The 115,343-nt window shown below is 39.4% G+C and carries 101 protein-coding genes, 2 pseudogenes and 2 riboswitches (2 of these 105 running past the window's edge); of the genes and pseudogenes, 20 read left to right on the top strand and 83 right to left on the bottom strand.

Features of this window, described 5'->3' with window-relative positions; translation table 11 throughout:
* From ACYQ2D_RS13690 to ACYQ2D_RS13665, 6 genes are all read right to left on the bottom strand, one after another.
* Positions 1 to 120: the 5' portion of an SDR family oxidoreductase gene (locus tag ACYQ2D_RS13690; protein ID WP_022303244.1), read on the bottom strand. Its footprint begins 648 nt before the window's first position; 120 of the gene's 768 nt are visible here — the first part of the coding sequence; the start codon lies at positions 118 to 120; its stop codon lies off the left edge, out of view.
* Positions 121 to 326: 206 nt separating this feature from the next.
* Positions 327 to 1,052, bottom strand: coding sequence for a FadR/GntR family transcriptional regulator (locus tag ACYQ2D_RS13685; RefSeq protein ID WP_117456791.1), 726 nt, complete (start codon positions 1,050 to 1,052; stop codon positions 327 to 329).
* 115 nt (positions 1,053 to 1,167) lie between these two features.
* Positions 1,168 to 2,070: a dihydrodipicolinate synthase family protein gene (locus tag ACYQ2D_RS13680; protein ID WP_459785827.1), complete on the bottom strand. Its 903-nt coding sequence runs from the start codon at positions 2,068 to 2,070 to the stop codon at positions 1,168 to 1,170.
* Between the two features lie 18 nt (positions 2,071 to 2,088).
* Entirely contained in the window at positions 2,089 to 3,804 is a 1,716-nt protein-coding gene (gene ilvD / locus ACYQ2D_RS13675; RefSeq protein WP_459785825.1) for a dihydroxy-acid dehydratase, read from the bottom strand.
* Positions 3,805 to 4,046: 242 nt separating this feature from the next.
* A complete protein-coding gene (locus tag ACYQ2D_RS13670; RefSeq protein ID WP_459785823.1) occupies positions 4,047 to 5,423 on the bottom strand; it encodes a GntP family permease in 1,377 nt (458 codons plus the stop codon).
* Positions 5,424 to 5,666: 243 nt separating this feature from the next.
* Positions 5,667 to 6,371, bottom strand: coding sequence for a GntR family transcriptional regulator (locus ACYQ2D_RS13665; RefSeq protein ID WP_459785822.1), 705 nt, complete (start codon positions 6,369 to 6,371; stop codon positions 5,667 to 5,669).
* A gap of 369 nt (positions 6,372 to 6,740) precedes the next feature.
* Between ACYQ2D_RS13665 and ACYQ2D_RS13660 the strand changes: the two genes are divergently transcribed.
* Positions 6,741 to 7,763: a zinc-binding alcohol dehydrogenase family protein gene (locus ACYQ2D_RS13660; RefSeq protein ID WP_022303239.1), complete on the top strand. Its 1,023-nt coding sequence runs from the start codon at positions 6,741 to 6,743 to the stop codon at positions 7,761 to 7,763.
* Between the two features lie 192 nt (positions 7,764 to 7,955).
* Entirely contained in the window at positions 7,956 to 9,224 is a 1,269-nt protein-coding gene (locus tag ACYQ2D_RS13655) for a nickel-dependent putative hexonate epimerase (protein WP_459785821.1), read from the top strand.
* Between the two features lie 90 nt (positions 9,225 to 9,314).
* Here the strand turns inward: ACYQ2D_RS13655 and pckA are convergent, their stop codons facing one another.
* A complete protein-coding gene (gene pckA, locus ACYQ2D_RS13650; RefSeq protein ID WP_117456797.1) occupies positions 9,315 to 10,919 on the bottom strand; it encodes a phosphoenolpyruvate carboxykinase (ATP) in 1,605 nt (534 codons plus the stop codon).
* A gap of 345 nt (positions 10,920 to 11,264) precedes the next feature.
* Positions 11,265 to 13,715: a LuxR C-terminal-related transcriptional regulator gene (locus ACYQ2D_RS13645; RefSeq protein WP_459785819.1), complete on the bottom strand. Its 2,451-nt coding sequence runs from the start codon at positions 13,713 to 13,715 to the stop codon at positions 11,265 to 11,267.
* Between the two features lie 367 nt (positions 13,716 to 14,082).
* On the opposite strand from ACYQ2D_RS13645, the gene ACYQ2D_RS13640 reads away from it, so the two are divergent.
* Positions 14,083 to 14,388, top strand: a complete 306-nt coding sequence (locus ACYQ2D_RS13640) for a hypothetical protein (RefSeq protein ID WP_459785818.1) — start codon at positions 14,083 to 14,085, stop codon at positions 14,386 to 14,388.
* Between the two features lie 184 nt (positions 14,389 to 14,572).
* On the opposite strand, the gene ACYQ2D_RS13635 is transcribed toward ACYQ2D_RS13640, so the two are convergent.
* The 6 genes from ACYQ2D_RS13635 to gnpA all read right to left on the bottom strand — a co-directional run bounded on the left by ACYQ2D_RS13635 (position 14,573) and on the right by gnpA (position 21,558).
* The gene (locus ACYQ2D_RS13635) at positions 14,573 to 15,865 is read right to left on the bottom strand and encodes a right-handed parallel beta-helix repeat-containing protein (RefSeq protein WP_459785817.1); all 1,293 of its coding nucleotides are present in this window, start codon (positions 15,863 to 15,865) and stop codon (positions 14,573 to 14,575) included.
* Complete coding sequence (locus ACYQ2D_RS13630) at positions 15,816 to 16,277, bottom strand: hypothetical protein (protein ID WP_459785816.1); 462 nt, start codon at positions 16,275 to 16,277, stop codon at positions 15,816 to 15,818. The genes ACYQ2D_RS13635 and ACYQ2D_RS13630 overlap by 50 nt, the downstream gene beginning before the upstream one ends.
* Positions 16,277 to 17,083 (bottom strand): carbohydrate ABC transporter permease, encoded by an 807-nt coding sequence (locus tag ACYQ2D_RS13625; RefSeq protein ID WP_330600344.1) that lies wholly within the window; start codon positions 17,081 to 17,083, stop codon positions 16,277 to 16,279. The genes ACYQ2D_RS13630 and ACYQ2D_RS13625 overlap by 1 nt, the downstream gene beginning before the upstream one ends.
* Complete coding sequence (locus tag ACYQ2D_RS13620; protein ID WP_117456801.1) at positions 17,076 to 17,942, bottom strand: carbohydrate ABC transporter permease; 867 nt, start codon at positions 17,940 to 17,942, stop codon at positions 17,076 to 17,078. The genes ACYQ2D_RS13625 and ACYQ2D_RS13620 overlap by 8 nt, the downstream gene beginning before the upstream one ends.
* 70 nt (positions 17,943 to 18,012) lie before the next feature.
* Positions 18,013 to 19,329, bottom strand: coding sequence for an ABC transporter substrate-binding protein (locus ACYQ2D_RS13615; protein ID WP_459785814.1), 1,317 nt, complete (start codon positions 19,327 to 19,329; stop codon positions 18,013 to 18,015).
* A 75-nt stretch (positions 19,330 to 19,404) separates the two neighbouring features.
* Positions 19,405 to 21,558 (bottom strand): 1,3-beta-galactosyl-N-acetylhexosamine phosphorylase, encoded by a 2,154-nt coding sequence (gnpA, locus tag ACYQ2D_RS13610; protein ID WP_459785812.1) that lies wholly within the window; start codon positions 21,556 to 21,558, stop codon positions 19,405 to 19,407.
* Between the two features lie 275 nt (positions 21,559 to 21,833).
* Between gnpA and ACYQ2D_RS13605 the strand changes: the two genes are divergently transcribed.
* A complete protein-coding gene (locus ACYQ2D_RS13605) occupies positions 21,834 to 22,673 on the top strand; it encodes an AraC family transcriptional regulator (protein WP_117456803.1) in 840 nt (279 codons plus the stop codon).
* A 166-nt stretch (positions 22,674 to 22,839) separates the two neighbouring features.
* Positions 22,840 to 23,769 carry a helix-turn-helix transcriptional regulator gene (locus ACYQ2D_RS13600; protein WP_117456804.1) on the top strand — a complete coding sequence of 310 codons (930 nt, stop codon included), beginning with the start codon at positions 22,840 to 22,842 and terminating at the stop codon, positions 23,767 to 23,769.
* 233 nt (positions 23,770 to 24,002) lie between these two features.
* On the opposite strand, the gene ACYQ2D_RS13595 is transcribed toward ACYQ2D_RS13600, so the two are convergent.
* The 10 genes from ACYQ2D_RS13595 to ACYQ2D_RS13550 form a co-directional block, all read right to left on the bottom strand.
* Positions 24,003 to 28,844, bottom strand: coding sequence for a fibronectin type III domain-containing protein (locus ACYQ2D_RS13595; RefSeq protein WP_459785810.1), 4,842 nt, complete (start codon positions 28,842 to 28,844; stop codon positions 24,003 to 24,005).
* A gap of 18 nt (positions 28,845 to 28,862) precedes the next feature.
* Complete coding sequence (locus ACYQ2D_RS13590) at positions 28,863 to 29,609, bottom strand: hypothetical protein (RefSeq protein ID WP_459785809.1); 747 nt, start codon at positions 29,607 to 29,609, stop codon at positions 28,863 to 28,865.
* Positions 29,610 to 29,840: 231 nt separating this feature from the next.
* Positions 29,841 to 30,095 carry a helix-turn-helix domain-containing protein gene (locus ACYQ2D_RS13585; RefSeq protein WP_022304076.1) on the bottom strand — a complete coding sequence of 85 codons (255 nt, stop codon included), beginning with the start codon at positions 30,093 to 30,095 and terminating at the stop codon, positions 29,841 to 29,843.
* 118 nt (positions 30,096 to 30,213) lie between these two features.
* On the bottom strand, positions 30,214 to 30,909 hold the full coding sequence (locus ACYQ2D_RS13580; protein ID WP_459785808.1) for a metallophosphoesterase family protein: 696 nt from the start codon (positions 30,907 to 30,909) through the stop codon (positions 30,214 to 30,216).
* Positions 30,910 to 30,959: 50 nt separating this feature from the next.
* A complete protein-coding gene (locus tag ACYQ2D_RS13575; RefSeq protein WP_117456808.1) occupies positions 30,960 to 33,125 on the bottom strand; it encodes an ATP-binding protein in 2,166 nt (721 codons plus the stop codon).
* Complete coding sequence (locus ACYQ2D_RS13570; protein ID WP_459785806.1) at positions 33,109 to 33,924, bottom strand: substrate-binding periplasmic protein; 816 nt, start codon at positions 33,922 to 33,924, stop codon at positions 33,109 to 33,111. Before ACYQ2D_RS13570 ends, ACYQ2D_RS13575 begins: the two co-directional genes overlap by 17 nt.
* Positions 33,925 to 34,137: 213 nt before the next feature.
* The gene (locus ACYQ2D_RS13565; protein ID WP_459785805.1) at positions 34,138 to 34,440 is read right to left on the bottom strand and encodes a response regulator; all 303 of its coding nucleotides are present in this window, start codon (positions 34,438 to 34,440) and stop codon (positions 34,138 to 34,140) included.
* A gap of 114 nt (positions 34,441 to 34,554) precedes the next feature.
* Positions 34,555 to 35,916, bottom strand: coding sequence for a 23S rRNA (uracil(1939)-C(5))-methyltransferase RlmD (rlmD, locus tag ACYQ2D_RS13560; protein WP_117456810.1), 1,362 nt, complete (start codon positions 35,914 to 35,916; stop codon positions 34,555 to 34,557).
* 5 nt (positions 35,917 to 35,921) lie between these two features.
* A complete protein-coding gene (locus ACYQ2D_RS13555) occupies positions 35,922 to 36,875 on the bottom strand; it encodes a 3'-5' exoribonuclease YhaM family protein (protein WP_022303864.1) in 954 nt (317 codons plus the stop codon).
* 49 nt (positions 36,876 to 36,924) lie between these two features.
* Positions 36,925 to 38,211, bottom strand: coding sequence for a S1C family serine protease (locus tag ACYQ2D_RS13550; protein ID WP_117456811.1), 1,287 nt, complete (start codon positions 38,209 to 38,211; stop codon positions 36,925 to 36,927).
* 205 nt (positions 38,212 to 38,416) lie between these two features.
* Between ACYQ2D_RS13550 and ACYQ2D_RS13545 the strand changes: the two genes are divergently transcribed.
* The 3 genes from ACYQ2D_RS13545 to ACYQ2D_RS13535 are packed head-to-tail and all read left to right on the top strand — an operon-like array spanning position 38,417 to position 42,935.
* The gene (locus ACYQ2D_RS13545; protein WP_459785804.1) at positions 38,417 to 40,795 is read left to right on the top strand and encodes an endonuclease MutS2; all 2,379 of its coding nucleotides are present in this window, start codon (positions 38,417 to 38,419) and stop codon (positions 40,793 to 40,795) included.
* 11 nt (positions 40,796 to 40,806) lie between these two features.
* Complete coding sequence (locus ACYQ2D_RS13540) at positions 40,807 to 41,511, top strand: response regulator (RefSeq protein ID WP_459785803.1); 705 nt, start codon at positions 40,807 to 40,809, stop codon at positions 41,509 to 41,511.
* Positions 41,508 to 42,935 carry a sensor histidine kinase gene (locus ACYQ2D_RS13535; protein WP_459785801.1) on the top strand — a complete coding sequence of 476 codons (1,428 nt, stop codon included), beginning with the start codon at positions 41,508 to 41,510 and terminating at the stop codon, positions 42,933 to 42,935. Before ACYQ2D_RS13540 ends, ACYQ2D_RS13535 begins: the two co-directional genes overlap by 4 nt.
* Before the next feature lie 25 nt (positions 42,936 to 42,960).
* On the opposite strand, the gene ACYQ2D_RS13530 is transcribed toward ACYQ2D_RS13535, so the two are convergent.
* From ACYQ2D_RS13530 to ACYQ2D_RS13485, 10 genes are all read right to left on the bottom strand, one after another.
* Complete coding sequence (locus ACYQ2D_RS13530; RefSeq protein ID WP_022303859.1) at positions 42,961 to 43,461, bottom strand: tRNA (cytidine(34)-2'-O)-methyltransferase; 501 nt, start codon at positions 43,459 to 43,461, stop codon at positions 42,961 to 42,963.
* Positions 43,462 to 43,505: 44 nt separating this feature from the next.
* Complete coding sequence (locus ACYQ2D_RS13525) at positions 43,506 to 44,492, bottom strand: AIR synthase family protein (protein ID WP_459785799.1); 987 nt, start codon at positions 44,490 to 44,492, stop codon at positions 43,506 to 43,508.
* Between the two features lie 149 nt (positions 44,493 to 44,641).
* A complete protein-coding gene (locus ACYQ2D_RS13520; RefSeq protein WP_022303856.1) occupies positions 44,642 to 45,352 on the bottom strand; it encodes a 3'-5' exonuclease in 711 nt (236 codons plus the stop codon).
* Positions 45,353 to 45,436: 84 nt separating this feature from the next.
* Positions 45,437 to 47,167, bottom strand: coding sequence for a B12-binding domain-containing radical SAM protein (locus tag ACYQ2D_RS13515; RefSeq protein WP_459785798.1), 1,731 nt, complete (start codon positions 47,165 to 47,167; stop codon positions 45,437 to 45,439).
* A gap of 129 nt (positions 47,168 to 47,296) precedes the next feature.
* A complete protein-coding gene (locus ACYQ2D_RS13510) occupies positions 47,297 to 48,580 on the bottom strand; it encodes a cation:proton antiporter (protein ID WP_022303854.1) in 1,284 nt (427 codons plus the stop codon).
* A gap of 149 nt (positions 48,581 to 48,729) precedes the next feature.
* The gene (gene nrdD, locus ACYQ2D_RS13505; RefSeq protein WP_022303853.1) at positions 48,730 to 50,865 is read right to left on the bottom strand and encodes an anaerobic ribonucleoside-triphosphate reductase; all 2,136 of its coding nucleotides are present in this window, start codon (positions 50,863 to 50,865) and stop codon (positions 48,730 to 48,732) included.
* A gap of 231 nt (positions 50,866 to 51,096) precedes the next feature.
* Positions 51,097 to 51,930, bottom strand: coding sequence for a diaminopimelate epimerase (gene dapF / locus ACYQ2D_RS13500; protein ID WP_117456816.1), 834 nt, complete (start codon positions 51,928 to 51,930; stop codon positions 51,097 to 51,099).
* A gap of 214 nt (positions 51,931 to 52,144) precedes the next feature.
* Positions 52,145 to 53,470, bottom strand: a complete 1,326-nt coding sequence (locus ACYQ2D_RS13495; protein ID WP_117456817.1) for a Na+/H+ antiporter family protein — start codon at positions 53,468 to 53,470, stop codon at positions 52,145 to 52,147.
* A 36-nt stretch (positions 53,471 to 53,506) separates the two neighbouring features.
* Positions 53,507 to 55,042 (bottom strand): histidine ammonia-lyase, encoded by a 1,536-nt coding sequence (gene hutH / locus ACYQ2D_RS13490; protein WP_117456818.1) that lies wholly within the window; start codon positions 55,040 to 55,042, stop codon positions 53,507 to 53,509.
* 351 nt (positions 55,043 to 55,393) lie between these two features.
* Positions 55,394 to 58,258 carry an AAA family ATPase gene (locus ACYQ2D_RS13485; protein ID WP_459785796.1) on the bottom strand — a complete coding sequence of 955 codons (2,865 nt, stop codon included), beginning with the start codon at positions 58,256 to 58,258 and terminating at the stop codon, positions 55,394 to 55,396.
* 232 nt (positions 58,259 to 58,490) lie between these two features.
* On the opposite strand from ACYQ2D_RS13485, the gene ACYQ2D_RS13480 reads away from it, so the two are divergent.
* Positions 58,491 to 58,886, top strand: coding sequence for a DUF3783 domain-containing protein (locus ACYQ2D_RS13480; RefSeq protein WP_022303848.1), 396 nt, complete (start codon positions 58,491 to 58,493; stop codon positions 58,884 to 58,886).
* Positions 58,887 to 59,017: 131 nt separating this feature from the next.
* Here the strand turns inward: ACYQ2D_RS13480 and ACYQ2D_RS13475 are convergent, their stop codons facing one another.
* Both ACYQ2D_RS13475 and ACYQ2D_RS13470 read right to left on the bottom strand, forming a co-directional pair.
* Complete coding sequence (locus ACYQ2D_RS13475; RefSeq protein WP_459785794.1) at positions 59,018 to 59,866, bottom strand: class II fructose-bisphosphate aldolase; 849 nt, start codon at positions 59,864 to 59,866, stop codon at positions 59,018 to 59,020.
* A 2-nt stretch (positions 59,867 to 59,868) separates the two neighbouring features.
* On the bottom strand, positions 59,869 to 61,128 hold the full coding sequence (locus ACYQ2D_RS13470) for an MFS transporter (protein ID WP_459785792.1): 1,260 nt from the start codon (positions 61,126 to 61,128) through the stop codon (positions 59,869 to 59,871).
* A 181-nt stretch (positions 61,129 to 61,309) separates the two neighbouring features.
* Between ACYQ2D_RS13470 and ACYQ2D_RS13465 the strand changes: the two genes are divergently transcribed.
* Positions 61,310 to 62,074: a DeoR/GlpR family DNA-binding transcription regulator gene (locus ACYQ2D_RS13465; protein ID WP_459785790.1), complete on the top strand. Its 765-nt coding sequence runs from the start codon at positions 61,310 to 61,312 to the stop codon at positions 62,072 to 62,074.
* 158 nt (positions 62,075 to 62,232) lie between these two features.
* Here the strand turns inward: ACYQ2D_RS13465 and ACYQ2D_RS13460 are convergent, their stop codons facing one another.
* The 5 genes from ACYQ2D_RS13460 to ACYQ2D_RS13440 form a co-directional block, all read right to left on the bottom strand.
* Complete coding sequence (locus tag ACYQ2D_RS13460; RefSeq protein ID WP_022303844.1) at positions 62,233 to 62,406, bottom strand: DUF4250 domain-containing protein; 174 nt, start codon at positions 62,404 to 62,406, stop codon at positions 62,233 to 62,235.
* Position 62,407: 1 nt separating this feature from the next.
* Complete coding sequence (clpB, locus tag ACYQ2D_RS13455) at positions 62,408 to 65,002, bottom strand: ATP-dependent chaperone ClpB (RefSeq protein WP_187558594.1); 2,595 nt, start codon at positions 65,000 to 65,002, stop codon at positions 62,408 to 62,410.
* A 487-nt stretch (positions 65,003 to 65,489) separates the two neighbouring features.
* Positions 65,490 to 66,341, bottom strand: coding sequence for an SIR2 family NAD-dependent protein deacylase (locus ACYQ2D_RS13450; protein ID WP_459785789.1), 852 nt, complete (start codon positions 66,339 to 66,341; stop codon positions 65,490 to 65,492).
* 197 nt (positions 66,342 to 66,538) lie between these two features.
* Entirely contained in the window at positions 66,539 to 66,859 is a 321-nt protein-coding gene (locus ACYQ2D_RS13445) for a hypothetical protein (RefSeq protein ID WP_459785788.1), read from the bottom strand.
* On the bottom strand, positions 66,846 to 67,754 hold the full coding sequence (locus ACYQ2D_RS13440; protein ID WP_459785786.1) for an SIR2 family NAD-dependent protein deacylase: 909 nt from the start codon (positions 67,752 to 67,754) through the stop codon (positions 66,846 to 66,848). Before ACYQ2D_RS13440 ends, ACYQ2D_RS13445 begins: the two co-directional genes overlap by 14 nt.
* 54 nt (positions 67,755 to 67,808) lie before the next feature.
* Here ACYQ2D_RS13440 and ACYQ2D_RS13435 point away from each other — a divergent pair.
* Positions 67,809 to 68,072: pseudogene (locus ACYQ2D_RS13435) on the top strand (Rrf2 family transcriptional regulator); the annotation flags it as partial.
* A gap of 85 nt (positions 68,073 to 68,157) precedes the next feature.
* Here the strand turns inward: ACYQ2D_RS13435 and ACYQ2D_RS13430 are convergent.
* The 7 genes from ACYQ2D_RS13430 to ACYQ2D_RS13400 all read right to left on the bottom strand — a co-directional run bounded on the left by ACYQ2D_RS13430 (position 68,158) and on the right by ACYQ2D_RS13400 (position 74,144).
* Positions 68,158 to 69,078, bottom strand: a complete 921-nt coding sequence (locus ACYQ2D_RS13430; protein WP_459785783.1) for a radical SAM mobile pair protein B — start codon at positions 69,076 to 69,078, stop codon at positions 68,158 to 68,160.
* Entirely contained in the window at positions 69,066 to 69,221 is a 156-nt protein-coding gene (locus tag ACYQ2D_RS13425) for a hypothetical protein (protein ID WP_242986793.1), read from the bottom strand. Before ACYQ2D_RS13425 ends, ACYQ2D_RS13430 begins: the two co-directional genes overlap by 13 nt.
* A 190-nt stretch (positions 69,222 to 69,411) precedes the next feature.
* Positions 69,412 to 70,182: an ATP-binding protein gene (locus tag ACYQ2D_RS13420; RefSeq protein ID WP_459785781.1), complete on the bottom strand. Its 771-nt coding sequence runs from the start codon at positions 70,180 to 70,182 to the stop codon at positions 69,412 to 69,414.
* Between the two features lie 72 nt (positions 70,183 to 70,254).
* Positions 70,255 to 70,449, bottom strand: a complete 195-nt coding sequence (locus tag ACYQ2D_RS13415; protein WP_459785779.1) for a hypothetical protein — start codon at positions 70,447 to 70,449, stop codon at positions 70,255 to 70,257.
* 16 nt (positions 70,450 to 70,465) lie between these two features.
* On the bottom strand, positions 70,466 to 72,283 hold the full coding sequence (locus ACYQ2D_RS13410; protein ID WP_459785778.1) for a cobaltochelatase CobT-related protein: 1,818 nt from the start codon (positions 72,281 to 72,283) through the stop codon (positions 70,466 to 70,468).
* Between the two features lie 6 nt (positions 72,284 to 72,289).
* Positions 72,290 to 73,222, bottom strand: coding sequence for an AAA family ATPase (locus ACYQ2D_RS13405; RefSeq protein WP_459785777.1), 933 nt, complete (start codon positions 73,220 to 73,222; stop codon positions 72,290 to 72,292).
* 151 nt (positions 73,223 to 73,373) lie between these two features.
* Positions 73,374 to 74,144, bottom strand: a complete 771-nt coding sequence (locus ACYQ2D_RS13400; protein ID WP_117455971.1) for an ATP-binding protein — start codon at positions 74,142 to 74,144, stop codon at positions 73,374 to 73,376.
* Positions 74,145 to 74,312: 168 nt separating this feature from the next.
* On the opposite strand from ACYQ2D_RS13400, the gene ACYQ2D_RS13395 reads away from it, so the two are divergent.
* Positions 74,313 to 74,960, top strand: a complete 648-nt coding sequence (locus ACYQ2D_RS13395; RefSeq protein ID WP_459785775.1) for a TetR/AcrR family transcriptional regulator — start codon at positions 74,313 to 74,315, stop codon at positions 74,958 to 74,960.
* Here ACYQ2D_RS13395 and ACYQ2D_RS13390 read toward each other — a convergent pair.
* Together ACYQ2D_RS13390 and ACYQ2D_RS13385 are read right to left on the bottom strand one after the other, a co-directional pair.
* The gene (locus ACYQ2D_RS13390; protein ID WP_459785774.1) at positions 74,882 to 75,508 is read right to left on the bottom strand and encodes a DUF3786 domain-containing protein; all 627 of its coding nucleotides are present in this window, start codon (positions 75,506 to 75,508) and stop codon (positions 74,882 to 74,884) included. The two genes, ACYQ2D_RS13395 and ACYQ2D_RS13390, sit on opposite strands and share 79 nt — an antisense overlap.
* A gap of 40 nt (positions 75,509 to 75,548) precedes the next feature.
* A complete protein-coding gene (locus tag ACYQ2D_RS13385; protein ID WP_015542172.1) occupies positions 75,549 to 75,881 on the bottom strand; it encodes a nitrous oxide-stimulated promoter family protein in 333 nt (110 codons plus the stop codon).
* A 228-nt stretch (positions 75,882 to 76,109) separates the two neighbouring features.
* On the opposite strand from ACYQ2D_RS13385, the gene ACYQ2D_RS13380 reads away from it, so the two are divergent.
* Positions 76,110 to 76,559, top strand: a complete 450-nt coding sequence (locus tag ACYQ2D_RS13380) for an Rrf2 family transcriptional regulator (RefSeq protein WP_117991465.1) — start codon at positions 76,110 to 76,112, stop codon at positions 76,557 to 76,559.
* Between the two features lie 15 nt (positions 76,560 to 76,574).
* A complete protein-coding gene (locus ACYQ2D_RS13375) occupies positions 76,575 to 76,703 on the top strand; it encodes a hypothetical protein (RefSeq protein WP_270424826.1) in 129 nt (42 codons plus the stop codon).
* A gap of 201 nt (positions 76,704 to 76,904) precedes the next feature.
* Here the strand turns inward: ACYQ2D_RS13375 and ACYQ2D_RS13370 are convergent.
* From ACYQ2D_RS13370 to ACYQ2D_RS13320, 11 genes and pseudogenes are all read right to left on the bottom strand, one after another.
* Positions 76,905 to 77,274 (bottom strand): annotated as a pseudogene (locus ACYQ2D_RS13370) (hypothetical protein).
* A 91-nt stretch (positions 77,275 to 77,365) separates the two neighbouring features.
* Positions 77,366 to 77,620: a hypothetical protein gene (locus ACYQ2D_RS13365; protein WP_118572820.1), complete on the bottom strand. Its 255-nt coding sequence runs from the start codon at positions 77,618 to 77,620 to the stop codon at positions 77,366 to 77,368.
* Between the two features lie 167 nt (positions 77,621 to 77,787).
* Positions 77,788 to 78,324: a hypothetical protein gene (locus ACYQ2D_RS13360; RefSeq protein WP_459785773.1), complete on the bottom strand. Its 537-nt coding sequence runs from the start codon at positions 78,322 to 78,324 to the stop codon at positions 77,788 to 77,790.
* A complete protein-coding gene (locus ACYQ2D_RS13355) occupies positions 78,314 to 79,402 on the bottom strand; it encodes a HAMP domain-containing sensor histidine kinase (protein ID WP_459785772.1) in 1,089 nt (362 codons plus the stop codon). The genes ACYQ2D_RS13360 and ACYQ2D_RS13355 overlap by 11 nt, the downstream gene beginning before the upstream one ends.
* On the bottom strand, positions 79,402 to 80,073 hold the full coding sequence (locus ACYQ2D_RS13350; RefSeq protein WP_459785770.1) for a response regulator transcription factor: 672 nt from the start codon (positions 80,071 to 80,073) through the stop codon (positions 79,402 to 79,404). The genes ACYQ2D_RS13355 and ACYQ2D_RS13350 overlap by 1 nt, the downstream gene beginning before the upstream one ends.
* Positions 80,070 to 80,240, bottom strand: coding sequence for a hypothetical protein (locus ACYQ2D_RS13345; RefSeq protein WP_459785769.1), 171 nt, complete (start codon positions 80,238 to 80,240; stop codon positions 80,070 to 80,072). The genes ACYQ2D_RS13350 and ACYQ2D_RS13345 overlap by 4 nt, the downstream gene beginning before the upstream one ends.
* A gap of 128 nt (positions 80,241 to 80,368) precedes the next feature.
* Positions 80,369 to 80,674: a hypothetical protein gene (locus tag ACYQ2D_RS13340; RefSeq protein WP_459785768.1), complete on the bottom strand. Its 306-nt coding sequence runs from the start codon at positions 80,672 to 80,674 to the stop codon at positions 80,369 to 80,371.
* A gap of 47 nt (positions 80,675 to 80,721) precedes the next feature.
* Positions 80,722 to 81,732 carry a zinc-dependent alcohol dehydrogenase gene (locus tag ACYQ2D_RS13335; protein ID WP_459785767.1) on the bottom strand — a complete coding sequence of 337 codons (1,011 nt, stop codon included), beginning with the start codon at positions 81,730 to 81,732 and terminating at the stop codon, positions 80,722 to 80,724.
* A gap of 390 nt (positions 81,733 to 82,122) precedes the next feature.
* Positions 82,123 to 82,305, bottom strand: a complete 183-nt coding sequence (locus ACYQ2D_RS13330; protein ID WP_459785766.1) for a hypothetical protein — start codon at positions 82,303 to 82,305, stop codon at positions 82,123 to 82,125.
* Positions 82,280 to 83,626 carry an MATE family efflux transporter gene (locus tag ACYQ2D_RS13325; RefSeq protein ID WP_459785765.1) on the bottom strand — a complete coding sequence of 449 codons (1,347 nt, stop codon included), beginning with the start codon at positions 83,624 to 83,626 and terminating at the stop codon, positions 82,280 to 82,282. Before ACYQ2D_RS13325 ends, ACYQ2D_RS13330 begins: the two co-directional genes overlap by 26 nt.
* The gene (locus ACYQ2D_RS13320) at positions 83,623 to 84,069 is read right to left on the bottom strand and encodes a MarR family winged helix-turn-helix transcriptional regulator (protein ID WP_459785764.1); all 447 of its coding nucleotides are present in this window, start codon (positions 84,067 to 84,069) and stop codon (positions 83,623 to 83,625) included. The genes ACYQ2D_RS13325 and ACYQ2D_RS13320 overlap by 4 nt, the downstream gene beginning before the upstream one ends.
* A 154-nt stretch (positions 84,070 to 84,223) precedes the next feature.
* On the opposite strand from ACYQ2D_RS13320, the gene ACYQ2D_RS13315 reads away from it, so the two are divergent.
* Positions 84,224 to 84,751: a nitroreductase gene (locus tag ACYQ2D_RS13315; protein ID WP_117456848.1), complete on the top strand. Its 528-nt coding sequence runs from the start codon at positions 84,224 to 84,226 to the stop codon at positions 84,749 to 84,751.
* Between the two features lie 50 nt (positions 84,752 to 84,801).
* Here the strand turns inward: ACYQ2D_RS13315 and ACYQ2D_RS13310 are convergent, their stop codons facing one another.
* Positions 84,802 to 85,731 (bottom strand): AEC family transporter, encoded by a 930-nt coding sequence (locus ACYQ2D_RS13310; RefSeq protein ID WP_459785762.1) that lies wholly within the window; start codon positions 85,729 to 85,731, stop codon positions 84,802 to 84,804.
* A 144-nt stretch (positions 85,732 to 85,875) separates the two neighbouring features.
* Between ACYQ2D_RS13310 and ACYQ2D_RS13305 the strand changes: the two genes are divergently transcribed.
* A complete protein-coding gene (locus tag ACYQ2D_RS13305; protein WP_117456849.1) occupies positions 85,876 to 86,097 on the top strand; it encodes a hypothetical protein in 222 nt (73 codons plus the stop codon).
* Positions 86,098 to 86,144: 47 nt separating this feature from the next.
* Here the strand turns inward: ACYQ2D_RS13305 and ACYQ2D_RS13300 are convergent, their stop codons facing one another.
* On the bottom strand, positions 86,145 to 86,396 hold the full coding sequence (locus tag ACYQ2D_RS13300; RefSeq protein ID WP_459785761.1) for a hypothetical protein: 252 nt from the start codon (positions 86,394 to 86,396) through the stop codon (positions 86,145 to 86,147).
* Positions 86,397 to 86,557: 161 nt separating this feature from the next.
* Between ACYQ2D_RS13300 and ACYQ2D_RS13295 the strand changes: the two genes are divergently transcribed.
* Positions 86,558 to 87,103 carry a DUF3877 family protein gene (locus ACYQ2D_RS13295; RefSeq protein ID WP_459785759.1) on the top strand — a complete coding sequence of 182 codons (546 nt, stop codon included), beginning with the start codon at positions 86,558 to 86,560 and terminating at the stop codon, positions 87,101 to 87,103.
* 62 nt (positions 87,104 to 87,165) lie between these two features.
* Here ACYQ2D_RS13295 and ribH read toward each other — a convergent pair whose 3' ends face one another.
* The 8 genes from ribH to ACYQ2D_RS13255 form a co-directional block, all read right to left on the bottom strand.
* Complete coding sequence (gene ribH, locus ACYQ2D_RS13290; RefSeq protein ID WP_459785758.1) at positions 87,166 to 87,645, bottom strand: 6,7-dimethyl-8-ribityllumazine synthase; 480 nt, start codon at positions 87,643 to 87,645, stop codon at positions 87,166 to 87,168.
* A gap of 50 nt (positions 87,646 to 87,695) precedes the next feature.
* Positions 87,696 to 88,907, bottom strand: coding sequence for a bifunctional 3,4-dihydroxy-2-butanone-4-phosphate synthase/GTP cyclohydrolase II (locus ACYQ2D_RS13285; protein ID WP_459785756.1), 1,212 nt, complete (start codon positions 88,905 to 88,907; stop codon positions 87,696 to 87,698).
* 17 nt (positions 88,908 to 88,924) lie between these two features.
* Positions 88,925 to 89,584, bottom strand: a complete 660-nt coding sequence (locus tag ACYQ2D_RS13280; protein WP_187558590.1) for a riboflavin synthase — start codon at positions 89,582 to 89,584, stop codon at positions 88,925 to 88,927.
* The gene (ribD, locus tag ACYQ2D_RS13275; RefSeq protein ID WP_459785755.1) at positions 89,566 to 90,672 is read right to left on the bottom strand and encodes a bifunctional diaminohydroxyphosphoribosylaminopyrimidine deaminase/5-amino-6-(5-phosphoribosylamino)uracil reductase RibD; all 1,107 of its coding nucleotides are present in this window, start codon (positions 90,670 to 90,672) and stop codon (positions 89,566 to 89,568) included. Before ribD ends, ACYQ2D_RS13280 begins: the two co-directional genes overlap by 19 nt.
* A gap of 155 nt (positions 90,673 to 90,827) precedes the next feature.
* A riboswitch (FMN riboswitch) is annotated at positions 90,828 to 90,957 on the bottom strand.
* A gap of 56 nt (positions 90,958 to 91,013) precedes the next feature.
* Positions 91,014 to 93,194: an alpha-galactosidase gene (locus ACYQ2D_RS13270; RefSeq protein ID WP_187558588.1), complete on the bottom strand. Its 2,181-nt coding sequence runs from the start codon at positions 93,192 to 93,194 to the stop codon at positions 91,014 to 91,016.
* 62 nt (positions 93,195 to 93,256) lie between these two features.
* On the bottom strand, positions 93,257 to 94,096 hold the full coding sequence (locus tag ACYQ2D_RS13265; RefSeq protein ID WP_117456856.1) for a carbohydrate ABC transporter permease: 840 nt from the start codon (positions 94,094 to 94,096) through the stop codon (positions 93,257 to 93,259).
* Entirely contained in the window at positions 94,096 to 94,971 is an 876-nt protein-coding gene (locus tag ACYQ2D_RS13260; RefSeq protein ID WP_459785753.1) for a carbohydrate ABC transporter permease, read from the bottom strand. Before ACYQ2D_RS13260 ends, ACYQ2D_RS13265 begins: the two co-directional genes overlap by 1 nt.
* Before the next feature lie 22 nt (positions 94,972 to 94,993).
* Entirely contained in the window at positions 94,994 to 96,283 is a 1,290-nt protein-coding gene (locus ACYQ2D_RS13255) for an ABC transporter substrate-binding protein (protein ID WP_117456858.1), read from the bottom strand.
* Between the two features lie 171 nt (positions 96,284 to 96,454).
* Between ACYQ2D_RS13255 and ACYQ2D_RS13250 the strand changes: the two genes are divergently transcribed.
* Positions 96,455 to 97,297, top strand: coding sequence for an AraC family transcriptional regulator (locus ACYQ2D_RS13250; protein ID WP_459785751.1), 843 nt, complete (start codon positions 96,455 to 96,457; stop codon positions 97,295 to 97,297).
* A gap of 45 nt (positions 97,298 to 97,342) precedes the next feature.
* Here ACYQ2D_RS13250 and aguB read toward each other — a convergent pair whose 3' ends face one another.
* From aguB to ACYQ2D_RS13205, 9 genes are all read right to left on the bottom strand, one after another.
* Positions 97,343 to 98,230, bottom strand: a complete 888-nt coding sequence (gene aguB / locus ACYQ2D_RS13245; RefSeq protein WP_459785750.1) for an N-carbamoylputrescine amidase — start codon at positions 98,228 to 98,230, stop codon at positions 97,343 to 97,345.
* The gene (aguA, locus tag ACYQ2D_RS13240; RefSeq protein ID WP_459785748.1) at positions 98,227 to 99,372 is read right to left on the bottom strand and encodes an agmatine deiminase; all 1,146 of its coding nucleotides are present in this window, start codon (positions 99,370 to 99,372) and stop codon (positions 98,227 to 98,229) included. The genes aguB and aguA overlap by 4 nt, the downstream gene beginning before the upstream one ends.
* A gap of 202 nt (positions 99,373 to 99,574) precedes the next feature.
* The gene (gene nspC, locus ACYQ2D_RS13235) at positions 99,575 to 100,702 is read right to left on the bottom strand and encodes a carboxynorspermidine decarboxylase (RefSeq protein WP_459785746.1); all 1,128 of its coding nucleotides are present in this window, start codon (positions 100,700 to 100,702) and stop codon (positions 99,575 to 99,577) included.
* Positions 100,699 to 101,958: a saccharopine dehydrogenase family protein gene (locus tag ACYQ2D_RS13230; protein ID WP_022304258.1), complete on the bottom strand. Its 1,260-nt coding sequence runs from the start codon at positions 101,956 to 101,958 to the stop codon at positions 100,699 to 100,701. Before ACYQ2D_RS13230 ends, nspC begins: the two co-directional genes overlap by 4 nt.
* Before the next feature lie 27 nt (positions 101,959 to 101,985).
* Entirely contained in the window at positions 101,986 to 102,843 is an 858-nt protein-coding gene (gene speE / locus ACYQ2D_RS13225; protein WP_022304259.1) for a polyamine aminopropyltransferase, read from the bottom strand.
* Positions 102,844 to 102,869: 26 nt separating this feature from the next.
* On the bottom strand, positions 102,870 to 104,342 hold the full coding sequence (locus ACYQ2D_RS13220) for an aminotransferase class I/II-fold pyridoxal phosphate-dependent enzyme (RefSeq protein WP_022304260.1): 1,473 nt from the start codon (positions 104,340 to 104,342) through the stop codon (positions 102,870 to 102,872).
* A 469-nt stretch (positions 104,343 to 104,811) separates the two neighbouring features.
* Complete coding sequence (locus ACYQ2D_RS13215; protein WP_459785744.1) at positions 104,812 to 106,155, bottom strand: MATE family efflux transporter; 1,344 nt, start codon at positions 106,153 to 106,155, stop codon at positions 104,812 to 104,814.
* Positions 106,152 to 108,308 (bottom strand): SulP family inorganic anion transporter, encoded by a 2,157-nt coding sequence (locus tag ACYQ2D_RS13210; protein WP_459785743.1) that lies wholly within the window; start codon positions 108,306 to 108,308, stop codon positions 106,152 to 106,154. Before ACYQ2D_RS13210 ends, ACYQ2D_RS13215 begins: the two co-directional genes overlap by 4 nt.
* Before the next feature lie 15 nt (positions 108,309 to 108,323).
* Positions 108,324 to 109,502 (bottom strand): iron-containing alcohol dehydrogenase, encoded by a 1,179-nt coding sequence (locus ACYQ2D_RS13205; RefSeq protein ID WP_459785741.1) that lies wholly within the window; start codon positions 109,500 to 109,502, stop codon positions 108,324 to 108,326.
* A 116-nt stretch (positions 109,503 to 109,618) separates the two neighbouring features.
* Positions 109,619 to 109,722: riboswitch (TPP riboswitch) on the top strand.
* Positions 109,723 to 109,810: 88 nt separating this feature from the next.
* Here ACYQ2D_RS13205 and thiW point away from each other — a divergent pair.
* Complete coding sequence (thiW, locus tag ACYQ2D_RS13200; RefSeq protein ID WP_022304264.1) at positions 109,811 to 110,374, top strand: energy coupling factor transporter S component ThiW; 564 nt, start codon at positions 109,811 to 109,813, stop codon at positions 110,372 to 110,374.
* The gene (thiM, locus tag ACYQ2D_RS13195; RefSeq protein WP_459785740.1) at positions 110,328 to 111,146 is read left to right on the top strand and encodes a hydroxyethylthiazole kinase; all 819 of its coding nucleotides are present in this window, start codon (positions 110,328 to 110,330) and stop codon (positions 111,144 to 111,146) included. The genes thiW and thiM overlap by 47 nt, the downstream gene beginning before the upstream one ends.
* 37 nt (positions 111,147 to 111,183) lie before the next feature.
* Here thiM and ACYQ2D_RS13190 read toward each other — a convergent pair whose 3' ends face one another.
* From ACYQ2D_RS13190 to ACYQ2D_RS13180, 3 genes are all read right to left on the bottom strand, one after another.
* Positions 111,184 to 111,786 carry a sugar O-acetyltransferase gene (locus ACYQ2D_RS13190; RefSeq protein WP_459785739.1) on the bottom strand — a complete coding sequence of 201 codons (603 nt, stop codon included), beginning with the start codon at positions 111,784 to 111,786 and terminating at the stop codon, positions 111,184 to 111,186.
* Between the two features lie 72 nt (positions 111,787 to 111,858).
* The gene (locus ACYQ2D_RS13185) at positions 111,859 to 114,234 is read right to left on the bottom strand and encodes a glycoside hydrolase family 31 protein (RefSeq protein ID WP_459785737.1); all 2,376 of its coding nucleotides are present in this window, start codon (positions 114,232 to 114,234) and stop codon (positions 111,859 to 111,861) included.
* Between the two features lie 268 nt (positions 114,235 to 114,502).
* Positions 114,503 to 115,343 carry the 3' portion of a C40 family peptidase gene (locus ACYQ2D_RS13180; protein ID WP_022304267.1) on the bottom strand. Its footprint extends 539 nt past the window's final position, so only the last 841 of its 1,380 coding nucleotides appear in the window; its start codon lies off the right edge, out of view; its stop codon occupies positions 114,503 to 114,505.

Here is a 115,343-nt window from a genome sequence, read left to right as displayed (position 1 = left end):
AACAATTGCCACTTTGCATCCGGCTTGCAAAAAGCCCTCTGCCATTCCAAGACCCAGTCCTCTTGTTCCACCTGTTACAATAACTTTCTTTCCGGAAACATCAAATAAATTCTGTCCCATTGGTTTTTTCCACCTTTCTCCTGGTTTTTAAGTCGTCATACGTCGTATCTGTTTTTATGGTATCACACTCCAATTTCACGGTCAAGTTCTTCTTTTGATTTCGTTTTATTTCAGCAGATTTTATAAAAAGGCAGAAGGAAATTTGTAAGTATTTCCTCCTGCCTTTTTTATATCTTCTTAGAATTTATGTCTTCTCAGAATCTTTCTTATTCCATCTTTTTCATTAATAATTTAATTTGAATCCTGTTATTTTCCAAATGACGCTTCATTGCTTCACTTGCTCCCTCTGGGTCATGCCTTTTAATTGCTTCCAGCACTTCACGGTGAGTCACAATTGTTTTATTTGCAATCGAATAATCTGTCACATCAATAAACAGAGAAATTCCACTTTGGATTACAGGCATTAGATTGGTTGTCACCTGATTTCCGGTCGCCCTTGCAATCTCCGCATGAAATAAGATATCTTTTTCCAGATAAGGTTTTCCCTGATTGAAAAGTTCCTCTACTTCTTTTGCATACTCTTCAATCTTCTCTACCTGTTCTCTTGTTGCACGCAGTGCTGCCAGAGCCGCAATCTCCGGTTCAATCATCATACGCACTTCACAAATATCCAGGGCAAGACTCTTCTTGTCCTCCATAAATGCAAATCCAAGAGGGTCATCCATCAGCCCCGGTGTCTCACTTACGAAGGTTCCACGACCTCTTTTTATTTCCACAACATTTCTTGATACCAGTATTTTTACTGCCTCACGAATAGTTCCACGTCCGACATTCAACTGCTCTGCCATTTCAAATTCATTTGGAAGTTTTTCTCCGGCTTTTAATTTCCGGTCTGAAATCAGTTGGACAATCTGTTCTGAAACTTTTTCCGGCAGAAGTTTATTGTTTGAATCGATTGATTTCAGCTTTCTGCCCTCAGCTTTTTTTCCCATACTCTACCTCAATCTTTCCTTTTTCTTATTTTTCGGATGTTCCTGATGCAGAGCCGCTCATTGATGTTTGATTTTCTTCTGCTTTCTAAATAATATCCGAACTTCTTTTCAGATATTATAGTATACCAGTAATTTCCTGTAATTTCAATAAATTTGCAATTTTCGCTTTCTGTTCTTCTGTTGCACAAAGCAGAGGCTGGGCGCAGACCGGATTAAACTCTACTCCGGTCTGTACCATTGCTTCTTTGATAATCGGAATAAACTGTTCTCCGATTGAATAAATTTCCATCAAAGAATCAATCTTCTGCTGACACTCTGCCATCTTTACAAGATTATCTTCTCTTGCTGCATTTGCAAATGCGGAAGCAATCTGCGGTACAAAATTTGAAATTCCGGCTACACAGCCATTTCCGCCACTTAATACATTATGTGCGAAAAATTCATCAAATCCAGAATATACCTGGAAATCCGGGAATTCTTTTTTCACAACCTGAATAATCTCTCTTGTGTGACCCATTGTTCCAACAGTATCTTTGATTCCCACGATATTTTTATGTTTTCTTACTAATTCAAGAATTAACTGCGGACTTAAATCATAACCGGTACGGTCCGGGAAGTTGTATAATAAGACCGGACCATTTACATTATCTGCCACCTGGTCATAAAAGTTAATAACAGAATCATGTGGAAGATTAAAGTAATATGGTGAAATTACCATAACTGCATCTGCACCTTTTTCGATTGCATAGTTTGACAATTCAATACAATCCTTTAGAATCATGCAGTTTGTTCCCACATATAAAGTCACACGTTTGTCGATGTAAGAAACTGCGGCATCAATCAGTTTTTTCTTTTCTTCCATAGAAATGGCAAAGAACTCACCGATACTTCCAAGGATGAGGATTCCATCCATTCCACCCTGAATTAAATGTTCACAAATTCTCTTGTTTGCTTCTAAATCTACATGTCCCTCAGCGTCAAAAGCTGTTACAACAGGGGTAATCCATTTTGCGTTCATATCTCTTCTCCTTTAATTCTAGTATCCTGCACCTTCCATTGCAGAACGGGCTGATTCTGTATATCTCTTAAATAAACCTTTTCTTGGCGGTCTTGGAACGATTCCATTTTTACTGCGCTCTTTTAAGACAGCATCTACTTCTTCTTTGGAAAGTTCTTTTCCATTAATTCCAACCACATCCAAAGTACGTTCCGGAATATTATAAGAAATAATATCTCCGGTTTCAATAAATGCCAACGGTCCGCCACTTGCAGCTTCCGGTGATACATGTCCGATTGCCGCACCTCTTGTTGCACCGGAAAATCTTCCATCTGTTACAAGAGAAACTTTTCCATTTAATTTGGTATCGCACACAATTGCCTCTGTAGTCATCAGCATTTCCGGCATACCACTCCCTCTTGGTCCTTCATAACGGACAACAATTACATCTCCCGGTTCAATTTTTCCATCAACAACTGCCTGATAAGCATCTTCTTCACGATTATACACTTTTGCGGTTCCTTTGTGAATCCGCATATCTTTTTCACAGGCAGAGTATTTTACAACGGAACCTTCCGGGGCTAAATTTCCACGCAGGATTGCAATCGAACCTTTTTCTGTTGCCTTTTCGACCGAGAAAATGACTTCATCTCTGGTTAATCCATAGTTGCTTAAATAACCAAGATTTCTCTCAAAGAAATTATCTTTTTCTAAATCTTCGAGATTTTCACCCAGTGTTTTTCCGGTTACGGTCATTGCATCCAGATGTAACATGTCTTTTAAGTATTTCTGTACCATCGGGATTCCACCTGCAAACCAGAAAGATTCCGTCATCTGAGTTCCGCTTGGGAAGATATTTCCGATATGCGGCACTTTATGATTGATTTCATCAAAGAGCTCTGGTGTCAGTTCAATTCCAAGTTCTCTTGCGATTGCCGGCAGATGTAAAGTTGCATTGGTAGAACCACCGATTGCACTATGTACAATGATTGCATTTTCAAATGCTTCTTTGGTTAAAATCTTAGACGGTGTAATTCCTTTTTCTACCAGTTCCATAATTTTACGTCCTGCCAGACGGGCATAAGAAAGAATGTCTCGCATGGTAGCCGGAATGACTGCGGTTCCCGGAAGCGCCATTCCAAGTGCCTCTGCCACACATTGCATGGTGCTTGCTGTTCCAAGAAAAGCACAGGCTCCGCAGGATGGACATCCTGTCATTTTATAATCACGGACTTCCTGCTCTGTGATTGCCTCTTTTCGTTTCTGACGAAGAGAAATATCACCCGCAACAAGAGATGTTGTCATATTTGGTCCTGGACGCATACTTCCTCCCGGGATAAAAATAGTCGGAACGTCCAGACGGGCAGCCGCTTTTAAATGTGCCGGTATGGATTTATCACAGGAAGAAGATAAAATCATTCCATCCCATGGATACACGCTTCCGTGTACCTCTACCATGTCACAGATTGCCTCTCTGGATGCCAGAATATAGTTCATGCCATCATGTCCCTGTGCACATCCATCACAGATATCTGTTGTATGATACTGTGCCGGATATCCACCTTTTTCAAATACGCCATACTTCGCCTGTTCCATAAGACTCGCCAGATGAGTACTGCCTGGATGACTGTCTCCAAATACATCTTCAAGCATAATCTGTGGTTTCTTAATGTCTTCTTCATCCCAGCCTGAGCCCATCTGCAAGGCATCAAACTGTGCCCATAACAGACGCTGTGGTTCACTTTTTTGCTGCATTTTTTTATCCTCCTGAATTTTTTTCTTTTTATCTTATCCTACAAAATTTTAAAGTTGAAATCTACTTTAATTGAAACCAATTTTCCGCAATATATGAACGGTTAAGTTTTTTATTTCTTATGGCTTTCTTATAACAAAATTCATACAAAATGTAAACTGAAACAAAAAGGGCAAAGAATCCTTTTCGATTCTTTGCCCAGTTTCATATCTCACTTTAGTTCGATTTGAATTTTTGATTTAACTTACATCAATCCTGGTAAGAATCCCTGGAAGAGAGAAAGGATTGATACAAAAATCAGAATTGCAACACCGGCTACAAAACCACCGATACTCCATCCTCTGATTGTATCCGGTACGGAGATTCCGAAGAAACGGCTGATTGCCCAGAATCCGGAGTCGTTTGGCATGGAAAGACCAATACCACCGGCACAGATAGCAATCGCACACAGAATCGGAGATACTCCGGATGTAGCAATTGTACCAGCCATAATAGCTGCTGTTGTTGTAAGGGCTACAGTTGTAGAACCCTGTGCACAACGAATAATCTGACAGATTACGAAGCACAGTACCAGAATCGGAATACTGAATCCGGAAAGTGTTCCTGCGATATAATCTGCAATACCTGTTGCCTGAAGGATTTTACCAAAAGCACCGCCGGCACCTGTGATAAGAAGAATCAGACCAACCTGGTCAGCACCTTCTGACATAATTGTTGTAATAGATTTTGTCAGATATTTTCTGGAAACTAATGCAGCGTATAAAACACCGACCAACATAGCAAAGTTTTTGTTACCAAGGAAGGAAACAATCGGTACTTCTTTTCCTGCTGCTAACGGAACAAAACTTCCAAGCAGAATCAGGATAATCGGTACTAACAGAATAGACAGGGCTTTTAACGCTCCCATTCTTTCTTTTCCTGTTGTATCTCCCATAGATGCAGCTTCTTCATCTAAATCATCAAATGTATAAAAATGATTGTTTTTCTGGTCCTGTTTATTGATAAATCCACCATAAACAATACCACCTACAATCATACCTACAAATGCAGATACTAATGCGTAGAAGAAGAAAATACCAATTTCAATTCCAAGTTCTTCAGCAACTGCAAGTGGTGGTGCGGTTGGCAGAACCAGTGCGAATGTACATGTTGTAGCTACTGAAATTGCACATGCGAAAGTAACCATGGAAATTTTTGTTTTCTTGCATAATACTTTCAGCATCGGAGCAAACATGATATAAACTACATCTCCGAATACCGGAATACCTGTGATAAATCCTGAAATAGCAACTGCGATTGGAGATTTTTTATCACCAAATGCTTTTAAGACTTTATTTGCGATAGACTCAATACCGCCAGCCTCATACATGAATTTACCTAACATAACACCAAGACCGGTAACCATACCGATTCCACCAAGTGTACCTCCAAATCCGTCTGTAACGGTCTGGGCAATCTCACCAAGTGGCATGTTCGCAACCACACCTGTAATGTAGCCAGTGAGCAGTAATGCTACGAAAGCGTTTACCTGAAATTTGATAATGAGTAACAACAGAACTGCAATTGCAAGGATAAAGATTGCAACCAATGCCGGACCTGTTACGATTCCTCCTGAAAACATACCGTTTTCCTCCCTTTTTCTTTTTTCAATGTACCCTCAGAGCACATCTTATTTGGTTTTCGTGTGACGTGTGACGTCGTATCCATTCCATGAGTAGACTGTACCAGATTTAATACAAATAGTCAATAGGGTATTGTATATTCTGTGAGTTTTAGATAATTTTTAGATTTAATTTTTGGTATATTTTCACATAATATTTTTGTATATTTTTTGTTCGTTTTTGTTTATCTCATTTCTTTCCAATCAGATGCCGAAATACTCCGGATAGTGTTCCAGAATATTCTGGAAATTTTTTCTATAAATTCCAAGATGTCTGTCATAGAATTTTTTCAGGTCAAAATCCTCTGTGTAGCCGATTAACAGCTGATGAAAAATTTTTTCATGTTCTTTCTGAATTGCTTCCAAATCCGTTTTACTCATAATTGCATCGAGATAACGAACACGGTCATAATGGGAACTAACTCTTCTGACTGCTCTCCAGACATTACTTTTATTTCCTACCTGATAAATTAACTGATGAAATTTATTGTCTAATTTAAAAAACGCATCAATACTGTCTTCATTTTTTTCTTCCAGTACTTTTTTCTGCAAATCCAGATTTTCTTTTATTTTTTCCACATAATCCTGACTTAACGAACCTGCAAGCGTTGCAAGAATTTCCGGTTCTAAGACCGAACGCATAAAATAGCCTTCTTTTAAGGTATTAATGTTGATATAAGAAACCTTAGACCCGCTCTGCGGATACACTTCTACTAACATCTCTTCTTTTAACATAATGACTGCTTCATGTACCGGCGTCCGGCTTACATGAAAAATTTCTGCAAGTTCTGCCTCATTTAACGTTTCTCCCGGAAGCAACTGCATGGTCATAATATTATCCCGAAGCACCCGATAGGCATACTCCCTGTTATTTTCTTTTTTTCTTCGTTCACTTATCTTTAATTTCATATTTTTCTCCAAACTAATATATCACTAATATATTACTCTTTCTTGTTTTACTCTTTTATTTTACTATCAATGCACCTGTACCGTCAATTTATTTCTGTCATTTTTCCCTTTATTTTTCCTGTTTTTTTATGTTTTTGTATATTTCTTACAATTTGTTTTTTTAATTCTTGGCAAAATTTATAGTTGCATCTTTGGTTCTGTTCTGATATATTAATGGCAGATATAACTGATATATCAGTTTTTAAGTTTAATCAGAAGATGTATCCATTCCTTTTCCTCTTCTGATTTCTGATAGTCAGATTGTAAAAAGAACTAGTAAAAAGCAAAAATTAAAAGTGCTTCGTTTTTGAAGCAAAAGGAGATAAAATCATGAAAGCAATTAAAGTAATCGAACCATTCAAAGTAGAAATCGTTGACGTACCAAACCCAACTATCAAAAAAGACGATGATGTTATCGTAAGAATCACTTCCGGCGGTATCTGCGGTTCTGATATCGGAATCTGGAACGGAACAAACTCTTTAGCTACTTATCCTCGTCTGATTGGTCATGAATTTGGCGGTATCGTTACAGAAGTTGGTTCTGCTGTTACTTCTGTAAAACCTGGTGACAAAGTTGCAGTTGACCCGGTTGTAAGCTGTGGACACTGCTATGCATGCCGTATCGGAAGACACAATGTCTGCTCTACACTTGAAGTTATGGGTGTTCACAGAGACGGTGGTTTCGCTGAATTTGTTGTTGCTGATGAGAAAAACATTCATAAATTCCATAAAGACTTTGACGAATCTTTACTCGGTCTGGTTGAACCATTTACAATCGGTGTAGAAATCAACAACCGTGGACAGATTACAAAAGGCGATAAAGTCCTGATTATGGGTTCTGGTCCAATCGGTATCGCTGCAATGCAGGTTGCAAAAAGAAACGGTGCAGAAGTTATCATGACTGACCTTGTAAAAGAACGTCTGGAAAAAGCAAAATCTATGGGAGCTGATGAAACTGTATTAGTTTCTGAAGATAACTTAGAACAGCGTCTGTTAGACTTCACAGATGGAGAAGGTATTCCGGTTGTTGTTGATACTGTATGTATTCCTTCTTCCTTTGAACAGGCTGTACAGCTTGCATGCCCTGCTGGACGTATCGTCTGCATCGGTCTGAAAAACCAGCCATCTTCTATCACAATGGCTGATATCACAAAGAAAGAACTGACTATCGTAGGTTCTCGTCTGAACAACAACTGCTTCGATGAAGTTATCGCAGGATTTGAAGATGGAACTCTGCATCCAGAACAGTTAATGACAAAAGCTTACAACTACAAAGACGTTATGGACGCATTAAATATGATTAAAGAACATCCACAGGATGTATTAAAACTTGTTTTAAAATTTGAAGATTAATTAATTTTGCTACTCCCCCTTAAAGTGATATGTGCTCTCGGAAGCTTTCTGTAAAAACTCCGAGAGTACATTAATAAAACAAAACCCTCTTATGATTCTGGTGCACCATGAAAGTGGTGCACCATTTAAGACTAAGCCAAAATTTTAGTAACCCAATAATAAACTATAAAAAAAGCGAAAGGATTTTTGATTATGAAAGAAATTTATATCACCAACAAAGAATCCGGAATTTCCATGGACGAAATCTCCAAAGCAATGGACGAACTTCTCTCTCAGTATCCAAATCTCAAAAAAGTATTGATTATCCCACCTGATTTTACCCGCTGTTACTCTTACGCAGGTGAAATTTCACAGATTTTATATAAGAAGCTCGCTCCGGAAGTGGAAGTCCATGTAATGCCGGCACTTGGAACTCACATGGAAATGGACGAAGAAGAAAAGCAGAAAATGTTTGCACGTGTCATTCCGGATGAAGCATTTTTAGTACATCACTGGCAGAAAGACACCATTTCTATCGGTACGGTTCCAAAAGAAGTCATTGAAGAAATCTCTGAAGGCTTATACTCTACTGATATCGAAGTGGAAATCAATGAAAAACTGATTCACGGCGGATATGATTTAATCCTCTCTGTTGGACAGGTGGTTCCTCATGAAGTAGTTGGTATGGCAAACTACAGCAAGAATCTTTTCGTTGGAGTCGGCGGACGCCAGATGATTAACAAATCCCACATGTTAAGTGCCATCTGTGGTATGGAAAAAGCTCTCGGTGTTGCAGATTCACCGGCACGAAAAGTATTTGACTATGCACAGCAGCATTTCCTTGACGGAAAACTTCCACTGGTTTATATTCAGACTGTTACGACATTAAATGATGATGATTTGAAATTAAACGGTTTATACGTTGGTTCTTCCAGAAAACCATTTGAAAAAGCAGTGGAACTTTCCACAGAATTAAACATTGTCCATGTAGAACGCAGAGCGAAAAAATTAGTGACTTACCTTGACCCGGATGAATTAAAGACAACATGGGTTGGAAATAAAGGAATTTACCGTACCAGAATGGCAGTTGCAGATGGTGGAGACTTAATTATTCTTGCTCCTGGTGTAAAAGCCTTCGGTGAAAATGAAGAAATGGATAAGATGACTCGTAAATACGGTTATAAAGGACGTGACTACGTGCTTGATTTATTTAACAAAGGTGCATTTGACAATAAGATTATGTCTGCTGCACACTTAATTCAGGGTTCTTCCGACGGACGTTTCACTATTACTTACTGCACCAAACCGGAAAATCTCTCCAAAGAAGAAATCAACAGTGTTGGTTACGAATGGATGGATTACAATGAAGCAGCTTCTTTATACAATCCAGACACCTTAAAAGAAGGCTGGAATACTCTTGAAAATGGAGAAGAAATTTACTTCGTAAAAACTCCGGCACTTGGACTTTGGAAAGTGGATTGATTTTTATTCTAATTTTAAAAATCCTCCATATTCTCTCTCTTGAGAATATGGAGGATTTTTTAGTTTATCTTATTAAATTTCAAATAAGAATTAAGCCTGAGGACCTGCAGAAACAAGTGCTTTACCAGCTTCGTTTCCTTCGTATTTAGCAAAGTTCTTAACGAATCTGCCAGCAAGATCTTTTGCTTTTGTTTCCCATTCGGAAGCATCTGCATAAGTGTCACGTGGGTCAAGAATTCCTGTATCAACACCTTTAAGTTCTGTTGGAACTTCAAAGTCGAAGAATGGAATTTTCTTAGTCGGTACATTTAAGATATCTCCGTTGAGGATTGCATCGATGATACCACGAGTATCTTTAATGGAGATACGTTTTCCGGTACCGTTCCATCCTGTGTTAACGAGGTAAGCTTTTGCTCCGCTCTGTTCCATTTTCTTAACCAGTTCTTCTGCGTATTTTGTCGGATGTAATTCCAGGAATGCCTGTCCGAAGCAAGCAGAGAAGGTTGGTGTTGGTTCTGTGATACCACGTTCTGTACCAGCTAATTTAGCTGTGAATCCAGACAGGAAGTAGTACTGTGTCTGTTCCGGTGTCAGGATAGATACTGGAGGAAGTACTCCGAAAGCATCTGCTGACAGGAAGATTACGTTCTTAGCTGCCGGTGCAGAAGATACCGGACGAACGATGTTTTCAATGTGGTTGATTGGATAAGATACACGTGTATTTTCTGTTACACTCTTATCTGCGAAGTCGATTTTTCCATCTTTGTCCAGAGTTACGTTCTCAAGAAGAGCGTCACGTCTGATTGCATTGTAGATGTCCGGTTCAGATTCTTTATCCAGGTTGATAACTTTTGCGTAGCATCCACCTTCAAAGTTGAATACTCCGTTGTCATCCCAACCGTGTTCGTCATCACCGATTAAGAGACGTTTCGGGTCTGTAGACAGAGTTGTTTTACCTGTTCCAGAAAGACCAAAGAAGATTGCTGTGTTTTCACCATTTAAGTCTGTATTTGCAGAGCAGTGCATGGAAGCAATTCCTTTTAATGGCAGGAAGTAGTTCATCATAGAGAACATACCTTTTTTCATTTCTCCGCCGTACCATGTGTTTACGATAACCTGTTCTTTGCTTGTAATGTTGAACATTACAGCTGTTTCAGAGTTTAATCCTAATTCTTTGTAGTTTTCAACTTTTGCTTTAGATGCGTTGTAAACGATGAAGTCTGGCTCGAATACTTCCAGTTCTTCAGCTGTTGGTTTGATGAACATGTTTGTTACGAAATGTGCCTGCCAAGCTACTTCAACGATGAAACGGATAGCCATACGAGTATCTTTGTTTGCACCGCAGAATGCATCTACTACATAAAGTTTTTTGTTAGAAAGCTCTTTGATAGCGATATCTTTTACAGTATCCCAAGCTTCTTTTGTAGCTGGGTGGTTGTCGTTTTTGTACTCATCAGAAGTCCACCATACAGTGTCTTTTGAGTTTTCATCCATAACGATAAATTTGTCTTTAGGAGAACGTCCTGTGTAAACACCTGTCATAACGTTGACAGCGCCCAGTTCACTTTCCTGACCTTTATCGAATCCTTCCAGTTCCGGTTTTGTTTCTTCAGCGAATAATGTTTCGTAAGAAGGATTGTATACGATTTCTGTTGTTCCTGTAATGCCATACTTAGTTAAATTGATTTCTGCCATCTTTACACTTACTCCTTTTCTTTCTTTCCTCTAGAAGTGAATTTTCTCACTTCCCACTTAGTATTATACATGATATCCAAATAAAATCCATTAAAATTTTTATAAAATTTTTTATTTTTTCTATCTTTCACAATTATTCGACGTCAGACGTTCTTTTCTATGGTAAATTAATACAGTTTTGATAGGATAAATATCCTTTTATCTTCTTTTGTTTCCTTTATTCTCCATTTTTCAAACAGCCTTGAGCTTTTCTGTGCACTCAAAAAGGATGTCCTTTACTCTCCCAAATAAATGACATCCTTTTTTTATACCCCTTTTTTCGATATCAATATCCCTTTTTATCCCCTACAGGAGGCCTCGCTTTCCCGCTTCCATTACAGCTTCTGCTTTATTTGAGACTCCCAGCCTCTTATAAATCTGCTGCGTATGGTATTTTACGTTACTCACCGACATATTTAACCGTTCTGCGATTTTCTCTTTGGAAAGACCATCTGCCTGAAGCTTCAGAATTTCCAGCATTGCATCACTTAACGTAACGCTCTCGATTCCCGCCTTCAAATATCCCGGATAATAGCGGGTCATTTTTTCCGTTTCTTCCAAAACCTGTTTCCAGAACTGCCGGTTCTTTTTTTCCCCTTCTTTTGATTCTACCCTCGAAGGTTCCCATCTGCTTTGCGTAAGCAATGGGCGGATTGCAGCTCCCTCACGTGTAATAATTCGCACAAAATGATATTCCTCTGCCATTTTTAATCCTTCACACAGAGTCTCATCCCACCGTTCATCCCCAACACGGTACTGTACAATCGCTATCAATAATTTCACTTCGATTTTGATATAAGTGCGTTTCATTACTGTTGCATAGTACTCACATTTTAAAAGCAGATTGTACGCCTGTTCATTTCTCCCATTTTGCAGATACACACGTACTTTTGTCAGATAATGAAATCTGTCATAAATTGAAAACTCCTGTTCTTCATCCGGTGCTTTCTTCATCCATTTCTCAATCTCTGCTTTTTTCTGGCTGTAGAGCGCACATCGTATAATAAAGGTTTCAATATTTGGAAGCAGGCGTTCTGCTTCTTCTTTTTCTGCTTTTTTATAGAACCGTTTTAACAGTTCTTCTGCCTCTGATACCTTTCCTGTAATAATATGCAGCCATGCCAGCATGCCGTCTGCCACAAAGCATTGTTCTAATTTTCCTCCGGTCTCTGCCTGCATTCTCCCTTTATTGGCTAAGGAAGCGACCTCATAGTTGTCCTCACCCTTCTCAAAAAAGCTTTCTGAAAGAGCCAGATTTACCATACCCTTTCCATATTTTCCAAGGATAAATTCAACCAGTTTTCCAATGCCTTTTGCCAGTTCTCTGTCTCTCTTGCTCCACTCACAGAAGTCCTTTCCGCCATTCATCTGAGATGCCTGATTACTGGTGACAGAAAATTCCTGGAGACTGACCTGCTTATCCAAGATTAACAGATGTGCCTTTTTCAGAATTTCTACCATATTCTCACTGCCTCTGTGCGGAAGCCCGATTTCCAGATACAGTAATTCACTTCTCGCCCTACGCCGCTCCCTTCCGGAATGTTCCTTTGCATACTGTTCCAATTCCTGATACCAGTGTTCACTCTCTTCTATATCCAATAAAAGTGACTGAAGCATGCTCATTCCCATCATAAGCTCCGGACTGGTACGGATTTTTTCGTCTGAAAGCTTCAGGTAATATTTTTTCAGCTGATAATAATAACCATTATTTGGTGCAGTTCTCGCATTTTCTATCAGCAAAGACGCAATCCGCTCTTTCTCCCCTGCTTTTTGATACATCTCAAGCGCACGAATTGGTTCTTTATTTAGCTGATAATACAAGCCTGCATTTTCATAAAGGGCATGAATCTGCTCTTTATTATACTTTCGTTTCAGACGTCTGCGCATACTGATACACATTTCCCGACGAAATTCATACACAACTTCGTCTTTTTCTGTTCTTTCCATCATAAAGTTTCCGAGCCATTTTACCCTGCTTAAAATTGATTCTACATTATTTATCCCCGTAATCATCTCTGCCAGATGTGCTGTAAAACAATCTACAATCGAAACTTCCATTAAAAATTCCTGTATTCGGATATCCCAGTTGTCATAGACATGCCAGTCAAGATAATCCCACATCTGGGATAACCCCCTGTCAATCAGCTCTGAAAATAATTTATCCGAAAAATACTCGCCCTCTTTTAGTCCCTCACGAAGCTGAATCTGCTTATATATATCCCATGTAATATACCAGCCAAGCGGAACCCCCAAACAGTAATTTCTACTTACCTTGCGCTGTTCCGGCGTCAACAGTATCTTTGTATATTCTATGTATTGATTTTCCTGAGCTTCATCAAACAATAATTCAGACTCTTCTATCACATAAAAGACTTCGCGGTAACGGACAGCAGCAAGCCACGGTGGTACGGCACATCTCCCCGATAAAATCAGCCATATATCTTCCCGTTCAATCAACGAAATAATTGCTTCTTTGATATCATCACATTCTTCCTCCATTGCCAAATCATGCAGGTTATCAATTACCACAATCTTTCGTTTTTCAGATTCTGCAATCCCCTCCAGTTCTTCTGCGCTTACCCTTCCAGCGTCAAACATCTGATATTTTTTCTGTTTTAAATAACGGACAATCAGTTCTGTCTTGCCAATACCGCTCACTCCGTAAATATAAGCAGTTATATTTTCTTCTTCGGCAGCCTTCAAACGCCTGAGTGCCCGTTTTGGTCGGATATAACATATTTTGTCCTTTTCTGTCAATGATTCACCCCGCTTTCTTTTACCTTTATATACATAGAATTATAGCAATTTTCGACATCTTTGTATACTAACCAAATGGCTAGTATTTTCAAAAAATGCAGATTATTTGAACGCAGATAATCATTCCCCTGCTTCAAGTGCGCAAAGCACTAAGCAGCGGGTGAGGGGGGATGCTTATGTCCGCTTTACTTACATGAAGCTCTGTGTTACCTGAAATTTCTGCACGGATGTTTTTGTCAAAAAATTTTACATAAATTTTTCATTTCTGCGCCTGCATACTTTACAAATGATTTCTAAAATAACAGTAACGAAACAGAAAAAGAATTTTTTTATTTTTATTCATTAATTTAGAAACGGGGGATGACACATGTATCAGAAATTATGGAACTTTACAAAAAAACATACCAGGAAAACGCACACCGCTTTTCTTTTTCTCTTCACTCTTATTACCGGATGGAGCATTGTCGGACTTGTTATTGGCACACTTTTATGCCTGACAACTGCTATGAGCCTTCCGGTTCAACTCACCGTACTTTTATGCACCACCGGATATGCCGGACTGATTCCCGGATTCTTTTCCGGAATCTTCTTTCTTTACAAACTGAATCTGAAACGTCCTGCCGGATTAACGTATCATTCTGATTCAGAGGAGCGCACAATAAAGCTGCTATAAAAGTGAATTCTTTTTGTTACCGCAACCGTAGGATAATCCCATTCTCCATTTTTTTAACTATGGTAAAATAGATGCCCCATGCAATAAATGCCAAAAAGAGAATCAACAACCCCTCTCCAGCATTGTTGATTCTCTTTCTTTCATGCCTAAACTTAAAGCCTAGAAAAAACGCACATTATTTATTTCACTCATCTAACTCAAAAATCTTATTATTTACTAGTTCATATTTGCCGCCATCCATATTTTTACGAACAAACGGCACTCCTTTTCTTACATAAAACACATTCTCTTCAATCAAAGCATCTGGATTCTCGGAAGGACTAATGGTGCCTCCTAAATCGTCAAAGCTTTCATTTTTGCGGAAGGTATTGTGAATTGCCTCCTGCAAACAGAACATCACGCAGCCGCCTTCATTTTGTCTACTGTAATTATATTCATAGACTGTGCCATCCCCTGAATCTGCATCGTATGCCATGCCATCCTGGTTCAGTCTTGTGTCAGCGACTTCGTTATAGCGGAAGAGTGCATCTTTGCACTTCCAAGGCCAGATTCCTGCTGCTACCTTTCCTGCTTTATCTCCCGGATTACAATAAATCCGATCATTCATCTCACACGCAATCGAATCTGCTATATTATGCTCTACCAGCGGACGCAGCGCATACATTGCTGTAATTCCGTCTCCTCCTGCTGCTTTCACATAATTATCGCAAATCTTCATATTTTCATGTCCATACTTCAAGAACGTTTCTTCGTCAAGCTCTGCCCCCTGAAACTTTTCATGTGCATACGTGTAGCCTACTGCAATCCCCCAACGGCTCACCTGATACACAAAACAGCCTTCAACGGTAACATCCTGATAACGTGCCACACCCGTAGTCTCTTCACATTTTGGACGAAGCGCTGTCATGTAAATTCCACCATTATTCATGTGTTTATCATACACATTGCCATGCACATCATGAATCAGCAGATTACGCAGCGTAATTCCGTGTCGCACTCCTTTATCTTTTGCCACAACCGCAACTCCGGTACGATTCATCTTGTCTCCAAGTGAATACTGCTCTCCAATAATCTCACTCGCCTCATTTGTAATTTCCAGGTCTTCGACAATGATATATTCTACATCATATAGCAAGACTGCGGACGATACATATCCATGATAAACATGTGTCGGTGCATCCAATGGATTTCCATAATCCTGATACCAGATCCCCTGTCCGCACGCTTCGATCCGCGGTGGTTCTCCATCGCCGTATGCCCCAATCACAATCGGTGCTTCCTTCGTTCCACTATCGGTAATCTGAAGATACTGCCCATAAAATACGCTGTCACGCTCCAGCAACACACAGTCTCCCGGTTTGAGGCTGCTATGATTGATTGCAAAAAGACTGGCAAATGCTGTTTCGCAACTCAATCCGTCGTTCGAATCATTTCCCCTCTTCGAACTCACGTAATACGTCTTCGATAAGCTTGTCATACGCATCCTCCCGTAACCGTTTTTCAATAATCTGTGCGACTTCTTCATAAGTAAAAAAATCCCCATGATAGCGTCCGAACAAATCCATATTTTGTTCGTAAAACGCTCTCTTTTCTGTTTCTGTAAAATCTGGGCATAATCCGGTTTTGCGAACTGCCTCACTTGGCTGCACGAAATCTAATTTCAGGCGGGTCAGCTCATACTGCAGGTAGGCCGGAGCTGAAAAATAACGCGGTCCATAGAACTTTTTATTCTCTTGCTCCAGTTTTTTCAGCATCCTATTATGCGCCTGCCGCCTTGCCTCGAATCCTTCCATAGAAGGTGTTTCCAATAATCCAAGTTTGTGTGCCAAAAGGAAGGCTCCCTGCGCCTTCCTTAAACACTCCTGTTTGATACAATAACTCTGTCGCATTATTTTACCGCTCCTGTAATTCCATTTGCAAAACTCTTCTGTAAGCATAAGAAGATCACTGCTGTTGGAAGTGTACAAATTAATACGCCAAGCATCAACATACCATAGTCAACGCTGTAACCACTCTTTAAGTTTGCTACAAGCATTGGCATTGTGATTGCTTTGCTGTCCTGTAAAATAACAGTTGGCCATAAGTAGTTATTCCAGGCACTCATGAAAGTTACTGTCATGGCTGCTCCATAAGTAGATTTCATAACCGGAATAAACATTTTGAAGAAAATCTGAACTTCACTTAACCCTTCCAGTCTCGCTGCTTCGATAATATCATGCGGAAATGAACGCGCCGCCTGACGAAACAGCATAATCATGAATGGAGTAGAGATTGACGGAAGTGCAAGCGCAATCCAGGTATTTACCAATCCCCATGAAGTAAACATTTTAAATAATGGAATCATAATTGCTACGAACGGAAGCATCATCGCAAGCAGCAAAATGCTCATTAAAATATCTTTGCCTTTATCATGGTAGATTTCGAAGCCGTATCCGGCAATGGAGCACACAAGTAATGCTACAAATGTAATGATAATTGCATTACGGAATGAGTTAAACATCGCAAGTTTCAGATTCTGCATCCCAACTAAGGTTTTAAAGTTTTCTACCAGATAACCACCTGGAATCAAACGTCCTCTTACCACATCAATACTTGTATTGGTTGCTCCACAGAGCATGTAATACAACGGAAATGCAGATAAAAAGCTTGCAAGAATTAAAATAATGTATGAAATTACTTTTTTTGTCTTAGTCACGTTTGTCACCTACTTTCATCTGAATCGCAGACAGGATTGCCACCATTATAAGAATAAATACAGATAATGCCGCTGCATAGTTAAATTTCGGTGTCTCTACAAAGGAAATATTGTAAATATAATGTGCCAGTGTCATTGTTGACTTACCTGGGCCACCGCCTGTCAAGTTCATAGATTCATCAAATAACTGTAATGTTCCGGATGTTGACATAATTGCAGTCATAAGAATCGTTGGTTTCAAAAGTGGAACCGTAATCTTTATAAACTGCTTGAACGGAGTCGCTCCATCAATATAACTTGCTTCATATACAGAGTAATCAATATTCTGTAAACCGGCAAGATAGAATACCATGTTGTAACCGGTCCATCTCCAAATCAAAGCGATTATGATTACCCAACGTGCCGGCCATGTACTCTGGAACCAATCCACCGGAGCACCACCAATAGAAGTAAGCACTCGGTTTACGACTCCATCCGGAGCAAATAAGGATTTGAAAATCATAGAATAAGATACCAGTGAAGTCGCACATGGAAGGAAAATCAACGTACGGAAAATTCCTTTTCCTTTGATATGTGGACTATTTAAAAGCTGTGCCAGTCCCAATGCTAAGACAAGCATGATCGGAACTTGAATGATAAAATAAAAGATTGTGTTAAATAAACATTGCTGAAACGTTTTATCCTGAAGGATTCTGGCATAGTTTGAAATCCCAGTAAATTCCCCGTTTGTTTTTCTAAAGGAAAGCAGGATTGCCTGCGCCATCGGATAAAAACAAAATACAAAGATTAAAAGTGCTGCCGGAATGAGAAATGCCCATCCCGTAAGATTATGCCGTTTTTCTAAACCTATTTTTTTCATGTTTTTCTCCTAAAATAGAGCCGGGAACGCAAGTTGCACTCCCGGCACGTCCTATTTCACTCTTTAATGATTACTCATTAATATTAAATTCTACAGTATCCTGAGCGTTCTTAATTTCGCTGTCAATGTCTGCACCATTCTGAACTACATTTGTGATTGCATCTGTTAATGCACTTCTGATGTCAGAGTAGTATGCACCGTAATCGATTCCCGGAACCTGTCCTGCGAACTCTACGATATCTTTATATACAGTCTGTCCGCCGTAGAAGTCAGATGCTTCATTATAAACTTCAGAATCAGCTGCCGGTAAGTAACTAGCGATTGCTCCAGCGTTTGGAAGCAGGTCATCATATAATTCTACACTTCCTGCAAATGTTGATTTGAGGAAATCAAATGCAAGGTCTGTGTTTTTACAGTTAGAAGATACTGCCCAGCTTGCTCCACCACAGTTTGCGTAGTTTGTAGCACCTTCGATACCATCTAATTTTGGCATATCAACGATTGCCCAGTTTCCGGACTGTTCTTCTGCTGCCTGAATAGAAGACATGATCCAGCATCCCTGAATAACACCAGCTGCAGTGCCTTTGTTCATAGAAGCGATGTACTGATCCCAGTCAGTGTAATCTACCATAATTTTTTCATCGATTAACTGTTTGTAAATTTCGATGGATTTTTTCAGTGCTTCATTTCCAACTAAGTCAACTTTACCGTCTACCATTGGAGAAGCGCCTGCAGACTGAAGCATTTCGATTACAATTTCAGATCCGCCTGAACTTGTAAGCATCGGAACGTTGTTTTTCTCAACTACTTTTTTCGCTTTTTCGATAAAATCAGACCATGTTGTATCTTTGAAATCATCTACTGTAAGACCAGCTGCTTCAACCATATCTTTACGGATTGCCATGATTGTAGCACCGTTGTCAAATGGAACACCGTAGTTCTTTCCATCTACTGTAGAGTCTGCTAATTTACCAGCAGAGAACTGTGAGAAATCAACACCAGAATCTGTTAACTCTGTAAAGATTCCCGGATAGTTTGCTACGTTTTTGTGGAAGGAATAATCCTGCATTAAGAAGATGTCCGGTAATGTGCTGTAATCATCTGCTTCTGCTGCTGTGATTAAAGCGGTTTCAATATCAGAGTATACTTTTTCCTGAATATCCAGTTTGAAATCCGGATGATCTTTCTGGTACATTTTTTCTGCCTGTTCCATTGCATACACGTTGAAGTTCGGATCCCAACACCATACGGTAAGTGTCTCTTCCTGTGCTGCAGCAGTATCATCTTTTTTTGCTTCGCTCTTGTCTTCTGCTTTTCCACCACATCCTGCAAGCACAGATGCTGCCATTGTTGCTACTAAAAACATTCCCAATACTTTCTTTTTCATTGCTATGATCCTCCTTAGATTAAAAATATTCTTTTATAAAATATGAAACGCTACCCCGCATTCCATAAGTTATCCTTACTCAACATCATCAACCCAGCGCATTTCACCCGGTTCCATATCTAATTTGTATACACAGTTGCCATTGATGTAAACCTCTGTGTACTGTGCTTCGGATGAATTGTTAATTACTGCAATCTTCTTGCTCTTCTGGAATACGGTTACTTCCGTATCCACATTTGTTACATAATAACGTTTCATCTCATTCTCCATGCCTGCTGCATAATAAATCGCACGCAGAAGAATTCTACAGTTCTGAGGAGAATATGGAAGACCTGCAAAATAAACACTATGTCCTTTCCCATATTCATTTACAACTAACTGGCTGTATTCTCCGTCCATTGCAAGGACTTGATAATTTTTGCCCTGTGCGTAAACTCGGCTTGTTCCCTCACCAAAATCTACTTCTCCATCAATGTCTTCTAAGATGAAATGATTTGTATCCAGTTCATTATACTTATCTGTATTAAGTGAGAAGCACATCTCACGGTCTACACCAAGTACATCAGATAACTGGAAGAATCTTCCCTGATGCTGGTAAGCAGTCGGTTCACCGACTCCGATGAATCCGCCTCCCTGGTCAACGAATCGGCGAATATTTGTTACAACCGCTTCATCAATCCAGTTTTCAGCTCCACTAAATGCAGTATATGCATCTCCAACATTGATAATTACTTTGATATCTTCCGGAATCCCGTTTTTTACATCATCAAAAGAGATAAATTCTACTTCGAATGGCATTCCGCTTAAGCATTCCAATACGCCTTCTGCGGAATAAGTTTCTCTATGCCAGATGGCATGATGTACCTGATTGGACATCCATCTTCTCTGGCTACCCCAACAGTTAAGAATCGCTACCTTAAATGGTGCTACATAAGAAGGAGTTTCCTTCATATTTTCATGAATTTCTCTAAATTCTGTAACAACCTTCTGAATTTCATCAATAAATCCCGGCCAGTTACTTGCAAGTTTTAAATATCCGCCGTATCCGATTCGATCCAATGGTGAACGAAGCAGGGCACGTCTGGCTTTTCTCCAGTTATCTCTTGCTTCTCCAATCGGATCTCCGCCTTCTCCAAATACATCCGGGAAGAAGTATGGTAACAGACGACCTTCTGTATAATCTACACCTTTAATATCAGAAATCATACGAAGGGTTACACCACTTCCAACGGAACCTACGACTGCATCTAAGCCGATTCCTGCAAAATATTTGCCATACGGTTCTGTTCCGATCCAATGGTCTCCAAGGAACATCATTGCTTCTTTTCCATAAGAATGTACAATGTCAACTAATTCTTTTGCCAGTGCACACACTTCAATCTGCTGGAATTCGATAAAGTCGCGGAACTGTTTACTCGGCACGCGGAACATACTGTTGTGATATCCCTGATCTACAATGTATTCCGGACGGAATTTATAGCCTGCCCATTTTTCAAATCTTTCTAAGATATATGGGCTTACACTTGCACTATATCCAAACCACTCCACATATTTTTCTCTTTTTTTATCATCAAATGTCAATGTGAACTGATGGAAAAAAGTTGTAAATCGAACAACATCGATATGTGGGTTTTCCTCACACCATCTTCTCAGTTTTTCTTTTACGTATTTCTGAGTTTTTGGTTGTCTTACATCATAAGTTAACTGATGTGGTGTATCCTGCCAGTCATTTGTAATAAAGTTGTACATATGTACCGGATCCCAAATCAAGAATGCCAGAAAGCTGACGGTATATTCATGATATTGTATTGTCTGGATTTCAACTTCTTCTGAAGCTGCATCAAATTCCCATTTATCTATAGGAACAATTCCTCCAGTTGTGCGATCGATTACTTCCCACCAGCGTTTCGGATCATCTAATGTATTTACTTTTAACTGTTCGGTATGAAAACCTTCCATTAAACGAATACGAAGTGTCTCGCCTCTTGCGGTTACACGATCGCTAATCAAGTACTCCTGCTGAATCTCATCCGGATTCTGCATTGCCCACTCATTATCTTTTCTTGTAGTATAATAAGTCGCATATTTCTTTACTGGTTCTGACAAAAGCGCTTCCGGCATCTCTGTTCCGTCGCAGTCCCTCAATGCATCTGCTCCTAAAAGATTTTTTAGCCGTATTGTTTCGTCAACGATATCTGCATCAGTCGGCAGCGTAAGTCTTCCCGTCATCAACACTATTCCCTCCAAACAACTTTTTTCTTATCTTTTATCTGATAGCTACAGTATAGCGGACTTCAAAAACGATATCAATTTTATTGTTGCTCGTTTTGTTATATTTTTTGCTATTTTATCAATAAAATACTATTTTTTTATCAATTTTTTATGTATAATGGATTTATAGAGAATTTCATTTTACTATTTTTTCGTCTTTTTTACGAACTTTATTTACCTCACGTAACTTAACATACAAGACTCGCACATAATAATTAAAAGGATGTTTGCTTATGAGTAATGAATTTATTAATCTCGGTTCCGCCAATAGCCGCCCTGAAGATTTTAATCTTCGTTATATTTCAATTTCCAAATATGAGGGTGACTGGCACTCCTTGCCACATACACATCAATTTTCAGAACTTTTTTATGTTCTGCGTGGCGAAGGAATCTTTTATATAGAAGATAAAAAAGTCTCTATGAAAACAGATGATTTAATGATCATCAATCCCTATGTAGAGCACACGGAAAAAACACTTCCAAATAATCCCATGGAATATATTGTGTTTGGTGTCGAAGGTCTTGCCTTCTCATTTAATGACCCAGACCAAGATGGTACTCAAGGCTATAGCTTCTATAGCTATGGTTCCGACAAAAATCAGTTTATTAACTTCGCACAACTCATGATGCGGGAGTTCCAGGATAAAAAATCTGGATTTGAAAAGGTCTGTCATGGATTACTTCAAGTGCTTTTAGTCTATATTGCGCGAAAGCAAAACTTGTCTGTAATCTCAGACTCTTCTTTCCGGCTTTCCAAGGAGTGCGCGCTTGCTAAACGTTATATTGATATCAACTATTCCCAGAATATTACGTTAGATTCTTTAGCAGAAATTACACATATCAATAAATTTTATCTGGCACACTCATTTACAGAATGTATCGGACAATCTCCGATTAACTATTTAACCAACCGAAGACTTGAAGCGAGCAAAGAACTGTTGACTTCTTCGAATTTGTCGGTAACGCAGGTTGCTTCCAGTGTCGGCTTTTCATCTCAATCTTATTTCTCACAGAACTTCCAGAAGAAGGTTGGCATGTCACCCAGACAATATCGTAAACTGCACTCAAAGTAAAAAAATCCTAACAAGTGCAAGGCAAATTACGCTTTGCAGCTTCGTTAGGCTATTTTTCTGCATTTAAGAACGATTTTTTTAGCTTTTTTAGTATACTTTCTCTACTTTTCTGTTATAATGATACTTAGTGTTTGTTAATTTTACTTATATTTGGAGGCTTTTACACATGAAAAAGAAAAACGCTGTACAGACAATATCAATTCCCTCAGCTCACTCCAATAACACACTGATTCATCAAACTTCAAACGTCTCCGCGAAAATTACATTATCTGATTCTATTTTGTCCGGAGCCGTTATCGAATATCGCAAAGCCGGTTACAACTTTATTCGTCACTTACATACGAATATTGAAATTTATCGAATTCTTTCCGGCGAATGTTATATGGATATTCAGTCCGAAACACTCCACTTCACAGAAGGGGACTTTGTCATGATCCTTCCTGATGTGGTACATTCCTTTTATCTGAACGATACCTCAGACTGTGAGTTCCAGCATATTCATTTTGATCCGGATCTATTTTCAACGATTATCCTTGATAATGATGGGATTTTTCCGATCACATTGCTTCATGCGGTGTTATTCTCTTCCCATTTTTATTATCGACTGCGTTCGGATGCGACGATTGACGAGCAGATTCAAAAATTGATTGATCTGTATACTGCTTCTGAAAGTCTGTTTACCGCAGCAAACGTAAATGTTGCACTGATGAATTTGATGCTTTACATTCTCGATCATACCGAACCGGTGCATGAATACAAAGAACCACAGCTACAAAATAGCTATGTCGCTTATGCACTGAATTATATTCACGATCATTATACTACCAAAATCTTACAAGAAGACATCGCAATACAGTTGCAAATTTCGGTCCGCTATTTAAGCAAGATTTTTAAAAGCTATATGGGTGTGACTCTCTCAAACTATATTAATATTTATCGCATTAACTGTTCAATTGAACTAATGCAAAATACCAATTTAACTTTGACAGAAATTGCGCTGCAGGTTGGATTTAAAGACTCGCAACATTATTCAAAGGTCTTTATGAATGTAATTAATGAGACCCCTTCACAATATCGAAAAACTGTTTCAAAATAATATCTAATACAAAACAGGCAGGAGCGAATCATCTTCACTCCTGCCTACTTTATTTTCCTTTATTGCTTTATCAAGCGGATATTCGCAATCCGCTTTCGCTACTTGCTCATAACCAAATAGCTACTACGCAGCTTATCAGAAGGGGCTTGCCCCCCTCCTGATACAAGCAAGTCCCCACCCCTGCTTATTGCTTTTTGCAATTGAAGCAGGGGACTTCCTTGATTTGGTTAAATTTAGTCTTCTTTTTTACGTTTTACTACAACAGTTCCTGCTGCCGCTGCAGACGCTGCAAATGCAAGTGCCCATGCTGTTACGTTCATTGTATCTCCTGTTTTCGGAGAAGTGATAGAGCTGCTTCCTTTTCCAGCAGAGCCGGAACCTGTAGTTCCGCTACCTGTACTTCCGCCACCTGTGCTTCCGCTACCTGTACTTCCACCACCTGCTGCTGGTTTTTTGTTGTCATCTTTCTTGTTGTCATCTTTCTTGTTGTCGTCTTTTTTATTGTCGTCTTTTTTATTGTCGTCTTTTTTATTGTCATCCTTCTTGTCATCCGCTGTTTCTTTTACTTTCAGATCTTTGAAGGCTTTTTCGATTGCTGCTTTTGCTTCGTCTACCTGCTCCTGAGTTACATTTTCACCGTTCAGTACGTTCTGATACTGTTCGTAAACTTCCTGCAGTTTTTTCAGGGATTCTTCTGTATATTTTTCTTTCTCTTCTAATGCTTTCTTTGCATCTTCTGCAGTTTTATTCAGTTTTTCCATATCTGCCATGGTTATAAATGTTTCTTCTACTTCTTCTGTGATCTCAGACTCAGTACCCTCTTCATTTACTGCAGTTACAGCAACATTATACTTCGTACCTACTTTAAGACCAGTCAGCTCATATCTTGTTTCTTTTACCGGTGTCGCATTTACTTTTTCGCCATCCAGATATACATTATATCCTTCTACTGCTGCTCTTGCGAGAACCGGATCCCAAGTAACCAGTGCTTTCGTATGTTTAATTTCAGAGATTTTTACATTAGTAGGAGCGGCTGGTTTTTCCGGAGCCGGTTTTTCACTTTCTAATGTAGTAAATGTAGTTGCTTCCGATCTTGCAGATTCATTTCCTGCTGCATCGACTGCGCTTACTCTTACTGTATATTCGGTTGCTTCTGTAAGGTCTGTCAGTGCAAATTCAGTACCCGCTACAAGCTCCTCATTTACTTTTGCTTCATTTACATATACGTTGTATCCTGCTACACCTACATTGTCGGTTGCTTCGTTCCATGTAAGCTTAGCTGTTGTTTCGGTTACTTCGGTTGCTTTTACTTCTGCTGGTGCAGTTGGTGCTTCGGTATCTGTTTCTTCTTCTGCTTCTAATGTGGTAAATGTAACAGCTTCGGATCTTGCAGATTCATTTTCTGCTGCGTCCACTGCGGTTACTCTTACTGTGTATTCGGTTGCCTCTGTAAGTCCGGTTAAGTCATACTCTGTAACAGTTACCGGAGAAGCATTTACTTTTGCTTCGTTTACATATACATTGTATCCTACTACGCCTACATTATCAGTAGATGCATCCCATGTGACTTTTGCAGTTGTCTGTGTAATGTCAGCTGCTGCTACAGCTGTTGGAACACTTGGTGCTTCGGTATCTTTTGGTTCCTCTTTTTTCAGTGTAGTAAATGTAGCAGCTTCGGATCTTGCAGACTCATTTTCTGCTGCGTCCACTGCTGTTACTCTCACTGCGTATTCGGTTGCCTCTGTAAGCTCAGTTAAAGCATATTCGGTACCTGTTACAAGTGTGTCATTTACTTTTGTTTCATTTAAGTATACGTTATATCCAACTACGCCTACATTATCGGTTGCTTCGCTCCATGTAACTTTTGCAGTTGTTTCAGTTACTTCGGTTGCTTTTACTTCTGTTGGTGCAGTTGGTGCTTCGGTATCTTTTTCTGCTTCTGTTGTAAATACCACTGCTTCGGATTTTGCAGATTCATTTTCTGCGGCATCCACTGCTGTTACAGTTACACTGTACTCTGTAGCTGCGGTAAGGTCTGTTAAACTGTATTCAGTACCTGTTACAAGTGTGTCATTTACTTTTGCTTCATTTACATATACGTTGTATCCTGCTACCCCTACATTGTCGGTTGCTTCGCTCCATGTAAGCTTAGCGGTTGTTTCGGTTACATCTGTTGCTTTTACTTCTGCCGGAACACTTGGTGCTTCGGTATCTGCTACTGCTTTGTCTACATATGTAATAATCGGTGTGATATGCGCAGATGGTTTGCTTGGGTTTCCGCTATTCTTTGCTACGACACGGATCATATCGCCTTGAGCTACTTCAAGCTCTTCCGCTTTTTCCCAGTCTCCCACTTTCTCTTTACTATTTACAAGCGTTACACTCTTCTTCTCTGTGCCATTTACAAAGAGACTTAAGGTAACAGTTCCGTTTGCATTTCCAGACTGACGAAGATATGGTTCATCATCTTTTACGTTGAATGTAACGGTTCCGCTCTTCGGTACTCGATATGCCATTGCAGTTACAATGTCGGAGTTTGGCGGTGTAGAAAGCAGACCGTGTACGGCTGGATTTGTTGTGGTCACTGTACCCTGTGGTGCATCAAGACCTGGACCATAATAAGTGTTTACTGCCCAGTTTGGCCATCCATCACTATCATATGTGGTCATATTTGCCCAGTCGCCGTCGCCTCTCTTCATCTGTCCAAACCATACATTTCCCTGCTGTCTTCCAACATAATCTAATGTCCAGTTGTATGTATTTTTCTGTTTCACTGTATAGTCATTTTTAGTTCCGTCTTCTGCAGTAATGCGAAGTGTCATTCCCTCTTCTACTGCAGCGCCATCTTCCAGCTCTGTTTCTCCGTTTAATACGGAAACAGTTGCGGTATCTGCTACAGTGATATTTTCTTTCACTTCTTTTACAGTGGTCGGATTGTTTTCTGTGTAAGGAACACTCAGGTTTGTACCTTTCACTTCATAATAACAATCTTTCAGTTCTTTATCAGAACTTGCAACTACTGTATAAGTTACATCTTCCATTCCTTCATAAGAAAGCACGATAGTAGCTCCGCCTTTTACGATATCGGAATCGCCAAGTACGTTTTCACCATTTTTAATGGTAACTTTAACGCCTGCATCTACGATAACGTTGTTAAGGAAATCTGCTACGGTTGTGTTTTTCGGAAGATCACTTACGTTTGTTCCGGAAACAGTATACACATTGGATCTCAGTACAAGTGCTGCTACTGCATCACTTTCTGCTGCTCCGATTTCCGGTACTGCTGTGATTGTATGTCCGAAGAAATCGTGATCGATTGTATAACCATTTCTATCAACTACTACTTTACCAGCATTGATTGCCGGAGAGTTTTCTGCAAGTTTGTATCCATCAAATACGGTCTTTGCATTTGGATCTTCATGTGTTCTTGCTTTTTTATTTGCTGCTACAGAATCCGGACCGGAACCTGCATCAACAAGTACTTTTGTACCTTCATTTACTTTTACAGCAGCTGCATCGTTTGGATAAGTACTTACATTGTAGTATAAGTTATTGCTGTAAGTTTTATTTCCGTTGATGTTCCAGTTACTTACTGTAGCCGGTGTTTTTCCTGCAAAGTAGAAGATATTATTTTCAATATCTACCGGACCACCATTACCATGAGTATAGTGCCAGATTGTATTGATTCCTTCTTTAATATAGAATGTGTTGTTGTAAACCTGACAGTTTCCGGAGTTTCCTGCCGGGTCTAAAGGTCCCATATCTTCATTCTGGCTGATGTTATAACGGAATGTATTATTGATAGATTCCGGACCACAGAACATAATTGTACTTGCAGTATTTCCATGGCTGTAGTTGTACTGATAGTTTGTTCCATCGCCATAGTCAGCATCCCATGGCTGTCCATCGCCATTTCCTTTTGATGCATTCAATGTTGTAAAACATTCATTATACTGGAAAATCGCATTTTTACATTTCCATGGCCAGATACCTGCTGCCACACGTCCTGCCCCAACATTCTGTTTTCCGATTTCATTACCATTTGCATCCAGTCTTGGCTGCTGCTGTGAATAGTCAGTGGTATTAATCTGCTCTGAACCATTCTCAGATACATTATACTGAATCAACGGTCTGTCAAGATACATTGTTGTGATTGCATCACCACCTACATGATTTAAGTAGTTGTTCTCAATTACCACATTAGAGGACGCATATTTGTCCATCACTGCATCGGATAATGCACCTGTTGTGAACTGTCTCCACTGATAAGTGTATCCTACTGCGATTCCCCAACGATTTACTGTATCCAGAGAACAGTTTCTAATCTGGACATCATTGTATCTTGCGATTCCGGTTTCTCCTTCATTTGTTGGCTTTGCAACGATAAAATAGATACCACCGTTTGTCATGTGTTTGTTATAAACGTTACCTGTTACGTTGTGAATGTAAAGATCATTTAATACGATATGATCTACGGTTCCATTGTCTTTTGCAACTCCGGCAACACCGGTTCGATCCATTGCATATGCATCATTATATGCTTTATCTTTTTCGGTATCGGTTGCACTGTTTCTGTCATTTGTCAGCTCAAGTCCTTCGATTTCAAGGTATTCAGCATCTTCAATCAAAATACTGGAAGATACAGTACCTTTCCATTTATGATTCTGGTTATCCAGCGGAGTACCATAGTTTAACTCCCATAATCCATGACCGTTTGTATTAATCTGTGGTCTGTCTCCTTCTCCGTAAGTAGATACTTTTACCGGAGCTTCTGCTGTACCACTATCTTCTTTTGTAAATTTAAGCGCCTGATCTTCAAATACAGAGCCTTTTTTCAGAAGAATGGTATCCCCCGGGTTAAGGTCAAGCTCATTTACCTTATCCAATGTCTGAAATGCTTCGCTTTCTGAAGTTCCTGCGTTGCTATCTTTTCCTTTTTTTGAATCAACATAATACGTTGTTCCTGATGCAGCTTCTGCTCCCTTTGCACTAACAGGAACTGCCGGCATCATTGATGCCACTGTTGTTCCGGCAAGTACCAGCGCCAGAGTACTACTCATCCATTTTTTTCTCATGTTGTTACTCCTTCCATATTATTCTATATTCTTCAAAGTAAACCGGCTGACTTGCTCCATATCTCCGTTTACTTGAGAATCATTTTCAATCTGTGCGATCTTTTCATCATACTTTTGTTCACGCACTTCCCTTTCGACTGCAATTCTTGCGGTTTCGAGATCCGCATTTTCCTCGCTGCCTCCAAAAATCCAGTCTCGACTTTCATAACATTCTAAAATCTCGGCTTCTGTCAGCTCCATCCCCTCACGAGTGAGATCATTGCAGTATTGTTCCTTCAAGGTACTGATTTCATAATCCAAATATAGCTGGAATGTATATTCCTTGAGTCCATAAATTACTTCGCCTTTTGCAACTTTTTCGCTTCGTTCTGCGTTTTCGTTCTTCCAACGCTGCTCCAAAGCTTCATAGCTGCTGTCGGATACATCCCCGCATTCTTTTGCAAGATCATACACCGCATGAATATATTTCAGCTGCTCTACGGTATTTTCCGCTAAAATTTCATAACCGTGTTTGTCATCATACTCTTTTTCCCAGAAATCTTCTTCATAAATTGCATTGTAATCTTGTTGAATCTGCATTTTGGTATCATACTCTACGGATTTCATACAATTTAGATATTCCTCTTTACCAATCGAATGTTCTCCAACCGTTAAACCGAATTGCTTGTGATTATTGTATTGGACGGCACACGTGGCAATTCCTGTGACTGCAATCACGAATACTGCAATTCCAAGCTTTTGAAACTGCGTTTTTCGATTCTTCATAGTCTTTTCTTCCCTTCTGCATAGAGTTTTATCCTGCCTATACGCAGACTGTATCTGTCTAATTTTGACTTCATTATAACAATCTGTTTCTTTTTCGGCTCGTCCTTTTTGATTGATTCCATCGCTGATTTTGTCAAATTCGGAACTAGAATGAAATTTCTTTTTTTGTGTTCGGGCACAAAAAAAATGAGCAGAAAACCCCAACCGACTCGTCGGATAGTATTTTCTGCTCTATAGTAGATAAAAAACAATATCCTCGTCAATGACGAGGATATCTTCTATACGGGTATTTAATACTCTGCTTAAAATAACAAAGTTATCCAGAGTTGGCAGGGAATTTCCTGAGAGCCATTTATAAATGGCCTGTGGATATTCAAATCCCATTGCTTCTTGAATATCTTTCACAGTGTATCCCTTTTCTTTAAGAAGTGTCTTGATGCGTGTGCCGGTTTCTTTTTGCAGAATTGACAAATACACAGGTTTCATAATTTTGCACCTCCATGAAATTCAAGTCGAAAGCCAGGCTTCCGACTGAGATATGCCATCCCGAAACATTATTTCATTTTATCATTTTCAGCAATAAAAATCCAGCTTTTCTTTCTTCCTATTCTAAAAATTTTTCAATATTTTCAAACATAATTTCTATCTTATCCACCTTTTTTTCTGTGTGATAATGACCGCAGTACCATTTCTGATAATTAAGTCTATCCTCAATTTTATCCAACCATTCCTCTGTTGTTCTATCCACCTTGCTCTGGTCTAATCCTTCCAAAAAGACTTCCGTCGGTTCATATTTTAACGGTACGGTATGGCTTAACACTACATCCACATTCCAGCTGAGCTCATTCAATTTCCGTTCCACGTTCTGCTTGATTTCCTCAGAAGGCTGTTCATCCGGCCACCAGCCATACCCATGAATCAATCGGTACATTCTATCGACACTATATGCACCGCCTGTTACAATAGTCTGCTTTCCATTAAAATCAAAAACCTCTCCATCCTTTGCAAAAAGCAGATCCGGATACTCCTCTTCATAATAAACCACACCGCCACGCCATAATTTTTCCTGATAGCTTCCTATCGTCTGCGGTCTTTGCTCATGATTTCCATGAATACAAAAAAATGTAATTGGTAGGGTTTCCAGAAACTCTTTCTTTACATGGTCTTTTACCCATCCAAAGAAATTAATACCTGCGTCCCCAAGAATAATCAAAACATCCTCACGGCTTGTTTTGAATTTGCCGCAAAACTGCTCAATCCGCTCAAACTTCCCGTGGGTATCTCCTGTGATGTAAATCACGATTTTCCACCTTCCTTTAAATTGTAAAGCGGGGGAATGCTTATCTGCGTTCAACTACCTGCCAATTTATGAATTACTTTTACCAGTAATTCTGCATCAACAGGCTTCGCAACATGCTCATCCATTCCTGCTTCTTTTGCTCTTATTCTGTCCTCCGTAAAGGCATTTGCTGTCATTGCAATAATCGGTATTGTTTTTGCATCCTCTCTGTCCAAAGACCGGATCAGTCTTGCTGCTTCATATCCATTCTTGACCGGCATCATAATATCCATAAGAATGACATTAAATTCACCAACTCTGCTTTTTCTGAATCGTTCAACAGCTTCCTGCCCATTCCATGCTTTGGTCACGTCAGCACCTTCATTTCGAAGCACAAATTCAGAAATTTCCATATTCAGCTCATTATCTTCTGCCAGAAGAATATGCAGTCCCCGTATAGAAGCTTCTGATTTTTTTTCGATTTCAACTTTGCCGCTCCTGTCTGTATTAATCCGAAATGGAACCCGGATCACAAATGTAGTCCCTACACCCTTTTCACTTTCAAGGTTAATTGTTCCGCCCATTTTCTCAACCAGCTTCTTTGAAATCGCCATTCCCAAGCCTGTTCCGGCAAATTTTGTACGGCTTCCTGTATGTTCCTGTGCAAAAGGCTCAAAAACATATTTCTGAAATTCCTCAGTCATTCCGATTCCGGTATCCCTGCAGACAAATTCCATCGTCGGCATTTCTGTCTGCTCTGATGGAATTTCCCGGCAGCTGAGATAGATATACCCGTTTGCTCTGTTATATTTCACTGCATTCGACAGGATATTCATCATCACCCGTTTCACATGCCCCGGACTTCCGATAAGCTCTCGGTGTATGATTTCTTTTTTCTCCCATACAATTCGGATATTCTGTTCTGCGGCAATCTGCTTGATCACAATAAGCACTTCTTTGGAAATACTACTTAGATTGAATGGAATTTCTTCCATAACGACTTCTCCCGACTCCAGCCTACTCATATCCAGAACATCATTTACCAGTTCCAGCAACAGATTGGATGCCTCTTTAATTTTTGTCCTGTATTCCGTCTGTTTCTCCATATCATCTGCATAATGGTCTGCCATATTAACCACACCGCAGATTCCATTGATCGGAGTCCGGATATCATGGCTCATCCGCTGAAGAAACTCAGTTTTTGCCTCATTGGCGGCTTCTGCCTTTTTTGCCGCGCTCAATAGTTCTGCCTTATATTTTTCATCTTTTTCCTGTTCCTGTTTCTGATGCGCCAGATTGGTTCGGTATGCCCAGAACCAGAATATACTAAATATCAGAAAATAAAGAAAAATAACGCTTATCACACTTAATGGAAGGTTACGGAACACTTCTATATCCGGAAGATACGCATAGATATAATAATCCCTCTGCTTCAGCATGACTCCGTAGCATCCGCTTCCTTCTTTCCTCAAATGATAAATGTGCTGACTGTCTGTATGCTTTTTCATTGCCTGAACAACTTCGTTGTCGGCTGTATTCTGTCTCAACAGACTCTCATCATTACTGGCAACAACGATTCCCTCGTCTGCAACAATAATCGTTCCATCTTTCTGAGTACTATAGCCATTTAAAAGACCCTGTATCGTCAGTGTATAGTTTCTGGCAAATTCCGGAGATGTGTAATAGTAGATTGCCACGATACCCGGTGCATCTTTTCTGGCACAGGCTGCAATATCGATATGTGACCCATCTTCCCTGTCAAACCGTTCCGAATAGCTTCTTTCTTCATATCCGGCAAAATCCATGATAATGTCTTTTTGCAGATACTCCGTAATCTCACCTGTCAGAGACTCATCCATACTGTATTCACAGTCCGTCTTTCCCTCTGTATCCAGTACAAGGATACCATCCACCCAGAGAGTCTGAAGATTTCCTTTGAGGAACTCCCGGCTTAGCTGACCGCCGTTTTCTATTTCTATGTTAATATTTGTACTCATCTGTCTGGCACTTTCAATCGCACGGAGAAGACTTTTGGATTCCGAAGATTCATTATAATGAGTGTAGGTAGAGCACTGCACTTTGACATAATTTACAATCTCCACCATTCTTTTCTCTGCTTCCGTTTTTTCTGTGTGGAAGAAATAAAGCAGGGAAACTACAGCCACACAGATTCCAATCAGACCGCCGAGCAGCTGGATTCGTTTTTCTTTTTTCTTTCTCTTAATATCCAAGATCATCCACCTCCAGATACTTTTCCGGATCATCCAGATATTTTTCAATGATTTTCAGGGATGTGCCATCCTGACGCATTTCTTCCAGTGTCTGATCCATCTGCTCACAGATTCCTCTGTCATCCTCTTTTGCAAAAGCAACTCCTATCCCCACAACCATCAAAGGTTCTTCCAGGATGCGGAAGCTTGTATCATAATCCTTCATATACTGGACAATAGATTCCTCATGCGCAGCCACAGCATCCACATACCCTTTTCCCAGAAACGTATAGATCAGTTCTCTGTGTCCAAGGCTGATCAGATTTCCCAGTTTCGGGATTCTTTCATCTGTCCGCTTCAGAAAGATACTTTCCGGTTTGGTCGTGGACTGGACAGCCAGATTCTTTCCCTCCAGGTCACTCAGTTTATAGATATCACTGTTCTCATTTACAGCGACCACCTGACGGCTTGCTATATACGGTCCTGCCCAGCGATAATCATCAAGACGCCCTTCCATGGAAAAGCAGCCCATGATACAGTCAATTTCTCCACTCTCCACCAGTTCTTTTTTCTTCTCCCAGTTGATCTGGACAACATCCACCTGATAGCCCATTCTTTTGAAAGCTTCTGTAGCCAATTCTACATCTATACCCGTCGGTACGCCATCTTCATTCAGATAGTTGTATGGTGGATAGTTATCGCTGCCGAGGGTAATAACAGGTTTTTCTGGTTCTTCTTTCGTGTTATCTGTGTTTTTACACCCTGCCAGGGTGACTGCTAAAAATCCCGCAAGCAGAATACCTGCAATCACTCTTTTTCCTTTCATTTTTCGTCTATCCTAACTATTCCTTTCGTTTTTTTGATATCTGATTCTCTGCCATTTGTTGCTATTCAATGACCTGCGGTTCGGTGCCCCCCCCGCCAGACTTTATACTTCTGATCGTCTTTTTCAACACCGTCATTTCAACCGGTTTTGAAATATGGGCATTCATACCAACTGCAAGAGAATGCTGGATATCCTCTGAAAATGCATTGGCTGTCATGGCGATGTTCGGATTTGTCTTTGCCAGTTCATGGGAATTCTGCGGATTGCTTTCGTTGCCTCATAGCCATTCATAACCGGCATCTGCACGTCCATAAAGATCCTATCATAGTCGCCTGGGACAGACTGCTCAAACGTCTTCAAAATCTCTTCGCCATTTTCACAGATGGTACACTCAGCGCCCTCAATCTTTAACAGTTCCGTAAGAATTTCTGCACTCATCGCATTGTCCTCTGCACACAGGAACCTCATTCCCTGCCGGATATTGCCATCCTGCTTATCTGTTTCTGCCTGTGACATGGTAAAAGTCTGTTTCTTTTTATATATCTGAGAATGAAATATATACTCCAGCATTTTTGTTCTTGTGGTGACAAGTGTATTTTCCCATCTCCTCACAAAATTCCCAAAAAACGCTTATTTTCGCTCTAAGCATGCGACAGTTTCTACATGCACGCTCGACGGAAACATATCACACACTGCCACTTTTTCCAACTGATAGTTTTCTTCACACAAAATTTTTAAATCTCTTGCAAGTGTTGCAGAATCACAACTGACATAAACAATGCGTTTTGGTTTCATCTGGAGCATAGTAGAAAGCAGTGTTTCATCACATCCTTTTCTTGGTGGATCTACCACGATAACATCGGCATACACTCCGTCTTTTTCGTATTTTTCCGGAAGCACTTCTTCTGCTTTTCCGACATAAAACTCAGCATTTTCAATTTTATTGAGTGCTGCATTTTTCTTTGCATCTTCAATTGCAGCCGGTACAATTTCCACTCCATATACCTGTTTTGCTTTCTGTGCTAAAAACAGGGAAATTGTTCCGATTCCACAGTATAAATCCCAAACCGTTTCATTTCCGTCAAGCCGGGCATATTCGAGTGCAGTCTGATACAACTTAACCGTCTGTACCGGATTAACCTGATAAAATGAAAGCGGAGAAATCTGATATTTGATGTCTCCAATATAATCCGTAATCGTTTCTCTTCCCCATAAAGGAAGAATCTCATCTCCTAAGATTACATTTGTCTGTTTTTTATTAACATTCAAGGTAATACTTGTCATACCTGAAATTTTTGCTAATTGTCTGCAAAGTGCTTCGGCATTCGGAATTGAAGTTCCATTGATAATCAGACAGACCATAATCTCTTTCGTTGTAAATCCATAACGAATAAGTACATGACGGATAAGTCCTTTTCCTGTGGTTTCATCATAAGGTTCTACTTTATTTTCTTCCATATAAGAAATGATTTCATTTAAAGTCATTTCATTAACTTCCACTCCAAGCAGGCAGTTTCGGTTTGGAATAATCGAATGAGTCCGTCCGGCATAAAATCCGGTTACAATATTTCCCTCTTTGTCTTTTCCAAATGGAAACTGTGCTTTATTTCGATAGCGCCACGGGTCTTCCATGCCGATTACTTTTTCAATCGTAAAGTTATCAAAACCTCCGATTCTGCGGAGGTTTGCTTCTACTTTATTTTTCTTAAACGCAAGCTGGGCTTCATAATTCATAAACTGAAGCTGACAGCCTCCACAGGCTCTTGCCTGCGGACACTTTGCTTCTACGCGGTCTTTTGACGGCTCTAACACTTTCATCAGTCTTGCAAATCCATAGTGTTTTTTTGTTTTCATGATTTTTGCTTCGACTTTATCTCCAATCACTGCATCTTTGATAAATAAAGTGTAACCATCTGCTTTTCCGATTCCGGCACCTTCATGACTCATATCTTCAATTGTCACCTGTACCAAATCATTTTTCTTAAATTCCATTTTATTTATTCCTCACCGCACTGTGTTTTTCTTAAGTTTGATTCAAAGAAACGGTTGTATCCAAGCCAGTCTTTATTGTCTCCCGCTGAACGGAAGATTTCTGTAATCGTTTCCATCTTGGCATCCGTATTATCTGCAAGGTTTAAAGCAGCAGCCTCTGCAAGTGCCGGTTTTTTCGGTGAACCATATTCAAGTTCGCCATGATGTGCCAGAATACAATGTTTTAATTCACTTTCTAATTTTGCCGGAAATCCCGGAATTTCCTTTGCCATATCGTGAATCATCTCTGTACCGATCATAATATGTCCGAGTAATTGTCCGTCATCGGTATAATCATTCATCGGAAATGCACTTAACTCCACGGTTTTTCCAATATCATGAAGCATTGCTGCGGTAATCAGCAAATCACGATTTAAGACCGGATATGCTTTGCTGTAATACTGGCAAAGACGCACTACCCCAAGTGTATGCTCTAACAAGCCACCGATAAATCCGTGATGTACAGTCTTTGCTGCTGAATTTCCCTTAAATGTCTTGATAAATTCTTCATCTTCCTCAAAGAATTTCACAAGCAGTTTATTTAAATAAGCATTTTTAATGCTGTGCACATATTTCAGTAATTCTTCATACATTCCGTCAATGCTTTTTTCACTGATTGGAAGATAGTTTCCAGGTTCGTATTCTCCCTCATGCGCCTTTCTTGCACGTTTAATGCTGACCTGAAGGCTTCCCTGAAAAGAAGTAACATCTCCGATGACATCAATATAATCAAGTGTGTCAAAGTCATCAATTCCCTGAGAATTCGGTTCCCAGATTTTTGCATCAATTGTGCCTGTCTTATCCTGTAAAATTACATTTTCATAAGGTTTTCCGTTTTTGGTAACTGCCGGCTGTTTATGCTTACACAGATAAATTCCTGAGATTTTTTCACCTTCACGCAGTTCATTAATAAATTTCATAATTCTCCTAACCTCTGGTCCTTTATTGGTCCTCTTTCTTTTTCTTTTTTTATAATGCTCCGAGTGTCACATCAAATGTAACCTCTACATATCCTTCTGTCGCCTGCCGCATTGCCTTTACTTTTATTGTGTCACCGCTGTTACATGCTTTTAGCTGTTGCTGGTATTCTTTCATGCTCTCTATTTTCTCGCCATTTACTTCTGTTATCACGTCCGCATTTTGAATTCCTGCCTGCATTGCCGGAGAATCCACTTCCACACTTTCTACAAAAACTCCTTTGGGAATTCCCTTTTTCTCGGAAATCTGTGGTGTAATTGTTTCTCCTGTGACCCCCATATAGACAATACTCTGATTGTTAGATAATGTTTCTATTAGTTCTTTTATCTGAGAAATAGCAAGTCCTGTCACCATGTTTTTAGAATCTCCCAAAGCAAAAGACTGCGCAATAACGCCAATCAGTTCGCCTTCGGTATTTAACAAAACTCCACTTCCCTTTTCACTTCCAACAATATCAGTAGTCAGTATACCATACTCTGCATCAATTTTGGAAACAGAATTTGTCACAGAAGTCAGAATTCCAAAGCCAATAGAATCTTTATACTCCATCGGACTTCCGACTGCAATTACCGGTTCTCCTTGTTCTGCACTGTAAGAATTTCCAAGTACAGCTGTTCCGATTTTACTTCTTGTATCAGATTCAATCTCTGAATCTGATATCTTTAATATCGTAAGCCCGGTACTTGTATCTGATTTTAAAAATCTTGCATCAACAACCGTATCGTCACAAAACTGTACCTGAATTCGATCTACATTTTTCACAATCCCATACTGCGTCAGCACATAAAGTTCCTGCCCGTTATCCGCTACAATCACTCCCGACATCTGGCTTTCATAAGGAGTCTGAAACCAGTCTTCATCACTTTTAACACCGATAACCGTTACCATCGCTTCTTTTATTTTATCTGCTTTTTTCAGTACTTCCTTATACATTTCGCTATAATTATCAATAGAAAGTCCGGACTGCTCACCTTCCTCCGATTCGCTTATGTCTTCTGTATCAATACCCGCATCTGTCTGTTGTTCCTCTTTTTTCTCTGTCTCTTCGTCAGTTGGAATTTCTACTTTCTGTTCCGTCCTCTTTTTATTTTCAACTGCCTGCGAAATCTGCGGCTCTACAACTGCAAAAACCAGTGCGGCTGTAAGTCCAAAAATCGCTCCTGCCCCTGCAAGAACTCCTGCTGCCTTCCACATTTTTTTCCTGTCTAATGGTTTTTTCTTAATTGTTTCTTTTATAAATTCATACGATCCGTCTTCCTTATTCTTTTTCTCGTCCATGTAGATTCCTCTGCTTTTTTGGTTTTTATAAAAAACTTTTTGAGAACACCCTGTCTCTCTTGGATGTCTTATTCCTAATCATTTTACTTTGGCATGGCATCATTTTAGCAGACACTTATGAACAATTTATGAATAACTCTTTTCATTTCCCCGGATTTAGGGTAGAATGATTAAAAACAATTGACAAAATAAAGGTGATCAAAATATGAATGAAAAAGCATTAAAAACTCTTGAATATTACAAGATTATCGATATGCTCGAAGCCTTCGCCACTTCTTCTATTGGCAAGAATAAATGCCGGCAGCTTCGCCCGCTCGATAATCTGACAGAAATAGAAACCATGCAGCAGGAAACCGCAGATGCCCTCTCCCGCATCTATCAGAAAGGCAGCCTTTCTTTTAGCGGAGTGAAGGATGTTCGTGGTTCTTTAAAGCGTCTTGAAATTGGAAGTACCCTTGGAATCGGAGAGCTGCTTGCTATCCGTTCTTTACTGGAAAATGCAAGCCGTGCCAAAGCTTATTCCAGACGAGAGACAGAAAATGAACATACGGATTCACTTGATAACATGTTTGAGTTAATCGAGCCACTTTCTCCTCTTGCTGCCGAAATCGGCCGCTGCATTCTCTCTGAAGATGAAATCAGCGATGATGCCAGTACCGGACTTCGTCAGGTTCGTCGTTCCATGAAATTGACAAATGATAAAATTCATACACAGCTTAGTTCCTTTGTAAGTGGAAATTCCAGAACTTATCTTCAGGATGCCGTTGTTACCATGAGAAACGGACGCTACTGTATTCCGGTTAAGTCAGAATACAAAAGTCAGGTTCCCGGTATGATTCATGACCAGTCTTCTACCGGTTCTACTATCTTCGTAGAGCCGATGACAATTGTACGTTTAAATAACGAAATGCGTGAATTAGAAATTCAGGAACAAAAAGAAATTGAAATGATTCTTTCTAATTTAAGCCAGCTTGCTGCCGAAAATCTTGACGCTATTTCTGATGACGTCAAACTTTTATCCGAACTTGATTTTATTTTTGCACGTGCCCAGCTTGCAAAATCCCAAAATGCAACCGAGCCTCGCTTTAACCGAGACAGAATCATTGACATCAAAAAAGCCCGTCATCCATTAATTGATAAACATAAAGTAGTTCCGATTGATATCCGTATCGGTGAAACCTTCGACCTGTTAATTGTAACCGGTCCAAACACCGGCGGTAAAACCGTCTCATTGAAAACCGTGGGACTTTTAACTCTAATGGGTCAGTCCGGACTTCACATTCCGGCATTTGATAATTCCAGACTGAGTGTTTTTCGTGAGGTATATGCAGACATTGGAGACGAACAGAGTATTGAACAGAGTCTTAGTACCTTCTCCTCTCACATGACCAACGTAGTTCGTTTTATGGAAACTGCTGATTCCGATTCTTTAGTACTCTTCGACGAACTTGGTGCCGGAACAGACCCGACAGAGGGTGCAGCACTTGCGATTGCCATCCTTTCTACGCTTCACGATCGTGGCATCCGCGCGATGGCAACCACTCATTACAGTGAGTTAAAAGTCTATGCGCTTTCTACTCCGGGTGTGGAAAATGCTTCCTGCGAATTTGATGTCGAAACTCTGCGCCCGACTTATCGTCTGTTAATTGGAGTTCCCGGAAAGAGTAACGCATTTGCTATTTCACAAAAACTCGGACTTCCGCTTTCTATTATTGAGCGTGCCAAAGAACAAATCAGTCAGGAAGATGAAACCTTTGAAGATGTCTTAAGCAGTCTCGAAGAAAGTCGTAAGACCATCGAATCCGAACGAGAAGAACTTGCTTCTTATAAGGAAGAAATTAAAACCTTAAAAGAACAGTTAGAAGAAAAACAGGATAAATTAGACCAGCGAAAAGAACGGATTATTACTGAAGCAAATGAAGAGGCACACCGTATTTTACGGGAAGCCAAAGATTATGCTGACCAGACCATGCGTATCTTTAATAAAGCCGGCAAAGACAGCATGTCTGCAAAAGAGCTGGAAAAACACCGTTCTGATTTAAGGAAGAAAATGGACAAAGCCGGAAAGAAAGTTGCCTTAAAAACACCACAAAAACAAAAATCTACCCTTCGTCCGCAGGATTTATCGCTTGGCGATTCTGTAAAAGTCATGAGCTTAAATGTAAAGGGAACCGTCAGTTCCAAACCAGATTCCAAAGGTATGCTGTTTGTCCAGATGGGTATCTTACGTTCCAAAGTCCATATCTCTGACTTACAGTTAATCGATGAACCGGTTATCACAGGACCTGCACTTACCCGTACCGGAGCCGGAAAAATCAAAATGAATAAATCCGCTTCTGTCAGCACCGAAATCAATTTGCTCGGAAAGACCGTAGACGAAGCAGTCTCAGAACTTGATAAATACTTGGATGATGCCTATCTTGCACATTTAAGCAGTGTCCGTATCGTTCACGGTAAGGGAACCGGTGCCCTTAGAAAAGGCGTACACAATTATCTGAAACGCCTAAAATATGTTCAGGATTTCCACCTTGCAGAGTTTGGCGAAGGTGACGCCGGTGTTACAATTGTGGAATTTAAGAAATAGGGGTAGAATAAATGGTTTCAAAACAGAAAATTTTAATCGTCGATGATGACAATAACATTGCAGAACTGATTTCATTGTATCTTACCAAAGAATGTTTTAATACAATGATTGTCAATGACGGAGAAGAGGCATTAAATGCATTTGCCTCTTTTAGTCCGAATTTGATTTTACTTGATTTGATGCTCCCTGGAATTGATGGTTATCAGGTATGCAGAGAAATCCGCCAAAAATCCAATGTACCGATTATCATGCTTTCTGCAAAAGGTGAAATTTTTGATAAAGTACTTGGGCTCGAGCTTGGTGCAGATGACTATATAATTAAGCCGTTTGATTCCAAAGAACTTGTTGCAAGGGTAAAAGCCGTCCTGCGCCGTTATCAGCCAACGGTCGCTCCTGCCGGACAGCCTGCCGGAAAATACGTAGAATATCCAGACCTTGCTATCAATCTGGCAAATTATTCCGTTGTCTACTTTGGAAGGCAGATTGATATGCCTCCAAAGGAACTCGAACTTTTGTATTTCCTTGCTTCCTCTCCCAATCAGGTCTTTACCAGAGAACAACTCTTAGACCATATCTGGGGGTATGAATATATCGGAGATACCCGTACAGTTGACGTGCATATCAAACGTTTAAGAGAAAAAATCAAAGACCATCCATCCTGGTCTATCAGCACTGTATGGGGAATCGGTTATAAATTCGAGGTTAAAAATACATGAGAAAATCTCTCTATATAAAATTTGTAATTTCCTACCTGGTTCTTGCTTTCATTGGATTTTTTGCAGTCTCCATGCTTGGTTCCTCTATGGTACACAATCATCTGAACTCTGTTTACAGCACTTCCTTATATCAGGAAGCCACAAATATTGCCAAAAACCGTGCTTCTAAATATTATAGGGAACAGGCTTCTCTGGAAAGTATAGCGCAAAATCTGGAAACATTGTCAAAATATCAGAACGTGGAAATCTGGCTGATTAGCAAAAAAGGAGAAATCCTTTTAAATACCGCATCGAATGCGGATGATGACAAACTTACTGTCATCGAAGATTTTAATCCCGGTCATTCAAATGGAACTTACTACCAGACCGGAACTTTCTTTAACATGTTCTCTACCGAACATTTAAGCGTAATGGTTCCAGTCACTTCTCAGTTAAACGTACAGGGATATGTTGCCATCCATCTGCCGGAAAGTGTGATTTTGAACCAGCAGAATCAGATTATGAATATCATTTATTCTTTAATTTTAATTATTCTTCTGATTATGCTCTGTATCCTGCTTGTTTTTTCTTTTATGGTCTATCAACCGCTTCGCAAGATTATTGCCGGTGCGGATGCCTTTGCTTCCGGAAACTTAAAATACAACATTCCGGTTCATACAAACGACGAAATGGGAACACTTGCTGTCACCTTAAATTATATGTCAGACGAACTTGATAAAGTCAACGAATATCAGAGAAAATTTGTCGCCAATGTCTCACATGATTTTCGTTCTCCGCTGACTTCGATTAAAGGCTATACCGAAGCGATTTTAGACGGCACAATTCCGGTGGAAATTCAGGATAAATACTTAAACATCGTAGTCTATGAGACAGACCGGCTTTATAAACTGACCGAAAGCCTTTTAACCTTAAATGACATTGATGAAAAAGGACGTATGCTTGACTTTTGCGATTTTGATATCAATGCAGTTGTCAAAAGTACTGCTGCCACTTTTGAAGGAACGTGTCGAAAAAAACGAATTTCTATTGAACTGGTCTTAACCGGACAGACCCTTTACGTGAATGCCGATATGGGTAAAATCCAGCAGGTACTTTATAATTTGATTGACAATGCAATCAAATTCAGCTCTGCTGAATCTACGATTAAAATCGAGACTTCTTTAAAACATGAGACGATATTCGTTTCCGTAAAAGACAGTGGATGTGGAATCCCAAAAGACAGCTTAAATAAAATCTGGGATCGTTTTTATAAGATTGATTCTTCCCGTGGAAAAGACCGAAAAGGTACAGGACTTGGACTTTCGATTGTAAAAGAAATCATTCGCTCTCACAATCAGCATATTAATGTAATCAGTACGGAGGGCGTCGGCACAGAGTTTATCTTCACACTCGCCCGAACAGAAGAGGGAAACAGACCGGCTTAATATACCGGCACTGTTTCCCTCTTTTTTATTTCCAATCGTATTTTGTCAGGTGTCCTTCTAAGCGCATATGGTCAAAATTGTTCTGACGCAGTGCTTCATAGAGTACAATTGCCACAGAATTACTTAGATTTAAAGAACGGATATCTCCAATCATCGGAATACGAATTGCTGTTTCCTGGTTTTCCAGCAAAATTTCTTCCGGAATTCCACCGCTTTCTTTTCCAAACATAATATAGCAGTCCTCTTCATAATGCACATCAACATAAGTCTGAGGTCCTTTTGTGGTTGCCATATAAATTTTCGCACCTGGATTTTTCTTTAAGAAATCTTCGTAATTAATATAAGTTGTAACATCCAAATCTTTCCAGTAGTCCATTCCGGCACGTTTAATTGCTTTTTCATTTAATTTAAATCCAAGTGGTTCAATTAAATGAAGTCTTGTTCCTGTTGCCACACAGGTTCTTCCGATATTTCCTGTATTTGCCGGAATTTCCGGCTCAAACAGGACAATATTTAATTTTGCCATTTTTCTTTTTCTCCTCTAAGACTAATAAATCTTCTATTCGTATATTACTGATAAATTTTATATAATTCATCACTCTGAGGCTTATCCATGTATCTGGTCTCTTCCCCATTTCTTAAAATTCGTTCGTTTTTATCAGTCGCTTTTCCGATTACAGAAGCTTCAATACCTGCCTGATTTAATTTTCTTACCAGACCATATCCATCATCTGTTGCAATCATCATAGAACCGCTGGACATTAAGATATAAGGATTTAAGCCAAGCAGTTCGCATACTTCAACCGTTTCCTGACGAATCGGAATCTTCTTTAAATCAATATCAAGACCAACATTCGAACCACTTCCCATTTCCCAGAGTGCGCCAAAGACACCACCTTCTGTAATATCATGCATGGCAGATACGCCCCATTCTTTTGCGATTTTTGCTTCCGGCACAACAGAAAGATACTGGTCAAAGTGTTTTGCTGTCTCCACAAAAGATGGCGCAAAGCGTTCTAACAACTCTGCTTCTTTTTCTTTTGCGGCAATGGATGTTCCCTCAAGACCAATCCATTTGGTAATCACGATATCATGTCCCGGTTTCACGGACGAAGTTACCAACACTTCTTCCTTTTTAATTGTTCCAACACCGGTCACAGAGATTAACGGATGTTTTACTACATCAGTAATCTCGGTATGTCCACCCATTACTTCCATATTTAACTGACTGCAGGCAGATTCCACTCCACGCATCATCTCTTTTAATTCTTCTTCCCTGGTTTCCGGTGTCAGAAGCATGGTAAGCATAATTCCAATCGGTTCTGCACCGGAAGCCGCCAAATCATTTGCAGTGATGTGTACGCTGTGGCTTCCGATATCTTTTACTGTTCCGGTAATCGGATCTGTGGAAAAAACTAAAACGTCTCCCTCTTTTGGCTCAAAAACTGCACAGTCCTGTCCAACTGCCGGTCCGACTAATATTTCTTCTCTTCTGTGTTTTACTTCTTTTAAAACGGAACGAATCAACATAGGTTCCGGTAATTTTCCTATTTTCATCACAGTTACTCCCGTATTCTCTTCTCTATTTTTTTCTTATACCAGATAAACCAGTGCTGCCGGAATAATCATCGCCAGCGCCAGAATAACTGCCAGTACACCTGCTACGACCCTTTTTTTCTTACCTGTCATTTTCATCATAATTTCATTCACTCCATTATTCTTCCATAAGACGACAAAATTTTGTCAATTAACCTTGATGCTTCACTTTTTGTAAGCGCATCTGTTTCTACATTAGAATCTATTCTATGATATTTTATCAAATCCTGCAAGTATCGTTTTTGTCTTGGAGTTGCCGGACTTTGTTTTTTCGCTTTATAGACAAGTTGATACGGTTTAAACACATCTGGATTTGACGCTTCATATTCCTGTATGAATCTCTGATAAAGTTTATGTGTCACCAGGGCATCTTCAAAGGCACGATGAGCATGTTCCTGCTCAATCTGATAGTGCATACGCAGAGCCTGAAGCCCCTTTTCAGGCAGTTCCGGCACTAAAACTCTTGCAATCTTAAGCGTGTCAATTCCCTGATGTTCAAACTCAAGTCCTGAATTTACCGCCCATTGTTTTACAAAACTGAAATCAAAGATAATATTATGACCAAGCAGAGGAAATCCCTCGCAAAATTCAACCAATTCTCCAACAACCTCACCAATTACCGGCATTCCCTTTACCATCTTCTGAGAAATCCCGGTCAGTGCCGTAATCCGCTCCGGAATCTTCATCTGTGGGTCAATTAATGTGGCAATTCTTCCGGTTTCTCTTCCTTCTTCTATCTTGACTGCACCGATTTCTAAAATCCGGTCGTTTTTTGGTGACAGACCGGTTGTCTCCAAATCGAGTGCCACATAGTTTTCCATTTTTTATCTCCTCTATCTTTGAATTTTCTACATTTTGGGTTACTCCAGCTCTTTCTTTTACTTCTTACAATTCATCTCTTATACTTATAATTGAACAAAAACCGCTTTTGCATCATTCGTCAGCGGACTTCTCTTTTTATAATCGAATAAGACCGGATAAGCACCTTTTTCTTCGTTTTCATTTATGACATCATAAGTAAACACTTCAATGTGCGTCATTTTTATCGTCTGTCTTGCCTGATAGCTCTGATAATCGGTTAACAGTTTTGGATTTTCCTCTTCTTTTTTATAAAAATCCAGAATCTGCATCTTATAAGCTGACAAATCATTTGCCCACTGCGGTCTTGTTTTCATATTTTCTCTTGCGTATAAGTCAAAAATCATAAGCTGTTTAAAATATTCCAGATTTGCTTCTTTTTCCTGTAAAAATTCCTGTAAAATTTCATAACGACGGATTCTGGTATGAGAAACCTCGTTATAACCGTTTTTCTCATAAAAATCTGCCAGTTCTTCATACATCGAAAAGGCCGTTTCAAATAAGTGTTCCATAGCACGGATGGTTTTCTGGAACTGACCGCTGTTATAGTAAACTTCCACCATTTCCTCAACGCCTTTTAGCTTTAAAATCTCTTCATAAGAGAGCCAGCGTGTTCCAAGCACTTCATAAGGTGGTTTTGCCTTATGCACACAGCCATATCCTTCCGCTGCCTCTGCCATATAAGAACCTTTTAAGACTTTTAAAAATCCAAGCTGAAGCTGTTCCGGTTTTAACGCATAGACATCATTAAAGGAATGTCCAAAACTCTCATAATTTTCATAAGGAAGTCCTGCAATCAAGTCCAGATGCTGATGTACATTCTCTCCTTTTTGTACCGCTTTTACTTTTCTTGTGATTTCTTCAAAATCAGTCTTTCGATGGATTTCCGCAAGGGTCTTTTCATTCGTGGACTGCACACCGATTTCAAGCTGAATCAATCCTGGCCGCATCGTCTGAATCAGAGCAATTTCATCCTCGGTTAATAAATCTGCTGCTACCTCAAAATGAAAATTCGTAATTCCGTTATCATGCTCTTTGATATAAGTCCAGATTGCCATCGCATGACTTTTCTTACAGTTAAAGGTACGGTCCACGAATTTTACCTGCGGTACTTTGTGCGCAAGGAAAAATTCCAGTTCTTTTTCCACCAGAGAAAAACTACGGAACCTTAACTTTTTGTCAATTGAAGAGAGACAGTAACTACAGGAAAACGGACAGCCCCGACTGCTCTCATAATAAATAATTTTATGCTCGAAATCTTTTAAATCTTCATAAGGAAAAACTAAATCATCCATATTCATGATATCTCTAAGCGGTGTCTGATGGATCGTCTTGTTTTCCTGATACGCGATTCCATTGATTCCATCTAAGGATTTTCCCTGACTTTTTCCGATTTCATAATAGCTTATTAATTCTGTCAGTGTTTTCTCTCCCTCGGCGCACATAATTCCATCTACTTCCGGATGTCGTTTTAAAAATTTGGGTGCGTCATAAGACACTTCCGGTCCGCCCGCCCAAATCGTAACCTTTGGCAGGATTTTTTTGATGTCCTCTATAATCTCTTCTGCATAAGAAAGGTTCCAGATATAGCAGGAAAAACAAAGCAAGTCCGGCTTTGCCTCATAGATTCCTTTTAAAATCTGGTCTTTTTGCTGGTTAATTGTAAATTCCAATAACTCCGGTTCATATCCAAAGGTTCTTGCATAAGAACGCAGACTGTAAACCGCCAGATTGGAATGAATATATTTTGCATTAATTGCAACTAATACTGTTTTCATAAATTTCTGTTCCTCTTTTTATTTTTCAATCGATACAACGTTGATTATACACATCCTATTTTATTTTTTAAAGACCAAAAAAGAAAAAGACAGCTTTCACTGCCTTTTTCTCATACAATAAAAAAATATTTATTTTTTCTTTAATTTTTTAACAAATCGAGTTTCATCTGCCGGAGAATGGTCTGCCATAACTTTTGTATACTCATTTTCCACGTAATCTGCTTTTTCATTTCCTTTTGAAGCAAAGGTCATCTTTAAGAAGATTGGCGAAATGATGGTTGTAATAACAACCACGATAACCACCGGGCCAAGTAAGGAAGATGGCATCAGACCAACTGCATTTCCTTTTGAGGCAACAATTAAAGCAACCTCACCTCGGGAAATCATACCTGCACCGATTCTTAAGCAGTCCTGTGTGGAATAATGACATAATTTTGCTCCCAATCCACATCCGATTACCTTTGTCAGTACTGCAACAACCACCAATGCTGCTGCAAAGATAATAATCATTGCGCTCATATCCGGAAGTTCGACCTGGATACCGATACTTGCAAAAAATACCGGAGATAACAATATATAAGAAAGAATATTAAATCTTCTTGCAATATAATTTGTATGAGTTGTGTTTGTAATAATCAGTCCTGCGAAAAATGCACCTGTGATATCTGCAACTCCGAAGAACTGCTCTGCACAGTAAGAAAACAAGAGACAAATTACAAATGATACAATAACAAAACGCTGTAAATCTCTTTTGTATCCCTGCACCCATTTCTGGAAAACTGCGTGGATGATATATCCTCCAACCCCAACAAATACAAAGAAACCTATGATTTTTACAAATACCATTGCCACATTGACACTCGGGTCTGCAAGGCTTGTAATTACTGTCAAAGCAATAATACCAAGAATATCATCGATAACTGCTGCTCCAAGGATTGCATTTCCTGCTTTTGTGTTCAATTTTCCCATCTCTTTTAAAGTTTCAACGGAAATACTAACACTGGTTGCTGTTAAAATAACACCAATGAAAAAGTTCTGGAGTGTTGTGCTTGCAGTCGCTGTGGATTCAATCATACCTGGGCGGTTAAAAATCCATGCAATTCCATATCCGCCAACAAGAGGTATTAATACACCCATAAGTGCAATGATAAAGGATGCCTTTCCTGTTCTTTTTAACTCACCGATATCGGTTTCAAGTCCGGCACAAAACATCAACACGATAACACCGATTTCAGAAACCTGATGAATAAATTCGGTCTCTTTTAAGATACCAAGGCAGGCTGGACCCAAAATCAGTCCGGCAAGCAGTGCACCAACTACTTGCGGCATCTTTACCCTTCTGGTGAGAAGCCCGAGCAATTTTGTGCTGATTAGAATCAATGCCAAGTCAAGTAAATACGTGTAAGAATCCATGTTTTCCATCTCCTCTGTTATTTTTTTGTATTTTAAAAAAACAAAAATCGAGTTAATGGTAACACACTTTATCTGAAAACGTAATATACAATATCACCAAAAAAATTACGGCTTTTATGGCAGTTTTTCCATTCTAAATGAGAATACCGTTACATTGATTTACGTTCTGCAATTTCCGCCATTTTAGCAGCATTTAAACGGGTATCTCCATGGACACGGCTATAGGAAAGATAACCGTTCATACGGTCAATCTTGGTCAGATTCTTAGAACCGCATACCGGGCAAACATCCATTTCAAGTTCCTCATGTCCACAATCATCACAGTATGCCAGGGAAAGATTGACTCCTTCGTAATATCCCAAATCCATTGCTCTTCTGACTAAGGAGCGAATTGCCTCAACATTGTATCCAATCGGATAACGTACATACTGGATTTTTCCACCATTACACAGTTCCCAGAAACGACCTTCGCAGTCCTGTTTTTCAATTGGAGTGATATCTTCTGTTACATGGCAGTGGAAGCTGTTACTGACATAAGGTCTGTCAGAAACTCCTTCTACAATTCCATACATTTTGCGGAACTGCTCTACCTGTAATCCACACAGACTTTCTGCCGGTGTTCCGTAAATTGCATAGAGATAACCATCTTCTTCTTTGAATTGATTTACTTTATCATTGATATACTGCAGTACTTCAAGTGCAAATTTTCCATCTTCACGAATGGATTTTCCATTGTATAATTCCTGAAGCTCATTTAATGCAGTAATTCCAAAGGATGCTGTCATTGGCTTTAATAATGGTTTGATTTTATCGGATGGTTTTAAATGTCCGCCATAAAATCCTCCCTCACAGTAAGCCAACGGATTTGTAGACGCTTTCATTTCACCCAGATAATCGTAAGTACGAATGTGAAGCTGTCGAATCATTTCCAGATAAAAATCAAGCACCTCATAGAAATCACGGTTCTCTGCACGTGCTTTTGCCAGAATCATCGGAAGATGAAGACTGACTGCACCAATGTTAAATCGTCCTACAAATACCGGAGCATCCTTCTCGTCTGCCGGTTTCATTCCGCCTCGTTCATACCATGGACTTAAAAATGCACGGCATCCCATCGGGCTAATGACTTTTTTATAACGTTTATACATACTTGAAATGTAACCTTTTCCGGTAAGGGAAAGCCAGTCCGGATACATCGTCTTTGCAGAACAGGAAATTCCCGCCTCAAATACATCTTCTCCCTCTTTTCCCGGTCCATGAAGCTCTTCATCGTATAAGAACACAATTTTCGGGAATAAAACCGGTTTCTTATGGTCTTTCTTTCCCTGTCCGTCTTTATGTACTTCAAGCAGGGAAATACTTGCCATTTTTTCAAAACGCCCCATTCCAAGTCCAAGCGTCACCGTTACAAATGGATAGTCGCCTCTTGATGAGCCGACTGTGTTTAATTTATATTCAATTCCCTGCCAGCCCTGATCAAAATCACGACGCACCTTATCGACTGCATACTGTTTTGCACGTTCTTCTGCAAGCTCCCAGTCCGGGTCTACATATTTTAAAAATTCTTCTTTGTACTTATGATAACTCTTTTCTGCATAAGGAGCTAAGATTCTGTCCACTTCCGGAACAGTAAATCCACCGTACTGCTGGGCTGCGGTACTTAAAATAATATCTCCCATTACATCAAATGCTGTATCGAGTGTCTTCGGCTCATTGTACCACACATTTCCCATCTCAAAACCGCCACGTAGTACATTCGCCACATCAAAAAGGCAGCAGTTCATGGTATCCAGACGAGCGGACTGGTCATGAATATAAATATAACCATCTTTACATGCCTGCAGTTCATTGCGGTTCATGAAAAATTTACGATACAGCTCTTTATTCAACTCATTAAAAATCAGACTTCTCTTGGTTGCAACCAGCGCACTGTCTGTATTTGCATTGCTCTTATCTCCAATATAACGAATGGACTGGCTCTTGGTATAAACTTCATCCATCATATGAATAAAATCATGTTTGTAATTTCGGTAATCACGGTAACTTTTGGCAACCGCCGGATTCACTTTTTCAAGTGCTCCTTCTACTACATTATGCATATCCTGTATGGAAATTTCCGGTTTTCCCATGCCTTCTACTTTTTCTGTTGCATACCGGCAGATAAAATCAATCTCCTCTTCTGTAAACTGATAAAGAATCCTTCCTGCTGATTTATTTACCGCTCTTACAATCTTCTGCACGTTAAATTCTTCTTTTGTCCCGTCTTTTTTTATAATACACACCATTTCTTCCACCTCTATCGCCACACTGTATCTGGTATGACTTTTTATTTCTTTCGTTATTTTTATCCCATATTTGGTATTAGCCAGTATAGCACATTTTACCGGTCATGAAAAGAGGGAAACTTGCACAAATCTTGACGATTTATATCAAGTATCCCCTTAAACATCTTGTTTTACACGATATTGACCAATTTGATAAAAATTTTTCTTTTTATTTTTTTCTTAGCTTTTCTTTTACGCTTCAATGACTCCGTCAAATACAACAGTTGCCGGACCTGTCATATAAACAAGATTTTCTTTTCTGTCCCAGAAAATTTTCAAATCACCACCAAGCAGTTTTACGGTTACTTCGTCGTTCGTATAACCATTTAATACACACGCAACAGCAACAGCACACGCTCCGGTTCCGCATGCCAGTGTTTCTCCGCTTCCACGTTCCCATACACGCATCTCTACCGTATTTTCATCAATGACATGTACAAACTCGGTATTTACGCCTTCCGGAAATGCCGGATGCTTTTCAAAGTACGGTCCGATTTTTTCAATCTCCAGTTTCTCAATTTCGTCCATATAGACCACCGCATGTGGATTCCCCATAGATACTGCGGTTACTTCATAAACATCGTCATTTACGCCAAGAGGCTGGCTGATGACCTTTTCTTTTTTATAAATCATCGGAATCTTTGCAGCTTCTAATTCCGGCTGACCCATATTTACTTTTACCAGACTCACTTTTCCATTTTCTACGGTCAATTCCAAATACTTAATTCCGCTCTTGGTATCTACGCTGATGCTGGTTTTATCAGTCAAACCGTAATCATACACATACTTTGCCACGCAGCGGATTCCATTTCCGCACATTGCACCCTGACTTCCATCTGCATTGTACATTTCCATCTCAAAGTCTGCTTTTTCGGATGGTTTAATCAAAATCAGACCGTCTGAACCAATTCCAAAATGGCGGTCACTCACTTTTATTGACAGCTCAGAAGGATTTTCTACGTTCTCTTCCAGACAGTTTACATATACATAATCATTTCCAATTCCATGCATCTTCGTAAATCTCATAATTTTCAAGCCTCTCTTTCTAATGATTACATCAATCATAGCAAGCCTTGATTTTTTTGTCAATGTGGCAGAATTGCCGAAAAAAAATTTTGGAAAAAATACTTTATTTAATGAAAAAAAGCTCCACCTTGGAAACCCAAGGCAGAGCCCTTTCAAATTGGAAAAGTATGAGGAGTTACTTTTCCAGATGGCAATCTTTTTTTATGCAGACATCTTATACGAACTGTGCTGCTACGATTGCTGCAATCATTAACGGAATGTTAAAGTGCAGGAATGTAGGTACGCAAGTATCCCAGATGTGGTCATGCTGACCATCTGCATTCAGACCTGATGTAGGTCCGAGTGTTGTATCAGAAGCCGGTGAACCAGCATCACCAAGAGCTGCTGCTGCAGACATCAGGATGATAGTTGCTGCCGGTGAGAATCCCATCTTATGACACAGCGGAACGTAAAGTACTGCAAGTACAGGAACTGTACCGAAAGAAGTACCGATTCCCATTGTTACTAAAAGACCGATTAATGTGATGATAGTTGCTGCAACCCATGTATTTCCATTCATAAGGCTGATTGCACTGTCAACCAGTTCTTCTACAGCACCTGTGCTGTTTAAGACTTTCGCAAATCCACCTGCTATAAGCATTACGAATGCGATGAAGCCCATTAATTTGATACCGCCGTTAAACTGTTCATCAATATCTTTAATTTTTACAGCTCCGAATATGAACATAACTAAAAGTCCACCGAATGCTGCTACAGGAAGAGAACCAAATTTAACCTGAAGAATTACGATTACGAGTGCTGCTAAAAGTGTAATCCAATGTTTGTATTCTAATTTCAGGCTTTCTAATTCATGCTGTCCCTCTAATTTGATATCCTGATATTCACGAGGTTTTCTGTATGTAATGAATACGGCAATTGCAAGACCGATAATCATAGCAACTGCAAGAATCCAGTTTACTCTTGTAACATCACCAATTGTTATTTTCCATCCAAAGTCTACTGCATTCTGGTTGATGTTGTCTCGGATGATTGTCATAAAAATCAGACCAAATCCGAATGGAAGAGCGATATACGGTGCTTTGTGACCAAATGCGATGGTACATGCAACACCACGTCTGTCCAGTTTCATCTTGTTCATCATACTCAGTAATGGTGGAACAAGAATCGGGATGTATGCAATGTGAATCGGAATGATATTCTGAGATGCACATGCAATGATTAATAAGATTCCCAGTAAAAGCCATCTGTTACCCTTTACAGTTTTTGCAATTTTAACAGATAAGATTTCTGTAATGCCGGTGTATGCCATACAAGAAGCAAATGTACCAAGCAATACGTATGCTAAGGCTGTTTCTGCGTTAGAACTGAATCCGTCGATAACGCAGCTCATAATACTCACTTCATCTCCGGAGCTGACAACCGGCAAACCCCCGATAAGACCGGCTACAGTCAGAGATACGAGCATGGAGAGTAATACATTAATTTTCAGCAGACACAATACACAAAGTAAGAGTACTGCTACGATTACAGGATTTAGCATAGAATTACCTCCCTCTTTTCGTAATATTTAGTTTTTTTATTTTGTCTCTAATGAACCACTGATTGCCTCCTCAACTGCTTTAATCAGTGCATCATTCTTAATAATTTCTTCACAGTAATTAATATCACCGTATAATTCTCTATCCTGGTCTAAGGTAGCAACTTCTTTACGAACTAAGTCATACGCTGCCTGTGTACCTTTACCAAGACCTTTGTTACCACGCATATCGATACCCTGGCAGGCTACCATAAGTTCCATAGCGAGTACACGTCTTACATGTTCTGCAATTGTTCCAGCTTTTCTTGCTGCAATCATACCCATAGATACGTGGTCTTCCTGACCTGCTGAAGATGGAATACTATCTACAGATGCCGGATGAGCCAGAACTTTGTTTTCAGATACTAATGCTGCTGCTGAGTACTGAACAATCATAAATCCTGAGCAAACTCCACCGTGTGGTGTTAAGAATGCCGGCAGATCGCTGTACGCCGGGTTAACCAGACGTTCAATACGTCTTTCAGAAATATTTGCTAATTCAGATGTAGCGATTCCTAAGAAGTCAAAGCTCAATGCCATTGGCTGTCCGTGGAAGTTACCGCCGGAGATACCAGCTCTGTCTTCTTTAAAGATAATTGGGTTATCTGTTACAGAGTTAATTTCGATATTTACATGGTCGAGTACGTAGTTGATTGCATCTTTACTTGCACCATGAACCTGTGGTGAACAACGAAGAGAATAAGCATCCTGAACACGGATTTCACCCTGACGTGTTGTATTTTTGCTTCCTTCGAGTAATTTTAACAGGTTTCTTGCAGTAGCAAGCTGTCCTGAATGAGGACGTACATCATGTACTCTGTGGTCAAGTGCATCTACAACACCATTCTGTGCTTCAAAGCAGAGAGCATCTGCGATATCTGCAACTTTGACTAATTTTAATACATCATATAAAGCAAGAGCACCGGCTGCTGTTAAAGCCTGAGTACCATTATTTAATGCAAGACCTTCTTTTGCAGATAATTCGATTGTAGGAATACCTGCACGTTTCATAGCTTCTGCTCCCGGAAGCAGTTCGCCTTCATAGTAAGCCATACCAAGACCAATCATAGGAAGAACCATATGTGATAATGGTGCCAAGTCTCCAGATGCTCCAAGAGAACCCTTCTGTGGAATAAATGCGGTAACACCTTTATTTAACATGTTTACCATTGTTTCAACAGTTTCTAAACGAATACCGGAGAATCCTTTTACTAAGTTGTTGATACGAAGTAACATAACACCCCTTGCCACATCAATTGGGAATGGGTCACCGGCACCAACTGCATGAGTAATAATTAAGTTTCTCTGAAGTTCTTTACACTGTTCCTGAGAAATTACAACGTCACTGAATTTACCAAAACCAGTTGTGATACCGTAAACAACTTTCTCCTCCGCTACTAAGTCGTCTACCACTTTTCTGGAATCAATGATATTCTGTTTTGCTTCTTCTGCTAATTCGATTTTTGCATTTTCGCGGCAGATTAAAGCAAGCTGCTCCAATGTTAAATCATTTCCTGTAATTACGATACTGCTCATAATCGCACCCTCTTTTCGTTTATTTTATAGTGCAATTATATCTAATAGTACGTCAAAAAAACGTCGATAAATGTAAGAAACGCACAATCTATTTTTTCGAATTGTTTTATTTTTTAGCACAATTCCCCAATTAGCGGACATCATTCTTTATGATGCGGACATTTGTATCAGTACGTTATCATGGTAAAACTGTAAGTTGAATTTTTTCTCAAAAACTTTGTTTTTTCTTTTGTGTAAAACGGACATTCGCAATCCGCTTCGCTACTTGCTCATGAACGCAGTCGCTTTGCGCTCTGCACACTTGAAGCGGGGGAATGCTTATCTGCGTTCAAAAAAAGAAGCTGGCTCTTTTTAGAACCCAGCTTCCTTACTGATCTGTCTGATAACCGAAACGGTTGTCGGATTATTCATTTTTTCTGTCAAACTTACTGCTTTCTTATAATGTTTCTTTGCCTGGTCTTTTTCACCAAACCGAAGCAGAACCAGTGCCATATATGCCTCAGCACGCTCCAGTCCCCAATAGTATCCATTTTTCTCAAAACAGGCAATCGCTTTTTCAAGATAAGTTCTGGCCTCTGTATTTTTTTCCATAAAATAATACATCTGACCTACATTAGAATAAAACTGTCCCAGACCATTTGTTACGACTTTTTCTGTTCCCTTTTCTATCGCTATTTTATAATAAGAAAGTGCAGATTGATACTCTTTCATTTCCCTGCATACATCTCCGATGTAATTATAGCAAGCCGCAATATTCATTGCATACTGTCCGCTTCCCCCGTCGCGGTTTTCAAAAAACTCCCTGGCCTGTGTCAGAAGTGCCCTGGCTTCTTCATATCTTCCCTCATGAAGCAGATACCAACCTTTGAGTCTCATAAAAATACCTTTTTCATCGGTATCTGTCTCATCGATTAATTTCATTCCCTCTTTCACATACTTTTTAACCAACAGAAGATTCTCTATCTGAATTCCATAGAAAATCATCTGTTTATAATTATTCAGACGTGCTTTATTATCATTTAAGGTCTCTGCAAGCGATTCGCTTGCCTTGATATTCGCCAGTCCGGTTTCATATTCTCCGATAGCAATATCAAAACGACCTTTTACATAATACATTTCCATTTTCATTTCCTGAAGCTGATGAGAATCTCCTTCAAACCGGATTACCTCTTCTGCCAGGCGCAAAATTTCGTCTGCATGAAAAGAAAGTTCCTGGTTATCGTCGCCATATTCCATCTCCCAATGAAGAACAGGAAAGTTTTCATTGACTATCGTATAATATTCTTTCAAATATGCAATTTTATATTGATATACCTTCACCAGATTATGGCACTTCTCATAGTGGTGAATTGTCATTGGGAGATACGCAAAATTTTTTTTCCCTGTTGCTTTTGCCTCGTAATATTCTGCTAAAATCTGATGGTATGCTCTCTTTTTACCTACACTTTGTTTGTCATAAATATACTCTTTAAACACCTGATGTTCAAATTTATAATAAACATTCCAGCCTACTAAGAGTTCTTTGATTAAATGTCGTTCCTGAAGTTTCTCTAGGACACGAACCAATGTCAGGCGATCCATATCCAGATGCAAAAGCTCAATCTCTTCGATACTGACTTTCTCCGGAAACAGACTCATACAGTTTAATACCTCCAATTCCTGTTCCGGCAGCCCAACCAGACGCGCTTTTATCACATTGTTGGTTTTCTGTGATTTTTCAAGGGTATACCCTTTTTCTTTCATCAGATTAATGGATTCCATCAGGAAAAATGCATTTCCTTCTGTCATGCGGTATACATTCTGTCGTTTCTTTTGATCTTCACTCAACTCCGGAAGAAACTTGCATAAAATTTCGTTGGTTTCTTTTTCATTAAACGGAAACAGATTAATCACATGAAGCCAGCCTTTTTTTACAATGTTATTTAAAGACTCCATCACATCGGCATCTTTTTCCTGATTAAACGTGCACATCAAAAGAATCTTATGCGTACCAAAAGTAAGAAGCAGACGATTTAACAGCTGAATACTGGTCTGATCCATCCACTGGATATCATCAAAAAACAGAACCACTTTATTGTGCTCCAAAATCTTACGGAACATGTCAATCACTGCCTGCTCCATGACCTGATAATTCAGTGCACCGGATTTTCCATTTTCCTCCATGACTTTTCCCTTAAAAAAATGTTCCAGCTGTTCCCATTTTTCTTCACTCATGGATTCTCTTAAAACCTGATAATCCGCCCTCTGTTCCACTTCCCAGAAAATATCACTCCATGGACGAAGGAAAAATTCGGATTCCTCACGATAGCAGGCCGCATACAGACCAATCATCTGATAGCCCTTTACCATCTGCATTGCTTTATCGAGCAGTGCTGATTTTCCAACACCGTCTTCTCCGCCAATTGCCACACATCTGGGACATCCATCTTTTGCTCCGCCCACAATACATTCACTGATTTGGTAAATTTCCTCATTTCTTCCCCAGAATGGCAAGTTCCAGATAACGCCATCTGAGTTTGTATTTCCTTTTACATTAAAAATCCGGTGAAATAATTCGGTTACTTCTGACGATGGTTCTACGCCAAGCTCATCCGCAAGAATTTTCTCCAAATCATAATACAATTTGATTGCCATATTATAGTTTCCATTTAAGGCATAAATATCCATAATTTCATAATACAGCTTTTCATTATACGGATCCTGTTTTAATAAAATATTACTATATTTTTGAATTTCTTCCATATTTTTTGTCGCATCCGCTTTATACAGTTTTTCACGTGCCACTTTCACGAACCGTTTATTATACTGTTCCTGCATGGCTGAAATCCATTCCTCAAATTCATAACTGTTTTTAATCATGAAATGAGAAAGAAATCCCTGCTCCTCTGCATCAAGCAAATTCTCATCATTGAGATTATCCCAGTCAATTTCTGGCATACACTCCGGATTAAGAGAAATGCTCGTATGACCAACTGTCACAAGGATTTCTTTTCCTAAGAGTTTTTTTATCTGATATACTGCTTCTCTAAGGTTTTTTCTTCCAACATTTTCGTTGTCCGCTCCCCAAAGCACAGATATGATTTCCTCTCTCGTTGCTGTTTTCTTTACACACAAATAGTAAAAAAAGCCCTCCGCCTTCTTATATGGAAAGTTCACTCTCTCCCCATCCATCTCCACATAAGGGCGTCCTAGAAGATATACTTTAATATTTGCCACTTTTTATCCCTCACATTTGTAATAGAAGAACAGATGAATATTGCCATTTTTCATTCTGTCCGGTATCTCTGATCCAGGTACAAAACCATACCTGCTTTTCAGTTCTATACTTTAGTATACTCTACTCGTACAACTTGTGTCAACTCTTGTCAAATTGTCTAAAAATTTATTGAAAATATTTTCTTTCTAGTATAAGATAAACTTATCATCAATCTTCAGAGGGGGAATCTTATTGTTACGAAAACCAAAAATACTCTATTACTCAAATGGACAAACTCAAAAAGAAAAAGCCATCGAAAAAGCCGCAAAACGCCTTGGCGCAGATTTTATTTCCATTTCTGAAACAGATTGTACCCAGACCGTCGGTTATCTTGCTAAAGTAAAAGGATTTCCAGTGCATAAAACTTCTATTCTGGAAAACATCTCTGCTGTCTGTCAGGATGTGATGATTCTCTGCTATTTTCCAAATACCCGTCTCGACCTTTTACTTGCATCTATTCGAAACGGTGAAACTCCTGCTGTTGATTTAAAAGCAATCCTGACACCACAAAACTGCTTCTGGACTTTTTCTCAGCTTTATCAGGAATTACTTGAAGAACATTTAAGTCTGTTTTCCAATCAGGAATGACCCATTCTATCTTATATAGCACAACTACATTAATATAGAAGAAAAAGCCGGTTTTCGAGATAGAAAACCGGCCTTTTCTTCTTAGAACATCTTTTTACCAAATGGATTTTTTATTTCGACAGGCTTTTTTACTACTCCTGCTGAAATGGTGTATTGAAAACCTGAATATGTCGTTTGACATTTTCATAAGTTCCCTCTGTCATTGCTGTATTTAAGTCAAAATAGTTATGCTTTTCATTTGAAGCAATATATTCTTCTACTTTCTTTATTAAACTGTTAAAACTTGCTGTCGCAATATTTACCTTTCTGATTCCAAGTGAAATTGCTTTCTGGAAGTCTTTGTCTGTAATTCCGCTTCCTCCATGCAGTACCAACGGAATATCTACATTTTCATGAATCTTTCCAAGCACATCAAATGCCAGTGTTGGAGCTACCGGATAATTTCCATGTGCATTCCCAATTGCAACTGCTAATGCGTCAATTCCTGTCTCTTTGGCAAATACCTTTGCATCATCCGGGTCTGTACAACGGATTCCATGGTCACAGCTTCCATCTTCACTTCCACCAACCAGACCAAGCTCCGCTTCTACAGTTGCTCCATATTGTTTTGCCAGCTCTACTACTTTTTTTGTATTTGCAATATTTTCTTCAAATGGAAGAGTGGATGCATCTAACATAACAGAAGTAAATCCAAGTTCCAGCGCTTTCTGTACCGTTTCAAATGTAAGACCATGATCCAGATGAACTGCAACATCTACTTTCGCTTCTTTTGCAGCCTGAACCATCATTGGTCCCATTAGATGAAGTGGAGAATGTTTCAGACGCACCTCTGCAATCTGAAGAATAATCGGTGTATCTAATTCCTCCGCTGCCTGAATTGCTCCTCGTACCATTTCCATATTTCCAACACTGAATGCTCCGCATCCAATCTTATTTTTCTGTGCTCTTTCGAGTAATTCTTTCATTTTTACAAGTGACATAATCATTCTCCTTCCTGACAAACTGCTGTCTGACATGCATTTACTTTTTCTTTTTTAATTTCTCTCTCTAATAAAATTAAAGAAATCAATGCGAGTGCTGCGCTGAATGCTCCAATAGCAAATACAGCATTGATGTCATATCCATTTCCAAGCACGGTATTGGTAATTGCCGGTGCACTTAGAGTTGCCACCGCAATACCAAACATAACATATCCATAATTTTCTCCAGAATGTTCCATTCCAAAAATAGAACTCGATAAAGATGGGAAACTTCCCATAATTCCACCATAACAGGCATACATCATCACAACGCATACAGTTGTAATTCCTGCCGGTGCAAATACCAAGAGTAACATTGCAATCACTGCTACCACCAATACTACTTTTACACAGATAACTCTTCCTACTTTATCCGCAGCTGTTGGCAGACAAAGCCTTGTAGCTGCATTACAGACCGAACCTGCCATAACCGCCGCAACTGCAACTGAAGCACTGATTCCTCTGTCTATCTGTACCGTCTGTGACAATGGAGATAAAATCAGATATGGAATCAAGCCAAACATCATAGTTGCAAACAGGAAATAAAATTTCTTTGTGCGGAACATTTCTCCGGATGTATACTGTTTTCCTGTGTACACCGGCTTTCCGCCTGCCTGCACACTGCCTGTTCCAACTTCCTCTGTTTTTGGATTTCGGATAAAGATACTTGCCAAAATCCATGAGATTCCAATAAACGTTCCGATTATTAAAAATGTTTTTTCAATTCCAACTCCAGAAAGCAAACTTCTCGAAACCGGTGCCATGAAAAATCCAAACAGACCGTTTGCTGTTACAATCACGCCCGATGAAAATCCGGTTCTTCCCGGAAACCATTTCTGTGCGGTAGAAAGAATGGTTGTATAAATCATTCCCTGTCCAAATCCCTGTAACAATCCATACGTGATATACATCATGACCGGTGATGGTCTCAGTGCCAGTGCACTTAACAAAATACTGGCTGTAAAAATTGCACCGCCCGATACGATTGCAATCTTTGGATTTCTCTTATCCTGAATTCTTCCTCCTACAATATTTCCGAGTACAAATGTGACAAAACTCAGATAAAAACACATCGATGTCTGACCCTGGCTCCATCCGGTTAACTCCATTGCATACGGCTGGTAAATCGACCAGATATGTGGATAACCTGTAAAAAAAATGGCAAATGCACCAAATACCAGTATCAGATATTTTGTAACCGCTCCTGTCCTTTCTTTTTTCATAGCTTCTCCCTCTTTTTTTGATAATATTTTGAATATCTTTTGGTTAATTCTTGATTATAAATTATCATCTTTTTGGTAATTCGTCAATAGTCTTTTCAAAATTTTTAAATTTTGCTTCACAAGTTACTCAAAATATTATACAATAATACTCACAAAACAACTTTTTGAAAGAGGGTTTAATATGAGAACCAAACGAATTGACTTAATTGAACGTTATATAGAAGAAGAAAAACTGGTTTCCTTAGATGTACTCTGTGAAAAATTCGCTGTATCCAAAAACACCATACGCCGCGACATTGAAGAACTGGTCAAAAAAGGCGTCGTAGAAAAAGTATACGGAGGTGTTTCCTTTAAAGTACCACCATCCGATACCCCGCTCGTTCCTTATGAAAAACGCCACACTGTCTTAAATACAGAAAAAGATACCATCTCAAAAAAAGCCGCCTCTTTTGTAAAAGAAGGCGACATTATTTACATTGATACCGGAACAACCTGCTTAAATATGGTCGATTATCTGGCACATGTTCCATGTACAATTATTACAAACAGCCTGAGGATTTTTATGAAAGCTGTACAATATCCGGATTTGCAGATTATTTCTCTTCCCGGCAGACTAAACCGTGATACATTATCCTTTGTCGGAAGTGAAATTCCAACCTATCTGCGTACTTACAACATTACGAAAGCATTTATGGCATCTACCGGAGTCAGTATTCAAAACGGTCTGACCAATGCCTCTGCCGATGAATATGCAATAAAAAAAACGGTCGTAGAAAACAGCCAGACCCGCTTTTTACTCTCCGACCATACAAAATTCGGGAAATTTGCACTCATGACTTATTGTCCACTTAGTGAAATTCAATATTTGATTACGGATACTACGCCACAACAGAAATATCTGGATTACTGTAAAGAACATGAAATTATAATAGAAGTGGCAAAATAAGTTTCGTACAGTGTAAATTAAGCAGCTGCTATATTGACACCAAACGATTTTCTCCTATACAGGCAGAGAAGTGAGACGTAGCGGTGACTACGACGATTGACGAAAACGCAGTAAATAAAAAACGGCTCTCAATCACTTGAAAGCCGTTTTCTCAGTTCTTATACAAACTGATTACATCCTTTATCATAAGTATAATCAATATTGCCCAATTTCTTCTCTAATTCGCTTTTGTCCAAATTCATTGCCTGGCACATATCATCTAAAGAAGAATAGAAATCTCTCAGTTTCAAATTTACAAAACTTAACAAAATCATTGGGTCTTTCGGTATCATTTTACTTTACTCCTTCTTCACGCTTTGCGGTCAACTCTCCATTTTCTACGTCTATGACGATGGTATCTTCCGCTCTTACACTTCCGGAAAGAATCAGTTTTGCGGTCAGTGTTTCCACATATTTCTGCAGATATCTCTTCAGAGGACGAGCGCCGTATACCGGGTCATATCCGCCCTCAATAATATAGTCTTTTGCTGTATCTGTCAAGCGTAAAGATAATTCCTGATCTTTTAATCTGCGATTCAAATCAGCCACAAGTAAATCAACAATTCCACCGATATTCTCTTTTGTCAATGGCTTGAACATTATAATTTCATCCAGACGATTTAAAAATTCCGGTCTGAAATGAGCACGCAGTTCTGCATCTACTTTGTCCCTTGCATCCTGACTGATTTCACCATTTTCTTCGATTCCATCCAACAAGTAAGGAGAACCGATGTTGGATGTCATAATCAGAATCGTATTTTTAAAGTCTACGGTACGTCCCTGTGAATCTGTGATACGACCATCATCCAATACCTGTAATAATACATTAAAGACATCAGGATGCGCTTTTTCAATTTCATCAAATAAAACTACGGAATATGGTTTTCTTCTGACTGCTTCGGTCAGCTGACCACCTTCTTCGTATCCAACATATCCTGGAGGCGCTCCAATTAAACGAGACACAGAATATTTCTCCATGTATTCACTCATATCAATACGCACCATGTTCTGCTCATCATCAAACAGCGTTGCCGCCAAAGTCTTAGCCAATTCTGTTTTACCAACACCAGTTGGACCAAGGAACAGGAATGAACCGATTGGTTTTGTTGGGTCTTTAATTCCGGCTTTGGAACGAATAATGGCATCTGTTACTTTTGTAACCCCTTCGTCCTGTCCGATGACACGTTTATGCAGTTCCTCTTCCAGACCAAGGATTTTTGTTTTTTCTCCTTCGGTCAGTTTTGCTACCGGAATACCGGTCCATCTTGAAATAATTCTTGCAATTTCGTCATCGGTTACACTTTCATGTACCAGAGATAAATCCTGATTTTTCACTTTTTCTTCTTCGATTTCAAGCTGTTTTTGCAGTTTTGGCATTTCTCCGTACTGCAATCTTGCTGCCTCATCAAGATTATAATCTCTCTGCGCTTTCTGAATTTGTTTATTCATATCCTCAATCTGCTCACGCAGTTTGGATAATTTCTCAACGGAAGCTTTTTCATTATCCCACTGGGCTTTTCTTCCATTAAATTCATCACGCAGTTCTGCCATTTCTTTCTGCAGTTCCACCAGACGATCCTGACTTAAACGGTCATTTTCTTTTTTCAGCGCTGCTTCCTCGATTTCCATCTGCATCAGTTTACGATTTAACTCATCAAGTTCTGCCGGCATGGAATCAAGTTCGGTTTTAATCAGAGCACAGGCTTCATCCACCAGGTCAATCGCTTTATCCGGTAAGAAACGATCCGAAATATAACGGTTTGATAATGTTGCTGCTGCAACCAATGCACTGTCTGTAATCTTTACGCCATGGAATACTTCATAACGCTCTTTTAATCCACGAAGAATTGAAATCGTATCTTCGACTGTCGGTTCATTTACCATAACCGGCTGGAATCGTCTTTCAAGAGCTGCATCTTTTTCAATATACTGACGATATTCATCAAGAGTCGTTGCACCAATACAATGCAGTTCACCTCTTGCAAGCATTGGTTTTAACATATTTCCGGCATCCATTGCACCTTCTGTTTTACCGGCACCTACAATCAGATGAAGTTCATCGATAAACAGAATGATTTTTCCTTCACTCTTTCTGACTTCTTCCAGTACCGCTTTTAAACGTTCCTCAAATTCACCACGATATTTTGCACCTGCAACCAGTGCGCCCATATCAAGGGCAAAAATCTTTTTATCTTTTAAGCCCTCCGGAACATCACCTTGTACAATACGCTGTGCTAATCCTTCTACTGCTGCTGTTTTACCAACACCAGGTTCACCAATTAAAACCGGATTGTTTTTGGTTTTTCTTGAAAGAATACGAATGACATTTCTGATTTCGGCATCACGACCGATAACCGGGTCAAGTTTCTGCTGTCTTGCTTTTTCTACCAAATCCTGACCATATTTATTTAAGGTATCATAAGTTGCTTCCGGATTATCAGAAGTCACTCTCTGGTTTCCTCTTACTGTACTCAATGCCTGTAAGAAACGTTCCCTTGTGATTCCATATTCCTGCCAGAATGATTTCATAGTCGGACTCGGGTTATTTAAAAGAGCCAAAAATAAATGTTCAACAGAGACATATTCATCTCCCATCGCTTTGGCTTCGTCCTCCGCACTGACCAGTGCTTTATTTAAATACTGACCAATATACTGCTGACCTCCGGACACTTTTGTTCTGGCATTTAATGCCTGTTCAATTCGATTCAGGAAATGCTCTTTCTGAATCTCCATTTTTTCAATCAGCTTCAGTATCAGGCTGTCCTCCTGATGCACCAGGTTGTAAACCAGATGCTCCTGCTCAATCTCCTGATTTCCAAATTCATAAGCAGTCTTTTCCAAATCCTGTACTGCCTGAAGTGATTTCTGTGTAAATTTGCTAATGTTCATAAAAATCCCTCCATCTATATCAAAGGCTATTGTTTTCTTGTTCTATTGCAAATATAACACCTTTTGTTAGCACTGTCAAGAGATGAGTGCTAATTTTTTATGAAGATTTTGTGAACGCTACAAGCCATGCAAAATGGTGAAAAAAGACGCCCTGCTAGTTTACTTGCAAAGGCGCCTTTTTTTGCTATTTTATAGGGCGACAGCCCTACAGCGAAGGAAGTCTTTCCCGAGCTGTGCATGACGTATGCCACTACTTCACAGAAATTTTTCACTTGCTTTCGCACTCGATTTTCTTAATTTGACCACATTTTTACGACAAATTCTTGGAAAAATAGAACCATCTTCATTGTTTTTTCTGATAAAATTTTGTACTTTGTTCCACTCTTTTCCAACTGTGCTTTATACTTCTCACATTCCTGTACAATCGCCTTTTTTGCATTGTCCATTCAGAAAAATTAATTACCCAAATAGAAATATATAAACAACCCTATAGGTTCTCTCTTGCCAGACATATTTCTTTCAGCGCCTCCCCAATATCTCCATCTACCCCGATCGACTTTCCGGCAATTTCTGAAGGAATATAGACTTCTCCTTTATTGAAGGTGATATAAACTGCTTCAGGTTCAGAAGCAGCAAGACTCATGAAAGGCTCTTTGATCATACGGTTTCGCCATCCCACGCCCAATTCCAGAATCGCTAGTCTTTTACCATGATATTTCTTAATAAAGTTCTGATAGTCTTGCATTTTCTTTTGGAACTGTTCGGTCTGAAAGAATGCATTGCTGTTTACCATATTGACCGTAACTGGCCCTCCACAGCAGGAACAGCAGGGAACCAGTTCTGAGGGGATCTGTCCGTTTTTTTCAGCTTTCGCCATTTTGAGAATTTCATTCTGGTTTTCGTAAGGACCTGTTCCGCATCCATTCTGGCACCGGGACTGGGTGAGACGGCCTTCCATCTCAAAGACCTTATCCCTGTCAAATCCTGCAGGCACGAAATGGTCCTCGCCATTGGAGGTCACAATAAAATAATCTTTGGAACCAACCAGACGATACAGATCCTCCATTACAGGACCGGGCTGTTCCAGATAACATTTCCGGCTGATCAGTCTGCTGAAAAATGCCCATTTAGATTCTTCTGTAGGATACTGAAAGAATAATCCCTGCAGTATGTTTCTGATCCCGTATCTGCTGCGGAAATCTCCGAAATCTTTCTGAAACCAGTGATCATCTGCAAAAATATTGTATCCTTCTGAAATAGATAATCCGTTACTGGCGCCGATGAGAAGAGCGTCTGCTTCCTGGATAGCTTTATAAATATTTCTGAAGTTTTCTTCCATAATGTTATTTCTCCTTTTCCAACTGTATCCGAAGTTCCTTTAATATATCTGCCAGATCGCCTTGCAGGTAAAGACTTCTCCCTTTTAAATGTTCCGGAGCAGAAGAGGCTTCCTGGTTCAGACAGACGTAAAACACCTGGCTGTTACGGGCCGTCATGTCCCAGAAAGGCAGTCTGATCACCCCCGGTGTCATCTCTCTAATCTTTTCCGACAAGTACAGCCTTAAGAGCCAGATATAGCTGACCTGTAGGCAGATGCCACATACTGTAAATATATTTTGTATAGTAGATCCATTGCTGTTCCAGGGAAGAGTAGCCGTAATAGAATCCGGCAAAAGGAGAATTAAAATGGTAGTAGTCTTTGAATTCTCCCAGATGTGTTTCTAATGCAGGAGCCCAGTGGTAATGGTTAAATCCCGCAGCACTGGATAGTCCGGAACCTACGCCTACTACCACTGCATCAGCATCTGTGATCAGCCAGACAAGGGATTCTATGTCCTTGTGACTATGCTTCTCCATGCTCCTTGTTTTGCTCTTTCTTTACCCTCACTGCCTCCTGCAGCACCAGGGCAATGTCTTCTTTGATAGCCAGCCCCTTCTGTTCTATTTCTCCAGGAAGAAGGGCGTCCTTTGGATTAATGGTAATGTAAAACGCCTTAGGCAGGGAGTATGTGAGATTCCAGAAAGGTTCCTGAATAAACATAGGGGTCATTCGTCCTACGCCCAACTCCAGAAAAAGGATCTTCTTCTCTTTATTCTTTTCCAGAAATTCGTTGATCTTCCGGTATTCGTCTCTATACTTGGCACCTTCCAGGAATGTATATCCCCGTACCCAGGGCTCCATCTGGGCTCCGCATTTGGGACAGCGGGGGATCATTTTGGCGGGGATACACAGATTCTCGTCAATAGCTGCATTCATGGCATAGACCATATCCTTGTTGTAATAAATCTGGTCATGACATCGGCGGCTGCACTGATAATAGCGGGAATCACCCTGGATGGCGCTTAATTTTTCTTCGGACACCACACGGGTAAACTGGAAGTCCTGATTGGTGGTCATAATATGATAGTTTTTACCCTCGAGGAGTTCCATGAGATCGTAGTAAGGCTGTCCTGTCGGACACTCATATTCCATATAGCCCATACGTACAAGAAATGCCCAGTGAGCTTCCGGGGAAGGATAATGATAGTAAAATCCGTTAAAGGCTCCGGTAAATCCATATTTTTTATGGAAATCCCCCAGATATTTCTGAAATATCGCATCATTCTGATAGAAAAAATTATAGCCACAAGAAGCGGACATGCCGGCTGCTGCTCCTACCAGAATGGCCTCAGCAGAATTAAGTTTATCTAATAAGGTCCGGGCATTTTTTTGATATGCATTTTCAAAAACAATATTTTTCATTGGCTGCATGGTTGACTTTCCTTTCTTTTATTGTTATTATTAAAATTACATCAAAATTGTACCATGTTAAAATATAAATTACAAGAAGAAAAAGAACATCTGACCAGTGCCCAGATTGCAAAAAGTGTAAAAACAAATCCTGCCTATATCCGGCAGCTGATGGCCGCGCTGAAAAATGCAAGCCTTATCTCCAATACCCAAGGCCGGGCAAACACCTGTCTTACCAAACCTGCGGATGAAATTACTATGCTGGATATATACCGGGCAGTGGAGGGAGAAAAGCCTTTGCTTCATCTTGATATTGATACCAACCCAGAGTGTGGAGTATACTGATAATAATAAAGAGACTGTAACATTCATGGAAAACTATGAGTTGTTTCAGTCTCTTGAGGCACCTCTTTTACATCTCAACTTATTCAATCATTTTTTTGCGCCGCCCTGTATTTTCCGATCCCCGTACTTCTTCATGATAGAAATAGTCCACGATTACAGGATGGCCTGGCTCTGCGCGACCATAAGGCAGTTCGTTGTCTACAAAAGGACAGTCGTATTTTTGGGACATCTGTGCTGCCTGGTTTTCCAATGCCCGAAAATAACTTCGATCTCCCTTGCGATAGATTTCATCATACAGGGTAACAAGGTGGGGATAACATTTCTGAATATAATCCAGGATCTCCTGTTTGAAACCACCGCGGAGATTTAGATTTTCTAACCATACCAGGTCACACTGATCTTTCACACGTTCAAAAATCTTTTCAAAATCTGTGATGCCCGGAAATACTGGGGAAATGAAACAAACCGTGCGTATTCCGGCTTCGTATACCTGCTTCATTGCCTCAAGTCTGCGGCTGATGCTGACAGCTTGATCCATGTCTGCCTGAAATTTTTCATCTAATGTGTTGATCGACCATGAGACAGTGACTTTTCCCATTTCTTTTAGCAAGTCAATATCCCGGAGTACAAGATCCGATTTCGTACAGATAAGGATTTCTGCACCGCTATTTTTTAACTGTTCTAAAATCCTGCGGGTATTTCTTATCTCCTTTTCCTGGGGCAGATACCCATCTGTCACCGAACCAATCACTACCCGTTGGTCTTTATATTTTCTCGGGTTTTTAATTGCCGGCCAGTGTTTTATATCCAGAAATGTTCCCCACGATTCGGTATGCCCGGTGAACCGTTTCATAAAAGAGGCATAGCAGTATTTGCAGCCGTGGGTACATCCTACATAAGGATTGACAGAATATCCCCCCACCGGAAGACTGGATTTAGTCATGATATTTTTTGTTTCTACATCCCGGATCAGAAGATCCTTTTCCATTATTTTTTCCATGCGTTCTGTTCCTCCAAAACCCGAATAAATGCCGAGGGCAGATCCTGGATCATTTGATTATCTCCCATAACGGGAAGTAGATCCTCTTTCATAAACACCGGTTTTGAATCATCTACAATCAGAATTTTTTGTCTTTTATTCATATTTTTTTACCTTTATCCTTGTTGATTTTATGATGTTCCAAATCATATCAGATTGCATCATTTTAATACCAGTTTCTAACATCTTGCTATTTTCTTCTATATTTACTCCTTTTCTTTTTTCTAAATAATAAGCATTACATATGACCATACTTCAAACTGCTTTTGAAAAATAGTTAAATTAATATAATGTCTATTTTGCCATTACATCAAATATCTCCTTAATTTTTCGAATTTCATCCGTAGCTGTCTTGCTGCATCCATAAGGGGATCTTCCTTCTCTGTCTGCTTCTATAACTTCTGCATTATAATGAACACATCCCAAAAAATCCTGCTTCGGGATTCTAGACCTTACAAACTTTTCATCTTCATCATTTCTGATTTTATTTGCTATGACCTTTACTTCCTTTACACCCAATTCTTCTGCCAACCGTTTTACATTTTTATAAGTCTGAACACTTCTGGCCCCCGGCTCTATCACGACGATAAATTGATCCATTCCTTCCGTTGTTCCCCGTCCTAAATGCTCAAGTCCTGCTTCCATGTCCAGGATTACTATATCATCTCTATGTAAAACCAAATTATTAATAATTCGTTTCAACATTACATTTTCAGGGCATACACATCCGCCTCCCGCAGTTTCCACAGTTCCCAAAACCAGAAGTCTAACACCATTATTTTCTTTTCCGTAAATTTCAGGAATATCATCCACTTTTGGATTGATTTTATAAAAAGTATTACTTTTATCTGCACCTGTTCTCTCCTCAATCATCTTTCTCATTTTACTGATAGGAGTAATACTCTCCAGTTCTTCCTCTGAAAAACCCAGTGCAAGTCCAAGATTTGCATCTGGATCCACATCTACAGCAAATACTTTTTTCCCTTCTTCTGCATACAGACGTGCTAATACTGCAGATATCGTAGTTTTCCCTACTCCGCCTTTTCCAGTTACAGCAATTTTCATCTGTTATCTCCTTTACCCGTAATCTATTATGATTTATAATTCCAGTTTCTCTATAATGCCTTTTAAGGCTTCTTACTCCACTTCCTCCAGTTCTGTTCCTTCTGGAAGAATATATCCGCAGTTATAACATACTCCGTCCTCTGCAAGTATCCCGTCTTTCACAAAGGCTTCAATGCCTCCCGGTTCATGACAGCGTGGACAATCTAATTCCAGTATCTTTTTCTGATTTCTTACATCCTGGCAATTGGCAAATTCAATTTTACCCATAGTGATTCCTCCATTTTCATTCCATATCAATTTGTCTTCGCAAAAAAGTTCCTACCATACGGGAAAAATTGCTGATATTACGAATATAGGCAAAGTCTTTTCCATAGATTCTCTTTTCCACGGAGAGTTCTTCTTCATTTCCTACAAAAATACCAATTACGGAAATTCCCTGATTTCTGGCCCGCCGCACCTCATATGCAGTATCTTTCACAGCTCCTTCTCCGTCATAGATCTTGGGCTGACGGGTTCCTGGTCGTTGTATGCTCATATCACAGGGTTTTCCATCACTTAATACGATTAAAATCTTATTTTTTTCCGGTCGCTCCATAAGAGAGGAACAGACTGTTTTCAGTGCAAGCCCATCTCTGTTATTAGCATAGGCCCGAAATTGAAAAATTCTTTCATTTGTTTCCCTTGGATCTTCATAATCCCGAAATCTCTGAAGTACTGTATATCCCCAGAAAGCACAGTATCCTGTCACCCGATGAGGAATTCCTGCCTGGCTTAATGCTTCACTGATAATATATCCCTGTGCCGCTACCTGAGCCTGTCTGCCAGCTTGGGAACCACTGGAATCAATCAGGACGTCTATTGCAAACTCAGAATCTTCTGATCTCTTTTTTCTATTAAATAACTTGTCATCGTCTGTTCTTCCAATTTTCCATAACCTCTCAGGAACAAGCTGCCCTGCATCAGATCTGCTGACAAAATCATCCTTTCGGATTATAAACGCCCGTTTCAGTGACTCTGCTAACACAGAAATATTTCTTTTGATAATCCAGTGATTATTTCCATAATAGGCTTTATTTTTTTCAAACTGCAGCTGAGAAAAACGGTATTGATTATTTTTTATGACAGGGTTCTGTAAAATTCCATCTGTAAGATACAGGATACAGTTTTTGTGGATTCCTGTACAAAATTTCCGGTTGACTCTGGCCTGCTCCGATTCACTTAGATACGATTTCCCGTAATTCAGTTCCACATATTCCCGTATCCGTCGCACTGCCTGTGGATTTATATTCTCCGAGCTTTCCGGAACTTCTTCATTTTCCGGAGAGAAATAAAATCTTTTTTTCTTTTTGTTTCTGATATCCAGACTCATCATCTTTTTTTTGAGATTAGAAAGATATTTTTGAATGATGTCTTCCATCTGTTCATCCGTCATGCATTCCTGCCATGCGTCATTGGCTAATGCCATATCCGGTAAATTCAGAATCTTCTCCAGATTTCCATTCCTTTTTTCAAAAGAGGGATCCAGAACATGATTATAAATCTCATCTATCACGTTTATGACATCTTCCGTATTTTCCGCATCCTTCAGAGAAAGAATCTTGTACAATGCAATCTCTGCCTGTGGATCTATTCCCTCATCGTCTGTGTTCTCCAGAACATGCCTTATATACAGAAGCCTAATCCTGTGAATCAGGTCTGTTCCAGCTTTGTCTGATACCTGCTCTTTCTCGGCCTTTTCCAATTCTCTGAACGCCTGTTCTCTGATTTCCTTTGTTCCCAAACGTTCTCGAATGATAAAACGCTCCACAGCAGCATCCATGCATAATCCAGCAAGAGGCAAAAGTATATCTTCTCCAGCAGAAAAATGTAATTTTTTCATCAAATACATGCCAAGTTTCTTCTGATCAAAATATCGTGCAAAGGCACCCTGCTTCACTGCCTCATATAAAACCGTTTGTTTTGAATAAACATATTTTTCTGTGTCCGGTTCAAATTCTATATCATAATCACCACTGACTGTCCAAAAAAGATTTCTGATACGATTACTAATCTCCAGACGATGTTCTTCCAGTTGTTTCGCCGGCCATCTGACATCCTCCATACAAATTTACCCCCATATGTCTTTTCCGGTCCAGGAAGATGGAATTCTGGTAGAAACCACATCTTCTACGATCTCTTTTTCAAATACATCAAAACTTTTATTTATGATCCCCATCTGGATTGCATCAATTGGAGAAAGTCCGCTTCTTGTTGCTTTTACAGCAGAAACCAATCCTCTCAGGTCAAGAGATTTTGTTGAGATTTCTCCATGATAAGCTTTGATCTGCAAATCCAGAAACAGTCCTGCAAAAGCTTTCAGTGCACTTTTTTCCCCATCTGGAAAATGTTGTCTTAATACAAAAAGGACACTATCCTCATCCATTTCAGGCATATCAATTACCATAAACCTTGAAACCAATGCTTCATTTAGATCTCTGGTACCTGCGTAACCATAATTCATCGTTCCGATAAATCGTGTTGCCGGATGAAGTAAAATCCTGTTATATCCTGGAATATCGATTCTGCGCCGATGATCCAGTGTGGCATGCAGTACAGAAACCGCATCATTTTTTGCCATATTGATTTCGTCCAGGATTCCAAATCCTCCAAATTCTGCGCATTGGTAGATGGGGCCTTTCCGAAGGCAAACCTCATTATTTATAAAGGTATCCGTTCCAATCAGATCGGCACTGTCTGTATTTACATGAAAAGAAATGTCGTATTCCGGTCTTCCGAATATCCATGCCAGTGTCTCACATAGTACATTTTTCCCTGTAGCTTTCGCACCGGAAAGTAACAGGTTATCTCCCTGAAGAAGCGCTGCTATTGACATTTCCAGAATCTTTTTCCCATAAAATAGGATATCCGGTTTTTCTACCCGTTCCTTTACCTGCTCCTCTACCTCATAACGCATGTGAAAATCTCTCAGCTCTCCAATCAATTCCTGCGCTATCTTCTGGTCTCCTAAATATTTTTCTATTTCTGTCCAATGATTTCTCATGAAGATTTTCCTTTCTTTGCAATTGATTATACCAAATCAGATAATATTTCTGTTTACTCAAAATTGTATCCAGTAAGCAGCGCTAATTCTGTACTTTTTCCACAGCCACCTTTGCCACATACTGTAATCTTCATACCTTCAATCCTCCAACTCACAGTCCTAGCTTCTTTACAATTTCTCCCAGTGCACTTCTTACAGGAGAATCTTTCGGAAGCCGTATGATCGGCTTTCCATCACAGTCATACTGATATACCTGGTCATCATGTGGTACAACCCCTAACAGTTCCAGTCCCTGATTTCGGATTTCTTCCAGAGTTCCGGCATCCAGTTTTCCATCTGGAACACGATTCACGATCAATCCAGTTTTCTGTGGTTTAAAGTTTAACTCCTTCATCAGCTTTGCAATACGTCCGGCTGCCTGAACACCTCTTCTGGAACAGTCACTTACAAGAATCGCAACTTCCATCATTGGCAGGATTCCTCTGCTGATATGTTCCATACCTGCTTCGTTATCAACCACAATATATGGATAATGGCTTTGCAGTTTCTGAACCTGGGTCTGCACAAGACCATTTACAAAACAATAGCAGCCCTGTCCCTGGGTTCGTCCCATTACCATCAAATCATAATCGTCTTCTTCTGCAATTGCATCGGAAAGACGCATTTCCAGATAAGCCTGTTTTGTCATACCGGAGGGAATCTGATATCGTGGGTCTACGCCTGCCCGCTCAATTTCTTCTCTCAGCTCCCCAAGTGTGATCTCCGGCTCAACACCGAGCACTTCGTTCAAATTTGCATTTGCATCTGCATCCACCGCCAGGACCGGACGTTTTCCGCTTTCACATAAATACTGGATCAATAATCCACAAAGAGTTGTTTTTCCTACGCCACCTTTTCCTGATACTGCAATTACATGTCCCATGTTTTTCCTCCTAAAATTCTGAACAATCTGTTGACTTTTTCTTTAAACCTCATTATAGTTGTTACTATATAAATTACAATAATCAGTCTGTGAGATTTGTATGGTTACTCAACACATCAGAAAAATTGTTGAGAAATTATATAATACTAACTAATACAGGAGTATATAATGTCAGAAAAAACGAGAAAACAAGATCGCCGTACCCGCTATACCAGGCAAACCATAAAAGATACGTTCTTAGAATTGTTAAAGCAGAAAAGTTTTACGAAAATTACAGTTACAGAGGTCTGCAAAAATGCTGAAATCAACCGTGGCACTTTTTATCTTCATTACTATGATATCTATGATGTATTATCAGATATTTTTAATGATATGACTCAGGATATGTTAACAACTGTAGATCATTTATTCTGTCTAAATCAAAAAAGCTGTTCCTATCCGTTCTGTCAGAAAATACAGATGGAATCACAATACAGGGCACTGTTTCTGGATGATGCAATTGCCCCTATTCTTCTGGAAAAAATAGCAGAAAATACAAAAGAAGGCTATGTGACCTGGCTTATGTCACACAGCCTCCTGACCTTTGAACAGGCAGAATCGGTTTTTTATTTTCAAATGAATGGCTGCCTTTCCATCAACAGACTGATGCTCCGCAATCACTGTAATGACTGGAAACAGATTCAGACAGTAATCGACAAATTTATCAAAGCCGGGCTGGAAAGTTTTCTGATTCATGATCAGAGAGAAGAAAAGGCTTCCGATAATTTTTGCAGCAAAATTTCTCCAACTGTTACCGCATCTTCTACACTCAGATAATGATCGGCATGATCCTGAAGAAATATTTTGCCAGATGCAGGAAATTCCTCATCTGCAAACCATATCTTTAAAGTTACCGGATATCTTGGCAGAACTGGAAAAACAGCACACAGATCCGCCTTTGTCTCTGTGAATTCTGCACCTAGGTTTTTACATGCTTTCTGAATTTTCTCAGGCTCTTTATCCTGCAAAAGCTTTTCCAGTTTCTGCTCTGCAGTCCGGTCAAACTTGGTTCCCCGAATCAATCCATCTTTCAGGTTACCAAAAGTAATGAGCTTCTGTGAACCTTCTGTTCCATCAGCCATATCCAGATAATGCAGCAATGTCAGATAATGCCATTCGTCCATGTCTGAGTTAATACGAAACTCAGGGAGTTGAATTTCAATCGTTTCATAAAAACTCAGTACTTCAAGCACATTTCGGCTGCTATGAAAAACAGCCCCACTTTTTGCAGCAAGCTCCTCTCCGGAACGATTTTGTAACCGTTTTACTGCTGCCAGCAGCATTTCCTGAAATGCACGATTTTCTGTTTGATTTTTGTATTCCATAACTTCTCCTTTGCGAACATTTTATCGCATCATATAATAATCAATGTTTATGCAAGAATTTGGGTGGTTTCATAAATCTGGCTTTGTCCGGATTCTCTTTCATCCATTCCCGGGCAAAATCCATTACCTCAGTCATAGTTTCATAATCTTTTCCACAAAAACAGCAACTTGGGCATGTTGGACATGGCCATCCCTTATTTTTGAATCTGCATGCGTCTAAATGTCGGTATGCTCTTAATAAATTTGCTTCATATTCTTCTTTAGACTGTGAAGCTTCCCTGTTTTCACGATAATAAAGGTGATACATTTTTTTAGTCATATGTTTTTTGATTCTGGTATATAAATTTCCTTTTAATTTGTCCACAATCAGCATATTATACAATCCTCCGTAAGTTTTATTACTATGTTGACTTTTCCTTTAAATTTCATTATAGTTGTAATTATATTATTTACAATCATCAAAATAAAAAATATGTACAGTTTCTCAACACATTAAAAAGAGCTGTTGAGAACTTGGGATGTTTTTGACAAACCAGAAATATTTTCACCCCAAAAACGTGAAAACAAAATCATTATATCATACTACAAGGAGTTTCTTATCATGAAATATTCAACGAAATTAAGCGATACTGTTCATGTGATGGTTCTGATTGCTATCAACCAGGAAAAATCCCTCTCCAGTGCCTCAATTGCAGAAAGTATCCATACAAATCCCGGCTTTGTACGCCAGCTTATGTTAAAACTAAAAAAAGCGGGACTTATGACCAGTGTAGCCGGACATGCCCGTCCTTCTCTTTCAAAACCAGCAGATCAGATTACATTGCTGGATATTTATAAAGCAGTTGAAGGTGATAAACCATTGCTTCATTTAGATACTCATACCAATCCAGAATGTGGCGTTGGCATTAACATTCAGTTATCTTTGCAGGGATTTTATAATGAAATTCAAAAGACTGCCGAAGAAAAAATGAATACGATTACTTTACAGGATATCATAGATATCTACTATCAGCGGATATCTATAGAAAACAACTTACAAAATATCATTTAACAGGAGAACATTTTCATGTACCTTCAGCAAATACGAAATGCCACCATTTTTTTATATTATGGTGGAAAAACATTTTTAATTGATCCTATATTAGCTCCAAAAGGAAGCTGGCCTCCACGAGCCATCAAAGCAATGGCAGATTGAAAATATTTCCAATTAACCTTTCAAAGCCGATATTTTATTCCAGTTTTACTGAAATAAAATATCGGCTTCTATTATTTCAACCTGCTATCCAAATGGATCTCCTAGATTTTCTGTTCCAATTTATCAAAAATAATTTTTCTAATACTTGTTTTTCACAAGTTTTGCTGAAACTTATATACATTTTTTCATTCAATATGTATTTTACTTCAGTCCTTTTGTCAGTGGAATCAGCATTAATAATGCTACGATACCTACAAGTCCAATCACTACCCCAAGAATCATCTTTCCAAATACCATGCACAGGCTCATTCCGATGCCAAGAAGAAGTGCTCCGAAAATCGCCAGCACAACCGTACCAACGGTCTTACCGCTTAATTTGATTGGCTCTTTTCCTTCCATTCTTCTCCATACGATCAACGTGATCAGGAAAATCACCAGTCCAATCACACCGGAAACTATTCCCTGATGGAACATTCCCCACTCCTCAATCAGTGCCATGCACATTCCCAGTGCAAAAAAATACCATTCCAATGGTTCCAAGTATCATCGCTACAAAATTACTTTTTTTCATTTCCTTTTACCTCGTTTCTTTCTTGCTTTTGTTATGACCACAGTATACTTCTGCATTTTTTTTTAATCGTTTGAGTTTTGTTTGAAAATTATTAATCTTCTTTTTCTTCCAGAAATTTATCTACAAACGCATTCTCAATCTTTTTATACGTACCTACTACGCCATCTTCGATTTTCTGATATGCACCAGTCACTTTTTCTGCGATTTTCCCTGTCTTCAGTGAATATCCCGTTGGACTGTTTTCATCTTTTTCCAGAAAGGTATCTGTAAATTTTTCTTCCACCTTCTTGTAACTGTTCATAACTTTTTTTCCTAGCTTTCCAGGTTTTAATTGATATTCTGTCATTGTCTGTTCCTCCATATTTTCTCTGAAAATGATTTACTTGATGTATGGATTTTAACACCCGATTATTTCACAAATACTTAAGTTTTGTTTGAAAATCATTAAAAAAACCGGTTTCTGAATGTTTCTTCAAAAACCAGTTTTTCAAACTCTATGCAGTTCTTGCTGTTTTATGATAAAGAATGCCCTTTTTCACAGATCTCATAGATCTCATCGTATTTTTCCTCGATATACGGAGTTATCTTTTTCGTCTTTTCTTCTTTGACTTTTTTATAGACAAAATACGGCAGAATCCAGCCAGCAAATGCAGGAATCGCCAATAAAATACAAAGCCAGATGATCGGCGGTTCTGCCGTCACCGCAAATACAGAGCCCGCCATAAATACGGTACCAAGGATTCCAATAAGCAGTGCAAGAATCGTTGCCAAACTTGTTTTGGAATTTTCAAGGGAAACGATATCCTGCATATCTGCCTCAAAATGTCTCTGCAGTCTGGTCAACTCCACTTTATTTACGATCTTCCGGTTCCGCTTCAGCTTCAGGACCACCGAATCCCCCTTATTCTGCGGTGGAAAGTTCCCATCCTGTTTCCATCCAAAGTTCTCGTAACAGTCCAGATAAAAGGATGCCTGTTCTTCTTTTACATTTATTTCTTTATATTCATAGGAAGTGAACGATTGCCGTTCTCTTTGAACATCAGGATTCATTTTCGTCCTCTCTTTCTAATTTTGTTTTCTGAGCTTTTTCCATTATCACAGTAAACACAGAGCCCTTATCCGGTGTACTTTCTACGGTAATAGATGCATTTGACAACTCCAGGGTTCGTTTTACCAGAGCCAGTCCCAGTCCATTTCCAAAAGTTGCATGGCTTTCATCTCCCTGATAAAATTTATCGAAGATATGTTTCATTACGTTTTCATTCATACCTAAGCCAGTATCTGCAACGGAAACTCTAACATACTGATCATCACTTGTCTCTGAAATGGTAATCGAACCGCCTTCCCGGTTATACTTGATCGCATTGGACAGCAGATTATTCCATACCAGTTCCATCAGTCCCGGATCTGCCGCAATGTATGCCTGCTCTTCCATCTCCACGTTCAGTTCCAGATTTTTCTTTTCCCAGCTTTCTTCAAACTGCACGGCACATTCGCAAAGCTGTGCACATACATCATACACTTCTACTTCCGGTATAATCGTCTGTTTTTCCAGTTTATTCAGCTTCAACATATTCTGAATCAGGCTTGACATCCTCCTGCTGGCATCTGCGATGTTATTCACGCAGTCTTTCTGTTCCTCATCCATTTCCTGTCTCTGTAAAATCTGGGCATTACTGTAGATTACAGAAAGTGGTGTCTTAAATTCGTGAGAAACATTGGAAAAGAAATCCGTTTTTAATGTTTCCGTGCTTCCCAGTTCCTCCACCATCTTATTAAAATCCTGCACCAACACATCCAGACAGTCGGCTTTATCCTTCGTATGTTTCGGTCGTAAATAAACAGAGAAATCGCCTTCGGCTACTTTTCTCGCTGCATCCGCAATTTCTTCTAATGGTTCTGTATATTTTTTCCGTATCTGCATACCTGTAAAAAAGGTAAATGCCACAGAGCCCAGAAACCAGAATCCAAACACGCCAGTCATCGCCACAGCCGAAATTTCGTCTGCATGAATATATTTTCCAATTATTTTCATCTGGATCGTCGTGATCACTGCAAAAAATACAAGGGAAAGACTAAAAATGGATACCGGAAAAAACCTCTTCTTGATTCGCTGATCCTTTTCCATTATGACAACACCGCCTTATATCCAAGTCCCCTTACTGTCTTGATCTCAAATCCATCACAGGTAGAAAATTTATCCCGTATCTTAGTAATATATACGTCCACTGCCCGCAGGCTTGTATCTGTATCCATTCCCCAGAACTCATCCATCAACTGTGCTCTGGTAAATGTTTTTTTCGGATAGGAAAGCAATTTATACAAAATATTAAACTCCCTAGTAGCTACTGGAACCTCTTCTCCATCAATCTCTGCCGTCATGGCATCCGCATCCAGCACCAGATTCCCTATAGTGATCTTTCGCTCCATTTCAATATTCGCACGACGAAGCAGTGCCCGTACCCTCATTTCAAGTTCTGCCAGTTCGATCGGTTTCACCATATAATCATCAATCCCAATCTGGAATCCTTTCTGCTTGGACGGCAGATCATCCTTCGCTGACACAAACAAAATCGGGATGTGTTTATTGACCTCTCTTACTTTCTCTGCAAATGCAAACCCATCCATTTCCGGCATCATAATATCAGAAATGATCAAATCGTATAAGCTGTTATACATCTCTTCAAAAGTATCTTTTGCATTTAACGCCCCTTTTGCTTCAAAACCAACATCGTTTAACCATTTGCAAATCGTTCTGTTTAATTTTTCATCATCATCGACCACTAAGATATGTATCATTTTCCATCCTCCGTATTTCTTTTTATCAGGACACCCGACCGGACAATCACAAACACCGCCATTCCTACCACGATACAACTCACACCCGCTCCGGTAAGTGCTGTCATGATTACCCGGAAATGCTCTGTGCTCTCACTGCCGAACTGTGCAAGCATTGCTGTTTCCAATGAAAAGATCGACACCAGTGCCAGATAGTATACACCCAGCGACAGGAACCATGCCGACCGGTAATAAATTCCTGTTGCTGTCTTAAATATAACATATAATACATTAATGAAAAATCCCGGATACAGGGCTATTTCTGTTCGGAAATTTTTTCATGAATGAATTTTTCCACAATTGGTACGGAAAGCAGCCACTTCATAAAAGGATGTTCACTGACACCATTCCTTACAAAATTTATAATCTTTAAAATAGCTGTTACACAGATGATCAATGCATACGCCGACAGAATATAGGCAATATAATCAAGTGCCGGAATGTTTATCTTTCCTGTCAATACTACAATCAGAAAAGCAAATGACGGAATCGCTATCATAAGCGTTGCAACAGGCGGCAGAAAACATATTCTTTTTGTGAGCCTAACTATTTTCTCTTTCATAAGCAGCAAACTCCTTTTCCGGCATAATCCCCCCCTATATTTCAATATTAATATTTTATTACCACATTCAATGCCTCCTCCACTCTGGAAGCCTTCTCAATTGCCTGCGGCAGCTGTTCCCATGGATAGACATCTGTAATAATGCTTTCAATATCCCATTTTCTGCTCTGCATGATTGCCATAACATCCCGTACATCCTCCGGAAAATATCCGCCGGAGCCGATAATCGCATGCTGGCCGTAAGTCATGGCAAGCACATCAATTGGCCTGAGTCCTGCTTTGACGGCAACCACTACCATTCTGGAATTCACTTTTCCCATGGACTGATAGGTTTCTATGATCCCATCCGCTCCGGCTGCATCTATATAAATATCCACATCACAGGTTTCACCCAATGCTGATATGGCACCACCAAATATTTTCTGTGCTTTCGCTTTGATATCCTCTTTACCATTATTGCAGATCTCAAATCCCAATTCTTTTGCTTTATTCAGGCGAAAATCAGAATGGTCGCAAATCATTACCTTATGACATCCAAAATACTTCAGTGCGATTGCGGCAGCAATGCCTATCGTTCCTGCCCCAAAGACAATCGCATTTTCGCCCTGATGCGGAAATGACCTTCTGGCAGCCCTGCACCCTACGGTAAATGGTTCAATCAGGCTTGCTTCTTTGGACGGTATTTCATCTGGGACTGCATAGACTCCTTTCCCAAGTTCTGCATTTGGAATCAGAATATATTCTGAAAATCCACCTGTCGTTCCTGCACGTTTGAGATCTCCCTTTGCAAGTCGTGGATACGGATAGACTCTGTCACCAACTTTTATATTTTTTACATTTTTTCCAACCTGAAACACTTCGGATACCATCTCATGTCCGAACTCACTTCCAACTGTAATTCTGTGTCCGGTTCCAGGACCATGCTCATAAACGGCCACATCTGTACCGCAGATGCTTGCATAAATATTTTTTACAACAATATCATTCTCTCCCGCTTCCGGTGTCGGAAGCTCCGTCATCTCTATACTTTTCTTTCCATTGTATAATGCTGCTCTCATAATCACGAATGTCCTTTCTCTTAATTTGTATCTATTTTATCGTATTTTTCTTCAAAAAAATCCTATGCCGGATGATTTACATACAGCATAGGATATATAGGTTTATATTGTGTTTGAAAATTGTTTCAGAATTGTTAATGATTGGGGTTTTCCCTTAAATGCCTAACGGCTGTCGCAGTACTCTTCACACTGTTTATGTAAAAAATATGCTGCTCCCTAAGTGGGATAAACGCATGTTTTTTATAAATTCCACTCTTTTCAAAACAGTCCCTAGGTCCACATTTTTTCTAAACCCAGGGACTATCTATAAAGAAGCTACTTGAAAGATTTCTGTAGAGTTTTCAAAAGCAGCTTGCATTCCGATGAATAGATTCACGCCCTCTTATTCCTTTAATTTCCCTGTTTGCTCTGATTAATATAATCAATAATCGTTTTGCATATTTCCTCTTTTGGTTTTCCAAGTGCTACTCCCAATTCCATATACAATAAATTTTCTGCAATCTGGAAATATCTTGCATCCGTGGCAGTACACTTTTTCTCTGCTCTTTTATTTTCCAGTTTTTTTATTTCCAACTCGTTCCAGATAAATGAAGAATCCCACATTCAAAACAATTCCTACAATCGTAGATACCGGTGCTGCCAAACCGATTTTTGTCAGGCTTGCATTTGGCTGAATACTCATAAAATATGCCAGTGGAAGACGGACTAAAAGAGTCTGAGTCAGTCCCTGCGCCATAACCCAAAGCGTTTTATTATTTCCATTAAAGTAACCAATCATACTAAAAAGCACAGCCGTTACAATTGTCTCTAATGCAAATCCTTTCAGGTAATCATAACCATTTTGAATAACCGCAGCATCTGTTGAGAAGAATCCTGCCAGTACATCCCCTTTAAACATGACAAGCAAAAATACAACGCATCCAACTGCAAGCCCTACGCCAATTCCTGTAAACATAGATTTCTTTGCTCTTTTTGTTTTTCCTGCTCCTACATTCTGAGAAACAAAGGAAGCCATAGACTGCATTAAAGCACTTGGTACAAGCATTGCAAAGTTTACGATTTTGCAGGCAACTCCATATCCGGAAGAAGCTTCCAGACCAAGTCGATTAACAAAGGCACATAATGCAAGGAAAGAAAGCTGGGTTAAACATTCCTGAAGTGCCAATGGTAATCCGATTTTAAGGAATTTTTTACACTGCGGATTAAATCGAAAATCACTCTTTTTAATTGCAAATGGAAGTTCTTTTTTCACCAGTAAAACAACTGCAAACACAACACTAAGCGCCTGTGCCAAAACTGTTGCAAGCGCAGCTCCTGCTGCATCTTTATGAAATCCTGCAACCAGCACTAAATCTCCAGCCACATTGACAATACATGCAACCAACACAAACAAAAGTGGAGATTTGCTATCTCCAAGTCCCCTGAAAATCGCAGACATCAAGTTATAAGCTACAATAAAAAAGATACCGCTTCCGCAGATTCTTACATAATCCGCAGTTAAATCAACTGCTTCTGTCGGAGCCTGCATCAGAATGGAAATCGGACGTGCAAAACATACCATCAAAATAAATAAGCCAATTGATATACAGGTAAATACCAGTACTGCTCCCCCAATAACAGAGCCTATCTGTTCCGGTCTTTTCTCACCCAGATACCGTGCAATCAAAACGGTAATTCCCATTGCAAACTGAATTATTACAAAAGTAACCAGATTCAAGACCTGGCTTCCGGTAGAAACCGCAGAAAGTCCGGACGTTGAACCGAATCGTCCAACAACCAGTAAATCTACTGCTCCATATGCCGCCTGTAAAATCAATGCGCCAAGCACCGGCAGCATAAAAAATACTAATTTCTTTAAAATACTCCCTTGTGTGAAGTCCGATTTATCATTCATTCTTCGTCTCTCCTCTCACACATTACCTGATAAAATTTCTCAATTACTGCTATCATACAATCTGCTTCTTCTTCCGAAATATCTGCCAAATAAGGAGCCAGCTCATTAAAATATTTCTCATTGTATTTTTCAGATAGCTTCTTTCCCTTTTCCGTGGCAGATAAATAGATAATTCGTCCATCCTCCGGTGAGACTGTTTTTTTGATATATCCTTTTTCTTCCATTTCTTTTACCGTCCTTGTAACACCGGGTCTTGGAAGATTTAATTTATCACTGATATCCGATATTTTCACCTGAACTTCTTTTTTCTCTAAAGCTAGAATCACGTCCAGATAATGAATATAAGACGGAGCAACTCCATTTGGAAGTGCCGGAAGTAACTCACGGATACGTTTTGCCTGATAACAGGCATCTAACATTCGCTTAATTTTTTCTGTTGTCATCTCTCACTCTCCTTTTTAAATTTTAGTTACCGACGTTAATTACCATTGATAATTATACAGATATTTTCCTCATTGTCAATTCATTTTTTTGCTTGCCCGAAATTTTTCTTTGTGCTACTATTTTCTTAGAAATTTTTCTAGGAGGAATTTTAAGATGAGCGATGTATTAGAACAAATGAAAACCAGAAGAAGTGTCAAAAAATATAAACCAGATATGGTTCCACAGGAAATCATTGACAAAGTGACCGAAGCCGGACTTTATGCGGCAAATGGAATGGGCCGTCAGGCTACTATTATCATTCAGGTAACAAACAAAGAAATGCGTGACAAACTCTCCGAACTCAATCGTCAAATCGGTGGCTGGAAAGAAGGATTTGACCCATTTTATGGTGCGCCTGCCGTTTTAGTTGTTCTTGGAAAAAAAGACTGCCCGACTCATGTTTATGATGGCAGCCTTGTTATGGGAAATTTAATGCTTGCTGCTCACGAACTCGGAGTTGGAAGCTGCTGGATTCACCGCGCTAAAGAAGAATTTGAAACAGATTTCGGAAAAGAACTGTTAAAATCTCTTGGAATTGAAGACGAATATGAAGGAATCGGACATTGTATTCTTGGTTATCCAGAAGGAGACTACCCGGAAACTCCAGAAAGAAAAGAAAATAGAGTATTTACAATTCAATAATCATTAAGGGTGTAGAAGCAACAGACTCCTACACCCTTTTTAGTGGATTTTTAAAGCACATTTTGCAAAAACCAACAGATAAATGGCAATGTGATAATCGAACAAATCGTGGTAATAAATACCCCACCCATTGCGTAATCTCCATCTGCACCTGAAGTATTTGCCATCATCACCACCGATGTCATAACCGGCATCCCTGCAATCAATGCCATTGTTAACTGGATTTCCGATGAAACAGAAAGGAATCCTAAAAGAACAAACAACAAAATTGGTGCCAGTATCATTTTTGTAAGCACGATTCCATATAGTGCGAATTCTTTTAGATGTTTTCCAATGTGAATACTTGCAAAAATTCCACCCACATAAATCATTGCAAGCGGTGACGCCGTTCCTCCTATCTTTTGAAGTCCCATATCCAGAATCCGTGGCTCTTTGATTTCAGTTAAGACCAGAAATACTGCAAGTAAAATTGCAACCGTTGCTGGATTAACTAATTTCTTCGGGTTAAATTTTCCTTCTCCTTGCGGAGTTGTAAATTTTACTCCCAAAGTCCAAAGCATAAACTGGTCTATTATCGTAAATACTGAAATATATAAAATGCCATTTTTCGGAAAAATGCTTGTAATAATCGGGATTCCCATAAATCCCACATTTCCAAACATCGACATTGCCTGATAGATTCCTGCTCTGTCTCCTTTCAAATGAAATAATTTCGTCATGCCAAATCCGCAAAAAAGCATAAAAAAATAGAAGCCGGCAGTAATAAACAGTATCAAAACAGAATGAGTTAATGTTTCTTTTTCTACTCCATCTGTGATATTTACAAAAACCAGAATCGGTAACGCCATTTTTACTACAAATCTGGAAATGGCTTCAAGCATTTCACTGCTTAATACCTTTGTTTTAATTAGAATCACGCCTGCCAACAGGTAAATAACAAACAACCCCATCTGTTCCAGCAAAATTTCAAATGTATTCATCTTCTCTTTTCCTCTCATTTCTTTCCCTACTAATCTATCGTATTTTGCTATTTTCGTCAAATTGTCCTTTGCTATTTTTGCCGGGTTTTTGTATACTTTTCTTATCTATAAGACGCTTTTATTCTAAATAAGGAGGCATTTTTCATGAAGGAATACGAAATTTTTATTGAAACTATGAATCCCTGCGGTGGCGCAAAATATGCCAAACAGGAAATCATCGAAGCCGAAGCTGAAAGCCCGGAAGCTTATATCAAAGAGCATGCGAAATATCCTGTTCTTGAGACTATTAAAAATGCGGATGGAGATACCGTTGTTACGACAGGGAATAAAAATGGGTATTTGATTCGGTATACGTTTACGGAGTGAACAAAAAAATCGTGAATCAGCTCTTCTCCTGATTCACGATTTTTCAATTATTTTTTTCCTAACCAATACGGTTCCATATATCCTGCTTCACAAAGATTTCCAACTCCCTGTCCTAGTCCGGCAGAAGACACCGGAGTTTCAAAATCCTGTGTATTTCCATCTGAGCCAATATAGCGGATACATTTTGTTTCGTCATTTGGAGACATGTAGAATCGATATTCTTCCTGTCCCTTATAGACAAAGGCAAACAACAGAGTATTATTTTCATAGTAAAATTCAGCGGAATAATCCTGAGGCAAATCTTCATTTTCTTTCTCTTTTCACCTCAAATATTTTTACCTATAAAATACGGCTGTATTATATCACAATTTTTTCAAAAATCAAATCTGTTTTCTTTTCTTTTTCTACCTTATAATAAACTTGCTAAAATTGACATTCAAGTAGAAAGGATTTTAATTATATGGAACAATTTCTCGCAGGTTTTGAGGCATTAAAAGCCAACATCTTTGATAATATGATTGAACAACAGGCTAAACTTGGTTATCGTAAAGAACCTGTCCGTCTTTACTATCCACTTAGCTCTCTCAACCATTTTTTTAATAAAAAAGCAGACTCAGATGCAATGCAGCAGATACTTTCGGATTTTCCGGTTTATACAAAAGAACAATGTGGAGAAATTTCTGCCACACATAAAGGAGAACGCTTTTGTTTTACCATCTCCGAAGAGGTTTCGGAGTATGTTCACACAAATAAACCCGGCAATGTTTTTATTTGTGAATTAATCCAGCTTTTAACAAAGCATAGTACAACTCTTGAAGAGATAATTACGCTTTTCAAGTCTCAACCAAAAGAATCCGTTATCGAACCAGTCAACAATGGAGAATTCGACATTTTAATTCGTTTTGTAAATGATAAAGACCGCTATTACTATTGTTTTAAAGATGAAGGTTGCCATATCATTTATCATCGCTTCTTACCGGAAGATTACGCAGATTTCGATTTTTAACAAAAAAAAAGAGCAGGAGAACTTCCCATTCTCCTGCCCTTTTTTTTATTTACAGAATTTTTTTAGGCATCTATCTGATTTAATAAGTTCACCATTTCAATTGCAGAAAGTGCACAGTCATATCCTTTATTTCCTGCTTTGCTTCCGGCTCTTGCAATCGCCTGTTCAATATTTTCTGTCGTTACTACACCAAATAACACCGGAACTCCTGTCTGTAATCCGACTGTTGCAATTCCTTTTGAAACTTCATTGCACACATAATCATAATGGCTGGTATCGCCTCGAATAACTGCACCGACACAGATAACCGCATCATACTTTCCGGATTTTGCAAGACGCTCTGCCACAAGCGGAATTTCAAATGCTCCCGGTACCCATGCAGCTGTAATGTTTTCTTCTTCTACTCCATGTCTTACCAGTCCGTCTATCGCTCCGCCAAGCAGTTTATTTACAATAATTTCATTAAAACGAGCTGCTACAATTGCTGCTTTCATTCCTTTTTTGGCTACTACTTTTCCTTCTAATACATTGATTTCTTTCATGATTTTTTCTCCTTTTTGTATGCTTATGATTTTATTGTTTTCCAGCTAAATTAATTTAAAATGTTTTGAAACACATGTCCCATGCGGATTTTTTTGGTTTCCATATAGCGTCTGTCATACTGCTGTGTTGGAATTTCAATTGGCACTCTCTTCTTGATTTCAAGTCCAAGTCCGCTCAATCCGTAAATCTTTGTTGGATTATTGGTTAATAATCGCATGGATTTAACTCCAAGATCTTTTAAAATCTGTGCTCCAACCCAGTATTCTCTCAAATCCGGTGCAAATCCAAGTTTAATATTCGCATCTACCGTATCATATCCTTGTTCCTGTAATTCATACGCCTTTAACTTGTTAATCAGACCAATTCCACGACCTTCCTGACGCATATATAATACAATTCCGCGACCTTCAGCTTCTATCATCTGCATTGCTTTTTGGAGCTGAGGTCCACAATCACATCTAAGAGAGCCAAACGCATCACCGGTCAGACATTCGGAATGAATCCGGCAAAGCACATCTTCTCCATCCCCGATGTCACCTTTTACCAATGCAACATGATGCTCCTTTGTGATATCATTTACATAGCCGTAAATCTTGAAATGTCCATATCGGTTCGGAAAATCCGCACACGCTTCTCTTACCACATGTTTTTCGTGAATTCGGCAGTAATCCTGAATTGCCTGAATCGTAATAAATTTTAATTCAAACTTTTCGGCAAGCTCCCAGAGTTCACTTGTGCGCATCATCGTTCCATCTTCTCTCATAATTTCACAACACACACCGCATTGTTTTAACCCTGCAAGACGCATCAAATCTACAGTTGCTTCTGTATGTCCATTTCTCACCAGCACACCGCCGTTTTTTGCAATCAGCGGAAATACATGCCCCGGCTTTCTGAAATCCTCTGGCGAAACGTTCTCATCCACACACATCCGCATGGTAAGTCCACGCTCTGCTGCGGAAATGCCTGTTGTCGTATCTTTATAGTCAATTGAAACCGTAAATGCAGTCTCATGATTGTCGGTATTTTTTGTTACCATCGGTACAAATCCAAGTTTTTCTGCAAGTTCTACACTCATCGGAGTACAAATAAGTCCCTTTGCATAACTCGCCATAAAATTAATATTTTCCTGTGTTGCAAACTCGGCTGCGCAAATCATATCACCTTCGTTTTCTCGATTTTCATCATCCGTAACAAGCACAATTTTCCCTTGTTTTAAGTCTTCTAACGCTTCTTCTACTGTGTTATATTCATGTTCCATTTCCGTTTTCCTCCCTGTCAGATTCCGTATTTTTCTAAAAATTCCATTGTCAAATTTGAGGATGACTCTGTTTTTTTCTCTTCTGTTTCTTTAAAATTCAATAGCCGTTCTACATATTTTCCAATCACATCGTTTTCAATGTTGATACAGCTTCCTGCCTTTTTATCAGCTAATGTCGTTTCCTGCCTGGTATGTGGAATTACTGAAACTTTAAATGTTACATCATTTACTTCTGCTACTGTAAGACTGACTCCATCAAGACACACCGAGCCTTTTTCCACGATAAATTTTAGAATCGGTGCATCTGCTTTTATTGTAAACCAGACTGCATTTTCTTCCGGCAATATCTCTGTAATCACACCACAGCCATCTACATGCCCCGACACAATATGTCCTCCAAACCTTCCATTTGCTGACATCGCCCTCTCCAGATTTACTCTTGCACCTGTTTTTGCTTCTTTTAAACTGCTTCGCCTTACGGTTTCTGCCATAACATCAGCTGTAAAAAAACCATTTCCAAGAGTAGTCACAGTCAGACAGATTCCATTGACGGCAATGCTGTCTCCGATTTTTGTGCCTTCCAACACTTTTTTTGCCTGTATTTTTATACTTCCGGATGAGCCGGAAATGCTTAATTTTTGTATGATACCTGTTTCTTCTACAATTCCTGTAAACACTTCGGTACCTCCTTCCGGTAAGTAAGCTGTACGTCTTCTCCAATTTTTCTGATGTCCTGCAGATAAAATTCTTTTGCGTCTTTTACCTCACAGATTCCACATCCTTCTACAGGGGAAGGTGCACCTTTTCCACCAAAAATCTTTGGTGCAAGAAATACATGAACTTCATTAACCAGATTTTCTCTCAGCATGCTTTCATTTAATGTACCGCCACCCTCAAGCAAAATACTGTCAATCTTTTGTTCTCCCAGCATCTCTATTAATTTTTTCAAATCGACTTTTCCTTCTTTTGGAACTTCCAGCACCTGTACTCCAAGTGTTTCCAAAGCTGTTTTTTTCTCCTGTTCGGCATAGGCACAGGCTATGATTGCCGGATACTCTTTTGCGCTTTGACAAATCTTACTTTCTAAAGGGATCTGAAGTCTGCTGTCACAGATAATTCGTATCGGACTTTTCTTTCCTTCGATTCTTGTATTTAACATCGGGTCATCTTTTAAAACGGTTCCGATTCCTGCCATAATTGCAGTGTATTGATGCCTCATTTCATGTACGATTTTTCTCGATTGTTCGGAAGTAATCCATTTTGATTTTCCGGTTTTTGTTGCGATTTTTCCGTCCATCGTCATTGCATATTTCATCACAATATAAGGTCTTTTCGTCTGAATAAAATGAAAGAATACCGAATTTAATGCATCACATTCTTCTCTCATAAAATCCTCTTCTACCTCAATTCCCTGCGCTCTTAAAAACCGGGTTCCTTTTCCCGCAACCAAAGGATTCGGGTCTCTTGAACCAATTACTACTTTCTTGATTCCAGCTTCTACAATCGCTTCGGTACAAGGCGGTTGTTTTCCATAATGACAGCATGGTTCAAGCGTTACATATATCGTTGCACCTTCTGCTGATTCTTTTAAATGTTTAATTGCATTGCGCTCTGCATGCAGTTCTCCGTATTTTTCATGATATCCTTCCCCAATGATACGTCCATCTTTCACAATAACCGCGCCCACCAGCGGGTTGGGACTTGTCCATCCAACTCCTTGCTTTGCCAGTTCAATGGCTCTTAGCATATATTCTTTTTTCTGCATTTTCTTTCTCCTAATCGAAAAAAATCCCTGCAAATAAAAAGTTTATCTACAGGGATTTCTCATATTTCTAACTATATATGAAACAAAAAGGCTCTGAAACGGAAATCCATTTCAGAGCCTGATATTCATGATTTTGATTTTTTAATCAGTCATTCATTTCTCTTCTTCCATCCAGACTTTACTGTCGGTATCGGAATTTCACCGAATCATGCCTTTCAAATTTATTTTCCAGGCTCGCAGACTATCACTGCCGGTAAGGAATTTCACCCTGCCCTGAAGATTTTTCTTATTTACTTGATTAAAATTATAGTACAACAATTTAAATTTGTAAAGTGCAAATTTTAAATTTCTTCCAGCACAATTTCAAAAGAGACATCATCTCCAACCGCTCTTTGAAGTAAAACTCCTCCACTCATCAAAGCAACACCTGTGTACACCTCTTCTGTTCCGGCAATCTTATAATTTTTCTTAGCTTCTAAGCCCATCAGACGCAGAGTCTTTCTTAATACATTTGGTTTCGCACGGAACAATACACCCTGAACCAATATGGTTTTCTTATCTTCTGATATCCAGGACCATGCTGACATCCCATCCTCAAATGGATTTGCCAGACGATAATAATCACCGTTATAAATCAAACTTTGATATTCTTTATAATGGGTAACCTGTTTTGCAACAACTGCTTTTTCTTCTTCTGAAAGCTGATTTAAGTCTAATTCATATCCAAAGCTTCCTGCCATTGCAACCACACCTCTGGTTTCAATTGAGGTAATTCGTCCTGTCTGATGGTTTGGCACTGCGGAAACATGAGAACCTACTGTTGAAGTTGGATAGAAGAAACTTGTACCATACTGGATAAAGGTTCTTTCGTGTGCGTCGGTATCATCACTGCACCAAATCTGTGGGCAGTAGTACATCATTCCGGCATCAAATCTTCCGCCTCCGCCACTGCATCCTTCGAACAATACATCCGGAAATTCTGATGTCAGTTTTTCAAGCAATTCATACAGTCCCAGCACATATCTGTGTGGCATTTCCATCTGGCGTCCTCTGGAAAGTGTAGCTGTATACCAGTCACTGATACTGCGGTTCATATCCCATTTCACATATTCAATATGATTTTCTCTTAAAATCGCACTCATTACACCATAAAGATAATCCACCACTTCTGGATTTGACATGTCTAATACTAACTGATAACGGCTTCTCATCGGCTTTCTTCCCGGAATCTGAATCGCCCAGTCTGGATGATTACGGTACAAATCACTGTCCTCGGATACCATTTCCGGTTCAAACCAAAGTCCGAATTTCATACCCATTGCATTGATTTTCTCAACCAGGGCTTTTAATCCGCCATTTAATTTCTTTTCATTGACAAACCAGTCTCCAAGTCCGGAACAATCATCATCTCTCTTTCCAAACCAACCATCATCAAGTACCATCATATCAATTCCAAGCTTAGAAGCCTGTCTTGCAATATTTAAAATCTTTTCTTCGTTAAAGTCAAAGTAAGTTGCCTCCCAGTTATTAATCAAAACCGGACGACTGCTTAACTGGTATGTTCCACGGCAGACATGATTTCGGATGATGTGATGGAAATTCTGAGACAATTTTGCAAATCCTGTTGTAGAACAAGATAAAATCACTTCCGGTGTGTAGAACGCTTCTCCGGCTTCTAAGGTCCATTCAAATGTGTCTGGGTGGATTCCCATAACCAAACGAACCTGTTCTAACTGGTCTTTTTCTACCTGTGCCTGAAATCCTCCGCTATACATCAATGCAGCTCCGATGCAGTGACCATTTGTCTCTGTACAATCTTTTTCACAAAGCAGAACAGCCGGATTTTGATGATGACTGGAAGTTCCCCTGCTGCTGCTGCTCTCTGAAATTCCGTGCAAAACAGGAACTCGTTCTGCTTGTCTTTCCATAGTATGTCTGCCATAAAAATGCATCCATTCCCAGTCTCCATACGGAATATCCAGACACATACTATGCACTTTATTAATTACAATCGGTGTTTTCCCTGAATTTTTTACCACCACACTTCTTGTAATCACGTCTTCTTTTTCAAACACACCATACTTCAAAATCACCTCTGCTTCCGTTGCAGTATCTTTCAAAGTAATTTCTAATGTTTCTGCTTCGTCTTCTTTTGCATACACTGCCGGAAGCCCTGGAATCTCATATTTTCCTTTTTTAATCTGATATTCCCTGACTCTTAAGTCTAAAGCATTACTTCCATCTTCATGAGTAACAGAAATTGCAGAGATTCGAAAATCTCCAACTCCGCTGGTGCTGTATTCCTGTGGCAGAGTATTTAAAGAATAGGTTCTTTCATTTTCTGCTTCATAGATATTTCCGGAAAATCCTGCGTCCGGATAATCCAGAAGATAATCCATACAACAATCTGTTTTTTCTCCATACCAGAGATGATTGAGTACTCCGAAGCGATCCACCTTCATCTGATAAAGTGTGTTTTCTGTTTCCAGGTTAAAAATTTTGTCCTTTACTGTAATTGCCATACGTTTTCCTCCTAAACAAGATTTTTGTTTTCACTGTTTGCTCTCGTATCTTACTTTCTATTTTAACCTTTTACAGCTCCATTTGCTACCCCATTTAAGATTTGTTTCTGACATAATAAGTAGAAAATCAGAATCGGAATTAATGCAAGAATGTAGGATGCAAATGCAAGATTATAATTCGTACCAAACTGGGTCTGGAAATTCAGCTGTGCCAGTGGCAGAGTATTTTTCCCGGTTCCTGACATAATAACAAGTGGAGTCATTACGTCATTCCAGGTTCCAAGTGCCGTTAAAATCGCAACGGTCGCATGCATTGGAGACATCATTGGGAATATAATTTTCCAGAATGTCTGCCAGGTAGTTGCCCCATCGATAGAAGCAGCTTCTTCCAGCGTTTCCGGTATATTTTTTAAATATCCTGTGTATAATAAAATATTCATCGGCATATAGAAAACCAGATAAAGAAGTATGACACCTAAACGGTTTCCAAGTCCCATCTGTGCAGTCTGTTTTACAAGAGGCATCATTAAGATTGCAAATGGAACAAACATACCGCTGACAATGTAAAGATATATAAATCGAAAGGCCTTTTTATGTGCCATACTTCTCCCAATAACGTAACCTGCAATAGAATGAACTAAAATTGCAAGTCCAATTGTCACAAGTGTAATGAGTAAACTATTTCCCAGAGAGTTCCAGAAATCTGTTACTCTCATTGCTTCTTTGAAATTATCCAGACTCCAGCTTGATGGGAATGCCAGTGCACCTGCCACATCATTTGTCATTTCACTTGGCTTTTTAAACGCAATAATCACTGCCATGTACAGTGGAAAAAATACTGTAACGGTTCCCAAAATCAGGATAGCTGTCAAAATACGATTTACTTTTCCTGTTTCTTTCATTATAACTGCTCCTCCTTCTTATTTAAGACTGTCATCTGGAATACAGAAATTGCAACAATCACAATAAAAAATAACACTGCATTTGCACTCTGGAATCCAAACTGTCCGCCATCCATACCATTTTTGTAAATCAAATAAGAAATAGATTCCGTACTCTGTGCCGGACCGCCTTTTGTTAAAGACATAATCTGGTCAAATACCATTAACAGGTTCTTTGTGCTAAGCACCAGATTGATAGTTACAAACGGAATAACAAGCGGAAGGGTTACACTGAAAAACTCTTTCCATTTGCTTGCACCATCTAACATAGATGCCTCATAAACTTCCTGTGGAACTGTCTGAAGCCCTGAAATGTAGATAATCGTATTCATAGCAACTGCCTGCCATACACCAACAACCAGCACACCAATCCATGCATTTTTTTCACTTGCCAAAATACTGTTTTGAAGCCATCCAATATGAAGACTGGTTCCAATTCCCGGAAGGATGTAAGTAAAAATAAAGCTGAAAATATAACCAATTACCAGTCCGCCTAAAATATTCGGAACAAAGTAAATTCCTCTTAAGGCGCTCTTAAAACGAATTTTGCTGTTTAATCCCAGTGCCAGTACCAGACTTAAAAAATTTACCAGTATTGTTCCAACAATCGCATATTTAAAGGTGAACAGATAACTCTTTCCAACACGTGCATCGGTAAATAAATCAATATAGTTACGAAATCCTACATATTCATACGTTCCATAGCCTTTATAATTGGTAAAACTATAGATAAAACCTTTTATCATCGGCAATGTATTAAAGGCAAAGAACAAAATTAAAACCGGAATAATAATTGCCCAGAACGTTTTATCTTTATTTGTCATTTTCTTCTTCATAACAATCTGTCAAACTCCTCTCTTATTTCTGTTTTTCCTGATAGTCCTGCATTTTCCGGATTAAATCACGGTTGTATCTCTGCCAGTCTGTATCAAAACGCTTCAGGAAAGTATCTAATGCATTTTCGCTGTCATCTAACAAATAAGTCTGTACCATCGCATCGACACTCATCTCACTTGGATAATGGTGGTCATGGAAATCCGCCATTCTTCCTTCTTCGATATAGCTTCTCATATCTTCTAATTCCGGTGCCAGTTCAAAATCACCTTCTTTACATGCAATTCCGCCCTGATCATCTAAATAAATCTGAATGGTTTCATCTTCATATAAAAATCTTAATACTTCATAAGCAGCTTCTTTATTTTTACTTTCTTTCAGAACAGAAAACTGTAAATCAATTCCGGAGTTTAACACATTGTCTGCTTCCGAATCATTTGCCGGAAATGTAAACGAACCGATATTCATATCTGGATTTACTGATTTAATCTGAGGAATCGCATAACTTCCAATCGGATACATGGCGGCTTCTCCTCTTGCAAATGCGGTACATGCGTCATTATATCCATATGCATATGGATTCGGTTCCGCATAAGAAACCAGCTCTTTGATTTTTTCTGCTGTCTCTCTATAAGCATCAGAAAAAGTTGCTTCTCCCTTATTAACCTGACTGCAAATATCAGAATCTGTCAGTCCTACTGCCAGAGCATTCCACGGTGCCATACAGGTCCAGGTATCTTTAAAACCTAAATATAATGGCTGTACTCCACTTGCCGAAATTGTCTCACATAAAGTTGTAAATTCGCTCCATGTAGTTGGAATCTTCCAGCCATTTTCTTCAAACATATCTTTATTGTATAAAATACCTGCTGCATTTGCCGCATACGGAAGTGCATAACTTCCCTCTGTCGGAATCAGCTTCAACTCTTCTTCCATATCCAGATAAGCCTGTTTTGTTTCTTTGAGTACATCTAAGTCTGATAAATCCTCAAACAGCCCTGCATCTAAAAAATTAGAATAGTTCATATCTCCACCAATTCCTACAATATCCGGATAGTCTTCACGGATAAATCTGGTTTTTAAAATTGTAACCGCTTCATTTGGTGATTCAATTGTTAAGTGAATATCATCATGCGTTTCATTAAACCGCTCTTCAATTTTTTCAAAGGCTGCCACTGCCTCCGGCTTATAAGAAATCATCTCGACTTCTGTTTTTCCATCGGATGTTTTATTTCCACATCCACTAAGACTGACTGCACCAAGCAATATGCCGCCAAGTACAATAAGCCCTCTTGCCATTTTTTTCTTTGCCATCCTGACTCTCCTCCCTGTTCTTCTCTTTTTTCTTCTTTTATTTTAACATAGCAATATGCTACCTATGAATCGCCCGATTCTGCTATTTTTATACCCAAATGATAGATTTTCTGTTATAATAAAAAAAGCAATATCGCATTTTGATATATATTAAAAAGGAGCAGCTTTTTTATGAGTACCGTATCATTTTCTATCTTTCCAAATGACAATTTTATTGACCTGTGCCTTTACCAGTATGGAAAAGAACAATGCGACCCTGGACATTCTTTTGGACCCGCTACACGAAATCACTATCTCTTTCATTATGTTCTCTCTGGCACAGGCACGCTTATGGCTGATAATTCAAAGGGAATCACACAGACTTATTCCGTGAAAAGCGGTCAGGGATTTCTGATTTTTCCAGGGCAGATCACCACTTATTTTGCAGACCAGGAGCATCCCTGGGAATATGTCTGGCTGGAATTTGATGGACTAAAAGTAAAAGAAGCCTTTCAGACAACTTCTCTTTCTTTGGAACATCCTGTTTATCGGGCAAATTCAAAAGAGCTACGAGAAATTTTAAAAAATGAAATGCTCTATATTGTAGAGCATCGCATGGCATCCAAATTTCATTTAATTGGACATCTTTATCTCTTCCTTGACGCACTGACTCAGTCCACTCATTCTAATGAACTGACTTCCAGCAGTAAAATGAGTGATTATTATATCAAAGAAGCCATTCATTATATCGAGCAAAACTTTCAAAATGACATCAGCATTGAAGAAATCGCCGGGGTCTGTGGAATCAATCGAAGTTATTTTGGAAAAATTTTCAGGAAATCCATTGGAAAGTCACCTCAGGAATTTTTGATGAATTACCGAATGATAAAAGCAACGGAGCTTTTAAGCCTGACTTCTCTTTCTATTTCAGAAATCAGTCAGGCCGTCGGATATGATAATCCTCTTCACTTTTCCAGAGCATTTAAAAATGTTTATGGAATTTCTCCAAGAACCTGGAGAAAAGAAAATAAGTAAAAAAACGTGGCAAAGTCTCATCTATTCAGACTCTGCCACATTTTTTTATTGATGCGCTGTCTTTGTAATAATAGAATAATATTCCGGTCTTCTATCCCGGAACAGTCCCCATTCAAGCCGTTTTGCCGAAAGCTCATCAAGGTCATATTCTTCCTCTAAAATTTCTTCTTTATCCCTTGATGCCTTCTTAAGAAGTTCTCCTGTCTCATCTGTCAAAAAAGAAGAACCATAAAATGTTAGAGAGGAGGTCTGACCTCCATTTTCTTCACTTGGTTCTACCGTTTCCAGACCAATTCGGTTTGCAGCAATCACCGGCATAAGATTTGCGGCTGAATGTCCCTGCATACATCGTCTCCAATGCGGCATACTGTCACATTCCAAAATCGGTTCCGAACCAATTGCAGTCGGATAAAATAAAAGTTCTGCCCCTAAAAGTGCCATGCTTCTTGCCGTTTCCGGAAACCACTGGTCCCAGCAGATTCCAACTCCAATTGTCCCAAATCTGGTTTGAAAGACACGAAATCCGGTATCTCCAGGTGTAAAATAAAATTTTTCCTGATAATAATGGTCATCTGGAATATGTGTTTTCCGATAAACACCAAGAATCGTTCCATCGGCATCAATACATGCAATGGAATTGTACAGATTATTGACTTCTTTTTCATAAAAACTGATTGGAAGCACAACCCCTAATTCTTTCGCCAGACGCTGTCCCATTAAAACCGCTTCATTTTCCTCTACTGATTTAGCATAATGATAAAAATCATACCGACGCTGTTGGCAAAAGTATTCTCTTTCAAACAGTTCTGGAAGCAAAATAATATTTGCTCCGTCTCCTGCTGCTTTTCGTATCATTTCTTCTGCTTTTTTTCTGTTTTCTTCTGGATTTTTACTACACTGCATCTGAATTGCAGCCACTTTTACCTGTCTCATTCTTCTACTCTCTTTCTTCCTGCCGGAATCTGCTGTGTAATACAATGAATATTTCCACCACCCGTCAAAATATCTCTTGCATCTACTGCAATGATTTCTCTTTCCGGGCAAAGTTTTTTCATTATTTCCTGTGCACGAACATCACTTTCTTTGTTTTCGCCTCCAAATGCCGGCATCACAACTGCTCCATTGGAAAAATAAAAATTCACATAAGAAGCCGCCAGACGTTCTCCTTCCTCTCTGACGTCTTCTCCTTCTTCAAAGCAATATCCTTCCAGTTCTTCTTTTGTGACGCAAATCGGAATATCCGGTATCGGTAGTTTATGAACGACCAGTTTTCTTCCCTTTGCATCACATTCAGACTCCAGATAATCCAGACATGCTTTTGATAAGACATACTGTGGGTCATCTTCATTATCTGTCCAGGCAAGGACTACCTCACCCGGCTTTAAAAATGCACATACATTGTCCACATGCTCATTGGTTTCATCCAGATAAATCCCTCTTGGAAGCCACAAAATTTTCTCTGCTCCAAGATAAGATTTCAACTTTTCTTCAATCTGCTTTTTACTTAACTCCGGATTTCTTCCTTTGCTTAACAGACAGCTCGCCGTGACCAAAACCGTTCCTTCTCCATCCGAATGAATCGAACCGCCTTCCAGCACAAAAGGAGCTGCGTCATAACATTCATAGCCCTGCCAGGCAGAAAACGCTTTTGCAAATGCATTATCAAGCTTCCACGAAGCATAAAGCCCATCGACTTCTCCGCCCCAGGCATTAAATTCCCAGTTAACTGCACGCACCATTCTTTCATTTGCTTTGTCTGATACCACAAAAGTAGGACCGATATCTCTTGCCCATGCATCATCTGTTTTAGCTTCAAACACAGTAACCGGATACGGAATCTGCTTTCTTTTTAATTCATTTGCAAAGTTCGTTGCCTCTGCCACATCTTCTTTTCTTGCAGCTAAAAAGACTGCTTCACTCCTTGCAATCGCCTCTATGACCGCTGCAAATGCTTTTTTTGCTTCTCTTGCCTCGTTTCGCCAGGAACCCGGTCTGCTTGGCCATATCAGAATGCAGCCTTTATGTACTTCAAATTCTCCAGGCATAAAAAATCCATCTTGTTTTGGTGTCTGCATCTTAATCTCTCCGTTTTTTTCTTTTCAAGACTGCGTAAAGCGGACATTCGCAATCCGCTTCGCTACTTGCTCATGAACGCAGTCGCTTCGCGATCTGTCAGTGGGAGCTTTCAACTCCCACTGACAGAAGCATCCCCCCTCACCCGCCGCTTAGTGCTCTGCGCACTTGAAGCTGGGGAATGCTTATCTGCATTCAAAATTTTCACGATAAGCGTCCTTTAAAATCTTCATAAGAAAATTCTTTTACTATTTCCACTTCTCCATTTTCTTTTTTTAATGCAATTGCAGGGAGCGGCATCCCATTAAAGGTATTATTTTTTACCATTGAGTAAATTGCCATATCTTCAAAAACCAAACGGTCTCCTACCTGAATCGGTTTTTCAAAGCTATAATCTCCAATCACATCACCTGCCAGACAAGTCATAGAAGAGAGTCGATAGGTATAAGGTTTTTCACCCGGCTGATATCCATTTTGAAGTGGCGGGCGATAAGGCATCTCTAACACATCCGGCATATGGCAGGCTGCAGAAGCATCTAAAATCAAAATCTGTATTTCATTTTTTACAATATCCATCACTTCCGTCACAAGATAACCTGCATTTAAAGCAACCGCTTCTCCCGGTTCCAAATATACTTCTACGTCATATTTTTCTTTTATCGAGCTAATCAGTTTTTTCAAACTGTCAATTTGATAATCCGGTCTGGTAATATGATGTCCACCACCTAAATTCAACCACTTCATCTGTTTTAAATAACAGCCAAATTTTTCTTCAAATGCTGCAAATGTTCTGACCAGGTCATCTGCATTTTGTTCACATAAAGTATGAAAATGAAGCCCTTCGATTCCATCCAGACATTCTTCTTTAAATTCACTTTTTACTACACCAAGTCTGGAACCGGCTCCGCATGGGTCATAAATTTCATGCCCCTCCTGGGTAGAACACTCCGGATTCACCCGAATTCCAACACTGACATTTGATTCTTGGCAAATCAATTTATGTTTCTCATATTGGGAAAAAGAGTTAAAAATAATATGGTCGCAGATTTTTACCAATTCTTGCATATCTTCTGTTTTATACGCAGGTGCAAACACATGATTTTCTTTTCCCATTTCTTCCCAGCCAAGACGTGCCTCATAAAGCCCACTTGCAGTAGTCCCGCTTAAATATTTTCCAATCATCGGATACAATACAAACATTGAAAACGCTTTTTGCGCCAGTAACACATGTGCGCCGGTTTCCTCTTCCAATGCATGCAGAATCTCAAGATTCTCTCTTAATTTTGCTTCATCCACTACATAGCATGGAGTGGGAATTGCTTCCCACCTCATCGTACCACTTCCGGATTTTCTTCAACTACCCATGGAAGTCCATACTCATTCAACATTTCCATAAATGGGTCCGGATCAAACTCTTCAATGTTGAAGACACCGTCTTTATCCCAAATTTTATTTACAATCATAGCAGCACCTATCATAGCCGGAACACCTGTTGTATAAGAAATTGCCTGAGAGCCGACTTCTTTATAACATTCCTGATGATCGCATACATTATAAATATAAATTGTTTTCTCTTTTCCATCTTTTTTACCGGTGAAAATACAGCCAATATTGGTTTTTCCAACCGTACGTGGTCCAAGGGTTGCCGGATCCGGAAGCAACGCTTTTAAAAATTGAATCGGTACGATTTCTTTTCCTTCAAATTCAATTGGTGAAGTAGAGAGCATTCCTACATTTTCCAGACATTTCATGTGAGTCAGGTAACTCTGTCCAAATGTCATAAAGAAACGAATTCTTTTTACTCCCGGAATATTTTTTGCCAGAGATTCAATTTCTTCATGATGAAGCAGATACATATCTTTTTCTCCTACCTGCGGGAAATTATATTCTCTTTTAATTTCCATCGGTTTTGTCTCTACCCAATGACCATTCTCCCAATAAGAACCGTTTGCAGAGACTTCTCTTAAATTAATTTCCGGATTAAAATTCGTTGCAAACGGATATCCATGGTCTCCGCCATTGCAGTCTAAAATATCAATGGTCTCAATTTCATCAAAATAATGTTTCAGGGCATAAGCAGAAAATACACTGGTTACTCCCGGGTCGAATCCACTTCCTAGCAGTGCAGTAATCTTTGCTTCTTTAAATTTTTCCTGATAAGCCCACTGCCAGGAATAATCGAAATATGCCGTAAATCCTGCTTCTTTACAGCGTTTTTCATAAATCTCTCTCCATTCTTTGTCATCCGTATCTTCCGGCTCATAGTTGGCAGTATCAATATAGTCTACTTTACATGCAAGACAGGCATCCATAATTGTTAAATCCTGATATGGAAGTGCCACATTTAAAACAGCATCCGGCTGATATTCTTTTATTAAAGCAATTACCTCTTCTGTCTTATCCGCATCTACCTGCGCAGTTGTAATCACAGTCTCTGTTGTTTTCTGAAGTTTTTCTTTTAAAGCATCACATTTTGACTTTGTACGGCTTGCAACACAGATTTCAGAAAATGTTTTGCTGTTCTGGCAGCATTTTGTAATCGCAACCTGTGCAACTCCACCACATCCGATAATTAATAATTTTCCCATTTTTCTACCTCCTGAGTGTTTTATTGATTAATTTTTTTCTTCCTCTTCTAACATATCTTCCACATATTTCGGAAGCATAAATGCTCCTTTATGCAGATTCGTCGTATAATACCAGGTCTGAATTTTTCGTTCTTTCCATTTTTTTGCATCTAAATGTTCCAACGGATGGTATATTTTAGACGCAAACCCAAACAGCCAATATCCGGAAGAACACGTCGGAATATGTGCCTGATAGACACGACTGATTGGAAAACTATGACTTGCCTTTCGATGCATTACTCGGCAAGATTCCTCATCTTCATCATAAAAAGGGCTTCCGTGCTGATATACCATAATACCGTCTTCTCTTAAGGCACGATAACAATTCCCATAAAATTCTTTAGTAAATAGCCCTGCATTATGCCCGAGCGGATCAATGGCATCATTAATAATCAAATCATATTCATTTTGCTTTAAACGCAAAAATTTTAATCCGTCTTCATAAAAGATGCGTACTCTCTTATCCTCAAGTCCACATGCATTATCCGGGAAAAATTTTTTACAAACTTCCACAAAAACCTTGTCCGGCTCTACCACATCAATTTCTTCAATTTCCTGATAGTGCCCTAACTCTCTTGCTACTCCGCCATCTCCTCCACCGATCACCAATACTTTTTTTACGTTTGGATGTACGGCCATTGGCACATGTACGACCATTTCGTCATAGATAAACTCATCTTGCTCTGTAAATACAATGCTTCCATCAGCACTTAAAAATCTTCCAAACTCATCCGATTCAAAGACATCAATTCGCTGAAAATCGGTCTGCTGCTCAAATAACTGTTTCTGTACTTTAACCGACAACTTTACTTTTTCTGTATGATAATCCGAAAACCAAAGCTCCATCTTCTTTTTCTCCATTTCAGTTCGATTTAGACTAATACATTTAAGTACTCTACTTCTGAATCCATGGTTCCTTGCATGGAACAGCCTTTTTCCTTTGCATACATAATATATTCGATAATTTCTTTTGTAATGCGCTCTCCGGGCGCTAAAATCGGAATTCCCGGAGGATAGCACATTACAAACTCACTGCAGATTCTGCCTTCTGTTTTCTGAATCGGAAGCGATTCTTTCTTAGAATAAAATGCAGTCTGCGGAGACATGACAACGGTTGGCTCTATATATTCCATACTTGGCATCTCTTCCGGCTTTTTGGAATACAATCGCTTAATATCCGCAAGTGCTCCGACTAAGCGCTCGATATCCTGAATCCGGTCTCCGATTGAAATATAAGCAAGAATATTTGCGACATCTCCAAGTTCAATTTGAATATCATACTCATCACGAAGCAAATCGTATACTTCAATTCCCGCAAGTCCGATATCTCTTGTATAGATTGATAGCTTTGTCACATCAAAATCATACACACTGCTTCCATTTATCATATCTTTTCCATATGCATAATATCCACCAATGGAATTAATTTCTTCTCTTGCATATTCTGCCATCTGACTTACCTTTGCAAAAGACTCTCGTCCTCTTAGAGCAAGATTCCGTCTTGAAATATCAAGACTTGAAATCAAAAGATAAGACGCACTCGTTGTCTGAGTCAGATTAATGACCTGACTCACATATTCCCAATTCACATTTTTTCCAGTCAAAAGAAGAGAACTCTGTGTCAGGCTTCCCCCTGATTTGTGCATCGAGACAGAAGCCATATCCGCTCCTGCATCCATCGCACAGACCGGAAGATTCTCTCCAAAATAAAGATGCGTTCCATGTGCTTCATCTACTAAAACAAGCATATTATGTGCATGCGCCAGCTTTACAATCGCCCGCAAATCTGAACAAATTCCATAATAAGTCGGATTATTTACTAAAACCGCAACTGCATCCGGATTTTCTTTTATCGCTTTTTCTACTTCAAAACGTTCCATTCCAAGAGAAATCCCCAACCGGACATCCCGCTCCGGATTGACGTAAACCGGAATTGCCCCACATAGAACCAATGCATTAATAACACTTTTATGTACATTCCTCGGTAAAATGATTTTATCCCCTGCTTTGCAACAAGAAAGTACCATTCCCTGAACAGAAGAAGTCGTACCTCCTACCATAAAAAATGCATGCTCTGCACGAAACGCCTCCGCTGCAAGTTCTTCCGCTTCTTTTATGACAGAAACAGGATGGCAGAGATTATCTAACGGCTTCATGGAATTCACATCCAAACTGACACATTTTTCTCCTAACAATTCTACCAGTTCCGGATTTCCTCTGCCTCTTTTATGTCCCGGCACATCAAATGGAACGACTCTTTTTCTTTTCAAAGTTTCCAGTGCTTCATACACCGGTGCCCGCATCTGCCGATGCTCTTCTTTGTTATTTCTTCTGTTATATTTCATTTCTCCTCCGATGTTGTGTCATTCCCACTCCAAAAATAGAACGAAATTTCCTGTAAAGCAAACAAAAAAGGACAGGTGATTCATCACCTGTCCTGTAGTATCATTCTACAAAAGTCATTTTAAGTTTATACACTATGCATCCTTATGCATATTTGCAAAAACCATTTTCTTTCAGAGCTTATCGTTGACGCTTCCGCCAGCAAATATTTGCTAAAACTACTCTTATTGACCGTTTCACAAGTGATATCTCTATCTGAGAGGGTCGCAGGTTACTCTCCTGCACACAACTTATAAAATTTGAGCTTCTAACTCAATCAATAATGCGGTCTTTCACCGCAGTCGGCAGCTGCCCCGCCTGTCCGTATGGGCTTAACCAATTTCTTGGTGGGCAAATATTTGCATGAAAACAATTTTCGCATTCATGTATTTTTTAGTATAACATAGGTTTTTTTTAATTGCAAGAAATCTTTTATCTGGTTAACTTCCGAATCCACTTTCCATAATTAACGATCAAAAACGCCGGAACACATTTAAACCACTGATCCGCATTTAAGCAACACACCACAATTTGCGGCGACGCCTTAAATACAAACGCTGCAAGGAAAGAAATCGGAAGCACAATCCCCCATATACTGATAATATCAATCTTTGCTACAATCTGAGGACTTCCGCCGCCTCTTATAATTCCATTATTGGTCGGCATCTGATAAGACATTCCTACACAGACGGCACTTAAAATAATAAGAAAACTGTTCGCCATCGCTCTTGTCTCTTCGGATAAATTATAAATTCCAAGAATTGGAATTCGCAAGAAATATAAGGTAACCCCGGAACAAATTCCAATTGCTAAAAACAGCTTTTGGAGTTGCTTGGAATACCGAATCACTTGCACTTCATCTCCCTCTCCAACTGCTTTTCCAATGATAACAGAAGCTGTGGAGCACGCACCGACTGCTGCTGATTTCACTAAAAGAAACAGGTTGGAGGCAACACTGTTGGCCGCAATTGCACGTGCAGTCATATGACCTAAAATTGCAGTTTGAAGTGCAGTATTGATGCCCCAAAGACTTTGCACCAAAAACATTGGTCGAGTTACTTTTCCATAATCTGCAATGATTTCTCGATCCATTTGCTGAAAGTAATCCCGGAATTTTAAATCTAAGATCTTTTCTTTTCTTATACTATAAAAAATAACAATTCCACATTCTAAGATTCGAGCGACCAAAGTTCCAATTGCTGCACCTGTCACACCCAGCCTCGGTGCGCCAAACCTTCCAAAAATTAAGGTATAGTTAATTCCGTAATTAACCACTAACGTAACAATCGATAACATCAAGGCAATTTTTACTACCTGTACTGTACGAAGCGTAGCCAGCAAAATCGTCGTAACTGCAAAAAACAGATACGTAAATCGAATGATAGAAAGATACACACAGCCTTCCTTTACAATTGTGGTCTCTGTTGTAAAAATATGCATTACCGGGATCGGAAAAAAGGTCACAATTCCAAACAAAATCAAGGCAATTCCAATCCCAAAACGCATTGCAACATTGCCGATTTTTTTAATCGAACCGGTATCCTTTTTGCCAAAATACTGGCTACCTAAAATGACGGCACCTTCAGCAAATGCGGATAACATCTGCTGAAATATAAACTGGATTTGATTAACCGCTGTGACACCGGATAATGAGATTTCGCTGTAAGCGCCCAGCATAATATTATCTGTCAAGTTGACACTAAGCGTTAACACATTTTGGAGTACTAATAAAATATAAATTGAAAAAAAGTTTTTGTAAAAACCCCGCTTTTTCATGGTTCTTTCTTCTCCCGAATCTCCTCTTCCCATTTATGTAATTTTCTTGCCGCTTCCGGATTTTGCTTTTCCAGTCTCTTTTCAAGTCTTTCCCTGCTCTTCTTCAAGTGCTCCACAATCTCTGGATGATGAATCAATAACTGCTGCTCAATTTTACGTCTTCGTTTTTCAATCAATTGCAGAATTACTTTGCGATCTCCTCTTAAGTTTTCCGGAAGTTCATCTAAATGCAATTCCATTCTTCTTAATATTTCATCCTCATCAATTGCTCCAAGCGAATGCCAGTTTTTAAGTTTTTCTTCAATTCCAAGCTCTGCAAGGCGCTCCAAATCCGGCAGTTTATGCAGCTGTTCCATCACCTGATGCACTTTCTTTTCAATTTCTTCTACTGCATCATCACCAAAGGCCCAGGCAAATTCTTCTAAGGTATTTTCCTCTTCTGCCGGTATCATTGCCTCATGTACTGCATGCACCTTTTCCGGAATTTCAAGTGGACATGGAGAAGAAATTCCGGCATCATGCAAAGCTGCAAGAATGGTTCGGCGGACTTTTCCTTCTTCAATTAAATGTCCAATTCCAAGGCTTCTCATCTGTTCATTTACATTTTCGGAATGTTCTGTGATATAAAAATGAATTCCCTGTTTGTCAAAGTTTTTTGCCATCATTTCCAGACGATCTGCCGCTGTGATATCTATACTGTTGATTGCTCCTGCATCTACAATGACTACTTTTGTATCTTCTTTGATGCTGCTTTCAATATCGGACTGGAAAATCTTAATGTTTGCAAAAAACAGATTTTCGCTGAATCGATAAATAATTGTATTTTTAATCGGATAAGCATTGCGGTTTCGTTTTAAATCATAATAGGCTTCCTTGCCTGGAATCATACCATAAAAAGCACGAGGCGGATTGGTTGCTCGTAACACAACTGCTATAAAAGAAAGTAACAATCCGATTACAACACCATAAATGGTTCCCAAAAACAAAACACTGATGCACGCTGCTACAAATATATAAAATTCATTCCGACTTACTTTAAATAAGCGAATTGCCAGATGCAATTCCACCACATTCATAAGTGCTGAAATCACAATCGCAGTTAACACTGGCACCGGAAGATAACCGATAAAACCGGTTGCACAGACTAAAACAACTGCCATCACTGCACCTGCTGTAATCGAAACTGCCTGTGTTTTCCCTTCATACTGCTCATTCATTGAAGTTCTTGAAATACTTCCATTTACCGGGCAGCAACCCACACACGCAGCCGCAAGATTTCCCATTGAGCAGGCCAAAATTTCTTTATTCTCATCAATCTTATATCCATTTTTTAAAGCAAAATTATTTTCTGATAATAAGGTTTCTGACATGATAACCGCAGCTATCATCAGACTTCGCCCTGCCGCCTGCGTCCAGTCAATCCCTGCAAATTGAAACATATGAAATTTCGGAAGACCACTCTCTACTGCATCAAGCAAAACTACTCCTCGTTCATCCACATGAAATAGCAACGTTGCTATCACTCCAACCGCCATAATCACAATTGCCATCGGAAATTTCGGAATCAGTTTCCCAGCCAGCCGAAGAAAAACCAACGCTCCGACTCCAAGTGCAACTGACAACCAGTTAATTTCCTTACAGGTTTCAAAAATATGGTGAGCAAGTTCCGGTAATTCTCCTGAACCTGCCTTACCTCCTAATATCTTTGGTATCTGCATTAAAATAATCGTAAGTGCAATTCCGCTGATAAATCCCCCCATAACCGGTGTTGAAATAAAATCTACAATCCTGCCGGCTTTTAGAAAATAAAACAACAACAGCCATAGTCCGGTTAAAAGCGCAATCACAGGCACATACTGCATTGCCTCTTTACTTCCACTCTCAATCCCAAGTGAAACAAGTGCTGCTCCCACAATCGCTGCCGGTGCAGCATCTACACCAAAGATAAACTGTTTTGAAGTAGAAAACAGTGCAAAGAATAAAATCGGAAAGACCGAACCATAAAGTCCATAGACTGCCGGAAGTCCTGCAATCTGTGCATATCCCATCGAAATCGGAATCGACACCGCTGCCATAATAATTCCTGAAAAAATATCTTTTTTTAAGTATTCTTTTTTATAATTTTTTAATGTCGGAAATAATAAACCCTTCATACGTTTCATTCCTTATTATTTTGCCATTTCATAGATTGCCAGCATATCTGCCTCATATAATACTTTTGCAGAGCCCTTATGTCCGCCTGTATTTAAACTGCATTTATGTGCCAGTTCTTTTAATTCTTCTTCACTCGGAGTCAGCCCCAGCTCACGAAGATTGGTCGGCATCTTTATTTCACGGAAAAATGCCTCCATTGCTTCAATTCCATGCACTGCCATTTCCTCTGCATCTCCGGTATCTTCAAGTCCCATTACCCGCACTGCAAATTTGTGGAAACGTTCCGGAATTTCTTTATAGACATATCTGGCCCAGCTTCCCCAAAGTGCTGCAAGTCCTGCTCCATGTGCCACATCATACATACCGCCAAGTTCATGTTCCAGTGCATGTGTTGCAAAATCATTTCCACCATTTCCACATCCGGTTAAGCCGTTATGAGAAAGACTTCCTGCCCACATTACTTCAGCTCTGGCATTGTAATCTTTTGGATTTTCTTTTAAGATCTTTGTATTTTCAATCACTGTACGCATCAATGCTTCGGCAATGCTGTCTGTCAGCTCCATATTTTCCCCTTTGGTAAAATAACGCTCCATTGTATGCATTAAAATATCGGTGCATCCGCATGCAGTCTGATAATCCGGCAGCGTCATAGTCAGTTCCGGATTCATAATCGCAAACTTCGGACGGCAGTATTCACTGTGATATCCGGTTTTAATCCATCCATCTTCATTTGTGATAACAGAAGAATCACTCATCTCACTTCCTGTTGCTGAAATGGTTAAAATAACACCGATTGGCAGACAGCCTGCCGCACTTCTTTTATGAGAATAAAAATCCCATACATCACCACCATTTGCAACTCCATATCCGATTGCCTTTGCAGAGTCAATGACACTTCCTCCGCCGACTGCCAGGATAAAATCAACACCTTCTTTTTTGCAAAGTTCAATTCCTTCCTTTACAAGCGAAAGTCTTGGATTCGGAACCACTCCGCCCAGTTCTGTATATGCAAGGTTTTCTTTTTCCAATGCCTGTTTTACGCGGTCTAACAATCCCGTCCGTTTTACACTTCCACTTCCGTAATGAATCAAAACTTTTTTACAGTTTTGTGCCTTTACAAGTTCTCCTGTCTTTTCTTCTGTGTCTTTTCCAAATACTACCTGTGTGGGTGCATAATAATTAAAGTGAAACATCCTCTGATCCTCCTGTTATTTTCTTACTTTTTGAGTTGTTATAAGTATAATACCTGTGTTTTCAGAATACAAGTTGACTTTACATTTCTATTGTGATAATCTTTTTACGATTTAAGTAGAAACAATACGGGAGCTTGTGTGACAGGCTGAGAGGAAGATATTAGCTTCGACCGCACCTGATTTGGATAATACCAGCGTAGGAAATCATAAGAATTTATAATTTTAACCATATCTGCTCCGGATTTCCAAATCCAGGGCATTTTTACTTTATTCAAAAAATTTTTATAAATAAAGAAAGGATACGCTTTATGAAAACAGAACATTCTCACTTACTTCGCATGGTTATGCTTGCCATGTTAGTTGCCATCGGTGTTGTCATCTCTCCGATTCTAAGAATCGAAGGAATGTGTCCGACTGCACATTTTATTAACATTGTCTGCTCCGTGCTTCTTGGACCTTGGTATTCCCTTCTATGCGCAACTTTAATCGGAATCATCCGTATGATGATGATGGGAATTCCTCCGCTTGCCTTAACCGGAGCCGTATTTGGAGCATTTTTATCCGGTGTCTTTTATCGGGCTTCCGGTGGTAAAATCATCTGCGCTGTCTTAGGTGAAATCTTTGGAACCGGAATTATCGGTTCTCTGGTTTCTTACCCTGTTATGGCAATTCTTATGGGAAGAGGCGGTTTAACCGCATTTTACTATACCCCAATGTTTTTAGCTGCTACGACAATGGGCGGAACAGTTGCCTGGTTCTTCTTAAAAACCTTAAGTCAGGCAGGTGTTCTTGCCGAGTTTCAAAGAAATCTTGGAGCAAAAGTTTATGATAAAAAAGTTAGAAAATCTAAAAGAACAAAATCGACTCACTAAACCACTGATTCACTGCATTACCAATCCAATTTCCATCCATGACTGTGCAAATATCGTTCTTGCCTCCGGCGCACGCCCGATTATGGCAGAACACCCGCTTGAAGTTGCTGAAATTACAAGCACTGCACAGGTTCTTGCTTTAAATCTTGGAAATATTACTGATGCAAGAATGGAAGCCATGCCGATTGCGTTAAAGACTGCGGTACAAAAAGAAATTCCGGTGCTTCTTGACCTTGTCGGAACTGCATGCAGTACGCTTCGAAAAAATTTTGCAAAAGAATTACTGAAAATTCATGTCCCTTCGGTTTTAAAGGGAAATATGTCAGAACTGCTTGCCATGATAGAGGAAGAATCCCACGCTGTCGGAATCGACGCCGGAGAAAAAGATTCCATCACCGACGAAAATCGAAATAGACTGACCAAACTCTTTCAGAAAAAAGCCGATGAATGGAATACAGTTTTTCTCATCACCGGAAAAGAAGACATGATTGTATCAAAAGATGAGTGTTTCTTTGTCCAAAATGGTTCACCCGCTATGGCAAATATTACCGGAACCGGCTGTATGCTTGGGATGGTCTGTGCTTCCTATCTTGCCTCTGCCTCAAATGCTTTTAACGCCGCTCTGACTTCGACTGTTGAATTTGGAATTGCCGGAGAACTCGCCGCAAAAAAGACAATGGCTCCTGGGTCTTTTCAGGTTCAGCTATTGGATTCCTTCTATCAGTTGACCGAAGCAAAACGAGATTCACTTGCAAAAATAATCGTGTATTAAATATAAAGAGGAGACTTTTGGTCTCCTCGAATAATGATTACAGCTCTATTTTCCGATCTTTGAAATAATATTCCTTGTCATGCTCATTGATTTCTCCTATCACCTTACACGGTATTCCATAAGCAACCACATTTGCCGGAATATCTTTGGTTACTACACTTCCGGCACCAATTACTGTATTGTCTCCAATTGTTACTCCCGGCATTACACAGACACCGCTCCCAAGCCAGCAGTTTCTTCCGATATGAATTGGCATATTATACTGATAAGCCTGCTTGCGAAGTTCCGGTAAAATCGGATGTCCCGCTGTCGCAAGTGTAACATTTGGTCCAAACATGGTATAATCTCCAACATAGATATGGGTGTCATCTACTGCAGTAAAGTTAAAATTTGCATACACATTATTTCCAAAATGAACATGACGACCACCAAAGTTTGCATGAAATGGTGGTTCAATATAACAGTTTTCGCCAAGTTCTGCCAACATTTCTTTTAACATCTGCTGACGTTTTTCTCCCTCTGACGGGCGGGTCTGATTAAACTCATACAAGCGTTCCAGACATTTTTCCTGTTCTTTTAAGATTTCCTCGTCCCCCGGAAGATACAATTCTCCTGTATGCATCTTATCTTTCATTGCCATAAAAAATCCGTCCTTTCGTTTATCTGCTTTTATTATAAGAGAACGGCATACAAAAAACAATTTATTTCTCTTTTATTTTTCTGCTGTTAAAATCTCGCACAGTGCTCCAAACATCGCCGGCTCTAATTCCATTGAAGCTAATGTTGCAATCGCTCCTTTTTGCTGTTCTTTAATAAGATTATACAAATCTGATTTTAAATTATAAGAAATCTGTGCTTTTTCTAAAATCTCATAAGCTTCCTGGGCAAGGTCTGCCAAACTTTCTTCGATTGGATTTTCAAATACTACTTTTATCTCTGCATTTACCGGCACTTCTGTTATTTCTATACACATACCATTTTTCTCTACTGTTGCTTTATATGCCGTCTCTTTTCCATCTACCAGCACGCTTACTGTATTTTCCTTTATTTTTACAAAATCCAGTTTCCAGCATCGTTTTTCTGGAAGTACCTCTGTATTTCCCTGTGGAGTGTGAATGATAAAGCAGTCTTTCCCTTCTTCCTGTGCTTTTTCCAGCTTTGTTTCTACCCAGCTTTCTTCTACACTGTCTCCTTCATCCTCCCTTAAAGTAAAACTTCCAGTCTTTCCAGGGAAAATTTTTATTTCCAAAGATTTTGGATTATCCGTGTCATTATCAAATACTTCCATATTTTTCAGTGGAACAATTGCACCTTCTCTTGCCAGTACCGGAATTTCTTCGATTCCACGGAACAACTGAACCATACGTCCACCCTCATATTTTCTTCCATTAAAAAAGTCATACCAGACTCCGGACGGAAGCCATGTCTTTGCTTTTCCAAGCTGAGTTTTTGTATCTATTTTCTCTGTAATCGGAGAAACCATAAGTTCACTGCCAAAATAATAATTATTCGGTACCTGATAAGCTTCTTCTCTCTCCGGCTCTAAATAATACATTGGCATAACAAGCGGTTTGCCCTCTTTATTGGCACAGTAATTCATGGTATACAGATACGGAACAAGCGCATGTCGCAGTTTTAAGAACGCTTTCATAACAGATTCTACAATCTTATTATATTTCCATGGCTCTTTTCCATTAAACGGATTATCTGTACTATGCAGACGGTTAATCGGAGAAAATACACCAAGCTGTACCCATCTTGCGGTCAGTTCATCATCACGATAACCCATCATGTGACCTCCGATATCATGACTCCACCAGCCATAACCAATATTGCTCGCATTTGCTGTAAAATACGGCTGAAACTGAAGACTTTCCCAGGTAATCACCGTATCCCCTGAAAATCCAATCGGATAACGGTGGCTTCCAGGTCCTGCATATCTGGAAAATGTCAGCGGTCTTGTGCCTTTCCATTTATTATCCAGATAATGATAATGATTGAGCATCCACAACGGGTCAAGTCCCGGAACTTTTGTTACCGTTCCCTGCTGCCAGTCTACCCACCAGAAATCAACACCCTCTTCTTCCATCGGATGATGTAATTCTTCAAAATATACTTCCATAAATTTCGGGTCTGTCACATCAAACAATACCGGTTCTTTCTTTTCCGGATCCATTCCCATCTTTGTTGCAACTCTCTCATAAGCATCCTCATAAGCACGGATTCCATCTGCCGGATGTACATTTAATGTAATTTTCATGTGATGCTCATGCAGCCATCCCATAAATTCCTTCGGATTTGGGAAAAATTTCTTATTCCAGGTATAGCCTGTCCAGCCACTTCCATAAATCGGGTCTACATCATCTACCAGATGCCAGTCCATATCCACAACCGCCACAGAAAATGGAATTTCTTCTCTTTCAAACCGCTCAATTAAGTCTTTATATTCGGTTTCTGTATAGCGATGATAACGACTCCACCAGTTTCCAAATGTATATCTTGGAAGTAATGGCGTCTCTCCACATAAATAATAGAAATCTTTCAGACATTCCAGATAGCGGTGTCCATATCCAAAGAAATAAATATCTTTCTTATTTCCGACTCTAGGCTCCACTGTTCCATCTGACTTCAATGCCATTGTCTTAGAATCATCAATTAAAGAAAATCCATTTTTTGATAAGATTCCATGTTCTAATGGAATGGCTCCATCTGCTTCATCTAACGTACGAGCAGTTCCAAGCAAATCTCTTGGTGCTTCTCCATAATGCCACACTCTTTCATTGGATTTTCCTCCGGCTACACGAATCATTAAGCCTCCCGGAGTAAACTCTTTCTTATCATAATGAATTTCTAAATCTTTTGTGTAAATATGAAGTTCGCCATTTACATCACTTACTTTAAATTCTGTCGGTGCAAAATCACGATTCACTACCATCTGTGTCGGACGGTCTTCAAATTCTCCATTTTCACTATATTCTAAGCGTACTAACGCAGTGGTCAGCATTGAAATTCGATAATGTTCACCGCTTACTACATTTGCCGCACAGCACATTGGATTTCCATTTAATACATATTTTTCCAATCCCATTTTCATTCGCTCCTTATTATTTAAACCTTTTTCGTTTAAGTTTATTATAATGCAATTTTTTTTAAGATGCTTTCAAAAATTTTACTTAAAACTTTACTATTTTGACTTTTTTATTCTATTATATATTTTCCAGTCAACTACTCGTCACCTAAAGGCAGTGAGTTTCCACTTGCAACACGCAAAAAATTTTTTATTTATGAATCAAAAAAGAGATTTATACAAACGAATGTATAAATCCCTTTTCTATCTCTCAATCTATGTATTTTTCTTACTCTACAATACGTCTGACTGCAATGTATGGTCTGTAAAGCGCATTAGATGAATATTTAATTCCGCCCTGTGGATATGGTTTGCTGTTGGAAGCATGTACAATTCCGCCGTCTCCGGTAAGGATTGCTACATGTCCGGAATATACAATGATATCTCCGGCACGGGATTCAGAATAGGTAATTCCTCTTCCTGAACCAGCCTGTGCATCACTGGTACGTGGCAGGCTGTATCCAAAGTGTGCAAATACCTGCTGTACAAATCCAGAACAGTCAATTCCGTTTGTTAAGCTGTTTCCACCATAGACATACGGATTTCCGATAAACTGGCTTGCATAAGAAACGACTGCATCTCCACTTGCACTGGAAGTACTTCCTGAAGAAGTTGTAGTCTCTTCTTCATAAGTTTCATCTACTGTAGTATTTTCTTCCGGTACAATTGTTGTTTCAGTTGTTGTATTAGAAGCACCTGTATTAGAGGACTGGCTTCCAGAAGCACTGCTTGTATTAGAAGAGCTGTTGCTCTTACTTGTACTTGCAGCTTTCTTTGCAGCCTCTGCTTTTGCTGCTGCGGCAGCTTCTGCAGCTTTCTTCTTAGCAGCTTCTTCGGCAGCTTTTGCTTCAGCGGCTTTTCTTGCCTCTTCTGCTTTTCTTGCTTCTTCTTCCTGTATTTTCTTCAGTTCTGCATTCTGCTGTTCAATTAATTTTCTATATTCAGCAGCCTGAGCTTTTACTTCAGAAATCTGATTTTCATAGTCAGAAGCTGTTGCTTTTTTCTTTTCCAGTTCGTTTTCCAGATTTTCCTGCTGCTCTTCCTGAGCCTGTTTCATCTGTTCTAACTCG

It is taken from the genome of Blautia stercoris, assembly GCF_054657695.1.
This window is presented reverse-complemented; position numbering and strand designations above follow the sequence as displayed.

What these genes read in the sequence shown, in the direction of transcription:
- ACYQ2D_RS13685 (WP_117456791.1), bottom strand. Translation starts at nt 1,052, where the DNA reads ATGGGAAAAAAAGCTGAGGGCAGAAAGCTGAAATCAATCGATTCAAAC.
- ACYQ2D_RS13680 (WP_459785827.1), bottom strand. Translation starts at nt 2,070, where the DNA reads ATGAACGCAAAATGGATTACCCCTGTTGTAACAGCTTTTGACGCTGAG.
- ilvD (WP_459785825.1), bottom strand. Translation starts at nt 3,804, where the DNA reads ATGCAGCAAAAAAGTGAACCACAGCGTCTGTTATGGGCACAGTTTGAT.
- ACYQ2D_RS13670 (WP_459785823.1), bottom strand. Translation starts at nt 5,423, where the DNA reads ATGTTTTCAGGAGGAATCGTAACAGGTCCGGCATTGGTTGCAATCTTT.
- ACYQ2D_RS13665 (WP_459785822.1), bottom strand. Translation starts at nt 6,371, where the DNA reads ATGAAATTAAAGATAAGTGAACGAAGAAAAAAAGAAAATAACAGGGAG.
- ACYQ2D_RS13660 (WP_022303239.1), top strand. Translation starts at nt 6,741, where the DNA reads ATGAAAGCAATTAAAGTAATCGAACCATTCAAAGTAGAAATCGTTGAC.
- ACYQ2D_RS13655 (WP_459785821.1), top strand. Translation starts at nt 7,956, where the DNA reads ATGAAAGAAATTTATATCACCAACAAAGAATCCGGAATTTCCATGGAC.
- pckA (WP_117456797.1), bottom strand. Translation starts at nt 10,919, where the DNA reads ATGGCAGAAATCAATTTAACTAAGTATGGCATTACAGGAACAACAGAA.
- ACYQ2D_RS13640 (WP_459785818.1), top strand. Translation starts at nt 14,083, where the DNA reads ATGTATCAGAAATTATGGAACTTTACAAAAAAACATACCAGGAAAACG.
- ACYQ2D_RS13635 (WP_459785817.1), bottom strand. Translation starts at nt 15,865, where the DNA reads ATGACAAGCTTATCGAAGACGTATTACGTGAGTTCGAAGAGGGGAAAT.
- ACYQ2D_RS13630 (WP_459785816.1), bottom strand. Translation starts at nt 16,277, where the DNA reads ATGCGACAGAGTTATTGTATCAAACAGGAGTGTTTAAGGAAGGCGCAG.
- ACYQ2D_RS13620 (WP_117456801.1), bottom strand. Translation starts at nt 17,942, where the DNA reads ATGAAAAAAATAGGTTTAGAAAAACGGCATAATCTTACGGGATGGGCA.
- ACYQ2D_RS13615 (WP_459785814.1), bottom strand. Translation starts at nt 19,329, where the DNA reads ATGAAAAAGAAAGTATTGGGAATGTTTTTAGTAGCAACAATGGCAGCA.
- gnpA (WP_459785812.1), bottom strand. Translation starts at nt 21,558, where the DNA reads ATGACGGGAAGACTTACGCTGCCGACTGATGCAGATATCGTTGACGAA.
- ACYQ2D_RS13605 (WP_117456803.1), top strand. Translation starts at nt 21,834, where the DNA reads ATGAGTAATGAATTTATTAATCTCGGTTCCGCCAATAGCCGCCCTGAA.
- ACYQ2D_RS13600 (WP_117456804.1), top strand. Translation starts at nt 22,840, where the DNA reads ATGAAAAAGAAAAACGCTGTACAGACAATATCAATTCCCTCAGCTCAC.
- ACYQ2D_RS13595 (WP_459785810.1), bottom strand. Translation starts at nt 28,844, where the DNA reads ATGAGAAAAAAATGGATGAGTAGTACTCTGGCGCTGGTACTTGCCGGA.
- ACYQ2D_RS13590 (WP_459785809.1), bottom strand. Translation starts at nt 29,609, where the DNA reads ATGAAGAATCGAAAAACGCAGTTTCAAAAGCTTGGAATTGCAGTATTC.
- ACYQ2D_RS13585 (WP_022304076.1), bottom strand. Translation starts at nt 30,095, where the DNA reads ATGAAACCTGTGTATTTGTCAATTCTGCAAAAAGAAACCGGCACACGC.
- ACYQ2D_RS13575 (WP_117456808.1), bottom strand. Translation starts at nt 33,125, where the DNA reads ATGATCTTGGATATTAAGAGAAAGAAAAAAGAAAAACGAATCCAGCTG.
- ACYQ2D_RS13570 (WP_459785806.1), bottom strand. Translation starts at nt 33,924, where the DNA reads ATGAAAGGAAAAAGAGTGATTGCAGGTATTCTGCTTGCGGGATTTTTA.
- ACYQ2D_RS13565 (WP_459785805.1), bottom strand. Translation starts at nt 34,440, where the DNA reads ATGTCACAGGCAGAAACAGATAAGCAGGATGGCAATATCCGGCAGGGA.
- rlmD (WP_117456810.1), bottom strand. Translation starts at nt 35,916, where the DNA reads ATGGAATTTAAGAAAAATGATTTGGTACAGGTGACAATTGAAGATATG.
- ACYQ2D_RS13555 (WP_022303864.1), bottom strand. Translation starts at nt 36,875, where the DNA reads ATGAAATTTATTAATGAACTGCGTGAAGGTGAAAAAATCTCAGGAATT.
- ACYQ2D_RS13550 (WP_117456811.1), bottom strand. Translation starts at nt 38,211, where the DNA reads ATGGACGAGAAAAAGAATAAGGAAGACGGATCGTATGAATTTATAAAA.
- ACYQ2D_RS13545 (WP_459785804.1), top strand. Translation starts at nt 38,417, where the DNA reads ATGAATGAAAAAGCATTAAAAACTCTTGAATATTACAAGATTATCGAT.
- ACYQ2D_RS13540 (WP_459785803.1), top strand. Translation starts at nt 40,807, where the DNA reads ATGGTTTCAAAACAGAAAATTTTAATCGTCGATGATGACAATAACATT.
- ACYQ2D_RS13535 (WP_459785801.1), top strand. Translation starts at nt 41,508, where the DNA reads ATGAGAAAATCTCTCTATATAAAATTTGTAATTTCCTACCTGGTTCTT.
- ACYQ2D_RS13530 (WP_022303859.1), bottom strand. Translation starts at nt 43,461, where the DNA reads ATGGCAAAATTAAATATTGTCCTGTTTGAGCCGGAAATTCCGGCAAAT.
- ACYQ2D_RS13525 (WP_459785799.1), bottom strand. Translation starts at nt 44,492, where the DNA reads ATGAAAATAGGAAAATTACCGGAACCTATGTTGATTCGTTCCGTTTTA.
- ACYQ2D_RS13520 (WP_022303856.1), bottom strand. Translation starts at nt 45,352, where the DNA reads ATGGAAAACTATGTGGCACTCGATTTGGAGACAACCGGTCTGTCACCA.
- ACYQ2D_RS13515 (WP_459785798.1), bottom strand. Translation starts at nt 47,167, where the DNA reads ATGAAAACAGTATTAGTTGCAATTAATGCAAAATATATTCATTCCAAT.
- ACYQ2D_RS13510 (WP_022303854.1), bottom strand. Translation starts at nt 48,580, where the DNA reads ATGGATTCTTACACGTATTTACTTGACTTGGCATTGATTCTAATCAGC.
- nrdD (WP_022303853.1), bottom strand. Translation starts at nt 50,865, where the DNA reads ATGGTGTGTATTATAAAAAAAGACGGGACAAAAGAAGAATTTAACGTG.
- dapF (WP_117456816.1), bottom strand. Translation starts at nt 51,930, where the DNA reads ATGAGATTTACGAAGATGCATGGAATTGGAAATGATTATGTATATGTA.
- ACYQ2D_RS13495 (WP_117456817.1), bottom strand. Translation starts at nt 53,470, where the DNA reads ATGCTAAATCCTGTAATCGTAGCAGTACTCTTACTTTGTGTATTGTGT.
- hutH (WP_117456818.1), bottom strand. Translation starts at nt 55,042, where the DNA reads ATGAGCAGTATCGTAATTACAGGAAATGATTTAACATTGGAGCAGCTT.
- ACYQ2D_RS13475 (WP_459785794.1), bottom strand. Translation starts at nt 59,866, where the DNA reads ATGTCACTTGTAAAAATGAAAGAATTACTCGAAAGAGCACAGAAAAAT.
- ACYQ2D_RS13470 (WP_459785792.1), bottom strand. Translation starts at nt 61,128, where the DNA reads ATGAAAAAAGAAAGGACAGGAGCGGTTACAAAATATCTGATACTGGTA.
- ACYQ2D_RS13465 (WP_459785790.1), top strand. Translation starts at nt 61,310, where the DNA reads ATGAGAACCAAACGAATTGACTTAATTGAACGTTATATAGAAGAAGAA.
- ACYQ2D_RS13460 (WP_022303844.1), bottom strand. Translation starts at nt 62,406, where the DNA reads ATGATACCGAAAGACCCAATGATTTTGTTAAGTTTTGTAAATTTGAAA.
- clpB (WP_187558594.1), bottom strand. Translation starts at nt 65,002, where the DNA reads ATGAACATTAGCAAATTTACACAGAAATCACTTCAGGCAGTACAGGAT.
- ACYQ2D_RS13450 (WP_459785789.1), bottom strand. Translation starts at nt 66,341, where the DNA reads ATGGAAGAAAACTTCAGAAATATTTATAAAGCTATCCAGGAAGCAGAC.
- ACYQ2D_RS13445 (WP_459785788.1), bottom strand. Translation starts at nt 66,859, where the DNA reads ATGGAGAAGCATAGTCACAAGGACATAGAATCCCTTGTCTGGCTGATC.
- ACYQ2D_RS13440 (WP_459785786.1), bottom strand. Translation starts at nt 67,754, where the DNA reads ATGCAGCCAATGAAAAATATTGTTTTTGAAAATGCATATCAAAAAAAT.
- ACYQ2D_RS13430 (WP_459785783.1), bottom strand. Translation starts at nt 69,078, where the DNA reads ATGGAAAAAATAATGGAAAAGGATCTTCTGATCCGGGATGTAGAAACA.
- ACYQ2D_RS13425 (WP_242986793.1), bottom strand. Translation starts at nt 69,221, where the DNA reads ATGAATAAAAGACAAAAAATTCTGATTGTAGATGATTCAAAACCGGTG.
- ACYQ2D_RS13420 (WP_459785781.1), bottom strand. Translation starts at nt 70,182, where the DNA reads ATGAAAATTGCTGTAACTGGAAAAGGCGGAGTAGGGAAAACTACGATA.
- ACYQ2D_RS13415 (WP_459785779.1), bottom strand. Translation starts at nt 70,449, where the DNA reads ATGGGTAAAATTGAATTTGCCAATTGCCAGGATGTAAGAAATCAGAAA.
- ACYQ2D_RS13410 (WP_459785778.1), bottom strand. Translation starts at nt 72,283, where the DNA reads ATGGAGGATGTCAGATGGCCGGCGAAACAACTGGAAGAACATCGTCTG.
- ACYQ2D_RS13405 (WP_459785777.1), bottom strand. Translation starts at nt 73,222, where the DNA reads ATGAGAAATCATTGGACAGAAATAGAAAAATATTTAGGAGACCAGAAG.
- ACYQ2D_RS13400 (WP_117455971.1), bottom strand. Translation starts at nt 74,144, where the DNA reads ATGGGACATGTAATTGCAGTATCAGGAAAAGGTGGCGTAGGAAAAACA.
- ACYQ2D_RS13395 (WP_459785775.1), top strand. Translation starts at nt 74,313, where the DNA reads ATGTCAGAAAAAACGAGAAAACAAGATCGCCGTACCCGCTATACCAGG.
- ACYQ2D_RS13390 (WP_459785774.1), bottom strand. Translation starts at nt 75,508, where the DNA reads ATGGAATACAAAAATCAAACAGAAAATCGTGCATTTCAGGAAATGCTG.
- ACYQ2D_RS13385 (WP_015542172.1), bottom strand. Translation starts at nt 75,881, where the DNA reads ATGCTGATTGTGGACAAATTAAAAGGAAATTTATATACCAGAATCAAA.
- ACYQ2D_RS13380 (WP_117991465.1), top strand. Translation starts at nt 76,110, where the DNA reads ATGAAATATTCAACGAAATTAAGCGATACTGTTCATGTGATGGTTCTG.
- ACYQ2D_RS13375 (WP_270424826.1), top strand. Translation starts at nt 76,575, where the DNA reads ATGTACCTTCAGCAAATACGAAATGCCACCATTTTTTTATATTATGGT.
- ACYQ2D_RS13365 (WP_118572820.1), bottom strand. Translation starts at nt 77,620, where the DNA reads ATGACAGAATATCAATTAAAACCTGGAAAGCTAGGAAAAAAAGTTATG.
- ACYQ2D_RS13360 (WP_459785773.1), bottom strand. Translation starts at nt 78,324, where the DNA reads ATGAATCCTGATGTTCAAAGAGAACGGCAATCGTTCACTTCCTATGAA.
- ACYQ2D_RS13355 (WP_459785772.1), bottom strand. Translation starts at nt 79,402, where the DNA reads ATGGAAAAGGATCAGCGAATCAAGAAGAGGTTTTTTCCGGTATCCATT.
- ACYQ2D_RS13350 (WP_459785770.1), bottom strand. Translation starts at nt 80,073, where the DNA reads ATGATACATATCTTAGTGGTCGATGATGATGAAAAATTAAACAGAACG.
- ACYQ2D_RS13340 (WP_459785768.1), bottom strand. Translation starts at nt 80,674, where the DNA reads ATGAAAGAGAAAATAGTTAGGCTCACAAAAAGAATATGTTTTCTGCCG.
- ACYQ2D_RS13335 (WP_459785767.1), bottom strand. Translation starts at nt 81,732, where the DNA reads ATGAGAGCAGCATTATACAATGGAAAGAAAAGTATAGAGATGACGGAG.
- ACYQ2D_RS13325 (WP_459785765.1), bottom strand. Translation starts at nt 83,626, where the DNA reads ATGAATGATAAATCGGACTTCACACAAGGGAGTATTTTAAAGAAATTA.
- ACYQ2D_RS13320 (WP_459785764.1), bottom strand. Translation starts at nt 84,069, where the DNA reads ATGACAACAGAAAAAATTAAGCGAATGTTAGATGCCTGTTATCAGGCA.
- ACYQ2D_RS13315 (WP_117456848.1), top strand. Translation starts at nt 84,224, where the DNA reads ATGAGCGATGTATTAGAACAAATGAAAACCAGAAGAAGTGTCAAAAAA.
- ACYQ2D_RS13310 (WP_459785762.1), bottom strand. Translation starts at nt 85,731, where the DNA reads ATGAATACATTTGAAATTTTGCTGGAACAGATGGGGTTGTTTGTTATT.
- ACYQ2D_RS13305 (WP_117456849.1), top strand. Translation starts at nt 85,876, where the DNA reads ATGAAGGAATACGAAATTTTTATTGAAACTATGAATCCCTGCGGTGGC.
- ACYQ2D_RS13295 (WP_459785759.1), top strand. Translation starts at nt 86,558, where the DNA reads ATGGAACAATTTCTCGCAGGTTTTGAGGCATTAAAAGCCAACATCTTT.
- ribH (WP_459785758.1), bottom strand. Translation starts at nt 87,645, where the DNA reads ATGAAAGAAATCAATGTATTAGAAGGAAAAGTAGTAGCCAAAAAAGGA.
- ACYQ2D_RS13285 (WP_459785756.1), bottom strand. Translation starts at nt 88,907, where the DNA reads ATGGAACATGAATATAACACAGTAGAAGAAGCGTTAGAAGACTTAAAA.
- ribD (WP_459785755.1), bottom strand. Translation starts at nt 90,672, where the DNA reads ATGCAGAAAAAAGAATATATGCTAAGAGCCATTGAACTGGCAAAGCAA.
- ACYQ2D_RS13270 (WP_187558588.1), bottom strand. Translation starts at nt 93,194, where the DNA reads ATGGCAATTACAGTAAAGGACAAAATTTTTAACCTGGAAACAGAAAAC.
- ACYQ2D_RS13265 (WP_117456856.1), bottom strand. Translation starts at nt 94,096, where the DNA reads ATGAAAGAAACAGGAAAAGTAAATCGTATTTTGACAGCTATCCTGATT.
- ACYQ2D_RS13260 (WP_459785753.1), bottom strand. Translation starts at nt 94,971, where the DNA reads ATGAAGAAGAAAATGACAAATAAAGATAAAACGTTCTGGGCAATTATT.
- ACYQ2D_RS13255 (WP_117456858.1), bottom strand. Translation starts at nt 96,283, where the DNA reads ATGGCAAAGAAAAAAATGGCAAGAGGGCTTATTGTACTTGGCGGCATA.
- ACYQ2D_RS13250 (WP_459785751.1), top strand. Translation starts at nt 96,455, where the DNA reads ATGAGTACCGTATCATTTTCTATCTTTCCAAATGACAATTTTATTGAC.
- aguB (WP_459785750.1), bottom strand. Translation starts at nt 98,230, where the DNA reads ATGAGACAGGTAAAAGTGGCTGCAATTCAGATGCAGTGTAGTAAAAAT.
- aguA (WP_459785748.1), bottom strand. Translation starts at nt 99,372, where the DNA reads ATGCAGACACCAAAACAAGATGGATTTTTTATGCCTGGAGAATTTGAA.
- nspC (WP_459785746.1), bottom strand. Translation starts at nt 100,702, where the DNA reads ATGAGGTGGGAAGCAATTCCCACTCCATGCTATGTAGTGGATGAAGCA.
- ACYQ2D_RS13230 (WP_022304258.1), bottom strand. Translation starts at nt 101,958, where the DNA reads ATGGGAAAATTATTAATTATCGGATGTGGTGGAGTTGCACAGGTTGCG.
- speE (WP_022304259.1), bottom strand. Translation starts at nt 102,843, where the DNA reads ATGGAGCTTTGGTTTTCGGATTATCATACAGAAAAAGTAAAGTTGTCG.
- ACYQ2D_RS13220 (WP_022304260.1), bottom strand. Translation starts at nt 104,342, where the DNA reads ATGAAATATAACAGAAGAAATAACAAAGAAGAGCATCGGCAGATGCGG.
- ACYQ2D_RS13215 (WP_459785744.1), bottom strand. Translation starts at nt 106,155, where the DNA reads ATGAAAAAGCGGGGTTTTTACAAAAACTTTTTTTCAATTTATATTTTA.
- ACYQ2D_RS13210 (WP_459785743.1), bottom strand. Translation starts at nt 108,308, where the DNA reads ATGAAGGGTTTATTATTTCCGACATTAAAAAATTATAAAAAAGAATAC.
- ACYQ2D_RS13205 (WP_459785741.1), bottom strand. Translation starts at nt 109,502, where the DNA reads ATGTTTCACTTTAATTATTATGCACCCACACAGGTAGTATTTGGAAAA.
- thiW (WP_022304264.1), top strand. Translation starts at nt 109,811, where the DNA reads ATGAAAACAGAACATTCTCACTTACTTCGCATGGTTATGCTTGCCATG.
- thiM (WP_459785740.1), top strand. Translation starts at nt 110,328, where the DNA reads ATGATAAAAAAGTTAGAAAATCTAAAAGAACAAAATCGACTCACTAAA.
- ACYQ2D_RS13190 (WP_459785739.1), bottom strand. Translation starts at nt 111,786, where the DNA reads ATGGCAATGAAAGATAAGATGCATACAGGAGAATTGTATCTTCCGGGG.
- ACYQ2D_RS13185 (WP_459785737.1), bottom strand. Translation starts at nt 114,234, where the DNA reads ATGGGATTGGAAAAATATGTATTAAATGGAAATCCAATGTGCTGTGCG.